This is a genomic window from Enterobacter cloacae complex sp. P29RS (assembly GCF_014893445.1).
Lineage (GTDB): Bacteria > Pseudomonadota > Gammaproteobacteria > Enterobacterales > Enterobacteriaceae > Enterobacter > Enterobacter intestinihominis.
The window spans coordinates 1-115343 of sequence record NZ_JADBPZ010000016.1 but is presented as its reverse complement, the minus strand read 5'-3'; the positions used below and the strand labels follow the sequence as shown (position 1 = coordinate 115343).

The following is a 115343-nucleotide window of genomic DNA, read 5'->3' as shown; positions in this document are numbered from 1 at the left end:
AACGCGTGCGCCAGGCAGTGCCGCCGTGAGCGCCTTAATCCAGTAAGCCGTATCAAAAGTGGGGTGATAGAAGATAATATCCATAGTCATTGCCTTTTAGTGCGCTGTTTTATTTTCATTTTCAACTGGCTTGTCAGCATAACAAATTTCTCGCTAAACCGCGTTGCTGATAAAAGAGGCGCTTTTCGCACATTTCGAAATCAGGTTGACTGAAGTTTGTCTAAACACGCTAAATTACTGAAAAAGTGGGTTGACGGCAGTACGGCTTTTCCTTACATTAGCGCCCGTCCCGACAACAACGGGATGACAATATGGTGAGGTGTCCGAGTGGCTGAAGGAGCACGCCTGGAAAGTGTGTATACGGCAACGTATCGGGGGTTCGAATCCCCCCCTCACCGCCATATTCAAGACGAGAGCTCGTACGAAAGTACGGGCTTTTTTCTTTTATATTCTCTGCAAGGGGGGGATGAGAACCCCCGACCGGGGTTCGACAACTGGCGCAGCCAGTTGGACAGACTGAGAGCGTAGCGAACAGGCTGCCCGAAGGGCGAGCGAAGCGAGTCAATCCCCCCCTCACCGCCATATTTGAAGAAGAGCTCGCATGAAAATGCGGGCTTTTTTCTTTTATATTCTATTCGCTCCCTGCGCTCTTTATGTCGGGTGGCGCTACGCTTACCCGACCTACGAAAAGCTAGTCCTCAACCATCTTTGCATACTCTTCGGTCAGAAAATCCACCAGCGTCCTGACCGACGGCAGTAAACCGCGCCGGGAAGGATACACCGCATGGATCACTTCCCTTCTGGGTTCCCAGGCATTCAGCACCCGAACAAGCTCACCTGAAGCCAGCTGATCCTTCACCATCAAAATGGGCAACTGTACCACGCCCACGCCCGCCATCGCTGCCTCCCGCAGCGCCAGCATATCGGTAGTCACCAGGCGCGGCGTGAAGTGAATGTCTGCTTTCGCCCCCTCCGGCCCGCTCAGCTCCCATTTATGCAGGTGTTTACCAGCGCCCATACTTAAACCCGGCCATTCGCTGAGTTCAGAGGGCATCGCCGGGTTGCCCATCCGTTCAATCAGTGTCGGCCCGGCAACCAGGCAGTGTCCCCTGTCCGCCAGCACCCTTAATACCAAATCGCTGTCATCAAACGGGCGCGGACGAACGCGGATCGCCACATCCACCCCCTCCCCCACCAGATCGACCCGGCGGTTGGTGGCTTCAAGCTGGAGGTTAATTCCCGGATAGCGCGCCATAAACCTCGCCAGCATGGGCCCCACGTGAACGTGCAGTAGGGTTACGGGGCAAGTGATCCTGACCATACCGCGCGGCTCAGCCTGTAAAGCAGCCACCGCCTCCTCCGCAGCTTCAGCCTCCACCAGCATGGCTTTACAGTGCTGAAAGAACGTCTGCCCCACTTCAGTCACCGCAAACTGCCGCGTAGTACGTTGTATCAACCGAACACCCAGGCGTTCTTCCAGCTGCGCAATCCGACGGCTCAGTTTCGACTTTGGCTGATCGAGCGCCCGCCCCGCTGCCGCAAAGCCGCCATGCTCCACCACCTTCACAAACCATACGAAATCATTGAGATCCTGCATACGCCCCCATTGTTCCATTTAAGGAACAGTGAATGTCATTTTTGCTATCTACCGGGATATTAACCTTGAATATAAGCTAATTACATCAACAGGACATCAGGAGTTAATCATGAAAAACGTAACAGGCGTGTATACCGCACCTCGTCCGCACTGGGTCGGTGATGGTTTTCCGGTTCGTTCGATGTTTTCTTACCAGACGCACGGCGAACCGCTGAGCCCGTTCCTGCTGCTTGACTACGCCGGACCACATACCTTCCCGGCGGATGGCGCAAAACGCGGCGTGGGCGAGCATCCTCATCGCGGTTTTGAAACGGTGACCATCGTCTACTCAGGCGAAGTTGAGCACCGTGATTCCACCGGCAGAGGCGGCGTTATTGGTCCAGGCGATGTGCAGTGGATGACGGCAGGCGCAGGCATTTTGCACGAGGAGTTCCACTCCAGCGCGTTCTCGCAGAAAGGCGGTGAACTGAAAATGATGCAGCTGTGGGTCAACCTGCCCGCCAAAGACAAAATGGCGACACCTGGCTACCAGAGCATCACTCAGGCGGATATCCCGGTGGTCACCCTGCCGGATAACAGCGGAACAATGCGCGTGATTGCTGGCCGCTTTGGAGAGGTAACCGGCCCGGCGCATACCTTCTCACCGCTTAACGTATGGGATCTCGCGCTGCACCAGGGCAGCCACCTGACGCTCAATCAGCCCGAAGGCTGGAGCACGGCGCTGGTTGTTGTTGAGGGCAGCGTGACAGTGAACGGCACCACGCCTGCGGGTGAGGCGCAGCTGGTCGTGCTGAGTCATAGCGGCGACAAGCTGCATCTCGAAGCCAGCAGCGATGCCAAAGTGTTGCTGATGGCCGGGGAGCCACTGAATGAACCCATCGTGGGCTATGGCCCGTTTGTGATGAACAGTAAAACCGAAATCGCCGAAGCTATTCGCGATTTCAACTCCGGCCGCTTTGGCCAAATCTAAACGTAATAAAGGAGCGCATTATGTCTACCCCTGCAAACTTCAACGGTGCACGTCCCGTTATTGACGTCAATGATGCCGTTATGCTGCTTATCGATCACCAGAGCGGATTGTTCCAGACTGTTGGAGACATGCCAATGCCTGAGCTGCGCGCTCGTGCAGCAGCGCTGGCAAAGATCGCCTCGCTGGCGAAGATCCCGGTGATCACCACGGCGTCGGTTCCACAGGGACCGAACGGCCCGCTTATCCCGGAGATCCACGCCAATGCGCCGCACGCACAGTATGTGGCACGCAAGGGTGAGATCAACGCCTGGGATAATCCTGAGTTCGTGGCGGCGGTGAAAGCCACCGGACGCAAAACGCTGATTATCGCGGGGACGATTACCAGCGTTTGCATGGCCTTCCCGTCCATCAGCGCGGTGGCGGACGGATATAAAGTGTTTGCGGTGATTGATGCCTCCGGCACCTACAGCAAAATGGCGCAAGAGATCACCCTGGCGCGCGTGGTGCAGGCAGGCGTGGTACCGATGGACACAGCGGCAGTGGCCTCAGAGATCCAGCGCACGTGGAACCGTGAAGATGCGGGAGAATGGGCAGAGGTGTACACACACATCTTCCCTGCCTACCAGCTGCTGATCGAAAGTTACAGCAAAGCGCAGGACGTTGTGAAAAACAGCGAAGTGCTCGATTCGCAGCGTTGATCCTGCGCGGTGCGCCATAAGCTGATTAAGGCTTAACCGAACAGGCACGAATGCAGAAAATCTGCTTGACCGCTTTCGCGCAACTCCCTATAGTAGCGCCCCGTTGCCCCCCAAGCGGTCAGGCAGCAAAACAATATGGTGAGGTGTCCGAGTGGCTGAAGGAGCACGCCTGGAAAGTGTGTATACGGCAACGTATCGGGGGTTCGAATCCCCCCCTCACCGCCATATTTTAAGAAGAGCTCGCATGAAAATGCGGGCTTTTTTTTCGCATGTTGCACGTCTGCGGGGGGATGAGAACCCCCGACCGGGGTTCGACAACTGGCGCAGCCAGTTGGACAGACTGAGAGCGAAGCGAGTCAATCCCCGCCGGTGCGGGTGATACCGCCTCACCCATAAAAAAAGCCCGCGCATAAGCACGGGCCCGTTTTAAACTATTCCTCAGTTATTCAACTTCCCCGCCGGCTGCTTTCCTTCAGGAGAAGAAACCTGCCCCGGCAATCCCCCCTCTTCATCTCTGCGCTCCCCCAGCCAGTAATCCGCATTTTTAATCCCAAGCCGAACCGGATCAAACTGTGGATCAATTCCCTGCGCATTCTGGGTTTCATAATCCTTCAGGCTGGCAAAGGCTTTTTTATGCAAGAGGACAATGGCAATAATGTTGAGCCAGGCCATCAGCCCTACCCCGATATCCCCTAATCCCCATGCCAGATCCGCGGTGCGGATTGTGCCATATACCGTGGAAGCCATCAGACATAATTTAAGCAGGAATGTCAGCCACGGACGGTGAATTTTACGGTTGATGTAGGCGATATTGGTTTCAGCGATATAGTAATAGGCAATGATGGTGGTGAAGGCAAAGAAGAATAGCGCGATGGCGACAAAGTAATTACCAAAGCCCGGCATCATACTTTCCATCGCTGTCTGCACATAGCCAGGACCCGCCGCCACGCCTGCAATACCGGTATAAAGGGCTGCGCCGTCGACGCCCTGAACATTATAAAGCCCGGTGATCAACAGCATAAACCCGGTCGCGGAGCAGACAAACAGCGTGTCGATATATACGGAGAACGCCTGAACCAGCCCTTGTTTCACCGGATGACTTACGGCTGCTGCCGAGGATGCATGTGGCCCGGTGCCCTGCGCCGCCTCGTTGGAATAGACGCCGCGTTTAACGCCCCACATGATAGCCTGGCCCAGAATAGCGCCAAATCCCGCTTCAAGGCCAAAAGCACTTTTCCAGATCAGCAGGATAACAGCAGGCAGTTTTTCAATATTGATCGCGATAATAACGCAGGCAACAATAATATAGCCGAGCGCCATAAACGGAACGACCATACTGCTAAAGCTGGCGATCCTTTTTACACCACCGAAAATAATGAAGCTTAACAGTACAGCCAGTATTGCCGCCGTAACGTTTGGGTTAAGACCGAAGGCAATATCCAGGCTGGCGGCAATTGAGTTTGCCTGTACGCCCGGAAGTAATAAACCGCAGGAGAAAATGGTCACAATAGCAAATAACCATGCGTACCACTTCACCCCCAACCCTTTTTCAATATAAAAGGCAGGTCCCCCACGATATTCGCCGTTAATTTTTTCTTTATAAACCTGACCTAACGTGGATTCAACAAAAGCAGAGCTGGCGCCTAAAAATGCCACTACCCACATCCAGAAAAGCGCACCGGGGCCACCAAAGGTAATGGCGGTCGCCACACCGGCGATATTCCCTGTCCCTACGCGGCCCGCCAGCGTCATCGTCAACGCCTGAAACGATGATACGCCGGCATCGGTAGCCCCGCCCTGAAACATCAGGGTAATCATATGTTTTATATGACGTAATTGCAGAAAACGACTACGCAGTGAGAAATAGAGACCGACACCCAGACATAAAAATATTAACGCAGGGCTCCAGATAACACCGTTAATTGCACTAACCAGTTCGTTCATGTATGACCCTCAGCGTGATGTTCCAGAGGAAACGATCCCCTGGTGTGTTTCTTCTTAGAATTTAATTTGAACAAGTACGAAACATAGATAATTACCCAAAAGACACCAACTTAATTTTTACTGCTTAGTCATGTTCTGTGACAACATTCACGTTTAATTTTCACCTAACAATTAGCGCGATCATTATATTCACAGGTATTTTGTGGGTATTGTAAATACATATCACATTTTTGCGACCTTTATAAAAAGCGTTCGCGGCAAATTAACAGTAATATTATTATTACCGCAAAACGGTGCGTAAATCCCGTTGAATGCTATAGGAAATAAATATGATTTAAAAAAAGCCATGCGAACAGAGGGAATAAAAGAAGCTTCCCGGCATGACGCCGGGAAGAAATGACTTAAAATGTGAAATGATCTTAGTCGGAGTACACTTCCAGCGTTCGTTGACACAGCGCTGAGCGGACGCAGTCCTCTTTTGTGAAGCGGACCACCCCTATCATCTCATCTTCCTCAAAACGTGACATGGCATCGCTCAGGCCAGACTTCACGCCCGACGGCAGGTCACACTGGGTAATATCGCCGTTGACGATAACCGTCACGTTCTCCCCGAGGCGCGTTAAAAACATCTTCATTTGCGCAGCGGTCACGTTCTGAGCCTCGTCAAGAATAACGACCGCATTTTCAAATGTACGTCCGCGCATATAGGCGAACGGCGCGATTTCCACCTTGCCAATCTCTGGTCGCAGGCAGTACTGCATAAAGGAAGCGCCCAACCGCTTCACCAGCACGTCATAGACGGGCCTGAAGTACGGGGCAAACTTCTCAGAAATATCGCCAGGCAGGAAGCCCAGATCTTCATCCGCTTGCAGTACCGGACGGGTAACGATGATCCTTTCCACGTCCTTATGAATCAGCGCCTCCGCCGCTTTGGCGGCACTGATCCAGGTTTTCCCGCATCCGGCTTCCCCGGTTGCAAAGATGAGCTGTTTACTCTCGATAGCATTCAGGTAGTGCGCCTGAGCTTCATTCCGCGCCACTATTGGCGATGCATCGCGGCTGTCCCGCGCCATGCCAATGGATTCTACGCCGCTCATCTGCACAAGCGAGGTGACCGATTCTTCTTCACGCTGTTTATGGCTACGTGAATCCCGTCTCAGCACACGTTTTGCTTCGCGACGAGCTTTGATCACTGCTTTCTGTCTTCCCATGGATAGCACCTTGAGTTGTTGGTATTCATCACACGCGCCAGCATCGGCACGATTATGCGCACGAACATCAGAGGGTTGGCTTCCTTGTAAGCCATTGCTTGCATTACCGGATGACGATACAGAACGGCTACGCGCACCGTTATGCACGTCGGTAGAAATCGTATTTGGAGGTGGAGGGGAGAATTTTGTGGTGAGGAAATCGCTGCCGGAGTCTGAGCCTCCGCGCCGGGTGCTGCGGTTGATGTGTTTACCTTGTCCAGTACAGGACGCAACCATTCGCGATCTCCATAGTGAGTCAGTATCACTGCCGGGAACTACCGCTGTCTTATCTTAAGTACATCAGGAATTATCATAAATGCAACATTTATTTTACCTAGATGCAACCTTTAAGACTGCTCCTGCAGCGGAATCAGTCTCATATATGAATATTACAGAAATATAACAACAAGATAGTCATATGGAAAAATAATGTCCCCGCGAACTGTCGCAGGGACGATTATCAGGCTTCTATCAGACCCTGAGCGAGCCAGGTCTTCGCGTCACGCGCGCCGGGCAGGGCAAAGAAATAGCCGCCGCCGATGGGCTTGATGTACTCCTCCAGCGCTTCGCCGTTGAGCCGCTTCTGCACGGTGAGGAACCCTTTCTCCAGATCGTGCTGATAGCAGACAAACAGCAGTCCCATATCAAGCTGACCGGAATTGGTCACCCCCAACGAGTAGCTGTAGCCCCTGCGCATCATCAGGCTGGACTGGGTCTCTTTGGTGCGAGGATTGGCGAGACGAATATGGCTGTCCAGCGCGATGACATCTCCGTTCGGATCGCGGGCGTAGTCGGGTTCATCGTGCTCGTCCTTCATGCCGAGCGGTGCGCCGGTTTGCTTATCGCGGCCGAAGATCGTCTGCTGCTCTTTCAGCGGCGTGCGGTCCCAGAACTCCACGTGGAACTGAATGATACGCACCGCCTGATAGCTGCCACCCACCGCCCAGGCCGGTTCGCCCTGATCCGCCGTCACCCAGAGCACGTTTTTCATCAACACGGTATTGCTGCTGTCCGGGTTGGCGGTACCGTCTTTGAAGCCCAGCAGGTTGACCGGCGTCTCTTTCCCTTTACTGCGCGCGGCGTGGTCAGAGATAAAACCTTCCCGCTTCCAGCGCACGCTAAGCAGATCCGGGGTGTGCTTGATGATATCGCGCAGGGCGTGGATCACCGTATCCTGGGTATTGGCGCAGATCTGCAACAGCAGATCGCCGTGGCACAACGCCGCGTCGAGAGAGTCATTCGGGAATCGCGTCATTTTTTGCAGCGCTTTCGGCTTCTGCTTCGCCAGACCGTAGCGATCATCAAACAGCGATTCCCCCACCGACACGGTGATGGTCAGATTATCGGGAGCGATAAACGCCCCGAGGATCCCGGAATCCATCGGCGGCAGGCGCGGATTCGGTGTTTCCGGTGCCGGACCGCCCGCCGTAAGGAAGGCAATGCGCGTGGTCAACAGCCTGAACAGACGCTCAAGGTCAGCCTTATCACTCGCCAGCGAATCGAAAGCCACCAGCATCATCGAGGCCTGCTGCGGCGTCAAGATTCCTGCCTGGTGCTCACCATAAAACGGCTGCGTTTCCATACGCGCATCCGGGGAGAGCGTGCCGGGGGCACTTTGCGGTTTTGCCGCATGCGCCACCGGACAGCCGCCCGCCAGGGCAAACGCGCCGCCCAGCGCCCCTACCCCTTTTAACAACCGACGTCGGGAAGGTTCCGCCACGTCGTACTCATCATGCTTGTTCATCGCTTAGTCCAGACCCAGAACGCCACGCAGCAGGGAGAGATCTTCCGCCAGCGTCGTAATCGGGCCTTTCAGCGCGTTACGGTCAGCATCGGTCAGCTTGTCGTAGGTTTCGAACCCGTCTTTGGTACGGTATTTCGCCAGGATGGCGTCAACTTTCTTAAAGTTTGCATCCACTTTCGCCAGCAGTTCGCCGTTCTCTTTTTGCAGCTGGGGCCGCAGCAGATCGACAATTTTCTGTGCGCCGTCGACGTTTGCCTGGAAGTCCCACAGGTCGGTGTGGCTGTAGCGATCTTCTTCGCCGCTGATTTTGCTCGCGGCCACTTCTTCAATCAGACCCGCAGCACCACCCACCACTTTCGACGGCGGGAAGGCCAGCTCGCTGATGCGTTTTTGCAGCTCCAGCACGTCGCTGTTGAGCTGATCGGCGTATTTTTCCATCCCTTTGGTGGAGCTATCGCCAAACAGGGCTTTTTCCAGGCGGTGGAAGCCGGTGAATTTCGGATCGGCGGCCTTCTGCTCGTAGTCATCTTCGCGGGCGTCAATGCTGCCATCGAGGTCAGAGAACAGCTCGGCAATCGGCTCGATGCGCTCGTAGTGCTGACGTGTAGGCGCATACAGAGATTTCGCTTTTTCGATATCGCCCGCTTTCACCGCGTCGGTAAAGGCTTTGGTGCCTGCCACCAGGTCAGCCGTCTCTTTGGTGACGTAGGCTTTATAGGCGGTAATGGCGTCGCCGAGGCTCAGCAGCGCGGTGCCTTTGGCCCCGTCCGCCGTCGCTGCGCCTTTGACGATCAGCTTACCTTTCGGGTTAGTCAGCAGGCCGCAGGTCATGTCATATTCCCCCGGCTGAAGATTAGCGGTCATTTTCTGGCTGAAGCCAGGCGCGATATTTTCACGCTCTTCTACCACCATCACGCCTTTCAGGATCTCCCACTCCAGCGCCTTCTGGCTGTGGTTCTGAATAATAAACTGGGTTTTACCGCTGTTAACCGTGATGGTCATCGGCTCGCACTGTTTATCGTTGACGGTGACTTTTACCTGCGGAATATCTGCTGCCTGAGCGGCGAAGGCAGACGCGAACAGCGCTGCCACACCAACCTGTAACGCGCTACGACGGAATTGAATAGCCATGTCTCTTCCCTTTAAAGTATGTTGTAACTAAACAAAGCGCTTCACGGCGCAGTACGCGACGGCTGAGCGCTGGGGCGCGATGGCATGAAGAACAGCACCAGCGCCGGAATAAGATAGATAAAGTACATCGCCACCTCGCTGACGCTCGGCGTTTCCTGATAGCCGAAGATACCTTCAAGGAGCGTGCCGGTCAGTGAGTGGGTGGAGAGAACGTTACTAAGATCAAACGCCACGTCCTGGAACTGGTTCCACAGGCCCGCTTCATGGAAGGCGCGGATCGCCCCTGCCGCCAGCCCCGCGGCCACCAGCAAAATAAACAGGCTGGTCCACTTGAAGAACGCGCCCAGGTTAAGACGAATGCCGCCCCAGTAGAGCAGGAAGCCAAGCACAACCGCCGTGGCCAGCCCAAGCATCGCGCCCAGCGGCGGCCAGATGCCCACGTCCTGCTGAAAAGCCGCGAGCAGGAAGAACACTGACTCCAGGCCTTCACGCGCCACGGCGAAAAAAACCATCATGATCAGCGCCCAGCCGTGGTGGTTGCCTTTTTGCAGGGCGTTATCCACCGCCTGCTCCAGCTGTACCTTCACGTTACGGGAGACCTTGCGCATCCAGAACACCATCCAGGTGAGGATCACCACCGCTATTACGGCAACAATGCCTTCAAAAAGCTCTTGCTCTTTCTGAGGAAATTCACCGGTGGTTTCGTTGATAAGAATACCCAGCCCCAGGCAGAGCGCCGCGGCCAGGAAGACGCCAACCCACATCACGCCGATCCAGCGTCCACGCTGGGTGCGCTTCAGATAACTGGCGATAAGGCTAACAATCAGGGCCGCTTCAAGGCCTTCACGTAACATAATGAGAAAAGGAACAAACATGCAGACACCTTAAATGTTTATCGCGGTCAACTGATGCAAAGAAAGGTAAATTCTTGTGATAGTGATTATCATTACGGCTACAAGAAAAACAAGCGAAATATGTGGAGTTTTGATGACCAGATGTAAACGCATTGCGGAATAATAATTGCCTGAGTAACCGTTGCGTTTATAAGGTATAACGAAAATGCCCATTTACGGTTAACCGGGGCTGTGGCTAAATGTCCGCCTCGAAAACCAACTGAAAATAAACCATGTTTAAAATTGTCCATTTCCTGCTGGCGCTGGTGATTATTCTTGCGCTTGCCTGGCTGGTGAGTTTCGACCGCCGAAAAATTCGCATTCGTTTCGTTTTACAGCTGATCGTGATTGAAATCGCGCTGGCATTCTTTTTTCTGCATGCAGAAAGCGGCCTGTTCATTATTAAACATGTCTCCGGTTTCTTTGAATCACTGCTTAAATTCGCTGCCGAAGGGACGAATTTTGTCTTTGGCGGGATGGGTGAAAAAGGGCTGGCGTTCATTTTCCTTGGCGTGCTCTGCCCCATTATTTTTATCTCGGCGCTGATTGGTATTCTGCAGCACTGGCGTATTCTGCCGATCTTTATTCGGGTTATCGGGACGCTGCTGTCAAAACTGAACGGCATGGGCAAGCTGGAATCCTTTAACGCGGTGAGCTCACTGATACTCGGTCAGTCTGAAAACTTCATTGCCTACAAGGGCGTGTTGGGCGATCTCTCCTCACGCCGCCTGTTTACGATGGCTGCAACGGCGATGTCGACGGTTTCGCTGTCGATTGTCGGTGCCTATATGACCATGCTCGACGCCAGATTTGTCGTCGCGGCACTGATCCTGAACATGTTCAGCACCTTTATTATCCTTTCGGTCATTAACCCGGCCCGCCCGGAAGCCGAATCCGATATCAAACTGGAAAAGCTGCATGAATCCCAGAGCTTCTTTGAAATGCTGGGCGAATATATTCTGGCCGGTTTTAAGGTGGCGATGATTATTCTGGCGATGCTGATAGGCTTTATCGCCCTTATTAGCGCCGTTAATGCCCTCTTCTCCAGCGTATTTGGCCTGAGCTTCCAGCAGATTCTGGGTTACGTGTTTTATCCGCTGGCGTGGCTTATTGGTATTCCGCTGAGCGATGCCTTAAGCGCGGGCAGTATTATGGCAACCAAACTGGTGGCGAATGAATTTGTGGCGATGATCGAGCTGCAAAAAATAGCCCACCAAATGTCACCGCGCGGACTGGGGATTTTGTCAGTGTTCCTGGTGTCGTTCGCTAACTTTGCCTCCATTGGTATTGTGGCGGGGGCAATAAAAGGCCTGAACGAGCAACAGGGTAATGTGGTGTCGCGGTTTGGTTTACGCCTGGTGTACGGGGCAACGCTGGTGAGTTTGCTGTCGGCGAGCTTTGCGGGGTTGGTGTTGTAAGTTTTGTGCGGTTAATGCCCGGCGGCGCTTCGCTTACACGGGCCTACGATACAACAACGGCGGGATTTCCCGCCGTTTTTTATTAAAACTGTACGCACACCGGCTGGTCGACCCGCATCACCGACTCCTGTGCGAAGCGGGATTTATAAATACCGCGTAAAGCCTCAATGTTTTTCTCGCTCTGCGCGTCTTTGCCGTGGATCAGCATCAGCGCCTTGCTCGGCTCGCGCGCCACCTTGCCGTCGTTGCCCAGCCACTGACCGCGGGCATCAAACACCGTTAAGCCATCGCGAAAGCGCGGCGTCACGTCCTGGTCGACAAACTGCTGCCATTCGTTGCCTGTAATTTGCGCCCCGGCAGGACGGTTTAAGCCGAAATAGAGCGTGGTTTGCTGCATCTGATTTTCTGCTTTGCAGGTTTCCACCGCCGCATGCTGCGCGGGTGCGTTACAGCCCGCCAGCATCACGAATGCTGCCACCATTAGCCCTGTTTTAATTCTCATTGATGAAGACTCACATAGGTGAAAGGACTATCCCCTCTCCCCACCGGGGAGAGGGTTAGGGTGAGGGGGAAATTACTCAGCCTGGAGCTTAGACGGCGGCGCTGAGTGGTAATGCGCATCCGCTTCCGCAAAGCGCTTCTGCATAGATGCAGACGGCGCTTTACCCAGCAGGCTAAACACCACAATACCGAGGCTGCCGAAGATGAAGCCCGGGATAATTTCGTACAGGCCCAGCCACGCGAACTGTTTCCAGACGATAACGGTAACCGCACCGATAATCATCCCCGCCAGCGCGCCGTTGCGGGTCATGCGTGACCACAGAACGGAGAACAGCACCACCGGACCAAATGCGGCGCCAAAGCCCGCCCACGCGTAGCTCACCAGCCCCAGCACGCGGTTTTCCGGGTTAGCCGCCAACGCAATCGCCACCAGCGCCACCAGCAGCACCATAAAACGCCCTACCCACACTAACTCTTTCTGGCTCGCGCCCTTACGCAGGAACGCTTTGTAGAGGTCTTCGGTGATGGCACTGGAGCACACCAGCAGCTGACAGCTCAGGGTGGACATGACTGCCGCCAGGATCGCGGAGAGCAGGATACCGGCAATCCACGGGTTGAACAGGATCTGCGCCAGCTCGATGAACACGCGCTCGGCGTTCTGGTTCACCGCGCCCGCCTGCGCCGGGTTGTTGTTGAAGTAGGCGATACCGAAGAAACCGACCGCGCACGCCCCCGCCAGACACAGGATCATCCACGTCATGCTGATGCGACGCGCGTGAACGATGGTGTGGTGAGAATCCGCCGCCATAAAGCGCGCCAGAATGTGCGGCTGACCGAAGTAGCCCAGGCCCCATCCCATCAGGGAGACGATGGCCACGAAGTTCAGCCCTTTCAGCATATCGACGTTTTCGATGCTCTTCTGCTTGATCACTTCCAGCGATTCGCCAAAGCCGCCGACGGTAAAAATCACAATTATCGGGGTCAGGATCAGGGCGAAAATCATCAGACTCGCCTGCACGGTATCGGTCCAGCTTACCGCCAGGAATCCACCCACGAAGGTATAGAGGATGGTCGCGGCCGCACCGGCCCACAGCGCCGTTTCATAGCTCATGCCGAAGGTGCTTTCGAACAGGCGCGCGCCCGCCACAATGCCGGAGGCACAGTAGATGGTGAAGAACAGCAGGATCACCACCGCAGAGATAATACGCAATATGCGGCTGTTATCTTCAAAGCGTCCGGTGAAGTAATCCGGCAGCGTCAGGGCGTTGTTGTTGGCTTCGGTATGCACACGCAGACGGCCTGCTACAAGCTTCCAGTTAATCCACGCGCCAACGGTCAGGCCGATGGCGATCCAGCTTTCGGAGATACCGGAGATGAAAATCGCGCCCGGCAGCCCCATCAGCAGCCAGCCACTCATGTCGGAAGCGCCCGCTGAGAGCGCGGTGACCATCGGGCCTAAGCTGCGCCCGCCGAGGATGTAGTCGTCAAAGTTTTTAGTGGAACGCCATGCCAAAAACCCTATCAGGATCATGCCAAAAATATAAACGAGAAATGTCACCAGCATCGGTGTGCTAATAGCCATTCAAATTCTCCAAAATGTCGAGCGACAACCGTCCGGGTTGCCTTGTTATGTCATCACCGGAACGTAGTGATGTGTGTATGTGTTTCCGTTGGGCGCGCTATCCTGCCGTATACGCATCCCACTGACAAACGATTTAACACTGCATTTACATGAATTTCATCCCTGGTTTTATACGTCTTTCCTATAGGTTGCACTCGCTCACGCTTTTACGGGTTGCACCTTTAAAAAATGTTAAGCACCGCATAAAAACTGGGCTCAGAAACCGCCGCGCGTTCTTTTTCACAGCTAACTAATCGTTAACAATCCATTCATTTTCCAGCTTGCAGACCAGGTCACATTTAACACGGTTGCACAAAGTTGCAACATGGTGGATATTTCACGCTATCAACAGAACGCTATTACAGAACAACAGGAGTTTTGGCATGGGGATGACTACCATGGGGGTTAAGCTGGATGACGCTACCCGCGAACGGATTAAAACCGCTGCGACCCGTATCGACCGCACGCCGCACTGGTTAATCAAGCAGGCGATTTTTAACTATCTGGAAAGACTGGAGAGTGAAGAAGGTCTGCCGGAGCTGCCTGCCCTGCTGGCGGGCGCTGCGAACGAAGGCGAAGAGGCCGCGACGGCCGCTGATGAGAACCACCAGCCGTTCCTGGAATTTGCCGAGCAGATCCTGCCGCAGTCCGTCAGCCGCGCCGCCATTACCGGCGCCTATCGCCGTGCCGAAACCGACGCCGTGCCGATGCTGCTGGAGCAGGCGCGCCTGCCGGAAGCCGTTGCCGCTCAGGCGCACAGCCTGGCGTATCAGCTCGCCGACAAGCTGCGTAATCAGAAAACCGCCAGCGGACGCGCCGGTATGGTGCAGGGTCTGTTGCAGGAGTTCTCCCTCTCCTCGCAGGAAGGCGTGGCGCTGATGTGTCTGGCGGAAGCGCTGCTGCGTATTCCGGATAAAGCCACCCGCGATGCCCTTATCCGCGACAAAATCAGCAACGGCAACTGGCACTCCCACATTGGCCGCAGCCCGTCCCTGTTTGTGAACGCCGCCACCTGGGGCCTGCTGTTTACCGGCAAGCTGGTCTCCACCCATAACGAAGCCAACCTGTCGCGCTCCCTGAACCGTATTATCGGCAAGAGCGGCGAGCCGCTGATCCGCAAGGGCGTGGACATGGCGATGCGCCTGATGGGCGAGCAGTTCGTCACCGGGGAAACCATTGCCGAAGCGCTGGCGAACGCCCGCAAGCTGGAAGACAAAGGCTTCCGCTACTCCTACGACATGCTGGGCGAAGCGGCGCTGACCGCCGCCGACGCGCAGGCCTACATGGTCTCTTACCAGCAGGCGATCCACGCCATCGGTAAAGCGTCCAACGGTCGCGGTATTTATGAAGGGCCAGGCATCTCTATCAAGCTTTCCGCTCTGCACCCGCGCTACAGCCGCGCGCAGTACGACCGGGTGATGGAAGAACTCTACCCGCGCCTGAAGTCCCTGACCCTGCTGGCGCGCCAGTATGACATCGGCATCAACATCGACGCCGAAGAGGCGGATCGTCTGGAGATCTCCCTCGATCTGCTGGAAAAACTGTGCTTCGAGCCGGAGCTGGCGGGCTGGAACGGGATTGGTTTCGTTATCCAGGCCTACCAGAAACGCTGCCCGTTCGTCATTGACTACCTGATTGACCTGGCCAGCCGCAGCCGTCGCCGCCTGATGATCCGTCTGGTGAAGGGTGCCTACTGGGACAGCGAAATCAAACGCGCCCAGATGGAAGGACTGGAAGGCTATCCGGTCTATACCCGCAAGGTCTACACCGACGTCTCTTACCTCGCCTGCGCGAAAAAACTGCTCGGCGTGCCGAACCTGATTTATCCGCAGTTCGCCACCCACAACGCCCACACCCTGGCGGCGATCTACAGCCTGGCGGGTCAGAACTACTATCCGGGCCAGTACGAGTTCCAGTGTCTGCATGGCATGGGTGAACCGCTGTACGAGCAGGTGACCGGTAAAGTGGCCGACGGCAAGCTGAACCGTCCGTGCCGTATTTATGCCCCGGTAGGTACCCACGAAACCCTGCTGGCCTACCTGGTGCGTCGTCTGCTGGAGAACGGGGCGAACACCTCCTTCGTTAACCGCATCGCCGATACCACCCTGCCGCTGGACGAACTGGTGGCCGATCCGGTACAGGCCGTAGAGAAGATGGCGGCGCAGGAAGGCCAGATTGGTCTGCCGCATCCGAAGATTGCCCTGCCGCGCGAGCTGTATGGTGCAGGCCGCGTCAACTCAGCGGGTCTGGATCTCGCCAACGAACACCGTCTGGCGTCGCTCTCTTCTGCCCTGCTTAACAGCGCATTGCAGAAGTGGCAGGCCAAACCGATCCTTGAGCAGTCCGTTGAAGACGGTGAAATGCAGCCGGTGATCAACCCGGCAGAGCCGAAGGATATCGTCGGCTACGTGCGCGAAGCCACAGAAGCGGAAGTGGATCAAGCTTTGGAGAGCGCGGTGAACAACGCGCCAATCTGGTTTGCCACCCCGCCGCAGGAGCGTGCCGCCATTCTGGAACGCGCGGCGGTGCTGATGGAAGATCAGATGCAGCAGCTTATCGGCATTCTGGTGCGTGAAGCGGGTAAAACCTTCAGCAACGCCATCGCCGAAGTGCGTGAGGCGGTCGACTTCCTGCACTACTACGCCGGTCAGGTGCGTGATGATTTCGACAACGAAACGCACCGTCCGCTCGGCCCGGTGGTCTGTATCAGCCCGTGGAACTTCCCGCTGGCAATCTTCACCGGCCAGATTGCCGCGGCCCTTGCCGCAGGCAACAGCGTGCTGGCAAAACCGGCAGAGCAGACTCCGCTGATTGCCGCTCAGGGCATTAACATTTTGCTGGAAGCGGGCGTACCGGCGGGCGTGGTGCAACTGTTGCCGGGGCGCGGTGAAACGGTGGGTGCCAAACTGACCTCCGATAACCGCGTGCGCGGCGTGATGTTTACCGGTTCGACCGAAGTAGCCTCCCTGCTGCAACGCAACATCGCCACCCGTCTGGATGCGCAGGGCCGTCCAACGCCGCTGATCGCTGAAACCGGCGGCATGAACGCCATGATCGTGGACTCCTCCGCGCTCACTGAGCAGGTCGTCGTTGACGTGCTGGCCTCTGCCTTCGACAGCGCGGGTCAACGCTGTTCCGCCCTGCGCGTGCTGTGCTTACAGGATGACGTGGCTGACCACACGCTGAAGATGCTGCGCGGTGCGATGGCGGAATGCCGCATGGGCAACCCGGGCCGTCTCACCACCGATATTGGGCCGGTGATCGACGCGGAAGCCAAAGCCAACATCGAAAACCACATTCAGACCATGCGTGCCAAAGGCCGTCCGGTGTTCCAGGCGGTGCGCGAGAACAGCGAAGATGCCCGCGAGTGGCAGACCGGCACCTTCGTGCCGCCAACGCTGATTGAGCTGGCAAGCTTCGACGAGCTGAAAAAAGAGGTCTTCGGCCCGGTACTGCACGTTGTGCGCTACAACCGTAACAACCTCAACGAGCTGATCGATCAGATCAACGCCTCGGGTTACGGCCTGACGCTCGGTGTACATACCCGTATCGACGAAACCATTGCCCAGGTGACCGGCAATGCTAAAGTCGGCAACCTGTACGTCAACCGTAATATGGTCGGCGCAGTCGTGGGCGTGCAGCCGTTCGGCGGCGAAGGCCTCTCCGGCACCGGCCCGAAAGCGGGCGGTCCGCTCTATCTGTACCGTCTGCTGGCAAACCGTCCGGAAAATGCGCTGGGCGTGACGCTGGCGCGTCAGGACGCGGACTATCCGGTGGATGCGCAGGTGAAAGCCGTGCTGACCCAGCCGCTGGACGCGCTGATTAAGTGGGCAGAAAACCGCCCTGAACTGCGTGCAATTGCGCAGCAGTACGGCGAGCTGGCGCAGGCCGGTACCCAGCGCCTGCTGCCGGGTCCAACCGGTGAGCGCAACACCTGGACGCTGATGCCGCGCGAGCGGGTGCTGTGCGTGGCGGATAACGAGCAGGATGCGCTGGTGCAGCTGGCAGCCGCTACAGCAACGGGCTGTGAGGTGCTGTGGCCGGAAGATGCGCTGCATCGCGACCTCGCCAAACAGTTGCCAAAAGCGGTCTCGGCTCGCATTCGCTTTGCGAAGGCCGATGCCCTGCTGACCCAGCCGTTTGACGCGGTGATCTACCACGGTGATTCCGACCAGCTGCGCGAACTGTGCGAGCAGGTGGCGGCCCGCAGCGGCGCGATTGTCTCGGTGCAGGGCTTCGCACGCGGGGAAACCAACCTGCTGCTGGAGCGTCTGTACGTGGAGCGCTCGCTCAGCGTCAACACCGCGGCGGCAGGCGGTAACGCCAGCCTGATGACCATCGGTTAATCGTGTAAACTCTCCCCGGTGACGCTACGCTTACCGGGGCTACAAAATAGCCCAGGCCGGATAAGCACAGCGTATCCGGCTTTTTTACATGGAGGGGATGATGAAAAGAGTATTTCTCGCAGGTGCAGCCCTGCTCATGAGCGCCAGCGCGCTGGCCGACGAGTGCGATAACGCGACCACCCAGCTTGAACTGAACACCTGTAGCGCGCAGCAGTACCAGGCCGCCGATAAAAAGCTCAACGAGACCTATCAGGCCGCCATCAAACGTGCGGCTGCACCTCAGCGCGATCTGCTGAAAAAGGCGCAGCAGGCGTGGATCAGCCTGCGCGACGCGGACTGTGCGTTTATCGGTTCGGGTACGGAAGGCGGGAGCGTTCAGCCAATGATTGTGAACCAGTGTCTGGCGGAAAAAACCGTGGAGCGCGAAGCGTTTCTGGCCACGCTGATGCAGTGTGAAGAGGGCGACTTAAGCTGTCCCCTCCCGCCGGGCTGACGCGGCACTGAGCAATCCCCTCGCCCCTCCGGGGAGAGGGTTAGGGTGAGGGGAACATACGGCGGTGGCGGTCATTCCGTTCACTTTATGTTCCTTGCTACTCTGTAACGACATGACCGGTGAACGTGCCAGGGTGGCTCAGTCGCCACCACCCTGGCGACCCGGGCTCCCGGCGGTAAATCGCCGCTTCGCGGTGCCCTCGGCTTATTCCTTCCGGCTTATCGGGTACGGGCGGAGGCAACGTCCCTGTAAAGCCGCCCTCTCGGCGCATCCCTGCGCCTCGCCCCGGCCTGCAGGAAACGCCTCAGCGATTTACAGCCGGACCAGGGCATCGCTGACAGCCCTCAGTCATTTAGAAAGCAATTTTATTGCTTCTGCATAAAAAAATTACTGGGGATCCCTCAGCCCCGCGGGAGAGGGTTAGGGTGAGGGAAATTAGCGCACACGGATCCCTTCGATAATCATCCGCTGCACGTTTTCCAGGGTGCTCTGGAAAAACGCCTCGTCCTGGAGCGTTTTACCGGTTACCGCCTCGACCTGGGCCGCGAAGTCAGCGTAGTGCTGGGTTGAGGCCCAAATCATGAAAATCAGATGCTGCGGATCGACGGGCGCCAGTTTTCCGCTGGCGACCCATCCGGCAATAATGGCCGATTTTTCGTCCACCAGCTGCTTTAGATCTCCCGTCAGCTCCGCCTGCAACAGCGGCGCGCCCTGTAACATCTCCAGACAAAACAGCCTCGATGCCTGGGGATAATCACGCGATACCTCCAGCTTCAGGCGTATGTACTCCTCTATCGCCACCAGCGGGGCCAGCTCTTCGCGAAATGCTTTAAGCGGTGCGAGCCAGATATCCAGGATCTGCTGCATCACCGCCACATATAGCGCCTCTTTCGACGGGTAGTAGTAGAGCAGATTGGTCTTGGACACCCCGGCCTGCTCCGCCACCTGCTCAAGGCGCGTACCGTGAATACCAAACTGCGAAAATGTCTCCAGCGCAGCGCTGAGGATCGCCTGTTTCTTGGCGCTCACCGCCTGCGAACGTTTACCGGGTGTTTTCACTGCGCCTTGTGTCATTTTCGCTCTCCATTTTCTTTCCTGCGCTCAGCATAGCAAAACCCCCGTCTCGCCACGACCTTCTGCACCCTCAGCGCGCATGAGTGCCTGTTTTCTGTGCAATGATTTTGACCACTTAGTCCACATTTTCGCTGTTAAATTTAACAACCACCAGTTAACACCCTAATAACAAAGTATTTTTCAAAACTGGCACTCCCTTTGCAAAAACGTCGTGACACCTGCGACGTAATGAAGAGAGGTTCGTGATGAAAATTGGCGTATTTGTACCGATCGGCAACAACGGCTGGCTTATCTCGACCACGGCCCCGCAATACATGCCGACCTTTGAGCTGAATAAAGCCATCGTGCAGAAAGCGGAGCATTACCACTTCGACTTTGCGCTCTCGATGATCAAGCTGCGCGGTTTCGGCGGTAAGACCGAATTCTGGGACCACAACCTGGAGTCCTTTACCCTGATGGCGGGCCTGGCTGCGGTAACCTCGCGCATCCAGATTTACGCCACCGCCGCCACCCTTACCCTTCCCCCGGCAATCGTGGCGCGGATGGCCTCCACCATCGACTCCATCTCCGGCGGGCGCTTTGGCGTTAACCTGGTCACCGGCTGGCAAAAGCCGGAGTACGAGCAGATGGGGATCTGGCCGGGTGACGATTACTTCTCCCGTCGCTACGACTACCTGACTGAATACGTGCAGGTGCTGCGCGATCTGTGGGGCACCGGCAAAAGCGATTTCAAAGGCGACTTCTTCACCATGAACGACTGCCGTGTCAGCCCCCAGCCGTCGGTGCCGATGAAGGTGATTTGCGCCGGGCAGAGCGACGCGGGGATGGAATTCTCCGCCAAATACGCCGACTTCAACTTCTGCTTCGGCAAAGGCGTTAACACCCCTGCCGCCTTCGCGCCCACCGCGGCACGCATGAAAGCGGCCGCCGACAAAATCGGGCGCGACGTGGGCTCCTACGTGCTGTTTATGGTGATTGCCGACGAAACCGACGACGCCGCGCGCGCCAAATGGGAACGATACAAGGACGGCGCCGACGAGGAAGCCCTGAGCTGGCTGACCGAGCAGAGCCAGAAGGATACCCGCTCCGGCGCGGACACCAACGTTCGCCAGATGGCCGACCCGACGTCTGCCGTCAATATCAACATGGGCACCCTGGTTGGCTCGTATGCCAGCGTCGCCAGAATGCTCGACGAAGTGGCTGCCGTGCCCGGCGCCGAAGGCGTGCTGCTGACCTTCGATGATTTTCTCACCGGCGTGGAAACCTTCGGCGAGCGTATTCAGCCGCTGATGCAGTGCCGCGCCCACATCCCTGCCGTGACGAAGGAGGTGGCGTAATGACGACCCTCAACGCTCGCCCGGAGGCCATCACCTTTGACGCGCAGCAGAGCGCGCTGATCGTGGTGGATATGCAAAACGCCTATGCCAGTAAAGGCGGGTATCTGGATCTGGCCGGGTTCGACGTCACGGCCACGCAGCCGGTGATTGAGAATATCAAAACCGCCGTGAGCGCCGCGCGTGCTGCGGGCATGCTGATCGTCTGGTTCCAGAACGGCTGGGACGACCAGTACGTCGAAGCTGGCGGTCCCGGCTCACCCAACTTTCACAAATCCAACGCCCTGAAAACCATGCGCCAACGGCCTGAACTCCAGGGTACGCTGCTGGCGAAAGGCGGCTGGGATTATCAGCTGGTGGATGAGCTGGTACCGGAAGCTGGCGATATCGTACTGCCGAAACCGCGCTACAGCGGCTTTTTCAATACCCCGCTCGACAGCCTGCTGCGCAGCCGGGGCATTCGTCATCTGGTCTTTACGGGCATTGCCACCAACGTCTGCGTGGAGTCCACCCTGCGCGACGGCTTCTTCCTCGAGTATTTTGGCGTGGTGCTGGAAGACGCTACCCATCAGGCCGGGCCGGATTTTGCCCAGAAAGCCGCCCTGTTCAATATCGAAACCTTTTTTGGCTGGGTCAGTAACGTCAATGATTTCTGCGACGCGCTGGATCCCCCGCTCGCCCGCATCGCCTGAGGAGAACCGCTATGCCGAAATCCGTGATTATTCCGCCGGGCACCAGCACCCCGATAGCCCCGTTTGTCCCCGGTACCCTCGCCGACGGCGTGGTGTATGTCTCAGGCACGCTGCCGTTTGATAAAGACAACAACGTGGTGTTTATCGATGACCCAAAGGCGCAAACCCGCCACGTGCTGGAGACGATCAAAACCGTGATCGAAACGGCGGGTGGCACGATGGAGGACGTGACCTTCAACAGCATCTTTATCACCGACTGGAAAAACTACGCCGCGATTAACGAGATCTACGCGGAGTTTTTCCCCGGCGATAAACCGGCGCGATTTTGCATCCAGTGCGGGCTGGTAAAGCCTGAAGCGCTGGTTGAAATTGCCACCGTTGCGCACATCGCGAAGTGAGGCCGCCATGAAACTGTCCATTTCCCCGCCCCCCTTTGCGGGCGCGCCCGTGGTGGTGCTGATTGCCGGGCTCGGCGGCAGCGGGAGCTACTGGCTGCCTCAGCTCGCCGTGCTGGGGCAGGAGTATCAGGTGGTGTGCTACGACCAGCGGGGCACGGGGAATAACCCGGATACCCTGCCGGAAGACTACACCCTCGCACACATGGCTGACGAGCTCGCACTGGCGTTAGCCGGGGCCGGGATCGCCCGTTACTGCGTGGTCGGCCACGCGCTGGGGGCGCTGGTCGGCCTGCGGCTGGCTATCGATAAGCCTGACGCCCTCACCGCGCTGGTTTGTGTCAACGGCTGGCTGACCCTCAATGCCCATACCCGACGCTGTTTTGACGTTCGCGAACGTCTGCTGCATGCGGGCGGGGCTCAGGCGTGGGTAGAGGCACAGCCGCTGTTTCTTTACCCGGCAGACTGGATGGCTGCCCGCGCTCCGCGGCTGGAGGCCGAGGAAGCGCTGGCGCTGGCCCATTTCCAGGGCAAAGCCAATCTGCTGCGCAGGCTGCATGCGCTGAAACAGGCCGATTTCAGCCGCCACGCTGCACGCGTTCGCTGCCCCGTGCAGATTATCTGTTCCACCGACGATCTGCTGGTGCCGTCCGTCTGCTCCGCGGAACTGCACGCCGCCCTCCCGCACGCCCGCAAAACGGTCATGCGCCAGGGCGGGCATGCCTGCAACGTGACCGCGCCGGACATCTTTAACACGCTGCTGCTGAACGGGCTTGCCAGCCTGCTGCACAGCCCTGAACCCGCTTTGTAAGGAGCCTGAATGAGCGAAGCCATCACGCCCGCCGCGCTGGAAACGCTGTTTACCGGCGCACGTACCCATAACGGCTGGCTGGATATACCGGTCAGTGACGAGACGCTGCGCGAGATTTATGACCTGATGAAATGGGGGCCGACGTCCGCCAACTGCTCCCCGGCGCGCATTGTCTTTGTGCGAAGCCCGGAAGGAAAAGAGAAGCTGCGCCCGGCGCTCTCCAGCGGCAACCTTGAGAAAACGCTCACCGCCCCGGTCACGGCAATTGTCGCCTGGGACAGCGAGTTTTATGAGCGCCTGCCTGTACTGTTCCCGCACGGCGATGCCAGAAGCTGGTTTACCTCCAGCCCCGCACTGGCGGAAGAGACCGCCTTTCGCAACAGCTCGATGCAGGCCGCGTACCTGATCTTCGCCTGCCGCGCGCTCGGGCTCGACACCGGGCCGATGTCCGGCTTTGACCGGGAAAAAGTGGACGCGGCCTTTTTCACGGGCACGCTGCTTAAAAGCAATCTGCTGATTAACATCGGTTATGGCGATATGAGCAAAGTCTATGGGCGCTTACCGCGTCTGACCTTCGAAGACGCCTGCGGGCTGGCGTAAGGAGCCATCATGACGACACCCGATCAACAAACCTTCCGTGATGCCATGGCCTGCGTCGGTGCGGCGGTCAATATCATCACCACCGACGGCCCTGCGGGAATGGCGGGCTTTACCGCCAGCGCGGTATGCAGCGTGACCGATTCCCCGCCCACTCTGCTGGTTTGCCTCAACCGTGGCGCGTCCGTCTGGCCGATTTTCAGCGAGAACCGCACCCTGTGCGTTAACACGCTGAGTGCCGGACAGGAGCCATTATCCAACCTGTTTGGCGGTAAAACGCCGATGGCGGAACGCTTTGCCGCTGCCCGCTGGCAGACAGGCGACACGGGCTGTCCACGTCTGGAAAATGCCCTGGCCTCGTTCGACTGCCGCATCAGCCAGGTGGTTAGCGTCGGCACCCACGACATTCTGTTTTGCGACATCGTATCCATCGTTCGCCACCCGGCACCGCAAGGGCTGGTGTGGTTCGACCGCGGCTATCACGCACTTATGCGACCCGCCTGTTAATCCGCATTCAGGAGACAGAACATGTTCGGACTTCCCCACTGGCAGTTGAAATCGACCTCCACAGAAGCAGGCGTGGTCGCGCCGGATGAAAGGCTCCCGCTCGGGCAGACAATGGTGATGGGCGTGCAGCATGCGGTCGCGATGTTTGGTGCGACGGTGCTAATGCCCATGCTGATGGGGCTGGATCCTAACCTCGCCATTTTGATGTCGGGTATGGGTACCCTGCTGTTCTTTTTTGTCACCGGCGGGCGCGTGCCCAGCTATCTGGGCTCCAGCGCCGCCTTTGTGGGAGTCGTTATTGCAGCGACCGGGTTTAACGGTCAGGGCATTAACCCCAACCTGAGCGTGGCCCTCGGCGGCATTATCGCCTGTGGGCTGGTCTACACCGTGACCGGTCTGGTGGTGATGAAAGTCGGCACGCGCTGGATCGAGCGGATGATGCCCCCCGTCGTCACCGGGGCGGTGGTGATGGCGATAGGCCTGAACCTCGCGCCGATTGCGGTGAAGAGCGTATCCGGCTCGCCGTTTGAAAGCTGGATGGCGGTGATTACGGTGCTGTGCATCGGCGTGGTGGCGGTCTTTACGCGCGGGATGATCCAGCGGCTGCTGATTCTGGTCGGGCTGATTGCGGCCTGTCTGATCTACGCGCTGCTGGCGAACGTGTTTGGTCTCGGCAAGCCAGTTGATTTCACACTGATTCACCAGGCCGCCTGGTTCGGCATGCCCCAGGTGACCTCACCCACCTTTAACGCTCAGGCGATGATGCTCATCGCGCCTGTCGCGGTGATTCTGGTGGCTGAAAACCTGGGCCACCTGAAAGCCGTAGCGGGAATGACCGGGCGCAATATGGACCCGTATATGGGGCGGGCGTTTGTGGGAGACGGTCTGGCGACCATGCTCTCCGGCTCGGTCGGCGGCAGCGGCGTGACGACCTACGCGGAAAACATCGGCGTGATGGCAGTGACCAAAGTCTACTCGACGCTGGTCTTCGTGGCGGCGGCGGTGATGGCGATACTGCTCGGCTTTTCCCCAAAATTCGGCGCATTGATCCACACCATCCCGGCACCCGTGATTGGCGGCGCCTCGATTGTTGTATTTGGTCTGATTGCCGTCGCCGGGGCACGCATCTGGGTGCAGAATCATGTTGATCTGAGCCAGAACGGTAACCTGATCATGGTGGCGGTCACGCTGGTGCTGGGCGCAGGCGACTTCGCCCTGACGCTGGGCGGGTTTACGGTGGGCGGGATTGGCACGGCGACCTTCGGCGCGATCCTGCTCAACGCCCTGCTTAGCCGCCGCAAAGGGGATGAAGCGCAAGCGGAACCCATCACCCCCTGAACCTGAAATAGCCGGGTGACGCTACGCTTACCCGGCCTACATGCCAATTGTAGGCCCGTGCAAGCGAAGCGCCGCCGGGCAAAACGGGCAGCGTGCGCGTTGTTAGCTATCTGCCCCTTGTTCAGAGCCCAACCCGGCAATCGACTTACGTCGTTTTTTTAACTTTAACTCGCTCACCAGCACCCCGGCGACAATAAATGCCGCGCCCACCAGCGCCAGCAACGGCAGACGCTCCCCGGCGAGTCGCCCGAAAATACCCGCCCACACCGGTTCACCGGTATAGATGACCGTCGCCCGTGTCGGAGATACGCTGCGCTGCGCCCAGTTCATGGTGACCTGAATAATGGCGCTAAAAACGCCCAGCCCCAGCGCCACGACGATAAGCCCGGTAGACATCGGCGGGACGGACTCCCCTGCCGGCACCATCGTCGCGAACGCCACCAGCGACGCGGTGGCAAGCTGCACGACCGTCACCCGCTTGACGTCCACTTTTCCTGCCCAGGCGCTAATCAAAATAATTTCTGCCGCAATGGCAACGGCCCCCACCAGCGTGATGATCTCTCCCGGCCCCAGCGCCAGCAGATTATTTTCCGGCCCAGCTAATAAAATGAGGCCGATGAACGCCAGCATGATACCAATGCACGACATCAGGCCCGGTATTCTGCCCAGGCACAGCCACTGCAACAGCGGCACCAGCGGTACGTACATGGCGGTGATGAAAGCGGATTTACTGCTGGAGATAGACTGAAGCCCCCACGTTTGCAGGCTATAGCCCATGGCAATCGCCACGCCAATAGCGACACCCGCTTTAAGCTCTGTCAGGGTCAACCCGCGCAGGGTTTTCAGCGAAATAAGCGCCACGGCAACCGCCGCGGTTGCAAAACGCAGCCCTACAAAGAAAAACGGATCGCTCATCGTGACCGCGTACTGAACGGCAAGAAAGGTTCCGCCCCAGAACATGGTGATCAAAATCAGGATGGCTTCCTGAGGCTTAATGGAGAAAGTAAAACGGGAAACGGACATGGGACACCAGCACGAAGAATCAATCCTGTAGTGTGCGATGCCTTAGATTACAGTTCAATGTAGCAGACATAAAAAAACCGCCGGGAAACCCGGCGGCAGAGAGTTAACCCGGCGTACTACTTGTTGCTGCCGTGGCTATTTTTACCCCCTTTTTTGCCAGCCTCTGATGCGCGCTGAGGGTCGTTTTTAAAATTGCCCCCGCTAGACTGGCCACCTTTACGACCTGCTTCTGATGCTCTTTCACGGTCTTCAGCGAAATTACCTGAACCACCACGATGGTTTGCCATCTCTAACCTCCAGAGTGTGAAACATTAGACATCATATTGCATTCAGTAAAAGAGGATTCTTTCACCTCGCGGCTCAAGGACAGTGCCTTTATCTGTGCCGCGTGAAACTAAGCTTAGTGTAATGCGGCTATCCGGCAAGCGAGAGGTAATATTCTGCAACATGATCTCAGCCTTTCGTATGAAATATTGAGGAGGTCATCCATAAGCCATTCTTATATTTTGAAAAATCAGCGCCGCTAAAGTTGTTTCATTTTGCTACAAAGCACATAACGAAAAGATATTGTTATATATCAAATAAATGCCGTTCATTTTTGCAGTCTGGCCGTGATGTCATATCTTTAAAGTAACGCAGCGATCCGCTGTAAGAAAAACCAACGAGGAGTGATGCAAAATGGCAAAAGTTCTGGTGCTCTATTATTCCATGTATGGACACATTGAAACCATGGCTCACGCAGTTGCAGAAGGCGCAAACAGAGTAGACGGCGTTGAGGTTGTGGTTAAACGCGTACCGGAAACCATGCAGGCGGAAGCCTTCGCCAAAGCCGGGGGAAAAACACAAAACGCCCAGGTCGCCACCCCGCAGGAGCTCGCAGACTATGATGCCATTATCTTCGGCACCCCGACCCGCTTCGGCAATATGTCCGGCCAGATGCGCACCTTCCTCGACCAGACGGGCGGGCTCTGGGCCTCCGGCGCGTTATACGGCAAGCTGGCCAGCGTGTTCAGCTCTACCGGCACAGGCGGCGGCCAGGAGCAGACGATCACCTCAACCTGGACTACCCTTGCACATCATGGGATGGTGATTGTGCCGATTGGCTACGGCGCGCAGGAACTGTTCGATGTTTCCCAGGTTCGTGGCGGGACACCGTATGGCGCGACAACCATTGCCGGTGGGGATGGTTCACGTCAGCCAAGCAATGAAGAACTTTCGATCGCCCGCTATCAGGGTGAATACGTCGCGGGTCTTGCCAAAAAACTGAACGGCTAACCCAACAGGAGGACAAGTATGCCAACTCAAGAATCCAAAGCTCACCACGTGGGCGAATGGGCAAGTTTACGCAATACCTCTCCGGAGATTGCAGAAGCCATCTTTGAAGTCGCCAGGTATGACGAAAAGCTGGCTGAGCAGATTTGGGAAGAAGGCAACGATGAAGTGCTGGTTCGCGCTTTCGAAAAAACCGACAAAGACTCGCTGTTCTGGGGCGAGCAAACCATCGAACGTAAAAACGTCTGAATGTTCCCCCCGCCCGCGCGGGGGGTTTTCTTCTATTTCGCCGCGTTGTTCATCACCGCATTGAATTTATCGATCGGACAGAAGCCGTTGCCATCTACCGGACAGCCCTTCAGCTCCAGCGTCACGCGCTGCGCAGGAGATTGCAGCGACAGCACGCTGGCATTACGCAACTGCTCTGAACTCTGGTAGACATACTCAATTTTCATCAGCTCCTGGTTAGTGTTTTTGTCATGCCAGCGCTGGAAGACAATTTTACCGCCAATCGGGGTTCGTTCCTGCTGGTCGTGCAGCTGATACGGCCTGAAATCCAGCGCGGTCAGCAGCGAGGCAATGTTGGAGTCGTGCCCCACCAGCAGGGTAATTTTTGGCGCTTTGGCCTGTTCGGTCACCAGCGCTTTATCAATGTACTTCACCAACGGTTTAGCCACGTTCTGCGCCACGTCCGTCGAGGTAAACAGCGAGTCCTGGTAGCCGTTTTTCAGCTTCGACAGCACGCGCCACTGCTGATCGGTTTTGATTTCCCCCCATGCCACCTGGTCTGCCGGGAATCCTTCGTAATACTGTAGGGTGAACGCATCCACCAGCGAGTTACCCACTTTCAGCGGCCCGGAGACACCCGGCTCTTTTTCATAATCGGCGCTGAACGTATCTTTCGCCTCCGTCAGGGAACAGACTTTTTTCTCCTTGCAGGACGGCGAGTCGCTATAGTTTGTCAGCTGCTCCAGCAGTTTGTAGCTTTCATCCAGCTGCATTTTCTGCCGTTCTGTCTCCATCGCTTTCAGCGCTTTCTCACGAAACTCAGGGGAATTATCGGTAATGACCGGATTGAAGGTGGGGTCCATGGTGCCCATTTTTTCCTGATGATGCACAGGCACATCGCACCCCGGGAACGCGCCGGTGATAAAGAACTGCGCGGTCGCCACGGTGCGCTGGAGGCTGTTGGCGTAGGCATAGACGGTACCCGCTGGCGGGCATTCACCCGTCTTCACCATCCCCTGCTCTGCCAGCCACTCGCGTATATAGTGACCCATATACACTTCCAGTACGCCCCCTTTGGTGGTGAGCTGTCCACCCGGGACGTCCCACTCCGGCCACTGCTTCGGCGTGGACTGCTCCAGCACGCTGCCGTTATTGGCGAGCGGCGCACGCAGGTTGTGGCGGCTCATGATGAGTACCTGTTCCAGCTGATAGCCGTCCGGTGTGTCCTGCGCCTGTGCGCCAAAGGTCACGGCAAGGGTACCTGCCACGGCAACTGCAAGTAGTGCTTTTCTCATCCCTAATTCCTCACACGTTTTTTTAATGTCGCATTGAGTGTGACAGATTCGTGACAGGTTTTTCGGGAAGCATTTCTCAAACTGATGAATACGTGACTCGCTGATTCGAAGGCTGATGCTGGTGACGATACCGACATACAGCGCCGCCCATGCGCAGGCTGAAAGCAGGCTGATGGCGTAAACCTTTATCGCGCTCAGCCTGAGCATGCCCGCCGCCAGCGGCACGATATAGCGCAGTACCGCCAGGAAACGCGAGGTGAACAACACCAGCAGGCCATTTTTATGCAGCTGGTGCTGTACCCGCAAAAACTTCCCGGCATGTTTTGCCGTGAAGCGTGACACTCGCCGGGTATGCCCCATCAGCTGGCCGATATGGTAATTCAGCACCGATCCTGCCGTAGCGCCCATCACCACCGCCAGCCACGTCAGCGCCGGATGCATACTCGACTGGCTGACGGCAATCCCCGCCAGCAGCATGACCGATGCGGGCGGGAGCACGGAAGAGATCAGTACCGTTGATTTACTCAGTGCCATAACAACGAGCAACGCGAAGAGATGCGTTGGATAATGCGCAAAATGATCCAGCAGCGTGTCCAGCCATGCCATTTTACTCTCCCCGGTAACATCAGAATTCCCCATTAGAAGTGAAAATAGTTAAATAAAACGTCAACATTCATTCAATAATATTCATTTAAACCATACTTAAACATTATTTAAATTCCTCAGCAGCCATTTTAAATAAGCGTATTATCCCTCACGTTTTACAACGATCTCGTTATGGCGAGGCTCCTGTACAAATACACGTTATCGCTCTGGTGGGTTCGAGAGAACCGGCACAGGGTAAAACAGGCACTGTCGAATCAAGGCTTTGCCAGTATAACTTCCCTTACGGGATACGGTGTACAGTGCTGAACCCAGGACGTGGGGATCTCCTTTCCGACATGCCCTGTCTTGCTCGCCCCTGAGAGATTTTATTATTCAAAGGGAAGTTACAATGTCTTACGCTATTCACAACCATAATCTGGCTTTTAACGACAGCGCCATCGCGCAATATATGAATACCGATTTTATCGTTATTGATATTTCATTATGCGTAGCTCTGGCACGCGAGCAGTTCTTTGAAAAATTAAAAGATGATGATATTCCGTCACATATTTTTATCGAAGACAACGGTCGCCTCGCGGGTTTGATTGCCGTACGTAAATTATTGCAGGCCACGGATACCGTACAGCCCGTTAAGGGGCTGATGATATCGGATTTTATCCAGCTTAAACCGGAAGATGAGCGGGCGGATGTCGCCGGGTTGCTGGCGCACGCAGGTGCGGATGTCGTACCGGTGGTGACCCACGGCAAGCTGGTGGGCTGCCTTACCGAGCGTGAAATCGCCCATCTGCTGGAAGATGACGTTACTGAAGATGCCCAGCTTCAGGGGGCAACGCTGCCGCTGGAGAAGCCCTATCTGGAAACCAGCGCCTTTAGCCTGTGGAAGAAACGCTCCGTCTGGCTGCTGCTGCTGTTTGTCGCGGAAGCGTATACCAGCTCGGTGATCCAGCATTTTGAAGAGGCGCTGGAATCCGCCATTGCGCTGGCGTTCTTTATTCCGCTGCTGATTGGCACCGGCGGAAACAGCGGGACGCAGATCACCTCGACGCTGGTGCGCGCCATGGCGCTGGGTGAAGTCCACCTTCGCGACGTGGGTCGCGTGCTGCGCAAAGAGATGAGCACCTCGTTAATGATTGCCGCCACGCTGGGCCTGGCGGGCTGCGTTCGTGCCTGGATGATGGGCATTGGGATGGAAATCACGCTTATCGTCAGCCTGACGCTGGTCTGCATTACGCTGTGGAGCGCCATTGTCTCATCGGTGATCCCGATGGTATTGAAACGTTGCAAAATCGACCCGGCGGTCGTTTCCGCGCCGTTTATCGCCACGCTGATCGACGGTACCGGGCTCATTATCTACTTCAAAATCGCACAGTATACGCTGGGGCTGGAATAACGAAAAAACCCTGCGATATTGCTATCGCAGGGTTTTCGAATTTGGCGGAAGCGTAGAGATTCGAACTCTAGAACCCTTTCGGGTCGCCGGTTTTCAAGACCGGTGCCTTCAACCGCTCGGCCACGCTTCCAAAGTGAGGCGCACTATAAACATCTCTGAGCATGATGTAAAGCAGGAAATTGCATTACGTTGAGCTTCTTGCGTCATTCCCTTCCGCTCCGATCACTTCTTCGTCATCGGCTGGCTAAAATGTAAACATTTATTTTTACATCACATAAACTTATTAGAATGAAAGTTTGTGATCTAGACTCTTTTTCATACACCGCAGCTTATCCGTGCAACATTACCACCTCAATATGCCCTTGTAAGACCCTATTCACGCAGGTCACTGCGATAAGAGATTTTCCATGAAATTATTCGATACCGATAACTACAGACTTATTCTCTGGCGTAAATTTCTGCCGTGGCTGATCCAGAACGGTGCGCAAAAAAACAACCCGCATGACTATTTTCTGGTGTACTTAAAAGATGCCGACAATACGCGTTATATTCTGAAGAAGCACGAAAGCAGCAACGTTGTGCTCTGCCCGATGCATAAAAGCGAAGATGTCAGTATGAGCGTGGAAGATATCAGCGAAATGCAGGCTGAAATCATTCACTATAAGCGCAATGGGTTTCAGGCTTACAAAGGCATTATCCCGTTTGCCTTTGACCATTATACGAAAATCATCACCTTAAAAACGGCCCTGGCTCGTCTGAAAGGGCGCTGTATTTCTGGCCTGAAATCTGATTCAGAAACCATCAGCCGGGACCGTTACAACTTGCTCAGGCTGCTGGTGACCGACTACGTCAACCAGCGCCCTTCGCGCGTTTCGTCTGGTTTCACCCAGCGGGAAGTGATCGCCATGCTTTACGGCACACTTTGGTATAAACATATCAAAAATGAGTCGTTTAGCAGAAAAATCGCGCTCTTACTTGAGTCGCTCGTGATCACGGGCGATCTCAGCGAAGAGGGTAAGGTGTACTACGTGCAGGGCCAGGCTATTACCACCATGGTCGAGTATGAAAAAGAGGACCAGCGGGTAACGCATCAGCAAAAAATGCAGAAAAAAATTACGCGTTTTATGTTTGCGATAACGCTATCTACGCTGCTGATTATTCTGGTTCTGCTGTCGATGGCCGGGGTCGTCGACCTCGCCGCTGTCTGGCAGAAAATACTACAGATTAAGCCTCTTAGATTTTTAATGAATTTTATCTAAAACCCTGCCCATTAATTATGAATTTTATTTTTATCAGCGATAACTATTACCTTTGCCACGGTGTCTCAAGCTCACTGACATCTACCCATTTGATTCGCGATGAGGAGGATATTCACCATCTTTATGAGGTCGATCCCGAGCTGGATTTTATCATTGCGGTTGAACAGGATAAGTTACGCAATAAAACCATTCAGCAGGTCAAAAAAGTCAAGCGTGATTACATTGTCCTGATGCATGAGATAGAAGCCAACAGCGCGGTGAGAATTGATAATATTATCTATTCGTCGATGCATTTTACTGCTCACCCTTTTCAGCAGCTGATGCGTTTTTATCGGGCGCTCAGGACACACTCCTTTACCCGACGCGAATATGACGTGCTAAAGCTTTTCCATATGGAAAATCATGAAATCGCGAAAAAGCTGCAACTGTCACAAAAAACGACCAGCACCTACCGCGTGAGGATCCTCGAGAAATTGAATATGCGTTCAAAAAACATTCTGGCGATGACCCGTATAAAATCGGCGATTGTCGATCAGAAACTGTGATCTTTTGGCTTACCTTGGGAAAACCGGGGCCTCAGGTTTCGCCCTGAGGGGGTTTGGCGGGCGCGGTATACCAGTTCTCTTTGGCAACCATTACGCTGCCCTCTGGCTGCATAACAAAATTCGGAGACATGATCTGCACGTTAAATTCGTTAAACACATCCTGTATCTGGCTATGCAGTTCATTGCGGGCAACCGCGAGGGACTGGTCGGGCAGCAGACGAACCTGCAACTCGTAGGCGATATACCAGTCCATTAACCCTAACTGGCGCACCAGCGGCGGCTCAGAAAGATCAATCCCTTTTGCCCGTTTCGCGGCCAGCTCCAGCATGGCATGCACCTGACGCCATGGGGTGTCATAACCAATAGTGACGCTGACCGTCAGATTGAGGCTGCCATCGGGCTGTAGCGCGCTAAGGTTGGTGATCTTACCGCTCACCACCACCGCATTGGGCACGGTAACGACATAATTTTCCCGGGTAATAATTTTGGTCGCCAGCATGCCTATTTCACTGACCTTACCTTCGTTATCCGCCACCCGAATGACATCGCCTTTACGCAGTGCGCGGGAGTAAATCAGGACCAGACCGCTCATGGCATGGTTCATCACCCCTGCCGAACCCAGCGTTAACATCAGGCCGAAGAAGACGCTAATACCTTTAAACGCCAGTGAGTTTGCGCCGGGGAGAAACGGCCAGGCAGCGGAGAGAGCAAATAGCCAGACGGCGACGGAAATGAGCTTACGGGTTGCCCCCACGGTTTCCGGATGTACGCCGGGAAGTTGCAGACGACCAGCCTCCACCTGATTCAGCACCATCCTCAGAAGCTTCAGAATAAAAGCGGTAATGAGGAAAATGATCAGAACAATCGTCAGCCCCGGCAAAGCCGAGACAATCGCCAGGGCAATTTGCTGCACCACGCGAAGCGACCAGTCTCCCAGCGACGTGCCCCACACCCGCGTCCACGGAAACAGACTGAATGCCCAGCTCAGCCAGACGTAAAAGCCGATTAAACCCAACAGGAACATCAGCAAGGCGTAAAGCCGAATCTCAATGGCGCCAATGTACCGCCGCCAGCTTTGCGGCACCCGGCTGCGATTCTCCACAATACGCAGACGGTAGACGCGTCGAAACCAGCGCCAGGATCGCCAGGCGCCATAGCAGAGCAGCAAAAGCGCCAGCAGGCCAGCGGCAGCTTTTACCGTCGACAGCGCCAGCCAACCGGTATCGTATTGATCGCGCAGGGCCATTCTCTGCGCTTCCATGCGCGCCAGCACGCGCTGCGCGGCCTGATCGAGGGTGAGATCGTCCCCTTCGTCCAAATCCCCTTCCGTCAGCAGCATCACGGGCTTACCGTTCATCACGATCAGCCGCCCCTGCTGGTTATAGCGGGTCACGGGGACGATAGTGAGCGGCTCACGCACGTCCGCCTCGGTAAAATTGCGCAGGGTGTTGCGGATGCGTAAAACGCGCTCCTCCGGCGTGGTCAGGCCAAATTTCGCCTGAAGCATGACGATCGGCTGATGAAAGATATAGACCGTCCGGGCGCGCTCCTGCTCAGAAGGCGCCTGGCGGGGCTCAGCGGCATACGATGAGAAGGCGCTCAGGGAGGCAAAACAGAACGCAAACGCGAGCAGGATCTTTTTCATCCTCACTACCCCAAATCAGAAATCTTGTTGTTTTTCAGGCAACCCGCGAATGCCAGGTGGGTATGTTGAGAATAGTCCAGCCTTTCGTTTCTGCAACAAGCGACGGTGAGCGTGTTGCTCTCAATCACAATATATGTATTATGTTATAACATAACAATTTGGGATTGTGTTCTATGTTACTTAAAAAAGGGTTATTTCTGGCTTTATTGCTCTCTACGGCGCCTGCCGCTTTCTCAGCAACCTCCTGGCCCCTCACGATTGAAAATTGCGGCGTAAAGCAGACCTTTGCGCAGGCTCCTCAGCGCGTCGTGACCGTGGGACAGCATGAAACAGAATTACTGCTCGCACTCGGGCTGGAGAAAAAGATCGCCGCAACGTCGGTCTGGTTCGGCAAGCTCCCGGATCCGCTGGCAGATGCCGGGAAAAATATCCCTCGGCTTGCAGATAATTCCCCCTCCTTTGAAGCCGTGGTGGGACAGAAACCTGAGCTCGTTCTCGCGCAGTATCACTGGCACATTGGTCCGCAGGGAGAAGTGGGCACCCGTGAGCAGTTTGCCTCGCTGGGGATTAATACGTGGATCTCTCCTGCCGACTGCACGGATAAAGCGGTGACGGAAAAGTCAAACGCAGACGGAGCACGCAGCGCGCCGTTTTCGCTGGCCGAAATCACACGGGAAGTGACAGATCTGGCGACGATATTTGATGTTTCCGCGCGAGGTGAGCAGCTTAATCATACGCTGACGGAACGTATCAAAAAGGCCCAGGCGCGCGTCTCAGCGAAACCGCTTCGCGTCGTATTCTGGTTCTCAAGTAGCCGTCTGAATGGCGATCCCTGGGTGGCGGGGAATTACGGCGCGCCTGGCTGGATCAGCCGCACGCTGGGGTTGAAGAACATTATTGACTCTCATGACGAATGGCCGGCTGTAACCTGGGAACATATTGCCCAGTCGCAGCCGGACGTGATTGTTATCGCCGGGATGTCCCGCAGGCTCTACCCTGCCGATGACGTTGAGGTAAAAAAAGCATTCTTGCGTAATGACCCGGTGACGAAGAACATGCCTGCGGTCAGGAACAACCACATTATTGTGGTGCCGGCGATGTCGTTAAACCCTTCATTACGTAACGTCGATGCGGTTGAGCTTATCAGCGATCGGCTGGCTTCTTTCCAGGATGAACAATGAGTCATTTCGCTTTTGACCGCCGCCAGCAAGGTTTACTGGCAGCAGGCGTCATGGCGCTGCCGCTAATGCTGGTTTTTGCCGCCAGTATCGGTGATATGCCGGTGTCGTATGCCAGTACCGGGAAAGCGATCCTCAACGGACTGGGTTTGACCTCTTATGCGTTGCCACAAACGGAGGAGGGTATCGTCTGGCAATATCGCATGAGCCGGGCAGTGATGGCCGCGTGCAGCGGCGGTGGCCTGGCGCTGTGCGGGCTGGTGTTACAGTCGATCCTGCGTAACCCTCTGGCTGAGCCTTATCTGCTGGGGATTTCCGCGGGCGCCTCGCTGGGGGCCGTCTGCGTGATGCTTCTCGGCATGGGGGGAAGCGTGATTGGCGTGAGCAGCGGTGCGTTTGTCGGCTCCTGCGCCGCCTTTGCGCTCATCATGGTGATTACAAACGGGATGAGTGAAAGCCCGTCGCGCATTTTGCTGGCCGGTATTGCGGGCACCCAGCTCTTCAACGCCATGACCGCGTACGTCGTCAGCACGTCCGCCAATGCCGAGCAGTCCCGTAGCGTCATGTTCTGGCTGATGGGGAGTCTGAGCGGCGTGCGCTGGCCTGACGCGCTGCTGGCGCTGGCCGTTACGCTTGCGGGTTTACTGGTGGTATTGCTCTTTTCCCGGGCGCTGGACACCTTCACCTTCGGGGATGAGGTCTCCACCACGCTGGGGATCCCGGTTACCGCCGTGCGTATAGTCTTATTGCTGACCTGTGCCGTTGTCACCGCCACGTTGGTGAGCGCTACAGGCGCAGTGGGGTTTGTCGGGCTGGTCATTCCCCATGTGACGCGCATGCTATGCGGGCCGGGCCATCGCCGCTCGATCCCGCTGACGTTTCTCATCGGCGCCCACTTTATGATCCTTGCCGATATCGTCTCACGCACGCTGATCGTGCACCAGGTTCTGCCCATCGGGGTGGTGACTGCGCTGGTGGGCGCCCCCGTCTTTGTGGCGTTGCTTTATCAAAACCGAAAGGAGCATCCATGAATATAACAGTGGCCGGGTTAACCGTAACCCGACAGGCGCAGACGGTGCTTAAGGATATCGATCTCGACCTGCCATCCGGGCAGATTGTCGGCCTGTTAGGGCCAAACGGCTCAGGCAAGTCGACGCTGCTGCGCTGCCTCGCCGGGCTGTTTCCACGACACAGCGAACGTGTTGCGCTTAATGGCACAACGCTTGGCTTGATGCCGCTGAAAATACGGGCGCAGCACATGGCGTTTGTCCCGCAACATGCTGAGATCGACGGGGAACTGACCGTTGAGGATATTGTCAGGCTGGGGCGTACGCCCTACCGGAAAACATTCCAGAGAACCACGCGCGACGATGAGGCTGCGGTTGAACAGGCGATTGGCCTGATGCAGTTATGCAGCTTACGCCAGCGGCGATGGCACTCTTTGTCAGGCGGAGAACGACAGCGAAGTCAGATAGCCCGCGCGCTGGCCCAGCAGCCGCAGGTGCTGTTGCTCGATGAACCGACAAACCACCTGGACATTCAGCACCAGCTGGAGCTGATGCGGCTCGTTTCACAGCTGCCGCTTACGGTGGTGGTTGCACTGCACGATCTCAATCTTGCGGCCAATTATTGCCAGCGTCTGATCCTCCTGAAGGCCGGGCAGATCGCAGCCACGGGTGCGCCCGAAGCGGTGCTGACGCCCTCGAACATCGCGGATACCTGGTGCGTAAAAGCTCAGGTCTGTAAGGCCGACGCCGGGATCACGATAAGCTATAACATGGGTAACATGGCGGAGAGCCAGAACAAAAGCAAAAACCCCTGCGATATTGCTATCGCAGGGGTTTTGAATTTGGCGGAAGCGTAGAGATTCGAACTCTAGAACCCTTTCGGGTCGCCGGTTTTCAAGACCGGTGCCTTCAACCGCTCGGCCACGCTTCCTAAGTGAGGCGAACTATAAACACCTCACCGTGCGCTGTAAAGGGTGCGCGCATTCGTTCGCTTTAAAAATAGCCAAAATGCGTTTAATCGGTTGAATAGCCAACAGATTGACCGTTTTACCAGCATAATATCCACCGCGGATCGTTAGTGCTTTTTGATGTACATATCTTTGGTGTAGTAGTAGCCAAGCTTATCCGGCGTGAAGCCCCCTACCCACGGTTTCACCAGGTGCGTGCGCACGTAGTGATAGACAGGGATCGCCGGCACATCGCGCCCCAGCAGATCTTCTGCCTGCTGGTAGAACTTACCGCGCTCCTCCGCCGTTTTCGCCTTCGCCGCATTCACCAGAGCCAGATCGTATTCCGGATTGCTGTACTGAGTGGTGTTTTGGCTGTCACCGGTACGGAAGTTATTCAGGAAGGTTGCGGCGTCATCGTAATCAGCAATCCAGGCGTAGCGCACCGCGTCAAAGTTATGGGTGTGCATGGTATCAAGCATGGTTTTCCACTCCTGGTTTTGCAGCTTCGCCTCTACGCCGAGGTTCTTCTTCCACATCGAGCTGGCGGCAATCGCAATACGCTGGTGCGATTCCGAGGTGTTATAGAGGAGATTAAAGCTGAGCGGATGGCTGTCGTTAAATCCGGCTTCGGCCAGCAGTTTTTTCGCCTCGGCAATGCGTTTATCCATCGGCCAGCTGGCGTAATCAGGGTTCTGTAACTTGACGCCGCCAATATCCGGCTGGCTGATGAGCCATGCCGGGCGTTGCCCCTGCCCTAAAACTTTCCCGGCGATAATATCTTTATCCAGCGCCAGATTCAGCGCCTTACGCACGCGGGCGTCGCTGAACGGCGGCCGGGTGGTGTTGAATTCGTAATAATAGGTGGCAAGCTGCGGCGATACATCCAGCTCGCTCCCCAGCGTTTTCTTCAGCTGAGCAAACTGGTTGATCGGCACCGTGTAGGCGATGTCGATTTCGCCCGCTTTGTAACGGTTGACATCAGCGGCTTCAGAGGAAATGGGCAGATAGGTCACCTTGTTGATGACAGTATGTGCGTTATCCCAGTATTTCGGGTTTCGCACCGCCACAATGCGTTCGTTCACCACCCACTGTGACAGTTTATAGGCCCCGCTGCTGACGAAGTGCTCCGGTTTGGTCCATTTATCACCGAAACGACCTACCAGGACTTTATCTATCGGCACCAGAGACGGGTGAGCCAGCATCGCCAGGAAAGCAGCATTTGGCTGGGTGAGCGTAACTTCCAGCGTGGTGTCATTGATGGCTTTCACGCCCAGCGACTCGGGTGCTTTTTTGCCTTCTGCGATATCAGTGCCGTTGACGATACGCATACTGCCGGGATAGCTGGCATACGGAGAGACGGTTTTCGGGTCGACCAGTCGCTGCCAGCTCCAGACGACATCTTCCGCGGTGATGGGGGTGCCATCGCTCCAGGTTATGCCCGGGCGCAGATGGAAAGTCCAGACGGTGTTATCTTTATTTTCCCATTTCTCCGCCAGGCGCGGCTGGATTTCACCTGCCGGAGAGACGCTGACCAGCCCGTCGAATAAATCGCTGATAATATTGAATTCGACATCGCTTTCGACTTTATGCGGGTCGAGCGAGGCGGGTTCACTGCCGTTGTTCCTGACCAGTTCCTGCTTATCTGCCAGCTGGGTTCCTGCCGGCACGTTAGCCGCCCAGGTTGCCGTGCTGGCGCACAGGACCCCTGCGGTTAACAAAGAGAGCGTAAAGTGCATGCGTGTTTGTGGTTTCATTTCCTTCGCCTTATTGTCTGTTTTTATGACGATCCGGAAATAACTCTTAGCGGCCTTAGGGAAATAACGCAATATTTTTCAGTGACCTATAAGAGGTTGATCTGAATACGCCTTGCATACCGCACTTCATTCTGAGTACAAAGGCTTTACCAGAATAAAAAACCAGCATAATCCCTAAGGGGCTGAGTAAAGATGGGTAAAACCACTTTGCGTCTGCCGCGCCGTTTCCTATTCTTTGCGCTAATTACATCTGTCATAAGAGAGTGACTCATGGATCGTATAATTACTTCTTCACGCGACCGCACATCGCTACTCAGCACCCATAAGGTGCTGCGCAATACCTATTTCATGCTCAGCCTGACGCTGGCGTTTTCGGCGATCACCGCGACGGCCAGCACCGTACTGATGCTGCCTTCTCCGGGCCTGATCCTGACGCTGGTGGGTATGTATGGTCTGATGTTCCTGACCTATAAAACCGCGGATAAACCGGTGGGTATTCTCTCCGCTTTCGCCTTCACCGGCTTCCTGGGCTACATTTTGGGGCCAATCCTGAACGCCTATCTGTCTGCCGGAATGGGCGACGTGATTGGTATGGCGCTGGGCGGTACCGCGCTGGTGTTCTTCTGCTGCTCGGCCTACGTGCTGACCACCCGTAAGGACATGTCCTTCCTCGGCGGTATGCTGATGGCGGGTATCGTGATTGTGCTGGTCGGTATGCTGGCGAACATCTTCCTGCAATTGCCTGCTCTGCATCTGGCAATCAGCGCGGTGTTTATCCTGATTTCATCCGGCGCAATCCTGTATGAAACCAGCAACATCATTCACGGCGGTGAGACGAACTATATCCGCGCCACCGTGAGCCTGTATGTGTCGCTGTACAATATTTTTGTCAGCCTGCTGAGTATCCTGGGCTTCGCCAGCCGCGATTAACTCACCGTGCTGTGAACAAAGCCCCGCTTATGCGGGGCTTTGTTTTTTTGGTAGACTGAGGCGGTTTTTGACTAACGCGTGAATGAATATGTTGAGTTTTGAAGGCAAAGAGATCGAAACCGATAACGACGGTTATCTGAAAGAGAGCAGCCAATGGAGCGAAGCGCTGGCGGAGAAAATTGCGGAAAACGAAGGAATTACCCTCTCCCCGGAACACTGGGAAGTGGTGCGCTTTGTGCGCGAATTCTACCTCGAATTCAACACCTCTCCGGCTATCCGCATGCTGGTCAAAGCCATGGCGAATAAATTTGGCGAAGAGAAAGGCAACAGCCGTTATCTGTATCGCCTGTTTCCGAAAGGCCCGGCTAAACAGGCGACAAAAATTGCCGGCCTGCCAAAGCCGGTAAAATGCATTTAATAGCGAATACTGAAGTCAGCGTATTCCCGGCCGGGTTGATGCGGTTCCGTTAGCACCTTATCAACCCGCGCGCTGCGCGGTCCGCCCGCTTTCAGCCACGCCACCAGCTTCTCTACCCGATCCGCCTCACCGCAGGCCACAACCTCCACGCTGCCATCATCCATGTTACGCGCATACCCCGTCAGTCCGAGCTGAAGGGCTTCGCGCTGGGTGCTGTAGCGGAATCCGACGCCCTGTACAAGGCCATGGACCCAGGCAATGGTGCATACATTTGACATCATCCTTCTCCTTATCCGACTGGCGCGTTGCATTTCCTCGCTGAAGTCGGGAAAATGGCGGCCATTTCATTGGAATCGACAGAATAGCAAATTATGAGTGTACGTTTAGTGTTAGCCAAAGGGCGCGAGAAGTCATTACTGCGCCGCCATCCCTGGGTCTTTTCCGGCGCGGTTGCCCGCATGGAAGGTAAAGCCAGCCTCGGTGAAACCATCGATATTGTTGACCATCAGGGGAAATGGTTAGCACGCGGCGCATACTCGCCTGCATCTCAGATCCGCGCGCGCGTCTGGACGTTCGATAAAGAAGAAGCCATCGATATCGACTTCTTTGTCCGTCGTCTGCAACAGGCGCAGCAGTGGCGCGAGTGGCTGGCAAAGCGTGACGGGCTGGACAGCTATCGTCTGATTGCCGGTGAATCCGACGGGCTGCCGGGCGTGACCATTGACCGCTTCGGCAATTTCCTGGTGTTGCAGCTGCTGAGCGCCGGGGCGGAATACCAGCGTGCCGCGCTGATTAGCGCCCTGCAAACCCTGTTCCCGGAATGTGCCATTTACGACCGCAGCGACGTGGCGGTACGTAAAAAAGAGGGCATGGAGCTGACGCAGGGCCCGGTCACCGGCGAACTGCCGCCTGCCCTGCTGCCTATCGAGGAGCACGGCATGAAGCTGCTGGTGGACATCCAGGGCGGCCATAAGACCGGTTATTATCTCGACCAGCGTGACAGCCGTCTGGCAACGCGCCAGTACGTTGCCGATAAGCGCGTGCTGAACTGCTTCTCCTATACCGGTGGCTTTGCGGTCTCTGCCCTGATGGGCGGCTGTGCCCAGGTTGTGAGCGTCGACACCTCACAGGAAGCGCTGGATGTGGCGAAACAGAACGTTGAGCTGAACAAGCTGGATCTGAGCAAAGCGGGGTTTGTGCGCGACGACGTGTTCAAACTGCTGCGTAAATACCGCGACCAGGGCGAGAAATTTGACGTCATCGTGATGGACCCGCCGAAGTTTGTAGAAAATAAAAGCCAGCTGATGGGCGCCTGCCGTGGCTATAAAGACATCAACATGCTGGCGATCCAGCTGCTGAACCCGGGTGGCGTTCTGCTGACGTTCTCCTGCTCTGGCCTGATGACGACAGATTTATTCCAAAAAATCATCGCCGATGCCGCAATAGATGCGGGTCGTGATGTACAATTTATAGAGCAGTTCCGTCAGGCCGCCGATCACCCGGTGATCGCTACCTACCCGGAAGGGCTGTATCTGAAAGGGTTTGCCTGTCGCGTCATGTAACTTGAAAAGAGAAATATTGCCCGCACATAGTGTGTATGTAATGTTTCCCGGGAGGTGACTATGATTGCCAGCAAATTCGGTATCGGCCAGCAGGTCCGCCACACCTTGCTTGGATATTTGGGTGTGGTCGTGGATATCGACCCGGAGTATTCCCTTGATGAACCGTCAGCAGACGATCTGGCCGTTGACGCAGAGCTTCGCGCCGCGCCCTGGTATCATGTGGTTATGGAGGGCGACGATGGTCAGCCTGTCCATACCTATCTTGCCGAAGCGCAGCTGAGTGGTGAACTACAGGATGAGCATCCGGAACAACCCACTATGGACGAGCTTGCTCAGACCATCCGCAAACAGTTACAGGCGCCAAGACTGCGTAACTAAAGGTGTAAAAAAGCCCGTAAAACGGGCTTTTTTTATTTTGCCAGCCCCAGACGGGGAATATCGATTGCCGGACAGCGATCCATCACCACCTTCAGCCCGGCATCACGCGCCAGCACGGCCGCCTGCTCATTAATCACGCCCAGCTGCATCCACAGCGTTTTCGCGCCGATGGCAATCGCCTCCTGCGCCACGCCCCAGGCTGCCTCTGAATTACGAAAAACGTCCACCATATCCACCTTTTCCGGCACGTCCGCGAGCGTCGCATAGCCCTGCTGACCCAGCAGCGTTTTGCCCGCCACCTTCGGCGAGACCGGGATCACGTGATATCCCTGGTCCAGAAGGTATTTCATGACCCGATAGCTTGGGCGATCCGGTTTATCGCTCGCGCCGACCAGCGCGATAGTGCGCGTGGACGTCAGAATCTCGACAATGTCGTTCTCTTTCATGCTGTTCCTCCTGGTTTTTTTTCAAAGTGTACGTCAAAGCAGACATCTCAACCACGCATCCCATACAGAAGTATGAGGGCAAAACGGCAGAATATGTCTATATGTTAGTAAACGTGTTTATCGAAAAATTTTGATACATTCTTACCAGGTAGTTTGTCTACAGGAGTCTGCTATGAAAACCGGCATTGCCTGGGCTGTGGTTGCGTTAATCATGCCGGTTTGTGTTTTCGCAACCACCCTCAGACTCTCAACCGACATTGACCTGCTGGTGCTGGACGGGAAAAAAGTCTCCAGCTCCCTGCTGCGGGGCGCAGACAGCATCGAGCTGGATAATGGCCCGCATCAGGTGGTTTTTCGGGTTGAAAAGACGATTCGCCTCGCCGACAACGAACAGCAGGTGTACATTTCGCCTCCGCTGGTGGTCAGCTTTAATACCCAACGCATCAGCCAGGTCAATTTTCGTCTCCCGCACCTTGAAACAGAAAAAGAGTCACTGGCATTTGATGCCTCACCGCGCATTGAGCTGGTGGACGGGGATTCTATGCCCATCCCGGTAAAGCTGGATATCCTGGCGCTGACAAAAAGGCCAAAAGGAACAGATTACGAAGCGGACACGGAGATCTATAACAGAGCCAGCAGGCGCGCCTCCCTGCCCCAGTTCGCCACTATGATGGCGGATGACAGTACCCTGCTTTCGGGCGTATCGGAGCTGGATGTACTCCCTCCTCAGTCGCAGACCCTTACTGAGCAACGCCTCAAATTCTGGTTCCAGAATGCCGATCCGGACACGCGCGCCCGTTTTCTGCAATGGGCGAAACGACAACCTTCGTCGTAAGCCACATTTTTTCGTCCTTTCTCTTGCAGCATCAGTCAGTTCCCGTCATCGTGTAGCGAGGTAACCTCACGGATAAGATTATGGAACTGACAACACGCACACTTCCGGCGCGCAAGCACATTGCTCTGGTTGCGCACGATCACTGTAAACAAATGCTGCTTAACTGGGTTCGTCGCCATCAGCCTCTTTTACAGCATCATGCCCTTTCTGCCACGGGAACAACCGGCAACCTGATCCACCGCGAAACCGGTCTGGAAGTGAATGCCATGCTGAGCGGCCCGATGGGGGGTGACCAGCAGGTCGGCGCTCAGATTTCGGAAGGTAAAATTGACGTTCTGATTTTCTTCTGGGATCCGCTGAACGCGGTTCCGCATGATCCGGACGTTAAAGCGCTGCTGCGTCTGGCGACGGTATGGAACATTCCGGTAGCCACCAATCTTTCAACGGCAGATTTCATCATTGAATCGCCGCAGTTTAACGATCCGGTGGAGATTTTGATCCCGGATTATCAGCGTTATCTTGCGGAGAGACTGAAGTAGTTTTTTGCCCGGTGGCGCTGCGCTTACCGGGCCTACAGAATTTGCCCGGCGCGTTACGGCTTTCTCGCCACCGGCACGTCAATACTTTTCAAAATATCGACAAACACCGACGGCTCCTCTTTGTTGAACAAGAGCCACACGCGATGCCGCGCGCGGGTTATCGCCACGTACAGTAAGCGCCGCTCCTCTGCATCCGGGAAATCTTCCGGAACAGGCAATAACGCCTCTTCCATCACGGATTCCCGCGCCGGTGCCGGGAAACCGTCGCTCCCCTCTTTCAGCCCCACCACAATTACGTAGTCGGCCTGCTGCCCTTTACTGGCGTGAATGGTCATAAAATCGAGCTGTAGTTTTGGCCAGCGCGTCGCCGCTTTTTCCAGCGCCGTCGGCTTGAGGTGGTGATAACGCGCCAGGACCAGAATCCGTTCATCCGGTTTCGCATAGCCGCTCAGTTTATCCAGCAGCGGTTCCAGCTGATCGTCCGCCAGCAGCGTGACGGCCTTTTTATCCCCCGACGTCAGGCTGTTAAGCGGCTTCGACAGCTGATGCGGGTTCTGCTGAATAAAACGGTTGGCAATTTCACCAATCCGCGAGTTGAAGCGGTAGGTGGTGTCCAGATCGCTGCGATCGCCTTCCCCAAAATAGTGATGGAAGGCCGTCGTGAGGGAAAGTTGCGCCCCGCTGAAGCGGTAGATAGCCTGCCAGTCATCGCCCACGGCAAACAGCGACGTATGTTTATTCTGCGCCCGCAGCGCCGAAAGCAGCGCAGCGCGCTGCGGCGAGATATCCTGAAACTCATCCACCAGAATGTGTTTCCACGGACTGACGAAGCGCCCTTTCTCCAGAATGATAATGGCCTGATGGATTAGCCCGGAAAAATCGACCGCGTTTTCGTCTTTCAGCGCGGTTTTCCACGCTTTCAGCATCGGCGCCATCAGTTTAACCCGCTTAGAAAACACGGCGCGGATCGACTCCGGTGCGCTTTCTATCATCTCCGCCTGAGAGCCGCCGTGCATGCGCATCAGGCTTACCCACCGGTCGAGACGAGAGCCCAGCCGGCGCGCCAGCTTTTCATCCTGCCAGAAACTGCCCTCCGGCACCTCCCAGTTGAGTTCCTCTTCAAGCCACTGACGCCAACCTTTCGCCTGCGCCTTTTTTTCACTGCACTGCTGACGCCATGCCTTGATAAACAGCGCCTGGCGAGCCTGAGCATCATTCTCCAGCTTGCTGACAACAGGGACTTTTTTGCTGCCCTGTTGAATAATGTGTAAAGCGAGGGAGTGGAACGTGCGCGCCGAGATATCCTGGGTATGCAAACGCGCCTGAATGCGCTCATCCATCTCCTGCGCCGCCTTGCGACCAAAAGCCAGCAGCAAAATCTGGTCGGCAACTGCCTCGCCCGTTGTCAGAAGCCAGCCCGCGCGCGCCACCAGCACCGACGTTTTGCCGCTCCCTGCGCCTGCCAGCACCAGTAAAGAGTGCTCGCCATTCACCACTGCGCGCGCCTGGGCAGGATTGAGAGGCGATGATTCCACCGTACTGAAGAAATCGGCATATTGCGTAAGCATCGCCTCAGTCCAGGCCTGGTTATGCGCCAGACGGCTTTTCTCGATATCGCTGAGCCAGGCCTGACACTTCCGCCACGCATCGCGACAGTTATCAAATTCCTCAAGCCGCGCCACCGGTAAAGGCAATGCCGTCAGCGCCTGGGTGATTTTTTGCTGAAGCCCGGCGGTTTGCTGGCGCGTCAGCCACTTCTGCTGCGTATTGCTTAGCGCGATATCGTCCAGCACCTGATGCAGCACCTGTGCGGCAATCACGCTCATCTCCTGGCTCCACTGGTGCCAGCGCATGTTCAGATGATGGTGGAAGCGTTGGGTTTCCGCCCACTCGGTCCCGTGGAGTCGCACCACTTTCTCTGCCGGCAGAACGAACTCCAGCTCCCCCCATACCAGCCCTCGTTTACAGTGAATGGCCAGTAGCTGATTAAACGGAATAAGGTATTCGTGGCGTTCACCGGAGACTTTCACTCCCGCATTAAGAAGCACAACCTTGTCGTAAGGGTGCTGCGCCAGGCGTTTGCCCATTGAAGTTGCTTTCAGTTCCATATCCTGCCGGATCCACGAGGTCATAATTTGTCAGACAGTTTAACTGCCAGTTTTAAGGTGCTCCAGCCCAAAAAAACGTTACAATCACCGGGCGTTAATCATATCGAAGGAAATGAGGGTTTATGCGTACCGTTCTGAATGTGTTGAATTTTGTCCTTGGCGGTTTTGCCACCACCCTTTCCTGGCTTTTTGCCACCCTGGTGAGCATCGTGCTTATCTTCACCCTTCCGCTGACGCGCTCCTGCTGGGAAATCACCAAACTGTCCCTCGTTCCTTATGGAAATGAAGCGATACACGTGGATGAACTGGAGCCGGAAAGAAAAAATGCCCTGATGAATACCGGCGGCACGCTGCTGAATATTTTATGGCTAATCTTCTTTGGCTGGTGGCTGTGTCTGATGCATATCTTCGCCGGTATCGCCCAGTGCATTACGATTATTGGCATTCCGGTTGGCCTCGCTAATTTCAAAATTGCCACCATCGCCCTGTGGCCGGTAGGACGCCGAGTTGTTCCGGTCGAAGTGGCGCAAGCCGCGCGTGAAGCCAATGCCCGTCGTCGTTTTCAGTAATAAGGACTGGCCGCTCTCATGCTAAGCCCCCTGCTTCGTCGCTATACATGGAACAGTAACTGGCTGTATAACGTCAGGATATTTATCGCCCTCTGCGGCACCGTCGCTCTGCCGTGGTGGCTGAATGATGTGAAGCTCACCATCCCCCTCACGCTTGGGGTGGTGGCCGGCGCGCTGGCGGATCTCGACGACCGCCTGGCCGGTCGTTTGCGTAATCTGGTCATCACGCTGGTCTGCTTCTTTATTGCTTCCGCCTCCGTTGAGCTGCTTTTCCCGTGGCCCTGGCTGTTTGCCTTAGGGCTGACGGTGTCCACCAGCGGCTTCATTTTGCTCGGCGGCCTCGGGCAACGCTACGCCACTATCGCGTTTGGCGCCCTGCTGATTGCCATTTACACCATGCTGGGCGTCTCTCTTTACGATCAGTGGTATCAGCAACCGGTCCTGCTGCTATTGGGCGCTATCTGGTATAACCTGCTGACCTTAACCGGGCATCTTATTTTTCCGGTTCGTGCCTTACAGGACAACATTGCCCGCAGTTACGAACAGCTGGCCCACTATCTGGAGCTGAAATCCCGGCTGTTTGATCCGGATATCGAAGAGGACAGCCAGGCGCCCCTGTACGATCTGGCGCTGGCAAATGGCCAACTGGTCGCCACGCTGAATCAGACCAAAGCGTCTCTGCTCACCCGTCTGCGCGGCGATCGCGGTCAGCGCGGTACCCGGCGCACCCTGCACTACTACTTTGTTGCCCAGGATATTCACGAGCGCGCCAGCTCCTCGCATGTACAGTACGCTGATCTGCGCGAGAAATTCCGCTACAGCGACGTGATGTTCCGTTTCCAGCGTCTGCTGTCGATGCAGTCTCAGGCCTGCCAGCAACTTGCGCGCTCAATACTGCTGCGCACGCCCTATCAGCACGATCCTCGCTTTGAACGCGCATTCAGCCACCTGGATGCGGCGCTCGATCGCGTTCAGGCCAGTGGAACTTCGCCGGAACAGTTCAAAGCCCTGGGATTCCTGCTCAACAACCTGAGAGCCATCGATGCTCAGCTCGCCACCATTGAGTCTGAACAGGCGATGGCGATGCCGGGCAATGACGCTGACAACCAGCTTGCCGACGACAGTCTCAACGGTTTCAGCGATATATGGCTACGCCTGAGCCGTCATTTTACGCCGGAATCCGCCCTCTTTCGCCATGCGGTAAGGATGTCGTTGGTACTGTGCGTCGGCTACGCGTTTATCCAGATAACAGGATTGCACCACGGCTACTGGATCCTGCTGACCAGCCTGTTTGTCTGCCAGCCGAACTATAACGCTACCCGCCATCGGCTCGCGCTGCGTATTGTCGGGACATTAGTCGGGGTCGCCATCGGACTGCCGGTGCTCTATTTTGTGCCTTCAGTAGAAGGGCAACTGATCCTGATTGTGATTACCGGGGTACTGTTCTTCGCCTTCCGCAATGTGCAGTATGCCCACGCCACGATGTTCATCACGCTGCTGGTTCTGCTCTGCTTCAATCTGCTGGGTGAAGGCTTTGAAGTGGCCCTCCCCCGTGTGATCGACACGCTTATCGGCTGCGCCATCGCCTGGGCGGCGGTGAGCTTTATCTGGCCGGACTGGCGTTTCCGAAATTTACCGCGCGTGTCCGACAGAGCAATGAACGCCAACTGCCGCTATCTGGACGCTATTCTTGAGCAGTACCATCAAGGTCGCGATAACCGTCTGGCCTATCGGATTGCCCGTCGCGATGCGCATAACACTGACGCAGAGCTGGCTTCCGTTGTCTCGAATATGTCAACTGAGCCGCGCGCCACGGCAGAAATCCGGGAGACAGCCTTCCGCCTGCTGTGTCTGAACCACACGTTCACCAGCTATATCTCTACCCTTGGCGCCCACCGAGAGAAACTGACGAATCCGGGCATCCTGGCACTACTGGACGATGCCGTTTGCTACGTTGATGATGCGCTTCATCATCAACCTGCGGATGAGCCACGGGTTCACCAGGCACTGGATGAACTGGTGCAACGTATCGCACACCTTGATCCAGGCACCGACAACAAAGCTCCGCTGGTCCTTCAGCAAATTGGCCTGCTTATCGCTTTGCTGCCGGAAATTTGTCGGCTGCGACAGCAGATCGCTACCTGGCGGAATGATGGCCCTGCGACTCAGGCAGCGCATTAAACCACTCCGTAAGCTCCCGGCGAATATCCGCCGGGAGTGCCGCTTCATGTAATCCTTCAATCGCGCCTTCAAGCGCAAACAATACCCGGATACTCAGCGCTTTATTCTTAGAGCGCATTTTCAGCCAGCTCGTCTTCGCCCCCAACTGTCGTAGCGTCTCTTCATTAGTAATGCCCGCCTCCATAAGCAGGACCTCAATCTGAAAGGTCAGGTTCGGCAGATCTTTAAGCCGGTTACGCTGATGGCGCTGGTAGCGCTCTTTCCTGGCGGCATCGAGCGCAAACGAGGAGAGCTGAAGCAGTTTTTCCCTGTTTTGCCACAGACCTTCATCCACACGGTAGTAATTAAGCAGCACAGGACGTCCTCGTTTCATCAGGGTCAGAAAAGAGGACGCGTTTTTTACACAGTATTTTGCACTTTTCTCACAGGCGCGAAGGTAAAGCTCACCGTCAGACACCATCGCGAACACCGCTTCATCCACGGCCAGGGTATAACCGCCAAACAGGGCGCGATGATGAATTTCGCCCAGCGGAGAGAGGTATTCTTGAGATTGATAAATCCGATCATAAGATATCTTTTTCATGATAATTCCATTAAAAATCATACAGTAACCACGATATTTCTTACTAACGGATCCGTTAGCAGGAAAATAGGCAACTTATTGCCGTTGGGCAAGATGATTTTTTCAGGTTCACCAGGAATGGATGAAATTTGCGAGTCGCTTTCCGAAAATGAGGTTGATCTTTATGCATACAGGGGTTACTGTATATCCATACAGTAACTACAGGGCTGGAATGAATATGTACACTTCAGGCTATGCAAATCACTTAACACCTTCTACTTCTGCCGCAGGCAATGCTGCGCAGAATTCTATCGGGCGTGAATCGACAGGGCTTATCAGTGAAGTGGTTTACCGTGAAGACCAGCCGCTGTTGACACAACTCTTACTCCTGCCGCTTTTGCAGCAGCTCGGGCAACAGTCTCGCTGGCAGCTCTGGCTGACGCCACAGCAAAAATTAAGTCGCGAATGGGTTCAGTCGGCTGGGCTGCCGTTAGCGAAGGTGATGCAGATTAATCAACTCTCCCCTTGCGATACGGTCGAGTCGATGGTCCGGGCATTACGTACCGGGAACTATAGCGTCGTGATTGGGTGGTTGCCTGAGGATCTGTCGCAAGAGGAACATTTGCGTCTGACTGAAGCGGCTGAAGAAGGTAACGCGATGGGTTTCATCATGCGGCCAGTTCGTGGAGATTCCTATCGCAGAGGACAACATCCCGGGCTAAAAATTCACTCAAATGTGTACCATTGAGTCATTTTAAGAGTTTTCCTGGAATTTTTTTCGACCGCAGTATGCAAAAAAAGTTCAACGCGCCAAAACTGCGGCAAGGCTTGTCTGACGCGGTTCTCGTTAATTTTACTGCACAAAATTCGTTCAAAAATTGTTAAATATTAGGTATACGGAACTTTTTTTTTCATATGCCTGACGGACTTCACACTTGTAAGTTTTCAGCTACGTTGTAGACTTTACATCGCCAGGGGTGCTCGGCCTAAGCCGAAGATATCGGTAGGTTTATATTTGACCACGCCCCCCGGTGAAGGATTTAACCGTGATTCCTCCGATGGAGATATTCATGGCAAATTTTGGATGATAACGAGGCGCAAAAAATGAAAAAGACAGCTATCGCGATTGCAGTGGCACTGGCTGGCTTCGCTACCGTAGCGCAGGCCGCTCCGAAAGATAATACCTGGTATGCAGGTGGTAAACTGGGCTGGTCTCAGTTCCATGACACCGGTTGGTACAACAGCAGCCTGAACAACGATGGCCCTACTCACGAGAGCCAGCTGGGTGCAGGTGCGTTCGGTGGCTATCAGGTAAACCCGTATGTTGGCTTTGAAATGGGTTACGACTGGTTAGGTCGTATGCCTTACAAAGGCGACAACGTAAATGGCGCTTTCAAAGCTCAAGGCGTACAGCTGACCGCTAAACTGGGTTACCCAGTAACTGACGATCTGGACGTGTACACCCGTCTGGGCGGCATGGTATGGCGTGCAGACTCCAGCAACAGCATCGCTGGTGACGACCACGACACTGGTGTTTCCCCAGTATTCGCTGGTGGCGTTGAGTGGGCAATGACCCGTGACATCGCTACCCGTCTGGAATACCAGTGGGTTAACAACATCGGTGACGGTGCTACCGTTGGTGTTCGTCCAGACAACGGCATGCTGAGCGTTGGTGTTTCTTACCGTTTCGGTCAGCAGGAAGATGCGCCAGTCGTAGCTCCAGCTCCGGCTCCAGCGCCAGAAGTACAGACCAAGCACTTCACTCTGAAGTCTGACGTTCTGTTCAACTTCAACAAAGCTACCCTGAAACCAGAAGGTCAGCAGGCACTGGATCAGCTGTACACCCAGCTGAGCAACCTGGATCCTAAAGACGGTTCTGTAGTGGTTCTGGGCTTCACCGACCGTATCGGTTCTGACGCTTACAACCAGGGTCTGTCTGAGAAACGTGCTCAGTCTGTAGTTGATTACCTGGTATCTAAAGGTATCCCAGCTAACAAGATCTCCCCACGTGGTATGGGCGAATCTAACCCAGTTACCGGTTCTACCTGTGACAACGTGAAACCACGCGCTGCACTGATCGACTGCCTGGCACCAGATCGTCGCGTAGAGATCGAAGTTAAAGGTATCAAAGACGTTGTAACTCAGCCTGCGGCATAAGTTATCGTCTTATAAAAAAACCCCGCCATGCGGGGTTTTTTATTATCTGAAGAAAAGTAAAAAGCTTATTTTTTACCTAACAGTGCCTGTAGATCGTTTTTCAACGTCGACATCTGGCTGGCATACTTCTCTTTGTGCTCGGCATCTTCAATCAGCTGCACCACCGTTTCCGACAGGGTTTTCCCGCGCCGTTGCGCAAGCCTGGCCAGACGCTGCCAGACCATGAATTCCAGGTCGATGGATTTCTTACGGGTGTGCTGATGCTCGGCATTGAAATGCCGTTTACGACGAGCACGGATAGTTTGCTTCATCCGGTTTAACAAGGCCGGATTAATGTGTTTCTCGATCCAGCCGTTGACCTGTACCGGTTCGTTTTCGAGGGTCAGCAACATATCCACAGCTTCTTGTGCCGCGCTGGCTTCGATGTAGCAGGTGATCAGCTCCCCTTCACGGTGCTTTTTGACCAGGTACTTCCATTTCCAGCCGCTTTCGAGGTTTTCCAGTTGTTGATATTTCATTGCGATCTCAGTGTTACCGTGTAACTCTGTTCAGAATATCAGTTTTTTGGCAATCTGCTGAAAAGAAATCATATCCTGTGAAACGTCGCAGGCGATCCGCATGACGAAAACCCGAATCCTGATTGGGCAGAGTGCGCCGCTTACGGTATACTCCACGGTTTTACTTCTGACTAAAAAACATCAACTTTGACCATTACGAAACTTGCATGGCGTGACCTGGTTCCGGATACCGAGAGCTATCAGGAGCTGTTTGCACAGCCAGACCTCACAAAAGAACACAAATTCATACTTAGCGAGACACAACCGCGTTTGCATTACGCGCTGGAGCAGATGTCATCCCCATGGGCTACATCTCCTTTCATGCTGCTCAAAGCCCCGGAAGAAGCCGAGTATCTGACGCTTCTCGGTGATGCCATGCGCCAGTTGCAGCCAAAAACGAATGCCGTTTTTGGTGGTCAGTATCATATTGCCGGTCGCGACGTGACATTCGAACCTGCCACGCAGGCAGATGGATTGTTCGCTGCAAAAGGCGAGGTGATCACCGCCAACTGGGTGGAAGCAGAACAGTTGTTCGGCTGCCTTCGTCAGTTCAATGGCGATGTTTCACTGCAACCCGGGCTGGTACACCGCGCGAATGGCGGCGTATTGCTCATCTCCCTTCGCACACTGCTTGCGCAGCCGCTGCTGTGGATGCGCCTGAAAACGGTGGTGACGCAGCAACGTTTTGACTGGGTAGGCTTCGACGATTCACGTCCTCTGCCTGTTTCCATTCCGTCTATGCCGCTGTCGCTGACCGTCGTGCTGACGGGTGACCGTGAATCACTGGCTGACTTACAGGAAATGGAGCCAGAACTCGCGGAGCAGGCGGTTTACAGCGAATTTGAAGACAATATTCAGATTGCAGATGCCGATGACATGGCGCAGTGGTGTCAGTGGGTTATGGCCGTGGCGGAACGTTTCGCGCTGCCCTCACCTGCCGAGGATGCGTGGCCGGGCTTAATCCGAGAGGCCGTACGCTACACCGGCGATCAGGAAACCCTGCCGCTCTGTCCGCTCTGGATCGGCAAACAGCTGCGTGAAGTGGGCGTTATCAGCGGCAACGGTACGTTCAACGGTGAGCAACTGAGCCAGATGCTGGCCCAGCGTGAATGGCGCGAAGGCTATCTGGCTGACCGTATGCAGGATGAAATTCTGCTTGAACAGATTCTGGTGGAGACCGAAGGCGAACGTATCGGGCAAATCAATGCCTTGTCCGTCATCGAGTTCCCCGGGCACCCACGCGCCTTTGGTGAGCCTTCCCGTATCAGCTGTGTCGTACACATTGGTGACGGCGAATTTACCGATATCGAACGCAAGGCCGAACTGGGCGGAAACATTCATGCCAAAGGCATGATGATCATGCAGGCATTCCTGATGTCTGAACTTCAGCTCGAGCAGCAGATCCCCTTCTCTGCCTCGTTGACCTTTGAGCAGTCCTACAGTGAAGTCGACGGTGACAGCGCCTCAATGGCAGAGCTGTGCGCCGTGATCAGCGCGCTTGCAGACGTGCCGATTAACCAGAATATTGCGATTACCGGGTCCGTGGATCAGTTTGGCCGTGCCCAACCGGTGGGCGGACTGAATGAGAAAATCGAAGGCTTCTTCGCAATCTGCCAGCAGCGCGGTTTAAACGGCAAACAGGGCGTGATAATTCCGGCACCTAACGCTCGCCATTTGAGCCTGAGCCAGGCGATTCTGGATGCGGTAGAGCAGGAACAATTCACTGTCTGGGCCATCGAAGGGGTTGAGGATGCACTACCCTTACTGACAAACCTGGTCTGGGACGGCGAAGGCCAGACAACCCTGATGCAGACCATTCAGGAACGTATAGCTCAGGCGACACAGCAGGATGCTCGTCATCGTTATCCGTGGCCGTTACGCTGGTTAAGTTGGTTTAGTGCGAACTGATCGGACTTGTTCAGCGTACACGTGTTAGCTATCCTGCGTCCTTCACTAAAATAAGGCTTACTGAGAACATGGTAGATAAACGCGAATCCTATACTAAAGAAGACCTTCTTGCCTCTGGTCGCGGTGAACTGTTTGGCGCGAAAGGCCCGCAGTTACCAGCCCCAAATATGCTGATGATGGACCGTGTCGTGAAAATGACCGAAACCGGCGGCAACTTTGATAAGGGTTACGTAGAAGCAGAACTCGATATCAACCCGGACCTGTGGTTCTTCGGTTGCCACTTTATTGGCGATCCGGTAATGCCTGGCTGCCTGGGCCTCGATGCCATGTGGCAGCTCGTTGGCTTCTATCTGGGCTGGCTTGGCGGTGAAGGCAAAGGCCGTGCGCTGGGCGTAGGCGAAGTGAAATTCACCGGTCAGGTTCTGCCTACCGCGAAGAAAGTCACCTACCGTATCCATTTCAAACGCATCGTTAACCGCCGTCTGATTATGGGCCTGGCGGACGGTGAAGTGTTGGTTGATGGTCGTCTGATCTATACCGCGAACGACCTGAAAGTGGGTCTGTTCCAGGATACCTCCGCTTTCTGATAACAGCTTTTAGCCCCTTCCAGAAAGGCGAAACCTCCGCATTGCGGAGGTTTCTTTTTAAAGAGACGGTATCAAGCAAGTACTGCCCTGTCTCCGATGGCTTCTCGCCAGCCCCCTAGCCATTGGGACCTTTGATTCAGGGCCTGATAGGGACACATTTCTTTAGAACGTCCGGCGATGCCAGCCTGATAACCACGTTGATGAGCCCTTTCCAGGCGATCTCGTTTCTGTCTCTTCATGCCTCGTTTCCCTCATTCTTTTGTCTGGTGGAAAGAAAACAGTGGTTGCAATATGTGCAAGCACAGTTAACGAATACCCCGAATCTGCGTCAGCGTCAACGTTCAAAATTCATACGGGTGTCATATTTGTGAGCTACATGGAAGATCGTTTGTACAAAAAGTGTGATGCGGGACAAGTAACAACCTGAACGTAAAACGAAAAAAAAGCCGCAATCAGCAAGAAGCTGAGTGCGGCTTTCGTCGATGAATTTTACTTATGGCAGGCGGGAAATCTCTCTTGCTATAGTAGCCGACTCCTGTGCCCATCCCTGCGCAAGTACTTTCACCATTTCGTCATAGCCATCTTTCTGCTGCTTGAGTTCAAGATGGAAAGGACGCTTAATCAGCTGACCCTGGTGATTCAGCAGCCACTCCCCGCTGATAACAACGGCACCATCATAGCGGCCATGGAATCCCGTCACGTTAACATTCAGAGTGTCCTGATCGCTTCCCAGAGGCTGCGAGGCAACGACCCAACCGGGGAGCTGGCTGCTCAGATTCGCCACCAGCGTATTGCGTAGCTGCTGATCCAGCGGGCTGGCCCACAGGTTGTTGTTGGCGATTACGTACTGCACATCGCTGGTCTGGTAGACCACCCCGTTGCCCGCCAGGTAATCTGGCACGGCAACCTGCTCAACCCACAGCAGACGGCTGCCCTGCGAGGCGCTGCTCTGCGCCCCCGACTGCGCGCTTAACGGCAGCTGGTAGTAGCTTTTGTTATCGCTTCCAGAGCTACAGGCCGTTAATACCAGTGCGCCTGCGATGATTAGCCATTTTTTCATTGTTTCGCCCTCTTAGGCTCAGGATCCTTTTTATCTTTCGCTTCAAACACCAGCGCGTTGCTCTTTTCATTGAGCGTTTTCAGAACGGGCTGTAGCTCGCGTAAAACCTGATCAAGACGTTGCATATCCGCCACCATCTTGTTGTAGGCCGCTGAGCCCGGCTGGAAGCCCTGCATGCTGCGATTCAGTTCACGCAACGTTTTCTGCATATCCTGCGGCAGCTGCTGCATGGACTGGTTGGCCGTGATCTTGTTGATATTATCCAGGGTGGTTTGCAGACGTTGCATCGTCGCCTGGCTCTGATGCAGTGATCCCGTCGCAGCCTCAAGCATTGGATTCAGCGGCAGATTGTTGATCTTATCCAGCGTTTCCATCAGACGCTGTTGGATCTGCGCCAGGCCACTGCTGACCGTAGGAATGATTTTGTAGCCGCCAAATTCACGGACTCCCGTCATAGGTGGCGCTTTTGGATAGAAGTCCATATCGACATACAACGCCCCTGTCACCAGGTTGCCGGTTTTCAGCGAGCCACGCAGACCGCGATTCATCAGGTCGCTGATATGCTCCCCAATATCCTGATCCTCACCAATCTGGTTAATTAAACGCTCAGGCTCAATGCGTATCAGCACCGGAATACGATAATCATCATCAAGCATTTGCTTGAGTCCCGGAACAAAGTAAGGCACTTGCCCTACTGTACCCAGACGGATACCGCGGAACTCAACTGGCGCTCCTGGCTGCAAGCCGCGTACAGAGTCCTTAAAGAACATCAGATAATCGATGTGATCGGTATAGAGCGCATCCTGAATGCTTTTTTGATCGTCAAACAATCTGAAGGCGGTTTTTTCCGCCACCGGTTGTCCCAGATCTATACCTTCCGGCACGTCAAAACTGACGCCCCCACCAAACAGCGTGGTGAGTGAACCCATCTCAACGCGCATCCCCGCAGAGGTGAGATCCACAGCGATCCCACTGTCTTTCCAGAAACGAACGTTACTGGTCACCAGTCGGTCATTAGGCGCATTGATAAATAGCTGATAGCTGATGGTCCGTTTTTGCGGATCGAAGGTGCTCGTTTCAACCGAACCGACACGATACCCACGGAACAGCACCGGATCGCCCGGCGAGAGCTGGCCCGCTTTTTTGCTGTCCAGAATGACGCGGATCCCTTTTGCATCCGGTGGCGCAAGCGGCGGTGAATCCAGCAACTGATAGTTTGCTGGCTGGGCGCCTTTATTGCCGGGCTGGAGTTCAATGTAAGCCCCTGACAATAGCGTCCCTAAGCCGCTGATCCCTTCTCTTCCGACCTGCGGTTTCACCACCCAAAAAACGGAATCTTCATGGAGCAGTTTTTCCATGCCAGCATTCAGGCGGGCCTTAATTTCAACATGGGTTAAATCATCCGTCAGGGTCGCGCTTTCCACGACACCCACATCCACGCTGCGGCTCTTGATGGTGGTTTTTCCGCCCTCAATTCCCTCTGCATTGGTGGTAATTAGCGTGACTTCCGGTCCCTGATGGCTGTAATGATAAAACAGGATCCATGCACCGATCAGCGCGGTCACGATGGGGAAAATCCACACCGGCGACCAGTTTCTGACCTTCTGCACTTTAGCCTCTCCACTCTTATTTTCCATGCTCTTACTCTTCCTCATGGCTTGAATCGGGCTCACGATCCCACGATAAACGAGGGTCGAAGGTCATGGCCGCAAACATGGTCATAATGACGACCAAAGCAAACATCAGCGCTCCCATAGCGGGATAAATACTCATCAGCCCACCCATACGCACCAGCGCTGAGAGAACCGCAATCACGAACACGTCAATCATCGACCAGCGGCCAACAAATTCCACGACCTCATAAATCAGATGCATGCGCTCACTGTCACGCTTACCGTGCCCTTTTGCATCCCAGCAAAGCCAGGCAATGGCAATCATCTTTAAGGTCGGAACCATAATGCTGGCGAGAAATATGACGCCTGCAACAGGGTATGACCCTTCGCTCCACAGCAAAATCACCCCGGCAAGGATGGTCGAGGGCATTCTGTCGCCGAGCAGATCGGTGATCATGATCGGCAAAATATTGGCGGGCAGATAAAGCATGACAGAGGTCACCAGCAGCGCCATGGTCCATTGCAGGCTATTTTTGCGTCGGACGTGACCTTTTGTTTCACAGCGGGGACACACCTCGACATCCGCGGGCAGCACGGCGGTGCAGCAGGAGCAGGAGCGCAGCCCCTGACGGATACCCGGTACGCCCACCTTTACCGTCTGCGAGAGCGTCGGTGCCGGGGCAATATCGTCCCAGGTCCAGCGTCGGTCCACGCACTGGAAAGCGCGCAGTTGCAGCACGCAATACAGACACCACGGAATAAAGCTGCTGCCAATCCCCACATCGCCGTAGGCCATCAGCTTCACGAAGCTGACCAGGATACCCGCCAGAAAAATTTCCGCCATCCCCCAGCTTTTCAGCTGGAACAGGATCCGCGCGAGTTTGATTTTAAGGGCGGTGGGCATCCTGACGCGATTGACCAGTAGCAGAATGACGACCAGGCAAAAAGCCGGGACTATCTGCACGAACAGAAGAAAGAAGGTGCCAAGGCTGGCGTAATCTTCCGAGAACATCACGCCTGGAATTTCCAGTAACTCCACCTGGCTTACCATCCCACCCACTTTCATAGAGATGAAAGGGAAGAGATTGGAGAGCAGTAACATGAACAGGGCTGCCAGCGCGTAAGCCGTAGGACGCTGCCTTGGCGCGTCCCACTCGGTCGTCAGCGTAGCTCCGCAGCGCGGGCAGGCAGCCTTATGTCCGTGACCAAGCTCTGGCAACGCCACGAGCATATCGCATTGCGAGCATAAAATATGCCGATCGGCATGGTGCTGGTCACACATAGATTATCCCTGTTTATGCGCCGTTTTTCAGAGACTCAAGGTACTCCCAGCGCTCAAATGCCTCTTCCAGCGCCTGCTCGGCCTGGGAGAGTTCAGCCAATACTTTCTGAGTATAGTCGTGAGGCTGCGTAAAGAATGACGCATCAGCGACCTGAATTTGCAGTGCTTCCAGTGCCGCTTCCAGCTCTTCCAGACGCTGCGGCAGTCCTTCCAGCTCGCGCTGCAAGTTATAGCTCATTTTAGCAGGAGACTTTTTGACAGTTTCTGCTTTCGCAACAACAGGTTCAGCGACATTTTTGGTCTTCGCCTGTTTTTGCGCCAGCGACTGCGATTGCTGTCCACGCGCGTCATGATAGCCGCCCACATATTGACCGATGCGTCCTTCGCCTTCGAAGATCCAGCACTCGGTCACGGTGTTATCGACAAATTGACGATCGTGGCTGACCAGCATCACGGTTCCCTGATAGCCATCAATCAACTCTTCCAGCAGTTCCAGCGTTTCGACATCCAGATCGTTCGTCGGTTCATCGAGAATCAGTAAGTTACTGGGTTTCAGGAACAGGCGCGCCAGTAAAAGACGGTTACGCTCACCGCCGGACAGCGCGCGCACAGGCGTCAGGGCGCGTTTTGGGTGGAACAGGAAGTCCTGAAGGTAGCCCAGCACGTGACGCGGCTTGCCGTTAACCATCACCTCCTGTTTACCCTCTGCGAGGTTGTCCATCACCGTACGGTCCGGATCCAGCTCTGCGCGATGCTGGTCAAAGTACGCTACTTCCAGCTTGGTACCACAGTGAATACGACCGCTGTCGGCCTGCAACTGGCCCAGCATCAGTTTCAACAGCGTGGTTTTGCCGCAGCCGTTTGGACCAATAAGCGCAATTTTGTCGCCGCGCTGAACCTGTGCGGAGAAATCGTTCACCAGCACTTTGCCGTCAACCGAATAACTCACGTTCTCCATTTCGAAGACAATCTTGCCCGAGCGGGACGCCTCTTCCACCTGCATTTTGGCGCTACCCATGACTTCACGGCGTTCGCTACGTTCGCGGCGCATCGCCTTCAGGGCGCGAACGCGGCCTTCATTACGGGTACGACGCGCCTTGATGCCCTGACGGATCCATACCTCTTCCTGCGCCAGCTTGCGGTCGAACTCGGCGTTTTGCAGCTCTTCCACGCGCAGGTTCTCTTCTTTCTCCAGCAGATAGGTATCGTAATCGCCCGGATAGGTCACCAGCTTGCCGCGATCGAGGTCGACAATGCGCGTGGCCATGTTGCGGATGAACGAACGGTCGTGGGAGATGAAGATAATGGTGCCATTGAAAGTTTTCAGGAACCCTTCCAGCCAGTCAATCGCTTCGATATCCAGGTGGTTCGTTGGTTCGTCCAGCAGCAGTACCCTGGGCCCGCTCACCAGGGCACGGCCCAGCGCGGCTTTACGCAGCCAGCCGCCGGAGAGCGCCGACAGCTCCATATCCGCTTCCAGGCCAAGCTGAGCCAGCACTTCGTTAATGCGGTTTTCCAGCTGCCACAGGCCGTGGTGATCGAGCATCTCCTGCACTTTTGCCAGTTCGTTGAGATTTTTGTCGCTCGGGTCGGTCATGACCAGATGCGAAATCTCGTGGTAGCGCTTGAGGTATTCCGCCTGCTCTGAAATTCCTTCGGCCACAAAATCGTACACGCTGCCGGTAACGTTACGCGGCGGATCCTGTTGCAGACGAGAGACGACCAGATCCTGCTCGTAAACAATACGGCCGTCGTCCAGCCCCTGCTCACGGTTGAGGATTTTCATCAGCGTCGATTTACCTGCGCCGTTACGGCCGACCAGACAGACGCGCTCGTTATCTTCGATATGCAGCTCTGCATTATCGAGAAGCGGTGAGTCGCTGAAAGAGAGCCACGCGCCGTGCATACTAATTAAAGACATTTATTTTTTCCTTTCAGACCGCGGAGATCAGCCAGCAGTTGTGGATTTGACGGTTACGGGCAAAGTCCTGAGACAGCGTTTTTTGGCTGATTTCTTGTGCTTTCAGTCCCAGTTCGGCCAGGCCATCGTGATCCATGCGGAATCCGCGCTTGTTATTCGAGAACATAATGGTGCCGCCTTTACGCAGCAGACGCTTAAGGTCGGTCATCAGGCGCAGGTGATCGCGTTGAACGTCAAAGCTATCCTCCATACGCTTGGAGTTAGAGAAGGTCGGCGGATCGATAAAGATCAGGTCAAACTGCTCGTCGGTATCGCGCAGCCAGCCCAGCACGTCGGCCTGTAACAGGCGATGCTGACGACCGGTTAAGCCGTTAAGACGCAGGTTGCGCTCTGCCCACTCCAGATAAGTACGGGACATATCGACCGTGGTGGTACTACGCGCCCCACCAAGCCCTGCATGAACGCTGGCGCTGCCGGTATAGGAGAACAGGTTCAGGAAGTCTTTGCCCTTACTCATCTGTCCCAGCATGCGGCGGGCGATGCGGTGATCGAGGAACAGACCGGTATCAAGGTAATCGGTCAGGTTAACCCACAGGCGCGCGTTATATTCGCCCACTTCGATGAAGTCGCCCTTCTCGCCCATCTTCTGATACTGGTTTTTGCCTTTCTGACGCTCACGGGTTTTCAGCACCAGCTTGTTTGGCGAAATGCCGAGTACGGCGATGGTGGCCGCAATCACATCCAGCATACGCTGACGCGCTTTTTGCGCATCAATGGTTTTCGGCGGGGCGTATTCCTGAACCACCACCCAGTCTGCATAGCGGTCAACCGCCACGTTGTATTCCGGCAGGTCAGCGTCGTAAAGGCGATAACATTCGATGCCTTCCTGCTTCGCCCACTTCTCAAATTTCTTCAAGTTTTTGCGCAGACGGTTGGCATAATCTTCCGCCACGCCAGACGGTTTGCTGTCCGCTGCTATCTCTGCCAGATGGTAGTTTTTCTGCACGCAGTCCAGCGGGCCGTTTTTCGCCTTGAACTGGCGATCGGCACGTAATTGCAGGCAGCTCAGCAGCTCCGGCGAGGCGCTAAACAGGGAGAGGTTCCAGCCGCCGAAATGCGCTTTCATGTTGCGGCCCAGCAGGCTGTGTAGCGCAATCAGCGCTGGCTCGCTGCCAAGACGCTCACCATAAGGCGGGTTGCTGATCACCGTACCGTACGGGCCTTTTGGCAGCGGATTGGTCAGGTTCGCCACATCTTTGACGTCGAAGGTCACCAGCTCACCGATACCGGCACGACGGGCGTTGCTGCGCGCGCGTTCAATCACCCGTGGGTCGTTGTCCGAACCGTAAAAGTGAGAGGTGTACTCCGCCAGCCCTTTACGGGCACGGGTCTGCGCGTCGTCTTTGACCTCTTTCCAGAGGGCTTCATCGTGCTGCGCCCAGCCTTTGAAGCCCCACTGTCCACGATGCAGCCCTGGCGCGCGGTCGGTGGCCAGCATCGCGGCTTCAATCAGCAGCGTACCGGAACCGCACATTGGATCGAGCAGCGGCGTACCCGGCTGCCAGCCGGAGCGCATCACGATAGCGGCGGCCAGTGTCTCTTTGATTGGGGCCATGCCGGTGCGATCGCGATAGCCGCGCAGATGCAGGCCTGCGCCGCTCAGATCCAGGGAAATACTGGCAGTGTCGCCGTTCAGCCAGACGTTGATACGCAGATCCGGGTTTTCACGATCAACGTTCGGACGTTCTCTATTACGACGCGTGAAGCAGTCCACAATGGCGTCTTTGACGCGCAGGGCACCGTACTGGCTGTTGCGGATCTCATCGTTGACGCCGTTGAAATGCACCGCAAAGGTGGCGTCCGGGGTGAAGATCTCTGTCCAGTCGATCATCTGTACACCGGTGTAGAGATCAAGATCGCTGTAGACCTTGCACTCTTTCATCGGCAGCATGATGCGCGACGCCAGACGGCTCCACATCAGGCTCTGGTAAATAAGCCGCGTGTCGCCCTCAAAATGGACACCACCCTGAACCACCTGGCACTCTTTCGCGCCCAGGGTTTCCAGTTCAGTTTTTAACAGCTCTTCCAGCCCACGGGCCGTACTGGCAAACAGAGAATTCATATCGTCACTTTTACTCATAGAAAATTGTCGCGCATTATAGCTAATATGGCGTGTATGTCATAAAGTTGAAGGCTTATTTTATTTAGCGGGAGTGTGCAGTGGCGACGTTATCCAGGCTTTTTATTCATCCGGTGAAATCCATGCGCGGTATCGGCGTGACGCACGCGCTGGCCGATATGAGCGGATTCGCCTTCGATCGTATTTTTATGATCACCGAGCCTGACGGTACGTTCATCACCGCACGTCAGTTCCCGCAGATGGTTCGCTTTACGCCTTCCCCGCTTCATGACGGATTGCATTTGACCGCGCCAGACGGTTCAAGCGTCGTGATCCGCTTTGCTGATTTTGCGCCGGTTGAAGCGCCAACGGAAGTGTGGGGCAATCATTTTACCGCGCGTATCGCGCCGGATAACATTAACCAGTGGCTGAGCGGCTTTTTCTCACGTGACGTTCAGCTGCGCTGGGTTGGGCCTGCGCTGACTCGTCGCGTGAAACGCCACGACGCGGTTCCCCTCTCCTTTGCGGATGGTTTTCCCTTCCTGCTGACCAGCGAGGCCTCGCTGCGTGATTTACAAACCCGTTGCAAAGCCAGCGTGCAGATGGAGCAGTTTCGCCCGAATCTGGTGGTGACCGGAGCGGATGCCTGGGATGAAGATACCTGGAAAGTGATCCGCATCGGCAGCGTTATCTTTGATGTCGTGAAGCCGTGCAGCCGCTGTATTTTTACCACCGTCAGCCCGGAGAAAGGCCAGAAACACCCTTCCGGCGAACCGCTGAAAACCTTGCAGTCATTTCGTACCGCGCAGGATAACGGTGATGTCGACTTCGGCCAGAACCTGATCCCCCGCTCCAGCGGCGTAATCCGCGTGGGCGACGAGGTCGAAATTCTTACCCGCGGGCCTGCAAGAGTGTACGGCGCAGGCCAGGAAGAAGAAATGGTTGACGTTGTCACCAACGTCGCTTCCGCGGTGGATATTCACTGGGAAGGCAAAGTTATTCGTGGTAACAATCAGCAGGTGCTACTGGAACAGCTGGAGCAGGCGGGTATCCGCGTACCTTATTCCTGTCGCGCGGGGATTTGCGGATGCTGTCGCATTAAACTGGTCGATGGTGAAGTGAGTGCCCTGAAGAAATCTGCGATTGGCAGTGACGGCACGATCCTGTGCTGTAGCTGTGTACCGAAAACATCCGTACAGCTGGAAGCTTAAACCGCCTGTTCGAGGCTGAAGGAATCGACGCGCAGCTGAGGCTTCAGCCTGTCATTCATCACTTTGATGGCATCACCTAACTGCATGACTCGCCCGGCAATGGTCACGCCGGGTTGGGCCAGCAAACAGAGCGCAGCGTTTTCACCGGGTTCAACCACCAGCAAATTCACCTCTTCTTCGGTATCGCTCAGATTGACGCTGGCCGCATCGCCGATAGCCGGGGTCCAGCTCATACCGTGCGCGAGGAAATGCCAGCTTTTCGGCATTTGTGGTTTCAGGAAACGGATCGCCACCAGCGCATTTAGTACCAGTTCAGCGCGCTGTTCTTTGGAGAGATTGAAGTCGCGGCATTTTTCTTCAAAAGAGAAATAGAGTGCAGCGTCGTCAACGCAAAAGCCTGAGGGAGCAAACGCGTCTGGCGTTAACATTCGGCGCGCAAAACGAGAGCGAAACAACATGCCATTGGCTAAGTCGAGCATCATACGGTCATGCTCGTCACAAAAATACCAGCGCCAGTTATCGTCAGGTTTAATTCGCATGTTTCTCTCCCGTCCCCAAACGTCCTGTACTAAAAATGTCCTGTTTGCCGCTTCGCTTATAACACTAGTAATAAAAGACTATAATGTCTAAATAAGCAACAATGACGGAATATAAAACAACCAGGGCTGGAAATAAAGCCCTGGTTGTCTGATTAAGAGAAAAGATTAGATATGCGTGACAATTTCTTTAATCAATGGCGGCCCTTTAAAAATAAAGCCGGAATAAATTTGCACCAGTGAAGCCCCTGCCGCCATCTTCTCACGTGCAGCGATGACGGAGTCAATGCCACCCACGCCAATAATCGGCAGCTGGCCTTTTAATTCCGCGGAGAGTGCGCGAATAATTTCGGTGCTTTTTAATTGTACCGGACGGCCACTTAATCCACCCGCTTCGTCACAGTTTTTCATTCCCTGGACGAGGGAGCGATCGAGCGTTGTATTGGTCGCAATCACACCATCAATATTATGGCGAACTAAACTGTCGGCAACCTGGATCAATTCTTCTGCCGAAAGATCCGGGGCGATCTTAACCGCGACCGGAACATATTTATGGTGGATCGCCTGTAGTGCCGTTTGTTTATTTTTAATGGCGCCAAGAAGATCGTCGAGCGCTTCGCCATATTGTAATGAACGCAGCCCTGGGGTGTTAGGCGAGGATATATTCACCGCGATATAACCGGCATAGGCATAGACTTTTTCCATACAAATCAGATAGTCATCTTTACCCTGCTCGACTGGCGTGTCTTTATTTTTGCCAATATTAATACCCAGCACACCATCAAAATGGGCTTTCTTAACGTTCTCAACCAGATGATCGACGCCAAGGTTATTAAAGCCCATGCGGTTGATCAGCCCCTCGGCTTCAACCAGGCGGAACAGACGTGGCTTGTCATTTCCCGGCTGCGGACGCGGCGTCACCGTCCCGATTTCGATCGAGCCAAAGCCCATCGCACCGAGTGCATCAATGCATTCGCCATTTTTGTCCAGACCGGCCGCAAGGCCCAGTGGATTTTTGAACGTCAGGCCCATGCATTGGACAGGTTTTTCCGGCACGTTTTGACGCACCAGCGCGGCCAGAGGCGTTCCTGTAATACGACGTAACTGCTGAAATGTAAATTCATGAGCGCGCTCAGGATCGAGCTGGAAAAGGGCTTTACGAACGAAGGGGTAGTACATGAACTCTCCTGGATTCCCGGTGTGCAAACCGGGAGGGGATTATGTGCGATCCTGCCCGGAAAGGGAATTGACCTGTGGCAAAAAAAGCCATGTAAAACGCAATCGTTTACTTATCGGTTCGCTTCTTATGCTTTTTTCTGCATTCATCCTGAGGATAAATCATTTAGTGGAATAACCACGCAATGTCACACTCCTGAAAATTGTTATGAATGTTAGATAAAAGCAAACAATTAGTTATAAGGAGCAACCATGCGCGTCATTACCCTGGCCGGAAGCCCCCGCTTCCCCTCTCGATCCAGCGCACTGCTGGAATACGCTCGCGAAAAGCTTAATGCTCTGGATGTCGAAGTGTGTCACTGGAATTTGCACAATTTCGCGCCTGAAGATCTGCTCTACGCACGTTTCGACAGCCCGGCGCTGAAAACCCTGATCGAACAACTTAAGCGTGCTGACGGGCTGGTCGTCGCGACACCAATTTATAAAGCCTCTTTTTCCGGTGCACTGAAAACGCTGCTCGATCTGCTGCCCGAACGCGCGCTGGACGGTAAGGTCGTCCTGCCGCTGGCCACAGGCGGTACGGTAGCCCATTTACTGGCGGTGGATTATGCCCTCAAGCCAGTTCTGAACGCGCTGAAAGCGCAGGAGATCCTGCATGGCGTCTTCGCTGACGACTCACAGGTAATCGACTACCAGCATAAACCGCATTTCACGCCGAATCTGCAAACCCGCCTCGACAGCGCGCTTGAAACCTTCTGGCACGCCCTTAATCGTCGGGATCGCCACGCGGCGGCATTTCATCAATCACAAGGAGTGGCGCATGTTTAAAACAGTTACCCGTATCGGGCTGGCAGGTCTGCTGGCAGTGGCATCGCTGGCTCAGGCGGCGGAGAAAACGCCGGAGAGCCTGCGTATCGGTTATCAGAAAGGCAGCGTCAGCATGGTGCTGGCGAAAAGCCATGCGTTGCTGGAGAAACGTTTCCCGCAGACCAAATTCTCATGGGTCGAGTTCCCTGCCGGACCGCAGATGCTGGAGGCGCTGAACGTCGGGAGTATTGATTTAGGCAGCACCGGCGATATCCCGCCGATCTTTGCCCAGGCGGCCGGGGCGGATCTGGTTTACGTTGGCGTTGAACCCGCCAAGCCGAAGGCAGAGGTTATTTTGGTGCCGGAAAACAGCGAGATCAAAAGCGTCGCCGATCTCAAAGGCCATAAGGTTGCTTTCCAGAAAGGTTCCAGCTCGCACAACCTGCTGCTGCGCGCGTTGCAGGAGGCCGGCCTTAAATTCACCGATATCCAGCCCGTTTACCTGACGCCTGCCGATGCGCGCGCGGCGTTTCAGCAAAAAAATGTTGATGCCTGGGCTATCTGGGATCCGTACTACTCCGCCGCACTGTTGCAGGGCGGTGTGCGGGTGCTGAAAGACGGCACCACCCTGAAGCAAACCGGTTCGTTTTACCTGGCGGCACGTCCTTACGCTGAAAAAAATGGCGCATTTATTCAGCAGGTGCTGGATACCTTCTCTCAGGCCGATGCGCTGACCCAAAGCCAGCGTCAGCAGAGCATCACGCTGCTGGCAAAAACCATGGGCCTGCCTGAACCGGTGATCGCCACCTATCTTGACCACCGTCCTCCCACCACCATAGCGCCGGTTGACGCCCACGTTGCCGCCCTCCAGCAGCAAACGGCAGACCTCTTTTATCAAAACCGCCTGGTTCCAAAGCAGGTGAATATTCGCGAACGCATCTGGCAACCCGCTGGCATTGAAGGAAAAAAATCATGAGTCTGAATCTTTTCTGGTTTTTACCCACCCACGGTGATGGACACTATCTTGGCACAGAAGAAGGCGCCCGCCCGGTCGATCACGGCTATCTACAGCAGATCGCCCAGGCGGCAGACCGCATCGGTTTTACCGGGGTGCTGATCCCGACGGGCCGTTCATGTGAGGACGCGTGGCTGGTTGCCGCGTCGATGATCCCCGTCACCCAGCGCCTGAAATTCCTGGTAGCCTTGCGCCCAAGCGTGGTGTCGCCCACCGTCGCGGCACGCCAGGCGGCAACGCTGGACAGGCTCTCCAACGGCCGCGCGCTGTTCAATCTGGTGACGGGCAGCGATCCGCAGGAGCTGGCGGGCGATGGCGTTTTTCTCGATCATACCGAGCGCTATGAAGCCTCCGCAGAGTTCACCCGCGTCTGGCGACGTCTGCTGGAAGGGGAAACCGTCACCTTCGAAGGAAAACATATCCACGTTCGCGATGCGCAACTCTACTTCCCGCCGGTACAGCAGCCGCGCCCTCCCCTTTATTTCGGCGGATCGTCGGACGTGGCGCAGGAGCTGGCGGCTGAGCAGGTCGATCTCTATCTGACCTGGGGCGAGCCACCGGAGCTGGTTAAAGAGAAAGTTGCTCAGGTACGCGCCAAAGCCGCAGAACATGGCCGTACGGTGCGCTTCGGCATTCGCCTGCACGTGATCGTACGCGAAACCAACGACGAGGCCTGGCAAGCCGCCGACCGTCTGATCGCTCATCTGGACGACGACACTATCGCCAAAGCACAGGCGGCGTTTGCCAAAACCGACTCCGTGGGCCAACACCGAATGGCCTCCCTGCACAACGGCAAGCGTGAAAATCTTGAGATCAGCCCGAACCTGTGGGCCGGGGTGGGTCTGGTGCGCGGCGGCGCCGGTACGGCGCTGGTCGGCGACGGTCCAACCGTAGCGGCACGCATTAATGAATACGCGGCGCTGGGGATCGACAGCTTTATCCTGTCTGGCTACCCGCATCTGGAGGAGGCCTACAAGGTGGGTGAACTGCTCTTCCCGCACCTGGATGTCGCTATCCCGGAAATTCCGCAGCCACGTCAGCTTCAGTTGCAGGGCGAAGCCGTGGCGAATGCGTTTATCCCGAGAAAAGTCGCGCAAAGTTAAGGAGCCACCATGTCTGCAACCGCACAAAAATGGCTGCTGCGCGCCGCGCCGTGGTTTCTGCCCGTCGGCATTGTCCTCGTCTGGCAACTGGCGTCTTCAACTGGCTGGCTGTCGAGCCGTATTTTGCCCTCTCCGGAGGGCGTTGTGGAAGCGTTCTGGTCGCTAAGCGCCAGCGGTGAGCTGTGGCAACATCTTGCCATCAGCTCCTGGCGCGCGGTAATCGGCTTTTCGATTGGCGGGAGCATCGGCCTGACGCTGGGGCTGATCAGCGGCCTGTCCCGCTGGGGTGAGCGGCTGCTGGATACCTCCGTTCAAATGCTGCGTAACGTGCCGCATCTGGCGCTTATTCCGCTGGTTATCCTGTGGTTTGGCATTGATGAGAGCGCCAAAATTTTTCTCGTGGCGCTGGGAACATTATTCCCGATTTATATCAATACCTGGCATGGGATCCGCAATATCGATCGCGGTCTGGTTGAGATGGCCCGCAGCTATGGCCTGTCAGGTTTTGCCCTGTTTACCCATGTGATCCTGCCGGGCGCCCTGCCCTCCATTATGGTTGGGGTGCGTTTTGCGCTCGGCCTGATGTGGCTAACCCTCATTGTGGCGGAAACCATTTCGGCCAACTCCGGCATTGGTTATCTGGCGATGAACGCCCGCGAGTTCCTGCAAACGGACGTGGTGGTGGTTGCCATTATCCTTTATGCCCTGCTTGGCAAACTTGCGGACGTCAGCGCCCAGTGGCTGGAACGTAGCTGGCTGCGCTGGAACCCGGCCTACACCGCTCAGGAGGCGAAAGCATGAATACTGCACGACTGAACCAGGGAACACCGTTACTGCTGAACGGCGTGACCAAACGCTACGGCGACAACACCATTCTGAATGCACTGGATCTGCATATTCCTGCCGGACAGTTTGTGGCCGTTGTCGGCCGCAGCGGTGGCGGCAAGAGTACCCTGCTGCGTCTTTTAGCCGGGCTGGAAGCGCCAAACAGCGGTGACATTCTGGCAGGCACTACGCCGCTGGCCACGATTCAGGATGATACGCGCATGATGTTTCAGGACGCGCGTCTGCTGCCGTGGAAAACGGTGATGGATAACGTCGGGCTGGGCCTGAAGGGCAACTGGCGGGAGGACGCCAGGCAGGCGCTCGCTGCGGTAGGGCTGGAGAATCGCGCGGGAGAGTGGCCTGCGGCCCTGTCGGGTGGACAAAAGCAGCGCGTAGCGCTGGCACGCGCGCTGATTCACCGTCCCGGCCTGTTGCTGCTTGACGAACCGCTCGGCGCGCTTGATGCCCTGACGCGGATCGAGATGCAGGATCTGATTGAAACCCTCTGGCAGACGCACGGCTTTACGGTGCTGCTGGTGACGCATGACGTCAGCGAAGCCGTGGCAATGGCAGACAGGGTGCTGTTAATAGAAGAAGGTAAAATTGGTCTGGATCTGACGGTAGATATTCCACGTCCTCGCCGCGTGGGATCGGCCAGACTGGCGGAGCTGGAGGCGGAAGTGCTGGATAGAGTGATGAAACGTGGAGAAGCGGAGATTCAGCGGATAAAGGCTAATGCCTGATGCCCTCACCCCGGCCCTCTTCAACAGGGAGCACGGCGCAAGGGAAAATCGTAGGCCCGGTAAGCGAAGCGCCACCGGGCTTTTTTACATCAGGCCAGCGCCTTTGTAATCTTCTCGTACAGATCGCCAGACAAATTTTCCAGCCCTTTCAGCTGCTCAAGTGCGGCACGCATTTTCGCCTGACGCTGCGCATCGTAGCGTTTCAGGCGGATCAGCGGCTCAATCAGACGAGACGCCACCTGCGGGTTACGGCTGTTCAGCTCGGTCAGCATTTCAACCATGAACTGATAACCGCTGCCGTCTTCAGCATGGAACGCGGCCGGGTTGCTGCTGGCAAACGCGCCAATCAGGGAGCGGACGCGGTTCGGGTTGCTCATGGTGAACGAACGGTGCTTCAGCAGGCTGCGGACCTTGCTGAGCGCATCGGCTGCCGGGCTGGTGGCCTGAAGGATGAACCACTTGTCCATCACCAGACCATCCTGATGCCACTTGTCGTCGTACTCCTGCATCAGCGCATCGCGGCACGGCAGCTCGGCGGCAACGCTTGCAGCCAGTGCGGCCAGCGCATCCGTCATGTTATCGGCCTCATGGTACTGCTTGCTGACCAGCGTGTTCGCCAGCTCTGCCTCACCAAATGCCAGATAGCGCAGGCAGGTATTGCGCAGGGAACGTTTACCGATATCCGCATGTTCCACCCGATACGCGTCCAGCTTGTTGGCGTTGTAAATTGCGAGGAACTCATCTGCCAGTTCGGTCGCCAGCGTGCGGGTCAGCGCTTCACGCACGGCGACGATCGCAATGGGGTCAATGATGTCAAACAGCTCGGCGATTTCAGTCGCAGACGGCAGCGTCAAAATTTCAGCCGCCAGCGCCGGGTCAATATTCTCATCCAGCAGGATGGCACGGAAGGCGTCTGCCACATGAACCGGCAGCGTCAGCGGCTGGCCCTGCTGGTAACGGTTCACGTTCAGCTTGATGTACGTTGCCAGCAGGCTTTGTGCCGCATCCCAGCGCGAGAAATCGTTGCGCGCGTGACGCATCAGGAACGTCAGCTGCTGATCGCTCCACTTGTATTCGAGTTTCACCGGCGCGGAGAACTCGCACAGCAGGGCAGGAACAGGCTGGAAATAGACGTTATCGAAGATAAAGGTCTGCTCTGCCTGGGTCACGTTCAGCACGTTATGCACCGGGTGACCGCCCTTCTGTAACGGGATCACGTTGCCTTCGTTGTCGTACAGCTCAACGCTGAACGGAATGTGCAGCGGATGTTTCTCTTCCTGCTCCGCCGTTGGCGGTGTGCGCTGGCTGATGGTCAGCGTGTACTGCTCAGTTTCCGGGTTGTAGTCGTCTTTGACCGTCACAATCGGCGTACCGGCCTGGCTGTACCAGCGGCGGAAATGAGACAGATCCACGTTAGAGGCGTCTTCCATCGCCTGGACGAAATCGTCGCAGGTGGCCGCACTGCCGTCATGACGCTCGAAGTAAAGCTGCATCCCTTTCTGGAAATTCGCTTCGCCCAGCAGGGTGTGGATCATACGGATAATTTCAGCGCCTTTTTCGTACACCGTCAGGGTGTAGAAGTTATTCATCTCAATGACTTTATCCGGGCGGATCGGATGGGCCATTGGGCTGGCATCTTCTGCAAATTGCAGACCACGCATGGTGCGCACGTTGTTGATGCGGTTTACCGCCCGCGATCCCAGATCGGAGCTGAACTCCTGATCGCGGAAGACGGTTAAGCCCTCTTTCAGGCTCAGCTGGAACCAGTCGCGGCAGGTGACGCGGTTCCCGGTCCAGTTATGGAAATATTCGTGGCCGATAACGCGTTCGATATCGAGGTAATCTTTATCCGTTGCGGTATCGGTACGCGCCAGCACGTATTTGGAGTTGAAGATGTTAAGACCTTTATTCTCCATCGCGCCCATATTGAAGAAATCGACAGCAACGATCATATAGATGTCGAGGTCATATTCGAGGCCAAAGCGCGTTTCATCCCACTTCATGGAGTTGATGAGGGAGGTCATTGCCCACGGGGCGCGGTCAAGGTTGCCACGGTCCACGAACAGCTCCAGCGCGACTTCACGGCCAGAGCGCGTTTTAAAGGTGTCGCGCAGAACATCGAAATCGCCCGCCACCAGCGCAAACAGGTAGCAGGGTTTCGGGAACGGATCCTGCCACTGTACCCAGTGACGGCCATTCTCCAGTTCCCCTTCACCAATCCGGTTGCCGTTGGAAAGCAGGTACGGGTACAGCGTTTTGTCGGCAATAATTTTGGTGGTAAAGCGCGCCAGGACGTCCGGGCGATCCAGATACCAGGTAATGTGGCGGAACCCTTCGGCTTCACATTGGGTGCACAGGGCTACGCCTGACTGGTAAAGCCCTTCCAGCGCGGTATTGGCGGCAGGGCTGATTTCATTCACGATGCGCAGGGTAAAGCGTTCCGGCAGGTTGTCGATGACCAGCTGGTTGCCTTCTTCTTTATAGTCTGACCAGGCTTCATCATTAATATGCAGGGAAACCAGCGTCAGGTCTTCACCATCCAGACGCAGCGGCACGGCTGTCGCGCTCTGGCGCGTCACCTGGCTTACCGCCGTCACGACGGTTTTTGTGGCATCCAGGTCGAAGGTCAGATCGATATCGCTTATCAGGTAATCCGGCGCACGGTAGTCGTGGCGGTATTTAGCTTGTGGCTGTTGTGTCATAGAAAACCTTATGCATCGTTTGTCGAGTAACGATTCAATATATTCCGGTTGTGTAAAACGCGCTATGCAGAATGTTCATCTTTTCAGGCACAACGCCGTTTTTGCTACATTTTTATAACACGGGGCACGAAATGCACTCGACCATAAAGTGTGCTTATGTTGTGATCGGGGTTCAATAAATCACTAAACAGGGTATACTCCGGAGTTGTTTATTGTACTAAACGCTCCCGTGAGAGGATGCTACAGCGCACCTATGACTCAATTCGCTTCTCCGGTTCTGCATACGTTGCTGGATACCGACGCGTACAAGCTGCATATGCAGCAAGCCGTGTTTCACCACTATCATGATGTTCATGTTGCGGCGGAATTTCGCTGCCGGGGTGACGACTTGCTGGGTATCTACGCAGATTCCATTCGTGAACAGGTCGATGCCATGCAGCATCTGGCGCTCACCGATGACGAATATCAGTGGCTTTCAGGCCTGCCTTTCTTTAAAGCGGACTATCTGAACTGGCTGCGTGAGTTCCGCTATAAGCCGGAACAGGTCACCGTCACCAATGATAACGGCAAGCTGGACATTCGTCTGACCGGCCCGTGGCGCGAAGTGATCATGTGGGAAGTGCCGCTTCTGGCCGTGATCAGCGAGCTGGCCCACCGCTATCGCTCCCCTGAAACCGGTGTAACGCAGGCGGTTGCCGCTCTGGAGAATAAACTCGTTGAGTTTTCCAGACTGACAGAAGGGCTGGATATGTCCCGCTTCCGTCTGATGGACTTTGGCACGCGCCGCCGCTTCTCTCGCGAGGTTCAGGAAGCCATTGTCAGACGTCTGCAACAGGAGCCGTGGTTCGTTGGCACCAGTAACTACGATCTGGCGCGTCGCCTTGATTTAACGCCGATGGGTACCCAGGCGCACGAATGGTTCCAGGCGCACCAGCAGATCAGCCCTGACCTTGCCAACAGCCAGCGCGCCGCCCTCGCCGCGTGGCTTGAGGAATACCCGGATCGGCTGGGTATTGCCCTTACCGACTGCATTACCATGGACGCGTTCCTGCGCGACTTTGGCCCTGAGTTTGCCGAACGCTACCAGGGTTTGCGCCATGATTCCGGGGACCCGGTTGAATGGGGTGAGAAAGCCATCGCCCATTACGAAAAACTGGGTATCGATCCCATGAGTAAGGTGCTGGTCTTCTCCGATAACCTTGACCTGGCGAAAGCCGTCGACCTTTATCGCCACTTCTCATCGCGGGTGAACCTGAGTTTCGGGATTGGTACGCGCTTAACCTGTGATATCCCCCAGGTGAAACCGCTGAACATCGTCATAAAGCTAGTGGAATGTAACGGTAAGCCGGTCGCGAAGCTCTCCGACAGCCCTGGCAAAACCATCTGCCATGACAAAGCGTTTGTCCGCGCATTACGTAAAGCCTTCGATCTGCCTCAGGTTAAAAAAGCCAGTTAACGGCTTCGGGGGAGCCTTCATGGCTCCCCTTCTCTTATTAATTTCTTATTTCTTCTCTTAAGACGGTGAAATTTACTTGTCTGATAGCGGATGGCAGGTAACATAGATATCCCCCCTATAAGGGCGGACAAGTGTTTATTTTTTCCGACTATTAACAGAGAGAATATTATGAGCGTTGTGCCTGTAGCCGACGTACTCCAGGGCCGTGTCGCCGTTGACCAGGAGGTCACCGTGCGCGGATGGGTGCGTACTCGCCGAGATTCTAAAGCTGGCATCTCCTTCCTCGCCGTCTATGACGGTTCCTGCTTTGATCCTGTACAGGCCGTCATTAATAATTCTCTGCCCAATTACAATGATGACGTTCTGCACCTGACAACCGGCTGTTCCGTGATCGTCACCGGTGTTGTGGTGGCCTCTCCGGGCCAGGGTCAGAGCTACGAAATTCAGGCGACCTCGGTGGAAGTGACCGGCTGGGTTGAAGATCCGGACACCTATCCGATGGCTGCAAAGCGTCACAGCATCGAATATCTGCGTGAAGTTGCGCACCTGCGTCCGCGCACCAACCTGATTGGTGCAGTGGCGCGCGTGCGTCATACGCTGGCGCAGGCGCTGCATCGCTTCTTTGACGAGCAGGGTTACTTCTGGGTGTCTACTCCGCTGATCACGGCATCCGATACCGAAGGCGCAGGTGAAATGTTCCGCGTTTCAACGCTGGATATGGAAAACCTGCCGCGTACGCCGGAAGGTAAAGTCGATTACGACAAAGACTTCTTTGGTAAAGAAGCCTTCCTGACGGTTTCCGGCCAGCTCAACGGCGAAACCTATGCCTGTGCGCTGTCTAAGATCTACACCTTCGGCCCAACCTTCCGTGCGGAAAACTCTAACACCAGCCGTCACCTGGCGGAATTCTGGATGCTGGAGCCGGAAGTCGCCTTTGCCGATCTGAATGACGTGGCTGGCCTGGCAGAAGCGATGCTGAAATACGTGTTCAAAGCCGTTCTCGAAGAACGCGCAGACGACATGAAATTCTTCGCTGAGCGTGTCGATAAGGACGCCATCGCCCGTCTTGAGCGCTTCGTCTCCGCAGACTTCGCGCAGGTGGATTACACCGACGCGGTCGCTATCCTGGAAAAATGCGGCGAGAAATTCGAAAACCCGGTTTACTGGGGCGTGGATCTCTCCTCCGAGCATGAACGTTATCTGGCAGAGAAGCACTTCAAAGCACCGGTTGTGGTGAAAAACTATCCGAAAGACATTAAGGCGTTCTATATGCGCCTTAACGAAGATGGTAAAACCGTTGCCGCGATGGATGTTCTGGCGCCGGGCATCGGTGAGATCATCGGTGGCTCCCAGCGTGAAGAGCGCCTGGATGTACTGGATGCGCGTATGCAGGAGATGGGCCTGAACCCGGCGGACTACAGCTGGTATCGCGATCTCCGTCGCTACGGCACCGTTCCGCACTCTGGCTTTGGCCTGGGCTTCGAACGTCTGATTGCTTACGTAACAGGTGTTCAGAACGTACGTGATGTGATTCCGTTCCCACGCACACCGCGTAACGCAAGTTTCTAACCGACCAAATCATTAATGGCCAGCAAATGCTGGCCATTATTTTATCCTGCAATGTCAGTTTTCGTCAGTCAAAAGTAAGCGTCTATAAACCACAACCCCGCAATTCCCTCTACCTGTTACGTTTTGTTTCCACGAAATATCCTTAGACAAAAAAATAACCCTATTCTTATTGCGATTAATACAATCCTTACGCAATAGCACAAAAAACAACCACTTTCACAGCCATCTGGATGGCTTTTGTCGATTATAAGAAAAAATGAGCCGTTTAACTTCTGTTTATACGAAAGACCTTTAGCTAAATTAAACATAAGGAAATCATATATATAAGAATAAAGCGGAGGTTTAATTCACCAGAACGCGCTGAAGTTTGAGGTGCTTCACAAAGTTCCCAAAAATACATATTTAGTTACACATATTTTCTTTTGGTAACTGAATCTTGAAGATTGTAGCACTTTCAGTGTAGCGAAACGGTTCTATGAATGGAAAGATGCCTGTCAGACACATAAAGACACCTAACTCTCATCAATAGTTCCGGAAATATTTATTGACAGAATTTATTGACGGCAGTGGCGAGTGTCATAAAAAAACCAATGAGGGTAATAAATAATGATGAAGCGCAATATCCTGGCAGTGGTAGTCCCTGCCCTGCTGGTAGCCGGTGCAGCAAACGCTGCTGAAATCTATAACAAAGACGGCAACAAATTAGATCTTTACGGGAAAGCAGTTGGCCTGCATTACTTCTCTGATTACGCGGGCAACGATGGCGACAACACTTACGCGCGTCTGGGCTTCAAAGGTGAAACTCAGATCAACGATCAGCTGACTGGCTACGGTCAGTGGGAATACAACTTCCAGGGTAACAACTCTGAAGGCGGCGATGCGCAGAACGGCAACAAAACCCGTCTGGCATTCGCAGGTCTGAAATTTGGTGACGCAGGCTCCTTCGACTACGGTCGTAACTACGGTCTGGTCTATGACGCAATCGGCATCACCGATATGCTGCCTGAGTTCGGTGGCGACACCGGCGCGAGCGATAACTTCTTCGCAGGCCGTACGGGTGGTCTGGCGACTTACCGTAACAGCAACTTCTTCGGCCTGGTTGACGGTCTGAACTTTGGTGTTCAGTACCTGGGCAAAAATGAACGTGATGACGCGGTACGTTCCAACGGCGACGGCTGGGCGACCTCTCTGAGCTATGACTACGAAGGCTTCGGCATTGTCGGTGCTTATGGCGCCGCTGACCGTACCAACAACCAGCAGACTCTGGAATGGGGTGAAGGCGACAAAGCTGAACAGTGGGCAACCGGCCTGAAATACGACGCGAACAACATCTACCTGGCAGCCATTTATGGCGAAATGCGTAACGCAGCGCGCCTGGGCAGCCGTGGTTTCGCTAACAAGTCTCAGGACTTCTCTGTTGTCGCTCAGTACCAGTTCGATTTCGGCCTGCGTCCATCCATCGCTTACTACAAATCTAAAGCGAAAGACGTAGAAGGTATCGGTGACGAAGACTACATCAACTACGTTGATATCGGTGCGACCTACTACTTCAACAAAAACATGTCTACCTATGTTGACTATCAGATCAACCAGCTGAAAGACGACAACAAGCTGGGCATCAACAACGACGACATCGTGGCTCTGGGTCTGGTTTACCAGTTCTAATCAGCACACCTCGTTGCTATATGCTTAATGAACAGGGCTTCGGCCCTGTTTTTTTATTCCCGAGAGAAAATAATAGCGACTTTTGAAAAGCCGCACGCTTTTCGTCGCAAACGGTTGGCATTTTGTAAATCTACCGTTAACCTGATAGCGGATTTCACTTCTGTAATCACAATGGAACTTCGTCATGTTTGAGAACATTACTGCCGCTCCTGCCGACCCAATTCTGGGCCTGGCCGATCTGTTTCGTGCCGACGACCGCCCTGGCAAAATCAACCTGGGTATTGGTGTATATAAAGATGAAACCGGCAAAACTCCGGTACTGACCAGCGTCAAAAAAGCTGAGCAGTATCTGCTGGAAAACGAAACCACCAAAAACTACCTCGGTATTGATGGTATCCCTGAATTTGGTCGCTGCACCCAGGAGCTGCTGTTCGGCAAAGGCAGCACCATTGTGAGCGAAAAACGCGCCCGCACGGCGCAGACCCCAGGCGGTACCGGCGCACTGCGCGTGGCGGCAGATTTCCTGGCGAAAAACACCTCTGTGAAGCGTGTCTGGGTAAGCAATCCAAGCTGGCCGAACCACAAGAGCGTGTTTAATTCTGCGGGTCTGGAAGTCCGTGAATACGCCTACTATGACGCGGCAAACCACGCGCTGGACTTCGATGGTTTGCTGGCCAGCCTGAGCGAAGCCCAGGCGGGCGATGTGGTGCTGTTCCATGGCTGCTGCCATAACCCAACTGGTATCGATCCTACGCTTGAACAGTGGGAACAGCTGGCTAAGCTGTCCGTTGAAAAAGGCTGGCTGCCGCTGTTCGACTTCGCTTACCAGGGCTTTGCCCGTGGTCTGGAAGAAGATGCTGAAGGTCTGCGCGCATTCGCCGCCGTCCATCAGGAGCTGATTGTCGCAAGCTCCTATTCCAAGAACTTTGGTCTGTATAACGAGCGTGTCGGCGCCTGTACGCTGGTGGCCGCTGACGATCAAACTGTCGATCGCGCATTCAGCCAGATGAAGTCCGTGATCCGCGCTAACTACTCCAACCCACCGGCACACGGTGCGTCTGTAGTTGCGACGATCCTGAGCAACGATGCGCTGCGCGCAATCTGGGAACAAGAGCTGAACGATATGCGTCAGCGCATTCAACGCATGCGTCTGCTGTTTGTGAACACGCTGGCTGAGAAAGGCGCCGACCGTGACTTCAGCTTCATCATCAAGCAGAACGGCATGTTCTCCTTCAGCGGTCTGACCAAAGAGCAGGTGCTGCGCCTGCGTGAAGAGTTTGGCGTCTATGCCGTTGCCTCTGGCCGCGTGAACGTTGCAGGTATGACGCCTGACAACATGGCGCCACTGTGCGAAGCCATTGTCGCGGTGCTGTAACCTGCACCCATAAAAAAAGCCTGCATCGCGCAGGCTTTTTTATTGAAAGGGTTTACCAGACAGGCATTTCATCCTGAAGGAACGGGTTATGCAACCGCTCATCGCCCAGCGTTGACATTGGTCCGTGTCCAGGGATAAACGTCACATCATCACCTAACGGTAATAACTTCTGCTTAATCGACTGAATCAGCTGACCGTGATCGCCGCGTGGGAAATCGCTGCGTCCTACGCCCCCTTTGAAAATCACGTCACCGGAAATCAGCAGACGCGACGCGTCATCAAAGAAGACAATATGGCCAGGCGTATGCCCGGGGCAATGCAACACCTGTAAAGTTACATTCCCTACGTTAACGCGATCGCCTTCGTTCAGCCAGTGGTCCGGTGTCAGTGGCTGACAGTCATCCAGACCAAACATGCGGCTTTGGGCAGGCAGCCCCTGAAGCCAGAACTCATCTTCTTTTTCCGGGCCGATAATCGGCACACCGTAGTGTTCAGCCAGTTCAGCCGCTGCACCCACATGGTCAAGATGGCCATGGGTCAGTAAAATCTGCATCAGCGTTACACCGCTGGCAGCGACTTCCTGCTTGATTGTCTCAGCGTCGCCACCGGGATCAACAAGCGCGGCCAGTTTAGTTTGTTCACACCAGATCAATGAACAGTTCTGTGAGAACGCGGTAACCGGAATAATACGATAGTTCATACTGCTCCTGTGTTTCGTTATTACCAGTGCCGAACCGGCCCGGTATCAATATGCACAAAGTTGCTACGTGGGTAGTATCCTACACCACCTGCGCGCATAGATAACGCCGCTTTGCGAATATTGGCTAACGAAACGCCTTCAATATGGAAATCCATCGCCTGCCCTTTGGTGTGATAGCTTTTTTTCGCTACCCCACGGCTGTGGGCGCGCAGTTCATTGTTGGTATCCAGAGAGCGATAGCCAGAAATGAGTTGCACCGGCCTTTTGGTCCCCAGCAGTCCCTGCAAGCGGTAAAGCTGATCGAATAATCCAGGGTCGATGGCTTTGATTTTGTTCGCGCGGAAATCACGGAAAAAATGGTTGAGTCGTGCTAATTCATCCTGAATATAGCCTCTGCCATCGAAAAATTCCGCTTTAAGCGTCTCACCAGTATGCAGATTGTTGAGCGTTAAAATACGCGGACGAGGTGTCGAGAGGGTGGCAAATGCTGGCGTCGGAAGGATGGCTGCTGCGCCCAGCGCAACGCCACCTAGCGCCAGCAATTTGCGGCGATTAGCGTCAAATTTGTCCATGATAATCAGGTCTACAGGTAAAAGAAATTGTCAATATGCTTAGCGCACGAAGGGCACCATAACTGGCAAAGCCTGCTACGTCAAGGCGCCCAATCCCAGTGTATACGCGGCTTGCAGCCAGATCGCCTCATATTCACCATAACTTACGACAATCATTTTTACCGAACTACTTCATTTACCTGATTAATTGTTCCGCTTTTGGCAAGATTTGTGCGCCGGATCGCGCTGTCAGATCATAATTGTAAATATCTGTACGATACTGGGTACGTCCGTCCGCGCCCACAAACGCCGTCAGATAGTAAAGATTGACCGGAATATTGTGGCGGATATTGACGTAACGCGTATCCCCCTGCTTCAGGGCATCTGATATCCGCGTATCGTTCCAGCCTGCATCCTGCAACAGCATATTCGCCAGCTCCGAGGCCTTATTCACGCGAACGCAGCCAGAACTGAGCGCGCGTGCGTCTTTCTGGAACAGATTATGGTTCGGGGTATCATGCAGATAGATTGCGTCCGAACTTGGCATATTGAATTTGTAACGTCCGAGCGAGTTATGCGCACCCGGTGCCTGCTGGAAACGGAACGGCAGGTTCGAAGGCGTAATCGTTGACCAGTCGACCATCCAGGGGTCAATCGCTTCTTTGCTGTTCCAGCCACGCATCACCGTATAGTTATGTCGCTCCAGATAGCCCGGGTCATTCCAGACCTTAGGCAGGATATCTTTGCGCGCCAGCGTCGGCGGCACGTTCCACGGCGGGTTAACCACCACGTTATTCAGCGCGCTGCTCATCATCGGCGTTTTGCGGTCAGGTCGACCCACAATCACGCGGGACGCCAGCACTTCGCTACCGTCCTGATAGTAGACCAGGGAGTACGCCGGAATGTTGACCATAATGCCGGTGGATAACGTGCCCGGCAGCAAGCGCAAGCGCTGGATATTCAACGCCAGCACCCCTGCCCGCTGGGCCGGAGAGACGTTCAGCCAGTCGCGAGTCGATGGACCAATCACGCCGTCGGCGCCCAGCCCCTGCGCGGCCTGGAACTGCTTCACTGCCGCGACCAGCTCGCGATCGTAAGCGGCGGGCTTATTGCTCAGCGCAACGGCGGTTTTCTCTTTTACCGGCGCCGACGGGCTGACGACTGCGTTTTGCGTATCGTCGCCGGGCAGCGCAATTTTAGGGCCGCTGTCAAGCATGCCAGACCGTTTCATAATTTCGCGAATCGCAGGCACATCGCTGCTCCATTGTCCCGGACGCAGCGTTGCTGTTCCACGCAACTCAGGCCACGGGCGGGAATCCGCGACCAGCTCAAGAAGCGACTGATGCATCGTGGCATACTGCGGGTGGGCGGGCGCAAGGCTTGCGATAAAGCGCGGCAGTTCACCGTTGTCCAGCGACAGCTGCCACCGATTAATGACGGACAGCGCGGGCGTCGCCAGCTTGTACGGTTTACTGCTGTATAACCAGCGGTTGCCGTTCACCGAAATCCCCGCCACAAACTGCAAGTAGCCCATCATGGCATCAGACAGCACCACGTCACGCGCCTGTCCGGTAACGGCAGGGTCGGTCAGGAGTTCAACCCAGGTCGTGAACTGTGGCTGAAAACCTGCAATCGCCACTTCAGCCAGCTGCTGCTGGAAGGCACGTACCGCCTCGCGATTTTCCCACATCGGTTTCATATCGCGCGCAGCGTAAAGCAGCGTGAGCTGGTTAATATAAGCGGGAGTATAGCCCGAGGGCAGCCCGGTCATAAGCTGCTGGCGTAATGATTCAGTATCGATGCCTTCCGGCAGCGGTTTAATGCCGGCCATGATGGCCGTCGCCGGAGACTGATCCAGCGGTTGTGACAGCGACGTCGGCTGCGCGCCCATCGTCGCGGAGCTGTCAGTCGGTACAATTTCAGGCTCATCGGCCTGAGCGGTAAACAGTGGAGCAAACATCACTGTCAGGCACAAACTCAGCGCAGACAGCTGACGACCACGATCTTTCTTAAGCAACATCCCTTGCCCCCTGTTTTTCACGACATGCCCAGTATTATGGAGCTTTCCTTCAGTATAGAAAGGCATACACGCTGCTGCCTTGCCTTATGTAAAGAAGTTTAAAGATAACGCAGCCCTGAACACAAGTTAAGTGAATAAAAAAAGCGACGCCTGAGCGCCGCCTTTTATCATACCCCGGGTTAAGAGGCGTCAGCCGTGCCCGGTAATGACTCCGGTGGCTGCGGGGCGAAGCCACGCAGACCTACGACGTGTACATGTTCACTGTTCTGGAACACTTTACGCACCAGCTTATAGGTTGTCCCTTTTTCCGGACTGATGTTTTCCGGCGCCGCGATGATGAGCTGCATATCGAGTCGCTCGCAAAGCTCAAACAGCGTGGCGATGGAGCGGGCGTCGAGACGCGCGGCTTCATCGAGGAACAGCAGACGGCATGGAGAGATGTCCTTGCCGCGCAGACGACGCGCTTCATCTTCCCAGCTCTGCACCACCATCACCAGAATCGACATACCAGTACCGATGGCTTCACCGGTAGAGAGCGCACCGGATTCCGCGCGCAGCCAGCCGTCTGAGCCACGGTTAACCTCAACTTCCATTTCCAGATAGTTGCGGTAGTCCAGCAACTCCTCGCCGATGGTTTGCGGCGTACGCTGGCCCATGTCAATCTGCGGATTCAGACGCTGATACAGCTTCGCCAGCGCTTCGGAGAAGGTCAGGCGGTTACTGTTGAACAGATCCTGATGCTGCTCATGCTGTTCAGACAACACGTCAAGCAGCGTGGAGTGCGCCTCACGCACGTTCACGTTCAGCCGCACGCTGTTTACCTGGCCAAACGACACGCTTTGCAGGCCCTGGTTCAGCTGACGGATACGGTTCTGCTCGCGCTGAATGGTTTTACGAATAATATTCGCCACGCTGCGGGAGCTGATTGCCAGCTTCTGCTCGCGGGAAGTCAGCTCCTCCGTCAGACGGCCCAGCTCGATCTCCATCTGTTCGATCGCTTCAACCGGATCGTCGGTACGGATGATGTCCTGACGAATACGTTCGCGTAAGTGCTGATAAACCGCCACGAAGAACTGAATTTTGCGCTCAGGACGCTTCGGATCTTCGGACATGCGCAGCACGTCGCGCAGGTGTTCATTGTCCGCCACGGCCAGACGCAGCGCACCCAGCGCCTTATCCGACATAGAGCGCAGTTCATCGGCTGACAGGTACGCCAGCTCGCGACGGTGCAGACGACGCTCCACGTTGTTGTCCTTCACCATGCGCATAACCGCGCACCAGCCCGCCTTCGCAGTCACAACCTGTTCACGCATCTCAAAATAGTCGCGCTCCAGCTTGCGCAGACGACGCGTCAGGTTGTCCATCTCCGCTTCACAGAAGGTCAGCGCTTTTTCGAGCTGATTACGACGCGCACGGTTGTTGCTGAGCTGAGCATGCAGCTCATCGCGGCGAATACGCGCCCGCTCTTCTGCGCCGCTGTCGGCGCGCACGCCAATGTCCTGCAACTCTTTATGCAGGTCATTTAACAGCTCTTTCTTGGTGTCAAAGGAGCTTTTCAGCGACGCCATGACCTGGCTGTACTGGCTCAGCTGTGCAGCGTGAGTACGCATCGCTTCACGGGCGCGCGTTCGTTCCGCTTCGGCCTGCTCAAGACGCTGGCGCAGCTTTTCATTCAGATCGCTGTTCCCGCTCAGCATTTCTGCTGAATCGGAGTAGCCGAAGTGTGCGCGACGTTGCACCACTTCCGTGAGGGCAAACGCCTGCTGACGCGCTTCGCGCTGCACCTGCTGTGACCAGGCGTAATCTTCTTTTAACTGCTCAAACTGTTCCGGGTCGCTCTGGAGAACGGAAACCATCGGCTCCAGTTTTGCCAGCTGATTGCCGTGTTGCTGCACAAAGCGCGCCGCTTCCTGCGCTTCGTCCAGACGTTCCTGAATCTCATCCACGCGGTCGGCGAGCGTATCGTCCGCCAGCAGGTTCAGGCGCGGCAGGATGCGGTTAAGGGCCGCAACGCCTTCTTTCGCCTGCTCAAACTGCACGCGGCTTTGCTGGTTGTCATTTTCATGGCTGGCAAGCGCACGCTCCAGCTCACCGCGGCGGGTGTTGAGCTTACGAATTTCGGCTTCCGGATCGGGCTGGAAGGCAACGCCCAGATGGCTGCCGATAAAGCGGCTGAACGCCTGATGCAGACGCTGGGTTTTCTGCACGTCAAACGACAGGGTCGCAAAACGCTCTGAAAGCGTTTCACGCTCGGCGTGCAGGCTTTCAATACGGTTTTCACGCGCGGCGCGGCCAAACAGCGGCAGTTCCGGGAAGCGCGAATAGCGCCACTGGCGATCGGCGATTTTCACCACCACCGCTTTTTCCAGCTCGTCGACGCTGAATACGCTGTCATCAAACGACTGCGGATCCCCTTCGATGAGGTAGAGATCTTCCGGGCAGTCTTCCAGCCCTGCAAGCTGGTCAGAAATCAGCGACAGATCCGGCACTACAATCGCGTTACGGGACGGACCGTACAGCGCGGAGAAGTACGGCGCATCGTCCAGGCCGACGTCGTCGTAAATTTCAGACAGCAGCACGCCGCCGAAACGCTCGGCTAACGCATTCAGGCGCGGATCTTCTGAGCCGCCAGGCTGGCTTAAACGCTCGATTTCTTCATCGACGTCACGCTTGCGCGCGCCCACTTCGTCACGCTCAACAATCGCTTCGCGTTCGCGCTCCAGCAGCTGTTGCATGTATTCGGTGACGTCCTGGCTGGAGGCAAACTCCTGACCACACTGCTCGCTGAGCTGGTTCAGGCTGCTTTGTGCGGCCAGCCAGATCGGCGCACGCTGTAAGAGCGTCTTCGAACGGGACTGAAGCTGTTCCAGCTCCTGACGCAGCGTCATGCGCTGTTCGCTGGCGTTCGATACGGTATCGGACAGGGCCGCAATACGCGCTTCCAGCTCCTGATGCAGAGCCTCAAGCTCGTCGAAATCGTAATTTTTACCCTGACGTTTGCAGAATTCCGCCAGCAGACGCTCAGCTTCCTGCTGTTCACGCAGACGCTGTTCCAGCTCGTTCAGGCGCATGCGCAGCGGCTGCACCTGCTCGGCCAGATGGCGTTGATTGACGCCGTCGCGCAGCAACTCACGGGCAACGTCCCATGCTTCGTTACGCGCCAGCGGACCGTTGATCGCCACCACCAGCTGGTACGCCTGCTCAAACTGGCTGTGTGCCGTTTGCGCCACGCTCATTTTCTGATCGAGAGAAAGCAGTTTCTCAGTGGCTTCCTGCTCTTTGGCCTGGAAGGTATCCAGCCATTCGTCAGCGCTTTCAGGGGTCAGGTCCGGCAGGTGGCACAGCTCTTTGGCACGCTGCAACGCCTGCAGCGCCTGGTTGTATTGGATCGCGCGGGTCTGCTGCACGTCCAGCGCCTGCTGGTAGTCTGCGAGCTGGCTTTTCAGCTCATCCACTTCCAGCTCGGCGGCTTCCGCGCGGGCTTCGTTCTCTTCCTGCAAATCGGCGGCTTCTGCCACCACTTCATTTTGCTCTTCAAGACGAATTTGCAGCTCATCGAGATCGGCTTCATAACGCTCGATTTTTTCCTGCTGACGCAGCGCGGTTTGCACCAGGTTCAGATGATCGCTGGCCGCCTGGTAATCGGCTTCCAGATCCCCTTCGGCACCGTTGTGCTCGCCCAGTTCGCGCGCCATTTCGACATGCTTATACTGCTCGGCGACCAGCTGTTTGCGGGAGGTAAACAGCTCGCGGCGGTATTCCAGCGCCTGATCGAGATGAATACGGCGCTCGTTGGCGTGACGCATATAGTCTGCCGCCACGTAGTTGGTGGCTTCGCTGATCAGGTGCTTAAACAGATCGCGGTCAGATTGCGTAACGCGAATCGCTTCCAGCGTCATGCGGTTTTCACGCAGCGCGGCTTCCATATCCTGGAAGGCCTTACGCACGCCGCTGTTTTCCGGCAGCAGGTAGTCGCGCAGGGAGCGGGTAATGGCGCTTGAGATACCGCCGTACAGGGAGGCTTCAATCAGACGGTAGTATTTACTACGATCTGACGCGCTGCGCAGACGACGGGCCACCACGCCGAGATCGAACATCAGAGAGTGGTAGTCGGTAATGGAGTTAAACTGCTTAAACTGCACGCCTTCGATGGCTTCCAGCTTGTCTTTCAGCTCCTGGAGCGTCAGAACGCGCGCCTGACGTTCATTCAGGGTTTCCGTCAGCAGCGCGGTCGGCTGCACGGAGGTTGGCAGCCCCTGGATCGCAAACGGTTTGATATCTACTTTACGGTCGCGGCCGGCAACCTGCTGCAGGCGCACGCCTACAACCACGCGCTGATGACGGGAGTTGATCACGTCCAGCACCGAATAACAGACGCCCGCTTTCAGCTTACCGTGCAGCCCTTTATCTCGGGAGCCGCTCGTTGCACCCGCTTCAGTGGTGTTACGGAAGTGCAGCAGGGTCAGGTCAGGGATCAGCGCCGTCACGAAGGCCGCCATGGTGGTGGATTTACCTGCCCCGTTACCGCCGGAGAGCGTTGTCACCAGCTCATCCAGATCGAAGGTTCGGGCAAAGAAGCCGTTCCAGTTAATCAGCGTTAGTGAGCGAAATTTACCGCGTTCAATCATTACTCTTCCTCCCCGCTATCCGGCTGATTCTCTTCGTGCTCGTCATTGAGCTGCAAATGGTTTTCCACCGGCATCGCTTCACCGTCACGGATCATGCGCAGCTGTGCTTCACGCGCATCGTCACCCGCACGCACGTCGGCACCAAAGCGGAAGACCGATTCGGTAATGCGGAACTTGCTGCTGTCGTGACCCATGAACCAGACCATTCCCAGACGGCGCAGACGGTTCAGGGAAGAGCGAACTTTTTCCTGTAATTTCTGACGGTCCAGATCGGACCCCGTCGAGCGATTATTTACCAGCTTGAGCAGCTTGCTTTCATCCGCCAGCGACAGCAGCTCATCGTAAAGCTCCTGCTGGGTGAAGATCCCTTCATTCGCCAGACGTTCCGGGCTGAGGTAGAGGTAGCAGAGAATTTTGCCGACCATCATATCCAGTTCGGAAAGCACCGAGCGCGGAATAAGCGTAGTAGAGCGCGGACGCAGGTAGAAAAACCCTTCCGGCGCGCGGATCAGCTCAACGTTATAGCGAGCGTAAAACTCTTCCAGATACTCCTGAAAGTCCATCAAAAAGGCGTGATTATCCAGCTCGTCAAGGCCAATGTGACGACCGGCACGCAGTTGGCTGTCCAGCGCCGGAAACAACGGATTCGCCAGCGCCTGTGCCAGCTTAACTGGCATCACTTGTTCAATATTTGTCAATGACATGCGCCTGTACCTTGGCTCCGTAATCGTTAATCGGCTGCCACTTCGGCGGCAGTCCGGTGAAATCGGCTTGTGCGATGCCCAGGCGCACCGCCTGGTCTACAACAATGCGGGCTACATCGAAGTGGCGCGCTCGCGGATACTGCGCCAGATAGTCGCGTACCACGAGGCCAAGATCCAGCGGTGCTTGTCTGGCTTTATAGACAGCGAGCTGTTCTTCGATCATCGCCGCAAGCTGCTCGCGAATTTCGTTAAATTCTTCGTATTCCAGATCCGGCGGCAGTTCCCCGGTAACCTCTTCATCACGCAGCGCCATCTCTTCGTCGCGCATATCCAGAAGACGATCGGCGTTGGCGTAGGTCAGCGCCCACGGCGCATCAAAGTAGGTCTGTACCGACTGGCGCAGACGCTGAGCAAAGACGCGGTTCTTATCCATATCAATGGCGGTACGGATAAATTTATGCACGTGGCGGTCGTAACCGATCCACAGGTCGATCGACTGCTGGCCCCAGCTGATAATGCGGTCAAGCTTACTCTGCAAATCAAACACCAGACGGTCGATAAAATGCAGATCGTCGTGCGCCATCGTCGCGTCCTGGATGCGCAGCAGGTTGGCCTGTAGCTTATCCCCAGCCGCCTCCAGCGTATCCTGCAACTCACGTAGCGTACCGGACGTTTCTGACAGCAAAAGTTCACAGCTGGAGATGGCCGCACGCCAGTCTTTATTCAGCAGTTGAGCGATATCGTCTTTGACCTGCTGCTGCTGTTCGTCCATCAGACGTTGAGTCAGATCGATACTGTCGAAAATCTCGGCGACCGAGTATTTTAGCGGCGCGTAAACGTTGCGATGCCAGTGGAATTCGTCACCGTTTTCATCAGCCGCGTCGGCGGCACGCTTCAGCTCGCCTGCAACAATGGAGAGCTGCATGGAGAGACGCAGCGTGGAAAATTCGCGCTGGCGGATGTAATAGTCGGTAATGCCAATGCCCAGTGGCGTAAGACGATAGATGGCGTTTCCTTCCGCCTGCTCGCTGGTAAAGCGGTTCAGCAGACGTTGACGCACCATATCATTGATTGCGTTGTTGGCACGCACGCTAATGGTTTCGCTGGTTTGCTCAAACGCATCACTGACGTGGCGGAACGCATCCACCAGTTCGCCTTCACTCATTTCGCCATCCAGGCGTTCGCCGTTTAGCGTCGCAACCGCCAGCAGGAATGAGAGTCTGTCTACCGGCAGCGAGATGGAGAAATCGTTTTTCCTGGCCCAGGCAACCAGTTCGGGGACTGTCTGGGAAAATTCACTCATAGATTATCCTTGCATCTGCGGCTTGCGCGCGGTGACGTGGATATAGCGGCCAAGGCTCAGATAAGGCTCCTGGCGGCAGTACCGCGTCTCTATTTCTGTTAAGGCGTCTAAACAGTCATCCTGTTTTTGTTTATCACGCAGATAATCATGAAACACCCTCACGCCGGTTTTGCCGGTAATTTCCCAACCGATCTCCTCCAGCCAGCCATAGACCTGCTGCGGTTCACGGGGGAAATCCGGTGAAAGCGTGCGTCGTTTCTTTTTATACATGCCCTGCTGTACATAGCCAAAATTGCCGACCAGCACGTTTCGCATTAGCAGGCCGTTGGCATTGTAAAACATCAGCGATAACGCACCGCCCGGGCGCAGCATCGACCACAGCGTTTTTAACATCGCTTGTGGTTCGGCGACCCATTCGAGCACAGCATGAAACAATATCAGATCAACCTGCGTTTCCAAATGCTGCGGAATGTCCTGAGCGGCGCAATGTATAAAATGCATGTTGTCGCTCACACCTTTCTCTTCTGCCGCTCGCCCGGCGCGCGCAACCATCTCGGCAGAAAGATCGCAAAGCGTGACGTGATGTCCCCGCTGCGCCATCAGAATTGCAGTCTGCCCTTCCCCACCGCCGGCATCCAGTACGCGCAACGGTCGGTCACCAAATTCAGCCAGCAGCTTATCCAGATCCTGCCAGAGGATCGTCTGACGAAGCTGACCTTTGGTGGTGCCATAAATGTTGCGCGAAAACTTTTCCGCGATGTCATCAAAATTGCGATCCCGCATTGGGAGGGTTCCACTCACTGCAAAACCGCTATTTTGTCACACCCGCGCGGAGAATGAACCACTCTGGTGTAATATCACGGGCAATCGCCTGCTGTATGGTTAAAAAAGGAACCAAAAAGGATGCTTTTTACCCTAAAAAAATATATCGGAGGCATGATGCTTCCCCTTCCCCTGCTGTTGCTTCTCATCGCGCTGGGGCTGGCATTGATATGGTTTAGCCGCTTTCAGAAAAGCGGTAAATCCCTCGTCACCGTGGGCTGGCTGGCGCTGCTGTTACTCAGCCTGCAACCGGTCGCTGACGGTTTGTTACGCCCGATTGAAAACACCTACCCTACATGGCAGGGAAAACAGAAGGTGGGCTATATCGTGGTGCTGGGCGGCGGGTATACCTGGGATCCGAACTGGGCCCCCAGCTCAAACCTGATCAACAACAGCCTGCCGCGCCTGAACGAGGGGATCCGCCTGTGGCTTGCCAACCCGGGATCGAAGATGATCTTCACGGGCGCTGCGGCAAAAACCAACCCGGTAAGTACCGCTGAAGCAGGGGCAAGAGTGGCTGAATCGCTTGGCGTACCACGTTCCGCCATCATCACGCTGGATAGCCCAAAAGATACCGAAGAAGAAGCTGCTGCGGTGAAACAAGCCATCGGTGATGTGCCGTTCCTGCTGGTGACCTCTGCTTCACACCTGCCGCGCGCAATGATTTTCTTTGAGAATCAGGGCCTGCATCCGCTTCCTGCTCCGGCAAACCAGCTGGCCATTGACGCCCCGCTCAACCCGTGGGAACGGATAATCCCGTCCCCGGTATGGCTGATGCACAGCGACCGCGTCGGTTACGAGACGCTTGGCCGCCTGTGGCAGTGGCTCAAGGGTTCGTCAGGCAAGCCAGGGCAGGAGTGATTTTGCGGCCAGATCGAAACTGGCGCGATTAAAGCGCCCGGTGTTGACCAGTTGCGCCACCTCATCCCAGAGAAGATAGAGCCAGCGTCGCCAGAGAAAGGCCTCCGCAACGGGGGCGCGCTGAAGATAGTGCCAGAGCAAATCTTCCGCCGCCCCGCCCTCGCTCAGCCTGAACAGTTCGTACTCGCGCGGCGCCCAGAGCATGATCCCCGGCCCGACCATTGCCAGAAGCTGATCGCTGCGCGAGTCTTTAAGCATACTGCGCAGCGTGAAGTTGCCGTGAACCAGCACGCAGTTGTCGTTAAAACCCTCAAACAGCGTCGGAAGACATTCCCGGGTGCGGAACAGAATACGTTTGTCCTGCATCGTTAAACCGGTGTTGTTGAACTGGTTCAGCGTGCCCCAGAGCACTTCGACACGCTGGCGATACCATAGCGGCCACAGGTTTTCCTGGGTGCTGTCTACCGCGCCAACAAGACCCCGGCTGTCCTGCCGATGCCAGGCTAGCAGGGCCTCGACAATCTGATCTTTCAGCTGTTCCCAGCGCTCCGGTGTACGCGTCGGGGCTTCAACAGAAACCCCGCGTAAACGTTCAATAAGCAGAACATCCGGGCCGGGATGCTCCTCATGGGTCATCACGCCGTAGACCGTCGGCATACGGACAGTCCCTTCCCGCGCCAGCATCGACATTTTCCAGGCCAGCTGTCTGGCGACGCCCGGCGAGGTAAAACTTCTGGCCATCAGCGGCATGGGGTTTCCCTGACTGTCGTACAACGACCAGAGTGCGGTATCGGCCTTTTCATTCACGCATTCCACCCGGCTTAGCTGTTCGCCAAGGAGATGGCTGAGTTCAGCACGCAGCTGTTCCATATGAGATTACCCCCATTAAGACTACTGCTTTTATAATGAGCGCGCGAACCCCGGATGTCACCCGGTCGAGATCAATAATGAAAAAGAAAAGGAAGAGAACATCCCCCCAGAACGAGGGGATGGCAGCGAATTAACGCAATTCGACGCGTACGCGCTCGAGATCTTCAGGCGTATCCACGCCGGTGCCAGGGACTTCCTGGGCAACCGCAACGTGAATTTTCTCGCCGTACCACAGTACGCGAAGCTGTTCGAGCATTTCGATATGCTCAAGCGGGCTTGGTGCCCAGGCGACATAGCGACGAATAAAGCCGGCGCGGTAGCCGTAAATACCGATGTGGCGCAGGAAGGTTTCGCCGATCGTCTCTTTCGATTGCGCGAAACGATCGCGATCCCACGGAATGGGGGCGCGGGAGAAATAGAGCGCGTAGCCCTCTGCGTCCATGACCACTTTCACCGCATTCGGATTGAACGCCTCTTCAGCGTGGTGAATCGGCACCGCAAGGGTCGCCATGCCAACCTTACGCTGGGCCAGGTTGTCGGCCACCTGACGGATAATAGCCGCCGGGATCATCGGCTCATCGCCCTGCACGTTCACAATCACCGTCTCGTCACTGAAACCGCATTTTTCGACGACTTCCGCCAGGCGCTCGGTGCCTGACTGGTGGTCGGCACGGGTCATGCACACTTCCCCACCCGCGGCCTCAACCGCTCGCGCGACATCCGGGTGATCGGTGGCGACGATGACGCGTCCGGCGCCCGATTCGCGTGCCCGTTCAAGGACATGCACAATCATCGGTTTACCGTTGATATCCACCAGCGGTTTACCTGGCAGGCGCGTTGAAGCATAACGCGCAGGGATAATGACAACAAAACTCATGGTTTGATCTCTTCTGCCACCAGGGAACGGGCTTCATTTTCCAGCAGGACCGGAATACCGTCACGCAGCGGGAACGCCAGGCTGTCCAGTTTGCAAATCAGCTCTTGTTTATCCTGGCTGTAATACAGTTTGCCGTTGCACACCGGGCAGGCAATAATTTCAAGTAAACGGTGATCCATAGTTCCTCCGTATGGGTAATCGCTAAAGCTTATCACATTCCCTTTTCAGGGAGTGCCTGTTTCCCAGCCACCTCGACAGGTCGTAAACAGCCCCGCAGGCACGCGACCGAGTACAATTTCATACGCCCCCTGCCAGCGCGCAAATTCACTGAGCGCAGACGTTAGCCCTTTTTCCAGGCCAGCCGTGACTTTTATGCCCTCTTCCAGCCAGAGCGCGATAATTTCAAGCGTGCCGGTTTTACGGTGCATTTTAGCGTCCATGCGCCCGACAAGCTGCCCTTTATGAAGCAACGGCAAAACAAAATAACCGTACTGACGTTTTTGCGCCGGGGTGTAGCATTCCAGACGGTAGCTGAAATCAAACAGCTGTTCGGCCCGCTTTCTGTCCCAGACAACGGGGTCGAACGGCGAGAGCACGGCACTGTGGGTCGCCTGGAGTTTGCCCTCTTGCGCCTGCGCCAGCAGAGGGAACAAATCCGCATGCAGCCACATTTCACCTAACGACTCAACCGAGACCGGCATCACGCGCTGTTCACGCTGCCACGTTTCCAGCAGCGGTTTTAGCTGCGGCTGACGCAGGCGATAATAATCCGCCAGCCACTGTGGGCGGAATATGCCCAGGCTGCGGGCGCTGTTCCCGAGCATGATGGCTTCGGCTGCGTCCTGAGACAGCAGGTCACGCGTATCGTCCCAGTGAGGCATAACGCGGTGCGTGAGGTCATAGACGCGCTGAAAGTTGCGGCGCTCGACCACCATCACTTTGCCCGACGTAAACAGCCCTTCAAGATGGCGTTTGTGCGGTTTCCACTCCCACCATCCGCTTGCGCCTTTTCGCGGGTGTTCAAAATCCGCAGAGCGTACCGGACCGTTTTTCTGAATATGGGCAATCAGTTGCTCTATTTCATCCGCGTGTTCCGCCATCCATTCCTGGCGGTATTTCCAGCCCATTTTGTCCGGGGCGAGCATGCGGTGACGCACCAGTGCAAAATCGCTGCGCGGGAGAAAACAGGCTTCATGCGCCCAGTATTCCATCAGTTCGCCCTGACTTAGCGCATTATCCAGCCACTGCGGAGGATAGTTTCCCAGGCGGCTAAACAGGACCAGATACGGGCTACGCGCCACGATGTTAATGGTGTCGATTTGCAGCAACGACATGCGTTGCACGGTAGAGAGGATATTAGCTGGCTGCGCGCGGCGGCGGGGCTTTTTCAGAAGCCCCTGGGCGGCAAGATGCAAGTTTCGTGCGGCTGCAAGTGAGAGTTGCGGTAGAGACATGCGTTTTCCTGTCAGTCAAAGCGCCACCGGAACCGCGTAGAAGTTACTGCACTAACGCGAGCAGTTCCTTGAGCAAATGTTCCGGCTGTTCGCCGCTGAGTTCAGCATCAACCGGCAGATACCACCAGTTTTCTTTCGCAAAGGCCCGGCATTTTACCGCGTCTTTTTCCGTCATGATCAGCGTCTGGCCCGGCGCTGCCAGCCTTTCAACCTCTTCGGCAACTAACGCCTGGTGATCGGCCAGCGGCACCCGTTTTTCCAGCCGAGCGCCGCACTGCTCCAGCGTTGCGAAGAAACGCGGCGGATGACCTATACCGGCCATCGCAACCAGATGTTCCAGTTGCGCGACGTCTTTACGCTCGCCGGTCAGCATATTTACGGCCTGTCCGGGACGAAGAAGCATCGGGATTTCGCTCGCTCTGGCTTCACCACCGTTCACAATCACGGCATCAACGGTTTTCAGGCGCGACGCACGCTCGCGCATTGGACCGGCTGGAAGCCACCAGCCGTTGCCAAAACGCCGCACGCCGTCAATAACCACGATCTCTTTGTCACGCGCCAGCGCGTAATGCTGCAAACCATCATCGGTAATGATGATTTGTACATCATGCTCCGCAAGCAGTGCCTTCACGGCATCACTGCGCACCGGCGATACCGCAACCGGCGCGCCGGTACGCTGGTAAATCAGTACCGGCTCATCACCGGCTTCAGCGGTTGTCGTAGCTGGGCTCAGCACCAGTGGATACTGCGCCGCTTTACCACCGTAACCGCGTGAGACAACTCCCGGGCGGATACCGCGCCTCTGGAGCTGCTCTACCAGCCAGATCACCACCGGGGTTTTGCCGTTTCCACCCGCCGTCAGGTTGCCGACCACCACTACCGGTACCGGTGCGCGCCAGGCGCGCTTGATCCTGAGGCGATAAAGCAGACGAATAGCACCGCTCACCAGGCCATACAGCCAGGAGAGCGGGAGAAACAGCACCCACAGAGGGGACTCACCCGACCAGATGCGTGCAATCATTGACCGAACTGCATTTTATGAAGCTGCGCGTATACACCACGTTGTTCCAGCAGGTCCGCATGGCTGCCGCGTTCAACGATAACGCCGTCTTCCACCACCACGATTTCGTCAGCCTGTTCGATGGTCGACAGACGGTGCGCGATAACCAGCGAGGTACGGTTTTTCTGTAATTCATCCAGAGCCGACTGGATAGCGCGTTCAGATTCCGTATCCAGTGCGGACGTTGCTTCATCGAGGATCAGAATCGGGCTGTTGCGCAGCAGCGCTCGGGCAATCGCGATACGTTGACGCTGACCACCGGAGAGCAGCACCCCGTTTTCGCCAATGATCGTATCCAGACCGTTATCCATTTTGTTAATGAAGTCCATCGCATAGGCCATACGCGCCGCATTCTCGATCTCTTCACGGCTGTACTCTTCGGTACGGGCATACGCAATGTTGTTCGCCACCGTATCGTTGAACAGATGCACGTTCTGCGAAACCAGCGCGACCTGGTTACGCAACGACTGTAGGGTATATTCCCGCAGGTCGTGACTATCAAGCAGGATTTCGCCCTGGTCGATATCGTAGAAACGGGTAATCAGGCTGGCAATAGTCGACTTGCCCGAACCGGAACGACCGACCAGTGCAACGGTCTTACCCGCCGGGATGGACAGGCTGATATCACGCAGCGCCGGCACTTCACGGCCTGGATAGGTAAAGGTCACGTTGCGGAATTCCAGGTCACCTTTAGCGCGCTCTATCACGCGTGTACCTTCATCTTTTTCTTGTTCGGAATCGAGGATGCTGAACAGCGTCTGACAGGCTGCCATCCCGCGCTGGAACTGGGCGTTGACGTTAGTCAGCGATTTCAGCGGACGCATCAGCGCAATCATGGATGAGAACACCACGGTAATGGTACCCGCAGTCAGGGTTTCCATGACGCTCGGGAAGCTTGCTGCATACAGGACGAAGGCCAGGGCCAAAGAGGCAATCAGCTGAATGATCGGATCGGAAATCGACGAGGCCGATACCATTTTCATCCCTTGCAGGCGCATTCTGTTGCTGACCTTGTCAAAGCGTTTGGTTTCGACTTCCTGACCGCCGAAGATCAACACTTCCTTATGGCCTTTCAGCATCTGCTCGGCGCTGGTAGTCACCTGCCCCATCGTATTCTGCATATTTTTACTGATGTTGCGAAAACGCTTTGATACCACGCGGATCGCGATGGAGACAATCGGCGCCAGCACAATAAGGATCAGCGACAGTTGCCAGCTGTAATAGAACATCATCGCAAAAAGACCGATGATGGATGCGCCTTCACGCACAACGGTAATCAGTGCGCTGGAAGAGGACGACGCCACCTGCTCTGAATCGTAGGTAATACGCGACAGCAGGGTACCGGTTGACTGTTTGTCAAAGAATGAGACTGGCATCCCCATCATATGGCTGAATAACCGACGGCGCATGGTCATCACCACTTTACCGGATACCCAGGAGATGCAGTAGCTGGATACATAGCTGGAGATTCCGCGTAAGATCATCAGCCCAATAACCACCAGCGGCATCCATAGCAGCACTGAACGATCCGTTTTACCAAAACCGTCATCCAGTAACGGTTTGAGAAGCGATAACATAAACGTATCGCTGGCTGCGTTGAGGATTAACGCTACGCCCGCCACGATCAAGCCTGCTTTGAAAGGTGCAATCATCGGCCAGAGCCGGCGGAACGTTTGCCACGTGGAGAGATCTTTGTCGTTATGCATTCAAAAAACCAGCATTTGTTGAAATAGCCGCATATTCTACCCGTTATCTACGGGCGCGCCAAACCACTGATGATACCAACGCGGTAAATAGTGTTCACGTAAGCGGCGAATTTGCCGACTTTGGTGCGAAAACGTCACAGTTATCTGTCCGGACTGCGGGGTATCAAGCCAGAGATATCCCTCAGTTCGATAGCGCCTGACTACTTTGATGGAAGGGAAACGCCACGCGTTATAGCGGGCCATCGAGGCCAGCGAAACCTGCCCCTCCACGCGCTGTAGCAGCGGTGTTGAAGATGACGTGTTACTCCCATGGTGCGGCACCTGAATCAGTGTAGCCGCAAGTTGACGCCAGCGGTGGCTCGACATTGCCAGTTCTGCCTGCGCTTCAATATCTCCGGTCAGTAAAACGCTCTGTTCGCCGTCATCGATTTTTACCACGCAGGAGCGGTTGTTACCTTTCGCCGAGGTGTTTTCGGGTGGCCAGTGCACGGAGAACGTTAACCCATGCCACTGCCATCGTTGTCCACGAAAGCATGGAAGATGTCCGGCCCAGGCTAAGGGGCTTCTGATCCACATTGCAGGCCAGGCAGCTTTTAGCGATGCCAGTCCCCCCGCGTGGTCGAGATGTTCATGGCTCAGGATCACCCCTTCCGGCCTCAGATGATGCCAGCGTAGCCAGGGGATAATCAGCTGCTGCGCGCTGTCCCCACCGGGCCATGCCAGCCCGGTGTCATACAGAATGGCCTTCCCGTGACGCTCAATGACCATCGCCAGCCCTTGCCCTACATCCAGCATATGCAGGGACCAGCTGTCAGTTTTAATCCTGTGCCAGAGGGGAAATGCCATCACCACGCTGCCTGCCAGACAGACTGCGGGTACTGCGCTGAAGGCCCTGAATCGCCAGCCAATGATCAGCAGCCACGGCAGTAACGTCAGGTATTGCCAGCGTTCATCCACGTCCTGCCAGCCATTCGGTAAACGCATCAATAGCCAGAAAAGTCCTGCCAGAGACTTATCGGCAGCCAGCCAGACGATACTTTCCAGCGTCGCCACCGGAAACAGATGCAGAAACATACCGAGCAGGATCAGTGGAACTGAGATAATCGTTACCAGAGGAACAGCAAACAGATTCGCCACCAGCGAGGAGAGACTGAAACCATGGAAAATCAGTACCTGAAGCGGCAACAGAAGCAGCAGCATTCCAACCTGCAAATACAACAGCGTAACCAGCGGCCGCAGGCACCGGCCACGTTGCCAGTGCGGGAGAGGCAACCACTGATACCAAAAAATAAGCGCGGCGACCGCAAACGCGGATAACGCCAGGCTTTGTGACAGTACCGCCAGCGGATCGAAAAACAGGATCGCCGCCACGCAGGTAAGCCATACCTGCCAGGGCGACCACTGGCGACCACTCATTTTTAATGCAGCCAGTACCACAAGCGCAATAACCGTACGCAGCGCAGGCGGCTGCAAGCCCGTTAGCCATGCGTAAAACGCGGCAAAAATCAGACCTGCCAGTAAGGGCATTTGCCAGATAATCCAGCGGCCCGGCAGGAAAAACTGGATGCCCCGAGCCAGTAGCCAGACAGCAGAAGCTGCCAGCGCAATATGCAATCCCGAAATGGCCATGAGATGCATCGTTCCGGTCTCACGCATCAGGTTTTTTATCTCCCGCGAGACCGACAGCCGCTCCCCCATTCCCAGCCCCAGGATCACGGGCCCCCACTGATATGCTGAAAGCGTATTCTGTAGTGATGTCAGGTATTGCGAACGCAGGCTACAGCGTGCGTCGATAATCTCCGCATGGGTAAACCGTCCGCTCAGCGTCTGGTGTCGGGCAAAGGCGTTTTTCTGCGAATCATAGCCGCCATCGTTGAGTTCTCCGTGTACCGCCCTGAGCCGCAGGGTCATCGCCCAGCGTTGACCCACGCAGACATTTTGAGGCAGGTAGTTGCCGTAGAGTGACACGCCCATAGCAGCCCACACGCGTTCTCCATTGAGGCTGATAATCCTTCCCTGATGCATCGTTGCGCCGTCAGTTGCGGTAATGACCACCTCGGCCTGCTGCGGTGCTCTCGTTAAATGGTTCATCGGCCACACGCTTTCCTGAGCGGCCAGGATCCCCCAGCACATAAAAAGCAATGCGAGGCCTGAAAACCTGAGCCATTTTCTCTGCTGTACGGATAACGCAATTCCTGCGGCAATCAGCAACCAGACAATATGCAAGTCTGGCAAAACGGGTAACCAATAGAGCGGGATTATGGCCAGAATGGCGCACATACTGATAACGTGGATCCCCATCTTCACCTCCATGTTTCAGGCGATTATGCGGCGGGAGTGATGCGTCGTCAGACAGAAAAGGCGTGATTTACAGCGGGCGCTGCAACGTTTTTAAGCGTTTACAGCAAGGAGAAAATGAGAATGCGGCGCGTATTCAGAAATGCAGGGGCGGGATACAAAAAAAGCACCCTAAGGTGCTTTCTTTAAACTCAGTTTAACCCTGATGATTAAACTCAGTTACCGTAAATATTGGCGCGATCGCGCAGTTCTTTACCCGGCTTAAAGTGCGGAACATACTTTCCTTCCAGCTCCACTTTATCGCCAGTCTTCGGGTTACGCCCGGTACGTGGTGCACGATAGTGCAGGGAAAAACTACCGAAACCGCGGATTTCAATGCGCTCGCCCTGGGCAAGAGTGGTAGCCATATGCTCCAGCATCTCTTTAACGGCATCTTCCACAGCCTTGGCAGGGATATGCGGTTGCTGACTGGCAAGTCTTTCAATCAATTCTGACTTGGTCATGATTCCTCCGGTTCCTTTCAAACCCATTAGCTGAACAGCTTATTAAACAAGGGCGGCCGTAGCCGCCCTTTGTTATTGATTACAGGACGAATCCTGCAATCTGTCAAGTCTGCTCTCCATCCTTCGCGCTGTAAATGCGTTACAGCTCAAATGATGGTGCGAACCTGAACTTACTCGCCTTTAGCTGCTTTGAAAGCTTCAGCCATTGCGTTGTTAGAGAAGTTTGCATCTTCCTGTTTGTTCACAGTTGCGATTGCATCTTTCTCATCAGCTTCGTCTTTAGCACGAACAGACAGGCTGATTGCACGGTTCTTACGGTCAACACCGGTGAACTTAGCTTCAACGTCGTCACCAACGCTCAGAACCAGAGTTGCATCTTCAACGCGGTCACGTGAAGCTTCGGAAGCGCGCAGGTAACCTTCAACGCCGTCAGCCAGTTCTACGGTTGCGCCTTTAGCGTCAACAGCAGTCACTTTACCGTTTACGATTGCGCCTTTCTTGTTCAGTGCAACCCAGTTGTTGAACGGATCTTCTGCGAGCTGTTTAACGCCCAGGGAGATACGTTCACGCTCTGCGTCAACCTGCAGAACAACTGCTGCGATTTCGTCGCCTTTTTTGTATTCACGAACTGCTTCTTCGCCTGCAACGTTCCAGGAGATGTCAGACAGGTGAACCAGGCCATCGATGCCGCCGTCCAGGCCGATGAAGATACCGAAGTCAGTGATAGACTTGATTTTACCTTCAACACGGTCGCCCTTGTTGTGGGTTTCCGCGAACTGCTGCCATGGGTTGTTTTTGCACTGCTTCAGGCCCAGGGAGATACGACGACGTTCTTCGTCGATATCCAGAACCATCACTTCCACTACATCACCAACGTTAACAACTTTGGATGGGTGGATGTTTTTGTTGGTCCAGTCCATTTCGGAAACGTGCACCAGGCCTTCAACGCCTTCTTCGATTTCAACGAAGCAGCCGTAGTCGGTCAGGTTGGTAACGCGACCAGTCAGTTTAGTACCTTCTGGGTAACGCTTAGCGATAGCTACCCATGGATCTTCGCCCAGCTGTTTCAGGCCGAGGGATACACGAGTACGCTCGCGGTCGAACTTCAGCACTTTAACAGTGATTTCGTCGCCCACGTTCACGATTTCGCTTGGGTGCTTAACGCGTTTCCACGCCATGTCGGTGATGTGCAGCAGGCCATCAACGCCGCCCAGGTCAACGAATGCGCCGTAGTCAGTGAGGTTCTTAACGATACCTTTGACTTCCATGCCTTCCTGCAGGTTTTCCAGCAGCTGATCGCGTTCTGCGCTGTTTTCGGATTCGATAACGGCACGACGGGAAACAACAACGTTGTTACGCTTCTGGTCCAGCTTGATTACTTTGAACTCAAGCTCTTTGCCTTCGAGGTGCAGGGTGTCACGGACTGGACGAACGTCTACCAGAGAACCTGGCAGGAACGCACGAATACCATTCAGCTCAACAGTGAAGCCACCTTTAACTTTGCCGTTGATAACACCGACCACAGTTTCAGCTTCTTCGTAAGCTTTTTCCAGCGTGATCCATGCTTCGTGACGTTTAGCTTTCTCACGAGACAGCAGGGTTTCGCCGAAGCCGTCTTCTACTGCGTCCAGAGCAACGTCAACTTCGTCACCTACCTGGATTTCCAGCTCGCCCTGGGCGTTTTTGAACTGCTCAGCCGGGATGGCGGACTCAGATTTCAGACCGGCGTCAACCAGTACTACGTCTTTGTCGATAGCAACAACAACACCGCGAACGATGGAACCCGGACGGGTTTCGATTTCTTTTAAGGATTCTTCAAACAGTTGAGCAAAAGATTCAGTCATGTTTAATCTTCAGGTTAATATTAACGTCCACCTGGCTCCGTGCCGGATGGGGTTGTTTCACATACCCGCCGTCAATCCATTGCAGCGGGGGTACTGCTAAATCGGTCGCGATTACGCGAGTGCCAGTTTTTGGCGCGCATATTGTAGCGCTTTTTCAATCACTTGCTCAATAGTTAAACTGGTTGAATCCAGCACTAATGCGTCTTGCGCGGGAACAAGTGGTGCGACGGCGCGGTTACGATCGCGGTCATCGCGCTCTTTTATCTCGGATAAAAGGCGATCAAAGTTAACACTAAACCCCTTTTCCTGCAACTGAAGCATGCGGCGTTGAGCACGTTCTTCCGAAGAGGCGTCAAGGAAAATTTTCACTGGCGCATCAGGGAATACCACGGTTCCCATGTCGCGACCGTCGGCGATCAGCCCCGGCGCTTCGCGGAAACCGCGCTGGCGACGTAACAGCGCTTCACGAACGCGTGGGAAAGCCGCCACCTGAGAGGCCGCATTGGCCACTTCCTGCGTACGGATTTCACCGCTGACATCTTCCCCTTCCAGGATCACTTCAAGGTTGCCATCAGTAGAGACAAAGCGCACATCCAGATGTGCAGCCAGCGGTACCAGCGCTTCTTCAGACGCAACATCTACATGATGATGCAGCGCAGCCAGCGCCAGCACGCGATAGATTGCTCCCGAATCTAAAAGATGCCATTGCAATGCTTCCGCCATCGCTTTGCACAGAGTACCTTTCCCTGCGCCACTTGGCCCATCAATGGTGATTACCGGGGCAATTGCCGTCATCTTTTTCTCCTTAATTAAGGCATACCGTTTACATGAACGCCGCGCATTATACGCGCCAACGTGCGCAACTGTTACCTTTGCGTGCAAATTACGGAATGATTGAAGCAGAGTGTAGAAGAAATGAAAGAGGATGACTGTCAGAAAGCGTAAGGAAATGCCGCATCAGGAGATGCGGCATACGATCGTCAGGCCAGGGTGCTAATGCGCGCCAGCTGTTCGAAGTAGTCCGGGAAGGTTTTCGCCGTGCACTTCGGGTCAAGGATGGTGACTGGCGTATCTGACAGCGCCACCAGCGAGAAACACATCGCCATGCGGTGATCGTTGTAGGTGCCAATTTCTGCAAATTGCAGTTTTGCCGGCGGCGTGACGCGAATGTAGTCTTCGCCCTCTTCTACCACCGCCCCCACTTTACGCAGCTCGGTTGCCATTGCGAACAGGCGGTCAGTCTCTTTTACGCGCCAGTTATAGATGTTACGCAGCGTGGTGGTGCCTTTCGCAAACAGCGCAGCGGTGGCGATGGTCATTGCCGCGTCAGGAATATGGTTCATGTCCATGTCGATGGCGTTCAGCTCACCGTGCGTACAGGAGATGAAGTCATCGCCCCAGGTCACAACCGCGCCCATTTTTTCCAGCACGTCGGCAAAACGAATATCGCCCTGCACGCTGTTGCGACCAATACCCGTCACTTTTACCGTACCGCCTTTAATCGCACCCGCGGCCAGGAAGTAGGACGCGGATGACGCATCCCCTTCAACCAGGTAGTTGCCCGGAGACTGGTACTGCTGTGCCCCGCGCACCACGAAGCGCTGATAAGACTGGTTTTCCACCTCAACGCCGAAGGTTTTCATCAGGTGCAGCGTGATATCAATGTACGGCTTAGAGACCAGGTCGCCTTTAATGCTAATCACGGTATCATTTGGAGCCAGCGGTGCGGTCATCAGCAGTGCCGTCAAGAACTGGCTGGAGACGCTACCGTCAACCTCAACATTATCGCCAGTGAAACCACCGCGCAGACGCAGTGGCGGGTAATTTTCTTGCTCAAGATAATCAATCTGCGCGCCGCCCTGACGCAGGGCATCGACCAGGTGGCCGATCGGACGCTCTTTCATGCGCGGCTCGCCGGTCAGCACAATATCGTTGCTCCCAAGACACAGCGCAGCGGCCAGAGGACGCATCGCCGTACCGGCGTTACCCAGGAAAAGCTCCAGCGCTTCAGCGGAATGTAATGCGCCGCCGTTACCGGTGACTTCACAACGGGTACGATCGTCTGACAGCGCGTACTGAACGCCCAACGCTTTCAGTGCATTGAGCATATGGCGCACGTCATCGCTGTCCAGCAGGTTGGAAAGGACGGTGGTGCCGTTTGCCAGAGCTGCCAGCAGCAGAGCGCGGTTCGAGACACTTTTTGAACCAGGCAGATTAATGGTGCCATCTACCCGCGCGATAGGTTGTAACGTCAGGGATTCCATGAAACTTAACTCTCAACTCAACATAATAAAAACCCCGCAGGAACGCTGCGGGGGTGAAAAACAGCCAATTAACCGTGACGACGTTCGAAGTCGATCATGAAATCAGTCAGGGCTTTAACGCCTTCCAGCGGCATCGCGTTATAGATAGAGGCACGCATACCGCCTACCACACGGTGACCTTTCAGCGCATGCAGACCCGCCGCGAAGGACTCTTCCAGGAACACGTTATCCAGGTTGTTGTCCGCCAGCTGGAACGGCACGTTCATGCGCGAACGGTTAGTTTTGGCGACATCGTTACGGTAGAAATCGCTCTTGTCGATCACGCCGTACAGCAGTTCAGCTTTTTGCTGATTGATCTTGTCCATCTGCGCCACGCCGCCTTTTTGCTTCAGCCATTTGAAGACCAGGCCGGAGAGATACCAGGCGAACGTTGGTGGAGTGTTGAACATGGAATCGTTGTCGTTCAGGACGGTGTAATCCAGAATTGACGGGCAAGACTTATGGGCTTTCCCCAGCAGGTCTTCACGCACGATAACGATAGTCAGACCCGCAGGACCGATGTTTTTCTGGGCACCCGCGTAGATGACGCCGTAGCGGCTGACGTCCAGCGGCGTGGACAGAATGGTGGAGGAGAAGTCCGCCGTCACAATGACATTTTCGCCAAAGTCTGGCTCTTCGTGAATAGCGATACCGTCGATGGTTTCGTTCGGGCAGTAATGAAGATACGCGGCGTTGTCAGAAAGCTGCCACTCACTCATCGGCTTCACGGCGCGCATACCGTCAACGGTCACTTTGGCATCGATAACGTTCGGCGTGCAATATTTGTGCGCTTCTTTTACCGCACTGGCCGCCCAGTAGCCGGCATCAACGTAATCAGCGGTGGATTTGTCGCCCAGTAGATTGAGCGGAATACCCGCAAACTGACCGCGTCCACCGCCGTGACAGAACAATACTTTGTAGTTCGAGGGAATGTTCAGCAGATCGCGAAAATCCTTTTCTGCCTCTTCCGCCACCTGAATAAACGCTTTACCCCGGTGGCTAACTTCCATCACCGACGTACCCAGACCGTTCCAGTCACACAACTCCTGTTGAGCCTGTTTGAGCACGTCTGCCGGTAACATTGCCGGACCTGAACTGAAATTAAAGACTTGAGCCATTTCCCCTCACCACGCTAAAAGCCATAAGTTATAACTGTGGATATCGGTTTTATCATTCAGTGACACGCGCCGCAATGTCTAAAACTTATGGCCGAAGAAATGTGCCCCTCGTCACACAAAACAATCTGCCGTACCGTTGTCGCAAAACCGACAATATCGCTGTCAGGTAATGCGTTTAGCCCGGCTAACCTTCGTCCATTCTGGATTTGTACAGCGAGGGCATAATTGATGATCGCCCGCCTGCATGACCACCACGTGGCTGCATTTTATGCAGGCATACTGGCCCGCATCAGGGACGGTTTTGTATCGCTCGATAAGCATATCCGGCAGTATGCACAGGCCGGGCTTGACCTCATCGTCAGGATAGTAATAAACGCTGATTTGACCGTTCGTTTCCATAATCGCCAGACGCACCTGCCCCAGTTGTTCAACGCTGCTTATACGTAGCTCCATAAAGAACTCAAACTCCGTCATATTGGCGCTTTGCACATTCTCCCAGGCCAGTTGACCATCTTCGACAATCACCACCGGTTTTCCTTCGAACAGATCTTCCAGTTTTTCACTTTTCGACATCAGCCACATGACCAGCCGGTACAGCAGCGCAAGCGTCACGAAGACGATAAAAACCGGCACCATCGGCACATCGTCATAAAAGGCAACGTCCCCTGCCGCCGAACCCAGCGTCAGGATAATCAGCACTTCAAACAGTGACATCTGCCGCACGCCGCGACGTCCGGTGATTTTCAGGAACAGGAAGACGAGTACAAAGGTGTACAGGCTACGCAACGCCACTTCGCCTAAAAACTCAGGTGGGACTTTATCAAACGCCATCCGCTGGAGATCAAATGCTTTCATTTTTTTATGCCTTAACAGTAGGTTACTGCTTATAAGCATAGCCCAGCCATTTATTTTCGCCGGAGATAGCACCCGTCACGCAAAACCCGTATCATTGCGCGCTTTACGTACGATAAAAGTGAACGCCATGACTCAAACGTTTATCCCCGGCAAAGACGCCGCTCTGGAAGATTCCATCGCTCGCTTCCAGCAGAAACTGACCGACCTGGGCTTTAATATCGAAGAAGCCTCCTGGCTGAATCCGGTGCCTCACGTCTGGTCCGTGCATATTCGCGACAAAGACTGTGCGCTGTGCTTCACCAACGGCAAAGGCGCGACCAAAAAAGCGGCACTGGCCTCTGCGCTGGGTGAGTATTTTGAGCGTCTGTCCACCAACTATTTCTTCGCCGACTTCTGGCTGGGTGAAACGATTGCCAACGGCCCGTTCGTTCACTACCCGAACGAAAAATGGTTCCCGCTACCCGAAGACGACGAACTGCCGGAAGGCATTCTCGATGCCCGCCTGCGCGCGTTCTACGATCCGGAAAACGAACTGACCGCCAGCATGCTGATCGACCTGCAATCCGGCAATGAGGATCGTGGTATCTGCGCCCTGCCGTTCACCCGTCAGTCTGACGAGCAGACCGTTTACATTCCAATGAACATCGTTGGCAATCTGTATGTGTCTAACGGTATGTCTGCCGGTAACACCCGTAACGAAGCGCGTGTACAGGGGTTGTCTGAAGTTTTCGAGCGTCACATCAAAAACCGTATTATTGCTGAATCCATCAGCCTGCCGGAGATCCCGGCTGACGTGCTGGCGCGCTACCCGGGCGTGGTGGAATCCATCGCCAAACTGGAAGCGGAAGGTTTCCCAATCTTTGCTTATGACGGCTCTCTGGGCGGCAAATATCCGGTTATCTGCGTGGTACTGTTCAACCCGGCAAATGGCACCTGCTTCGCCTCTTTCGGCGCGCACCCGGACTTCGGCGTGGCGCTGGAGCGTACCGTGACCGAACTGCTGCAAGGTCGTAGCCTGAAAGATCTCGACGTATTCACCCCGCCAACCTTTGATGACGAAGAAGTCGCCGAGCACACCAACCTCGAAACGCACTTCATCGACTCCAGCGGTTTGATCTCCTGGGATATGTTCAAACAGGACGCAGACTATCCGTTCGTGGACTGGAGCTTTGCCGGTACGACGGAAGAAGAGTTCGCCACCCTGATGGCGATCTTCAACGCGGAAGATCAGGAAGTCTATATTGCCGACTATGAACACCTCGGCGTTTATGCGTGCCGTATTATTGTGCCGGGTATGTCGGACATCTATCCGGCAGAAGATCTGTGGCTGGCGAACAACAGCATGGGCGCGCATCTGCGTGAAACCCTGCTGGCCCTGCCGGGCAGCGAGTGGGATAAAGAAGATTATCTGAACCTGATCGCCCAACTGGACGAAGAAGGACACGATGATTTCACCCGCGTACGCGAACTGCTGGGTCTGGCAACCGGAAAAGATAACGGCTGGTACACGCTGCGCATCGGCGAGCTAAAAGCGATGCTGGCGCTGGCGGGCGGCGATCTGGATCAGGCTTTGGCCTGGACCGAGTGGACGATGGAGTTTAACCAGTCCGTCTTCTCCGCCGAGCGCACTAACTATTACCGTTGCCTGCAAACGCTGCTCTTGCTTTCTCAGGAAGACGACCGCGAGCCATTGCAGTATCTGAACGCCTTCGTCCGCATGTACGGTGCAGATGCCGTTGAAGCTGCCAGCGCTGCGCTGAGCGGTGAAGAACCGTTCTATGGCCTGCAAGCGGTTGACAGCGATCTGAAAGCCTTCCCGGCGCATCAGTCGCTGCTGAATGCGTATGAAAAATTGCAGAAGGCTAAAGCCGCTTACTGGTCAAAATAAGCGCATATAACATTAATGGCTGTAGGCGTATTCAATCGCCTGAGCTATATTACGGGGCAATTTCATTGCCCCTTTTTTTTATTTTTCCGCAATGACGTTTAATTGTAATAATTAAGTTAACCACGGGTAAATATAAAAACGCTTACCTGGGCTTTACTGTTACTAATTCTAATAAATACTCCATTTTAATTAACTGTTCCACGGGAGGCTGAAGGAAAAAATTCAACTCTTTTCATAACTTTTAAAATTTATTTTTATACGGATAATCAAATACTTACTCCGCTTTTGCTGTAAAACCATACACACTGCGGGCCTATAAGCCAGGCGAGATATGATCTATATCAATTTCTCTTCTATAATGCTTTGTTAGTATCTCGTCGCCGACTTAATAAAGAGAGAGTTAGTGTGAAAGCTGACAACCCTTTTGATCTATTACTCCCCGCTGCGATGGCGAAAGTTGCCGAAGAAGCGGGTGTCTACAAAGCAACGAAACATCCGATGACGACGTTCTTTCTGGCCATTACGGCTGGGGTGTTCATCTCCATCGCTTTCGTCTTCTATATCACAGCCACCACCGGCACTGCCGGGATGCCTTTCGGCATAGCGAAACTGATTGGTGGTATTTGCTTCTCACTGGGCCTGATCCTCTGCGTCATCTGCGGCGCCGACCTCTTCACCTCAACGGTGCTGATTGTTGTGGCAAAAGCCAGCGGAAGAATTACCTGGGGTCAACTGGGGCGCAACTGGCTCAACGTCTACGTTGGCAACCTGATTGGCTGTCTGCTCTTTGTTCTGTTGATGTGGCTTTCTGGCGAGTACATGACCGCCAACGGCGGCTGGGGGCTTAACGTCCTGCAAACCGCCGACCACAAAATGCACCATACATTTATCGAAGCCGTTGCTCTCGGCATCCTTGCAAACCTGATGGTCTGCCTGGCGGTCTGGATGAGCTACTCTGGTCGTAGCCTGATGGATAAAGCCATGATTATGGTTCTGCCGGTTGCGATGTTTGTTGCCAGCGGCTTTGAGCACAGTATTGCGAATATGTTCATGATCCCGATGGGGATTGTTATCCGCAACTTTGCAAGCCCGGAGTTCTGGACTGCTGTTGGTTCAACCCCGGAAAGTTTTTCACACCTGACTATTATGAATTTCATTACTGATAACCTGATCCCCGTCACTATCGGGAACATTATCGGTGGGGGTCTATTAGTTGGGTTGACATACTGGGTCATTTACCTGCGTGGCGGCGATCATCATTAATGGTTGTCTCAGGCAGTAAATAAAAAATCCACTTAAGAAGGTAGGTGTTACATGTCCGAGCTTAATGAAAAGTTAGCCACAGCCTGGGAAGGTTTTACGAAAGGTGACTGGCAGAATGAAGTCAACGTCCGTGACTTCATTCAGAAAAACTATACCCCGTATGAAGGTGACGAATCCTTCCTGGCTGGTGCGACTGATGCAACCACCAAGCTGTGGGACAGCGTAATGGAAGGCGTTAAACTGGAAAACCGCACTCACGCGCCAGTTGATTTTGACACCTCCGTTGCTTCTACCATCACTTCTCACGATGCTGGCTACATCAACAAAGCCCTTGAGAAAATCGTTGGTCTCCAGACTGAAGCACCACTGAAACGCGCAATCATCCCGTTCGGTGGCATTAAAATGGTTGAAGGTTCCTGCAAAGCGTATAACCGCGAGCTGGACCCAATGCTGAAAAAAATCTTCACCGAATACCGTAAAACCCATAACCAGGGTGTATTCGATGTTTACACCAAAGACATTCTGAACTGCCGTAAATCTGGCGTTCTGACCGGTCTGCCAGATGCCTATGGCCGTGGCCGTATCATCGGTGACTACCGTCGCGTTGCGCTGTACGGTATCGACTTCCTGATGAAAGACAAATACGCGCAGTTCGTCTCTCTCCAGTCTGACCTGGAAAACGGCGTAAACCTGGAAGCGACTATCCGTCTGCGTGAAGAGATTGCTGAACAGCACCGTGCGCTGGGTCAGATCAAAGAGATGGCGGCTAAATACGGCTGTGATATCTCTGGTCCTGCAACCAACGCTCAGGAAGCTATCCAGTGGACCTACTTCGGCTACCTGGCCGCGGTTAAGTCTCAGAACGGTGCAGCAATGTCCTTCGGCCGCGTATCCACCTTCCTGGATGCGTATATCGAACGCGATATCAAAGCAGGCAAAATCACCGAACAAGACGCTCAGGAAATGATTGACCACCTGGTCATGAAACTGCGTATGGTTCGCTTCCTGCGTACTCCAGAATATGATGAGCTGTTCTCTGGTGACCCAATCTGGGCAACCGAATCTATCGGCGGTATGGGCGTAGATGGCCGTACTCTGGTAACCAAAAACAGCTTCCGCTTCCTGAACACCCTGTACACCATGGGTCCTTCTCCGGAGCCGAACATCACCGTTCTGTGGTCTGAAAAACTGCCACTGAACTTCAAGAAATTCGCCGCTAAAGTGTCCATCGACACCTCTTCTCTGCAATACGAGAACGATGACCTGATGCGTCCGGACTTCAACAACGACGACTACGCTATCGCGTGCTGCGTAAGCCCAATGGTTGTTGGTAAGCAAATGCAGTTCTTCGGTGCGCGTGCAAACCTGGCGAAAACCATGCTGTACGCAATCAACGGCGGCGTTGACGAAAAACTGAAAATGCAGGTTGGTCCTAAGTCTGAACCGATCAAAGGCGACCTTCTGAACTTCGACGAAGTGATGGAGCGCATGGATCACTTCATGGACTGGCTGGCTAAGCAGTATGTCACTGCGCTGAACGTCATCCACTACATGCACGACAAGTACAGCTACGAAGCCTCTCTGATGGCGCTGCATGACCGTGACGTCGTTCGCACCATGGCGTGTGGTATCGCAGGTCTGTCCGTTGCGGCTGACTCCCTGTCTGCAATCAAATATGCGAAAGTTAAACCAATTCGTGACGAAGATGGTCTGGCTATCGACTTCGAAATCGAAGGCGAATATCCGCAGTTTGGTAACAACGACGCTCGCGTTGATGACATGGCGGTTGACCTGGTAGAACGTTTCATGAAGAAAATTCAGAAACTCACTACCTATCGTAACGCTATCCCGACTCAGTCTGTTCTGACCATCACCTCTAACGTTGTGTATGGTAAGAAAACCGGTAACACCCCAGACGGTCGTCGTGCTGGCGCGCCATTCGGCCCAGGTGCTAACCCAATGCACGGTCGTGACCAGAAAGGTGCGGTTGCCTCTCTGACCTCCGTTGCTAAACTGCCGTTTGCATACGCGAAAGATGGTATCTCTTACACCTTCTCTATCGTGCCAAACGCGCTGGGTAAAGACGACGAAGTGCGTAAAACTAACCTCGCGGGTCTGATGGATGGTTACTTCCACCACGAAGCGTCCATCGAAGGTGGTCAGCACCTGAACGTGAACGTGATGAACCGTGAAATGCTGCTCGACGCGATGGAACATCCTGAGAAATATCCTCAGCTGACCATTCGTGTATCAGGCTACGCAGTACGTTTTAACTCCCTGACGAAAGAACAGCAACAGGACGTTATCACCCGTACTTTCACTCAGTCCATGTAAGTGGAATTGACTGAAATCACGCGTTAAAAAGCGTACAATAAAGGCTCCACGCAAGTGGGGCCTTTTTAACACCCTCGCTTCATCAGTCTCTTTTGTCCGCTATCTATACTTAATGGATAACAGCCAAAACAGACTCGACATAGCCTTTGAGCTGTGCATCTACATAGGCCCACGGATGGGCCAAATTCGGAGATATCACCGCAATGTCAATTATTGGTCGCATTCACTCCTTTGAATCCTGTGGCACCGTCGATGGCCCGGGGATCCGCTTTATCACTTTCTTCCAGGGCTGCCTGATGCGCTGCCTGTACTGCCATAACCGTGACACCTGGGACACCCATGGCGGTAAAGAAGTCACCGTTGAGGATCTGATGAAAGAGGTGGTGACCTATCGCCACTTCATGAACGCGTCCGGCGGTGGCGTGACGGCATCCGGCGGTGAAGCTATTCTTCAGGCTGAATTTGTGCGCGACTGGTTCCGCGCCTGCCATAAAGAAGGTATTCATACCTGCCTCGACACCAACGGCTTTGTGCGCCGTTACGATCCGGTTATTGATGAACTGCTAGAAGTGACCGATCTGGTGATGCTCGATCTCAAGCAGATGAAAGATGAGATCCACCAGAATCTGGTTGGCGTCTCAAACCACCGTACGCTGGAATTTGCCAAATACATTGCCAATAAAGGCGTCAAGACCTGGATCCGCTACGTGGTAGTACCGGGCTGGTCAGATGATGATGATTCTGCACATCGTCTGGGCGAATTTACCCGGGATATGGGTAACGTGGAGAAAATTGAACTCCTGCCCTATCACGAGCTGGGCAAACACAAATGGGTGGCAATGGGTGAAGAGTACAAGCTCGATGGCGTGAAGCCGCCGAAAAAAGAGACGATGGAGCGCGTCAAAGGTATTCTTGAGCAGTATGGCCACAAGGTCATGTATTAACGAAAAGGCCCGGTGAAAACCGGGCCTTTTTATATTCTATTTAAAGACGCCGTTAATCACGGAAGTCACAATCGCGGTACTCAGCGCAATTAAGACCAGGTCGTCACCCACCACGCGCCATTCATAGCCCGGATAAGAAGGAAGCTGACCCAGCATATCGGCTGGCACGGTTTTCTTCGCAATGCCCGGAGGCAGTGGCTTACCGCGCGCCAGGTTTTTCGCAATACCCGGAGGCAGAGAGTCGTAGCCCGTTAAGCCGTAATTCAGTGCCAGATGGCGGGCATGATCGAAGCTCACGCGGACGTCAACATCATGACCCACATCGTTGCTGTTTTTAAAGCTCTTATCCGATTTTCCTGGATTATCCTGGCCGTTATTGTGCTTATTACCATGGTTACCAGCGTTCCCGTTACCATGATTGCCGCTATTACCTTGTCCGCCACCGTTTCCGTGACCACCGCCATTCCCGTTTCCAGGATTAGCCATGGCCGGAGCCGTTGCAAACGTTAAAGCCAACACTACGGCAAGTGCGGTAGTGGAAAAACGACGAGTAGACATGATTGCTGCCTTTTAGTGGTAGAACTCATTTGAATTATCGCCAGGCAGTAAAAACTCACAATAAGTAAAAGTCTTATATGTGACAGGGACAAAAAAGCCTGTCATCGACAGGCTTTTATTTAATCAGGCATGTGCCACTGGCGTTGGGTGCTCGCCCACTTTGCGCAGCAGCATTAACAGATAAATAAACGATACGCTGGCGATCATGATAAACAGCAGATTATCAGAGTAATTTTGCATGAGCATAGCGGTAAAAGTCGGCCCCAGTAAACTGCCGATGGTGTAACTCAGCAACAATGCCTGGTTCATCGCCACCAGCTGGTGATGCTCAACTTTCTCACAGGCCCAGGCCATCGCGACCGGATAGAGCGTAAAACCCGCAGCCCCCAGAATGAACAGCGCAGGCGCCATCGCGGCGTTGCTGAGCATAGCGAGACAGCCCATGATGACCACGAAAACCTGGACGCGCAGCACCAGCAGACGACCAAAGCGGTCCGCCAGGCGGCCAATTGGCCACTGGCCGACAATCCCCGCGCTGACCATCACCGCCATCCAGAAACCGATCCCGGAATCACTGACACCCTGATGGTTAAGATAGAGCGGCATCAGGCCATAGAGCGACCCCAGCACAATCCCGGAAATAATACAGCCGTTAATCCCCAGGCGCGCATGGCGCAGTCTCAGCATCGGCCAAACGTGCGTGGCCTCCTGATGCTCACTGCTCTGGTTCACGATACGGGTAAAGAGCAGCGGCAGAATTGCGGCCAGCACCATCCCTGTTACCCATGGCAGAACGCTCATCAGGTCGGTTGGGAATTTGCTGACCATCAGTTGTCCCAGAACGGTACCGACGTAGTAAACCATCATATAAGCCGCCAGCAGACGCCCGCGATTACGGGACGTGCCGCTGCACATCAGCGCACTTTCAACCACCACCCAGATCATGGCGCAGCCAACGCCCGCAATAAAGCGCCAGACCATCCAGCTCCAGAAGCCGACCATCAGTCCTAAACCGGCGCATCCGACGGCAAAGATCAGTGACGCCAGATAATAGCTGCGGTTAAAACCAAAGCGCTTAATAAGGCTGCCCGTTAATAAGGTGCCCAGCAGATTGCCCGTAAAAAAGGACGAGCTAACCATACCCACCTGCCAGGTTGGTAAGTTTTCATGGGCGAGCCATAGCGGGACGAGTGTGTTCAACACCGCGATCGCCAGGGTCAGCAAAAGCAGGCCACAGAGCAACAAAAGCACCGGGCGGGTATAGGTGGTCATGGATTAAAAACCGTGAGGAAGTTCAGATTTCGTGCGCATCATGCCACTGGCAAAAACAAAGTCAATCCACCGATTCAGGCGTCACGCACGATATGCGCCTTGTCGATTTAAAAAACTCATCCTGCTAATGCAAAACCTGCTACCAATATTAATTATCTATTTGTTTTTATTTATTTCCGGGAATTTTTACAACGAAACATCAGTCGAAAAATTTCATGAATGAAAAAAGAAAAGCCGGGCACTATGTCCCGGCTTTTTATAACAAAATCTAAAATTAGCTGGCGACAGCCATACCGACCGTCATATGCAGACCGTAAAATACGCCGCGACCAATTAACTCCCCTGCCAGCGCCAGCACAAAGGCCAGTGACAGCAACGGTAGCGCAGGCGCGTAACCTTTAAGCTGAGGGGCAATCCAGCACACCAGCGCCGCCGTCAGCAGCACCACACGCCAGGCCATCAGAGAACCGTAATCCGGTACCAGCGCCGAAGCCTGTTGGATAGAGCTGTGAATGGTCGCCAGCTCCGCTCCCTGCATAAGCGCTACAACGGTACTGATGACCAGTGCCAGCAGCGAGACCGCGGGCAGCAGGCGCATCGCCCAACCATTAATGCCAGCTACACGCAGAAGCAGATAACCCAGCAGCGGCCCGCCAATAAACATGGTCAGGAAGAAGCTCATCGGCGTCCAGACGCTGTACCAGGTCGGAACGGTATCGATGGTGTTGTACACCCGGACCATCATCCAGACAAAGACAACGCCCAGTACCATGGTGACGATGAGCCACAACGCACGTAACCCTGACGGCAGCTTTTTCAGCGCTGCCAGTAACCACCCCAGCCCGCCAACTGCAAAGAAGATTGCGCCGCTGGCAATCTCGTTACTCAGCGAAGAGGCACCTATGCGGTTCAGGGAGTTAAACGCGCGCATCGGTGAGCCCAGGTGCAGCGTAGAGGCGATAAACCCAATCCCCATCAACACCCACAGGCCAAACATGCTCAACACTAAACGCTGCTGCTGTTCAGCATTGAGGTTCCCTTTTAACAGCGCCAGCGCAAGGACGATAAACCCGCCTGCAACACACTGCCCAAAGACCGTGAAGATCATAAGCGGCCATTCATGCCATCCACTTCCCATCTCACACCTCCTTCGGGTTTGCCAGGTAGCCGGTGGTGTCACCCGTCG

Annotated in this window: 99 protein-coding genes, 4 tRNA genes, 1 other RNA gene, 1 pseudogene and 1 riboswitch (1 of these 106 running past the window's edge); of the genes and pseudogenes, 50 read left to right on the top strand and 55 right to left on the bottom strand. The window is 55.1% G+C overall.

What is annotated here, in order from left to right; all coding sequences use genetic code 11:
* Nucleotides 1-84, bottom strand: partial view of a glyoxylate/hydroxypyruvate reductase GhrA gene (gene ghrA, locus IM282_RS13785; protein ID WP_192970489.1) — the beginning only. The gene continues 855 nt to the left of window position 1, outside the view; the window shows 84 of its 939 coding nt (coding positions 1-84); its start codon is at nt 82-84; the stop codon falls past the left edge of the window.
* A gap of 229 nt (nt 85-313) precedes the next feature.
* On the opposite strand from ghrA, the gene IM282_RS13780 reads away from it, so the two are divergent.
* Nucleotides 314-401 (top strand) — tRNA-Ser (locus tag IM282_RS13780).
* A gap of 44 nt (nt 402-445) precedes the next feature.
* A non-coding RNA gene (locus IM282_RS13775) (RtT sRNA) lies at nt 446-582 on the top strand.
* 109 nt (nt 583-691) lie between these two features.
* Here the strand turns inward: IM282_RS13775 and IM282_RS13770 are convergent.
* Nucleotides 692-1597 (bottom strand): LysR family transcriptional regulator, encoded by a 906-nt coding sequence (locus IM282_RS13770; RefSeq protein ID WP_063216019.1) that lies wholly within the window; start codon nt 1595-1597, stop codon nt 692-694.
* Between the two features lie 109 nt (nt 1598-1706).
* Between IM282_RS13770 and IM282_RS13765 the strand changes: the two genes are divergently transcribed.
* The 3 genes from IM282_RS13765 (at nt 1707) to IM282_RS13755 (ending at nt 3490) form a co-directional block, all read left to right on the top strand.
* A complete protein-coding gene (locus tag IM282_RS13765; RefSeq protein WP_046618379.1) occupies nt 1707-2567 on the top strand; it encodes a pirin family protein in 861 nt (286 codons plus the stop codon).
* 20 nt (nt 2568-2587) lie between these two features.
* Nucleotides 2588-3265, top strand: a complete 678-nt coding sequence (locus IM282_RS13760; protein WP_003858068.1) for an isochorismatase family protein — start codon at nt 2588-2590, stop codon at nt 3263-3265.
* 137 nt (nt 3266-3402) lie between these two features.
* Nucleotides 3403-3490 (top strand) — tRNA-Ser (locus tag IM282_RS13755).
* A 213-nt stretch (nt 3491-3703) separates the two neighbouring features.
* On the opposite strand, the gene IM282_RS13750 is transcribed toward IM282_RS13755, so the two are convergent.
* From IM282_RS13750 to efeU, 5 genes are all read right to left on the bottom strand, one after another.
* Nucleotides 3704-5209, bottom strand: coding sequence for a sodium:alanine symporter family protein (locus tag IM282_RS13750; RefSeq protein WP_022647693.1), 1506 nt, complete (start codon nt 5207-5209; stop codon nt 3704-3706).
* A 419-nt stretch (nt 5210-5628) separates the two neighbouring features.
* On the bottom strand, nt 5629-6420 hold the full coding sequence (gene phoH, locus IM282_RS13745; protein WP_017384762.1) for a phosphate starvation-inducible protein PhoH: 792 nt from the start codon (nt 6418-6420) through the stop codon (nt 5629-5631).
* A 499-nt stretch (nt 6421-6919) separates the two neighbouring features.
* Entirely contained in the window at nt 6920-8203 is a 1284-nt protein-coding gene (gene efeB, locus IM282_RS13740; RefSeq protein WP_155025259.1) for an iron uptake transporter deferrochelatase/peroxidase subunit, read from the bottom strand.
* A gap of 3 nt (nt 8204-8206) precedes the next feature.
* Nucleotides 8207-9334 carry an iron uptake system protein EfeO gene (efeO, locus tag IM282_RS13735; RefSeq protein ID WP_126490379.1) on the bottom strand — a complete coding sequence of 376 codons (1128 nt, stop codon included), beginning with the start codon at nt 9332-9334 and terminating at the stop codon, nt 8207-8209.
* A 41-nt stretch (nt 9335-9375) separates the two neighbouring features.
* The gene (efeU, locus tag IM282_RS13730; RefSeq protein WP_192970488.1) at nt 9376-10209 is read right to left on the bottom strand and encodes an iron uptake transporter permease EfeU; all 834 of its coding nucleotides are present in this window, start codon (nt 10207-10209) and stop codon (nt 9376-9378) included.
* Nucleotides 10210-10460: 251 nt separating this feature from the next.
* Here efeU and IM282_RS13725 point away from each other — a divergent pair, with 251 nt between their 5' ends.
* Nucleotides 10461-11645 carry a NupC/NupG family nucleoside CNT transporter gene (locus IM282_RS13725; RefSeq protein WP_045307918.1) on the top strand — a complete coding sequence of 395 codons (1185 nt, stop codon included), beginning with the start codon at nt 10461-10463 and terminating at the stop codon, nt 11643-11645.
* 82 nt (nt 11646-11727) lie between these two features.
* Here the strand turns inward: IM282_RS13725 and IM282_RS13720 are convergent, their stop codons facing one another.
* Together IM282_RS13720 and putP are read right to left on the bottom strand one after the other, a co-directional pair.
* The gene (locus tag IM282_RS13720) at nt 11728-12147 is read right to left on the bottom strand and encodes a DUF3574 domain-containing protein (RefSeq protein WP_023305840.1); all 420 of its coding nucleotides are present in this window, start codon (nt 12145-12147) and stop codon (nt 11728-11730) included.
* Nucleotides 12148-12219: 72 nt separating this feature from the next.
* The gene (gene putP, locus IM282_RS13715; protein ID WP_022647686.1) at nt 12220-13728 is read right to left on the bottom strand and encodes a sodium/proline symporter PutP; all 1509 of its coding nucleotides are present in this window, start codon (nt 13726-13728) and stop codon (nt 12220-12222) included.
* Nucleotides 13729-14150: 422 nt separating this feature from the next.
* Between putP and putA the strand changes: the two genes are divergently transcribed.
* Together putA and IM282_RS13705 are read left to right on the top strand one after the other, a co-directional pair.
* The gene (gene putA, locus IM282_RS13710) at nt 14151-18113 is read left to right on the top strand and encodes a trifunctional transcriptional regulator/proline dehydrogenase/L-glutamate gamma-semialdehyde dehydrogenase (protein ID WP_192970487.1); all 3963 of its coding nucleotides are present in this window, start codon (nt 14151-14153) and stop codon (nt 18111-18113) included.
* A gap of 100 nt (nt 18114-18213) precedes the next feature.
* Entirely contained in the window at nt 18214-18606 is a 393-nt protein-coding gene (locus IM282_RS13705; protein ID WP_063853802.1) for a lysozyme inhibitor LprI family protein, read from the top strand.
* 435 nt (nt 18607-19041) lie between these two features.
* Here IM282_RS13705 and rutR read toward each other — a convergent pair whose 3' ends face one another.
* Nucleotides 19042-19680, bottom strand: coding sequence for an HTH-type transcriptional regulator RutR (gene rutR, locus IM282_RS13700; protein ID WP_022647683.1), 639 nt, complete (start codon nt 19678-19680; stop codon nt 19042-19044).
* A gap of 245 nt (nt 19681-19925) precedes the next feature.
* Here rutR and rutA point away from each other — a divergent pair, with 245 nt between their 5' ends.
* Genes rutA through rutG form a run of 7 tightly spaced genes read left to right on the top strand, consistent with a single transcriptional unit; the run spans nt 19926 to nt 25354 of the window.
* Nucleotides 19926-21017 carry a pyrimidine utilization protein A gene (gene rutA / locus IM282_RS13695; protein WP_023305836.1) on the top strand — a complete coding sequence of 364 codons (1092 nt, stop codon included), beginning with the start codon at nt 19926-19928 and terminating at the stop codon, nt 21015-21017.
* Complete coding sequence (rutB, locus tag IM282_RS13690) at nt 21017-21706, top strand: pyrimidine utilization protein B (RefSeq protein WP_192970486.1); 690 nt, start codon at nt 21017-21019, stop codon at nt 21704-21706. The genes rutA and rutB overlap by 1 nt, the downstream gene beginning before the upstream one ends.
* 11 nt (nt 21707-21717) lie before the next feature.
* Nucleotides 21718-22104, top strand: coding sequence for a pyrimidine utilization protein C (gene rutC, locus IM282_RS13685; RefSeq protein WP_015570870.1), 387 nt, complete (start codon nt 21718-21720; stop codon nt 22102-22104).
* A gap of 7 nt (nt 22105-22111) precedes the next feature.
* A complete protein-coding gene (gene rutD / locus IM282_RS13680; protein WP_022647680.1) occupies nt 22112-22912 on the top strand; it encodes a pyrimidine utilization protein D in 801 nt (266 codons plus the stop codon).
* A gap of 9 nt (nt 22913-22921) precedes the next feature.
* On the top strand, nt 22922-23512 hold the full coding sequence (locus IM282_RS13675; RefSeq protein ID WP_022647679.1) for a malonic semialdehyde reductase: 591 nt from the start codon (nt 22922-22924) through the stop codon (nt 23510-23512).
* A gap of 9 nt (nt 23513-23521) precedes the next feature.
* Nucleotides 23522-24016, top strand: coding sequence for an NADH-dependent FMN reductase RutF (gene rutF / locus IM282_RS13670; protein ID WP_023299762.1), 495 nt, complete (start codon nt 23522-23524; stop codon nt 24014-24016).
* Nucleotides 24017-24037: 21 nt separating this feature from the next.
* A complete protein-coding gene (rutG, locus tag IM282_RS13665) occupies nt 24038-25354 on the top strand; it encodes a pyrimidine utilization transport protein G (protein WP_192970485.1) in 1317 nt (438 codons plus the stop codon).
* A gap of 102 nt (nt 25355-25456) precedes the next feature.
* Here the strand turns inward: rutG and IM282_RS13660 are convergent, their stop codons facing one another.
* Nucleotides 25457-26377, bottom strand: a complete 921-nt coding sequence (locus IM282_RS13660; protein WP_046618403.1) for a DMT family transporter — start codon at nt 26375-26377, stop codon at nt 25457-25459.
* Nucleotides 26378-26493: 116 nt separating this feature from the next.
* Nucleotides 26494-26664, bottom strand: a complete 171-nt coding sequence (locus IM282_RS13655; RefSeq protein ID WP_001273664.1) for a general stress protein — start codon at nt 26662-26664, stop codon at nt 26494-26496.
* A 391-nt stretch (nt 26665-27055) separates the two neighbouring features.
* Between IM282_RS13655 and wrbA the strand changes: the two genes are divergently transcribed.
* Both wrbA and IM282_RS13645 read left to right on the top strand, forming a co-directional pair.
* Nucleotides 27056-27652, top strand: coding sequence for an NAD(P)H:quinone oxidoreductase (wrbA, locus tag IM282_RS13650; protein ID WP_022647675.1), 597 nt, complete (start codon nt 27056-27058; stop codon nt 27650-27652).
* A gap of 18 nt (nt 27653-27670) precedes the next feature.
* Entirely contained in the window at nt 27671-27898 is a 228-nt protein-coding gene (locus IM282_RS13645) for a YccJ family protein (protein WP_022647674.1), read from the top strand.
* A 32-nt stretch (nt 27899-27930) separates the two neighbouring features.
* On the opposite strand, the gene agp is transcribed toward IM282_RS13645, so the two are convergent.
* Both agp and IM282_RS21900 read right to left on the bottom strand, forming a co-directional pair.
* Complete coding sequence (gene agp / locus IM282_RS13640; protein WP_032624509.1) at nt 27931-29172, bottom strand: bifunctional glucose-1-phosphatase/inositol phosphatase; 1242 nt, start codon at nt 29170-29172, stop codon at nt 27931-27933.
* Nucleotides 29173-29307: 135 nt separating this feature from the next.
* A pseudogene (locus tag IM282_RS21900) lies at nt 29308-29649 on the bottom strand (DedA family protein); the annotation flags it as partial.
* Between the two features lie 287 nt (nt 29650-29936).
* Nucleotides 29937-30106, top strand: a riboswitch (M-box (ykoK) riboswitch).
* Nucleotides 30107-30166: 60 nt separating this feature from the next.
* Between IM282_RS21900 and IM282_RS13635 the strand changes: the two are divergent.
* Nucleotides 30167-31168, top strand: coding sequence for a magnesium transporter (locus tag IM282_RS13635; RefSeq protein ID WP_023299757.1), 1002 nt, complete (start codon nt 30167-30169; stop codon nt 31166-31168).
* A 42-nt stretch (nt 31169-31210) separates the two neighbouring features.
* Here the strand turns inward: IM282_RS13635 and IM282_RS13630 are convergent.
* Nucleotides 31211-31298 (bottom strand) — tRNA-Ser (locus tag IM282_RS13630).
* A 277-nt stretch (nt 31299-31575) separates the two neighbouring features.
* Between IM282_RS13630 and IM282_RS13625 the strand changes: the two genes are divergently transcribed.
* Together IM282_RS13625 and IM282_RS13620 are read left to right on the top strand one after the other, a co-directional pair.
* A complete protein-coding gene (locus tag IM282_RS13625) occupies nt 31576-32427 on the top strand; it encodes a hypothetical protein (RefSeq protein ID WP_023299756.1) in 852 nt (283 codons plus the stop codon).
* A gap of 17 nt (nt 32428-32444) precedes the next feature.
* Nucleotides 32445-32972 (top strand): helix-turn-helix transcriptional regulator, encoded by a 528-nt coding sequence (locus IM282_RS13620; RefSeq protein WP_045308871.1) that lies wholly within the window; start codon nt 32445-32447, stop codon nt 32970-32972.
* 31 nt (nt 32973-33003) lie between these two features.
* Here IM282_RS13620 and IM282_RS13615 read toward each other — a convergent pair whose 3' ends face one another.
* Nucleotides 33004-34617, bottom strand: coding sequence for a mechanosensitive ion channel family protein (locus IM282_RS13615; RefSeq protein WP_023299754.1), 1614 nt, complete (start codon nt 34615-34617; stop codon nt 33004-33006).
* A 173-nt stretch (nt 34618-34790) separates the two neighbouring features.
* Between IM282_RS13615 and IM282_RS13610 the strand changes: the two genes are divergently transcribed.
* The 3 genes from IM282_RS13610 to IM282_RS13600 are packed head-to-tail and all read left to right on the top strand — an operon-like array spanning nt 34791 to nt 37659.
* Complete coding sequence (locus IM282_RS13610; RefSeq protein ID WP_048965530.1) at nt 34791-35798, top strand: ABC transporter substrate-binding protein; 1008 nt, start codon at nt 34791-34793, stop codon at nt 35796-35798.
* Nucleotides 35795-36826 carry an iron ABC transporter permease gene (locus tag IM282_RS13605; RefSeq protein WP_038415793.1) on the top strand — a complete coding sequence of 344 codons (1032 nt, stop codon included), beginning with the start codon at nt 35795-35797 and terminating at the stop codon, nt 36824-36826. The genes IM282_RS13610 and IM282_RS13605 overlap by 4 nt, the downstream gene beginning before the upstream one ends.
* On the top strand, nt 36823-37659 hold the full coding sequence (locus IM282_RS13600; RefSeq protein WP_226839877.1) for an ABC transporter ATP-binding protein: 837 nt from the start codon (nt 36823-36825) through the stop codon (nt 37657-37659). The genes IM282_RS13605 and IM282_RS13600 overlap by 4 nt, the downstream gene beginning before the upstream one ends.
* Here IM282_RS13600 and IM282_RS13595 read toward each other — a convergent pair.
* A tRNA-Ser gene (locus IM282_RS13595) sits at nt 37646-37733 on the bottom strand. The genes IM282_RS13600 and IM282_RS13595 overlap by 14 nt on opposite strands.
* A gap of 144 nt (nt 37734-37877) precedes the next feature.
* Nucleotides 37878-39506, bottom strand: coding sequence for an ABC transporter substrate-binding protein (locus tag IM282_RS13590; RefSeq protein ID WP_063152038.1), 1629 nt, complete (start codon nt 39504-39506; stop codon nt 37878-37880).
* A gap of 270 nt (nt 39507-39776) precedes the next feature.
* Here IM282_RS13590 and yccA point away from each other — a divergent pair, with 270 nt between their 5' ends.
* Nucleotides 39777-40436 (top strand): FtsH protease modulator YccA, encoded by a 660-nt coding sequence (gene yccA, locus IM282_RS13585; RefSeq protein WP_003858127.1) that lies wholly within the window; start codon nt 39777-39779, stop codon nt 40434-40436.
* Nucleotides 40437-40524: 88 nt separating this feature from the next.
* A complete protein-coding gene (gene tusE, locus IM282_RS13580) occupies nt 40525-40854 on the top strand; it encodes a sulfurtransferase TusE (RefSeq protein ID WP_003858129.1) in 330 nt (109 codons plus the stop codon).
* Here the strand turns inward: tusE and yccX are convergent.
* Nucleotides 40851-41132, bottom strand: a complete 282-nt coding sequence (yccX, locus tag IM282_RS13575) for an acylphosphatase (protein ID WP_003858131.1) — start codon at nt 41130-41132, stop codon at nt 40851-40853. The two genes, tusE and yccX, sit on opposite strands and share 4 nt — an antisense overlap.
* A 93-nt stretch (nt 41133-41225) precedes the next feature.
* Here yccX and rlmI point away from each other — a divergent pair, with 93 nt between their 5' ends.
* Both rlmI and hspQ read left to right on the top strand, forming a co-directional pair.
* A complete protein-coding gene (gene rlmI / locus IM282_RS13570) occupies nt 41226-42416 on the top strand; it encodes a 23S rRNA (cytosine(1962)-C(5))-methyltransferase RlmI (RefSeq protein ID WP_069596419.1) in 1191 nt (396 codons plus the stop codon).
* A gap of 60 nt (nt 42417-42476) precedes the next feature.
* Entirely contained in the window at nt 42477-42794 is a 318-nt protein-coding gene (hspQ, locus tag IM282_RS13565) for a heat shock protein HspQ (protein ID WP_003858136.1), read from the top strand.
* A 32-nt stretch (nt 42795-42826) separates the two neighbouring features.
* Here the strand turns inward: hspQ and IM282_RS13560 are convergent, their stop codons facing one another.
* Nucleotides 42827-43240 (bottom strand): CoA-binding protein, encoded by a 414-nt coding sequence (locus IM282_RS13560; RefSeq protein WP_006809337.1) that lies wholly within the window; start codon nt 43238-43240, stop codon nt 42827-42829.
* A gap of 172 nt (nt 43241-43412) precedes the next feature.
* On the opposite strand from IM282_RS13560, the gene IM282_RS13555 reads away from it, so the two are divergent.
* Nucleotides 43413-44075 carry a DUF2057 family protein gene (locus IM282_RS13555; protein WP_023305822.1) on the top strand — a complete coding sequence of 221 codons (663 nt, stop codon included), beginning with the start codon at nt 43413-43415 and terminating at the stop codon, nt 44073-44075.
* 80 nt (nt 44076-44155) lie between these two features.
* Nucleotides 44156-44614: a methylglyoxal synthase gene (gene mgsA, locus IM282_RS13550; RefSeq protein WP_003858146.1), complete on the top strand. Its 459-nt coding sequence runs from the start codon at nt 44156-44158 to the stop codon at nt 44612-44614.
* A gap of 53 nt (nt 44615-44667) precedes the next feature.
* On the opposite strand, the gene helD is transcribed toward mgsA, so the two are convergent.
* The gene (gene helD / locus IM282_RS13545; protein ID WP_023299746.1) at nt 44668-46722 is read right to left on the bottom strand and encodes a DNA helicase IV; all 2055 of its coding nucleotides are present in this window, start codon (nt 46720-46722) and stop codon (nt 44668-44670) included.
* Nucleotides 46723-46844: 122 nt separating this feature from the next.
* On the opposite strand from helD, the gene IM282_RS13540 reads away from it, so the two are divergent.
* Nucleotides 46845-47291, top strand: a complete 447-nt coding sequence (locus IM282_RS13540; RefSeq protein WP_023299745.1) for a YccF domain-containing protein — start codon at nt 46845-46847, stop codon at nt 47289-47291.
* Between the two features lie 18 nt (nt 47292-47309).
* Nucleotides 47310-49472, top strand: a complete 2163-nt coding sequence (yccS, locus tag IM282_RS13535; RefSeq protein ID WP_023299744.1) for a YccS family putative transporter — start codon at nt 47310-47312, stop codon at nt 49470-49472.
* On the opposite strand, the gene IM282_RS13530 is transcribed toward yccS, so the two are convergent.
* Nucleotides 49429-50055 carry a TfoX/Sxy family DNA transformation protein gene (locus IM282_RS13530; RefSeq protein ID WP_192970483.1) on the bottom strand — a complete coding sequence of 209 codons (627 nt, stop codon included), beginning with the start codon at nt 50053-50055 and terminating at the stop codon, nt 49429-49431. The genes yccS and IM282_RS13530 overlap by 44 nt on opposite strands.
* Before the next feature lie 217 nt (nt 50056-50272).
* Here IM282_RS13530 and sulA point away from each other — a divergent pair, with 217 nt between their 5' ends.
* Nucleotides 50273-50782 (top strand): SOS-induced cell division inhibitor SulA, encoded by a 510-nt coding sequence (gene sulA / locus IM282_RS13525; RefSeq protein WP_032610196.1) that lies wholly within the window; start codon nt 50273-50275, stop codon nt 50780-50782.
* Nucleotides 50783-51138: 356 nt separating this feature from the next.
* Nucleotides 51139-52191, top strand: a complete 1053-nt coding sequence (gene ompA, locus IM282_RS13520; protein ID WP_017694761.1) for a porin OmpA — start codon at nt 51139-51141, stop codon at nt 52189-52191.
* 65 nt (nt 52192-52256) lie between these two features.
* Here ompA and matP read toward each other — a convergent pair whose 3' ends face one another.
* Nucleotides 52257-52709, bottom strand: coding sequence for a macrodomain Ter protein MatP (matP, locus tag IM282_RS13515; protein WP_192970482.1), 453 nt, complete (start codon nt 52707-52709; stop codon nt 52257-52259).
* Nucleotides 52710-52895: 186 nt separating this feature from the next.
* On the opposite strand from matP, the gene IM282_RS13510 reads away from it, so the two are divergent.
* Both IM282_RS13510 and fabA read left to right on the top strand, forming a co-directional pair.
* Nucleotides 52896-54656 (top strand): Lon protease family protein, encoded by a 1761-nt coding sequence (locus IM282_RS13510; RefSeq protein WP_192970481.1) that lies wholly within the window; start codon nt 52896-52898, stop codon nt 54654-54656.
* Between the two features lie 68 nt (nt 54657-54724).
* The gene (fabA, locus tag IM282_RS13505; protein ID WP_000227926.1) at nt 54725-55243 is read left to right on the top strand and encodes a bifunctional 3-hydroxydecanoyl-ACP dehydratase/trans-2-decenoyl-ACP isomerase; all 519 of its coding nucleotides are present in this window, start codon (nt 54725-54727) and stop codon (nt 55241-55243) included.
* A 71-nt stretch (nt 55244-55314) separates the two neighbouring features.
* On the opposite strand, the gene rmf is transcribed toward fabA, so the two are convergent.
* The 6 genes from rmf to rlmKL form a co-directional block, all read right to left on the bottom strand.
* Nucleotides 55315-55482, bottom strand: a complete 168-nt coding sequence (gene rmf / locus IM282_RS13500; protein WP_003858162.1) for a ribosome modulation factor — start codon at nt 55480-55482, stop codon at nt 55315-55317.
* 254 nt (nt 55483-55736) lie between these two features.
* Nucleotides 55737-56303, bottom strand: coding sequence for a membrane integrity-associated transporter subunit PqiC (gene pqiC / locus IM282_RS13495; protein ID WP_022647654.1), 567 nt, complete (start codon nt 56301-56303; stop codon nt 55737-55739).
* Nucleotides 56300-57940 (bottom strand): intermembrane transport protein PqiB, encoded by a 1641-nt coding sequence (gene pqiB, locus IM282_RS13490; RefSeq protein ID WP_022647653.1) that lies wholly within the window; start codon nt 57938-57940, stop codon nt 56300-56302. Before pqiB ends, pqiC begins: the two co-directional genes overlap by 4 nt.
* A 4-nt stretch (nt 57941-57944) precedes the next feature.
* Nucleotides 57945-59198: a membrane integrity-associated transporter subunit PqiA gene (gene pqiA / locus IM282_RS13485; RefSeq protein ID WP_022647652.1), complete on the bottom strand. Its 1254-nt coding sequence runs from the start codon at nt 59196-59198 to the stop codon at nt 57945-57947.
* 13 nt (nt 59199-59211) lie between these two features.
* On the bottom strand, nt 59212-61119 hold the full coding sequence (locus IM282_RS13480; RefSeq protein WP_155025274.1) for an ABC transporter ATP-binding protein: 1908 nt from the start codon (nt 61117-61119) through the stop codon (nt 59212-59214).
* Nucleotides 61120-61132: 13 nt separating this feature from the next.
* Complete coding sequence (rlmKL, locus tag IM282_RS13475) at nt 61133-63241, bottom strand: bifunctional 23S rRNA (guanine(2069)-N(7))-methyltransferase RlmK/23S rRNA (guanine(2445)-N(2))-methyltransferase RlmL (RefSeq protein WP_032622253.1); 2109 nt, start codon at nt 63239-63241, stop codon at nt 61133-61135.
* A gap of 98 nt (nt 63242-63339) precedes the next feature.
* On the opposite strand from rlmKL, the gene IM282_RS13470 reads away from it, so the two are divergent.
* A complete protein-coding gene (locus tag IM282_RS13470) occupies nt 63340-64449 on the top strand; it encodes a YcbX family protein (RefSeq protein ID WP_022647649.1) in 1110 nt (369 codons plus the stop codon).
* On the opposite strand, the gene zapC is transcribed toward IM282_RS13470, so the two are convergent.
* Nucleotides 64446-64988 carry a cell division protein ZapC gene (zapC, locus tag IM282_RS13465; protein ID WP_023299740.1) on the bottom strand — a complete coding sequence of 181 codons (543 nt, stop codon included), beginning with the start codon at nt 64986-64988 and terminating at the stop codon, nt 64446-64448. The genes IM282_RS13470 and zapC overlap by 4 nt on opposite strands.
* A gap of 165 nt (nt 64989-65153) precedes the next feature.
* Nucleotides 65154-66164, bottom strand: a complete 1011-nt coding sequence (gene pyrD, locus IM282_RS13460) for a quinone-dependent dihydroorotate dehydrogenase (RefSeq protein WP_023299739.1) — start codon at nt 66162-66164, stop codon at nt 65154-65156.
* 249 nt (nt 66165-66413) lie between these two features.
* On the opposite strand from pyrD, the gene ssuE reads away from it, so the two are divergent.
* Genes ssuE through ssuB form a run of 5 tightly spaced genes read left to right on the top strand, consistent with a single transcriptional unit; the run spans nt 66414 to nt 70654 of the window.
* Nucleotides 66414-66989, top strand: a complete 576-nt coding sequence (gene ssuE, locus IM282_RS13455; RefSeq protein ID WP_022647647.1) for an NADPH-dependent FMN reductase — start codon at nt 66414-66416, stop codon at nt 66987-66989.
* Nucleotides 66982-67944, top strand: a complete 963-nt coding sequence (locus IM282_RS13450) for a sulfonate ABC transporter substrate-binding protein (RefSeq protein ID WP_022647646.1) — start codon at nt 66982-66984, stop codon at nt 67942-67944. The genes ssuE and IM282_RS13450 overlap by 8 nt, the downstream gene beginning before the upstream one ends.
* Complete coding sequence (gene ssuD / locus IM282_RS13445) at nt 67941-69086, top strand: FMNH2-dependent alkanesulfonate monooxygenase (RefSeq protein ID WP_038415787.1); 1146 nt, start codon at nt 67941-67943, stop codon at nt 69084-69086. The genes IM282_RS13450 and ssuD overlap by 4 nt, the downstream gene beginning before the upstream one ends.
* Before the next feature lie 9 nt (nt 69087-69095).
* Complete coding sequence (gene ssuC, locus IM282_RS13440; RefSeq protein WP_003858185.1) at nt 69096-69887, top strand: aliphatic sulfonate ABC transporter permease SsuC; 792 nt, start codon at nt 69096-69098, stop codon at nt 69885-69887.
* Nucleotides 69884-70654, top strand: coding sequence for an aliphatic sulfonates ABC transporter ATP-binding protein (gene ssuB, locus IM282_RS13435; RefSeq protein WP_090279149.1), 771 nt, complete (start codon nt 69884-69886; stop codon nt 70652-70654). Before ssuC ends, ssuB begins: the two co-directional genes overlap by 4 nt.
* Before the next feature lie 89 nt (nt 70655-70743).
* Here the strand turns inward: ssuB and pepN are convergent, their stop codons facing one another.
* Complete coding sequence (gene pepN / locus IM282_RS13430) at nt 70744-73356, bottom strand: aminopeptidase N (protein ID WP_192970480.1); 2613 nt, start codon at nt 73354-73356, stop codon at nt 70744-70746.
* Nucleotides 73357-73609: 253 nt separating this feature from the next.
* Here pepN and pncB point away from each other — a divergent pair, with 253 nt between their 5' ends.
* From pncB to IM282_RS13410, 4 genes are all read left to right on the top strand, one after another.
* Nucleotides 73610-74812, top strand: a complete 1203-nt coding sequence (gene pncB / locus IM282_RS13425) for a nicotinate phosphoribosyltransferase (RefSeq protein WP_023299736.1) — start codon at nt 73610-73612, stop codon at nt 74810-74812.
* A gap of 168 nt (nt 74813-74980) precedes the next feature.
* Nucleotides 74981-76381, top strand: coding sequence for an asparagine--tRNA ligase (asnS, locus tag IM282_RS13420; RefSeq protein ID WP_038415785.1), 1401 nt, complete (start codon nt 74981-74983; stop codon nt 76379-76381).
* 606 nt (nt 76382-76987) lie between these two features.
* The gene (gene ompF, locus IM282_RS13415; protein WP_022647640.1) at nt 76988-78046 is read left to right on the top strand and encodes a porin OmpF; all 1059 of its coding nucleotides are present in this window, start codon (nt 76988-76990) and stop codon (nt 78044-78046) included.
* Nucleotides 78047-78230: 184 nt separating this feature from the next.
* Nucleotides 78231-79421, top strand: coding sequence for an amino acid aminotransferase (locus IM282_RS13410; protein WP_023299734.1), 1191 nt, complete (start codon nt 78231-78233; stop codon nt 79419-79421).
* Nucleotides 79422-79473: 52 nt separating this feature from the next.
* On the opposite strand, the gene IM282_RS13405 is transcribed toward IM282_RS13410, so the two are convergent.
* The 7 genes from IM282_RS13405 to cmoM form a co-directional block, all read right to left on the bottom strand.
* Nucleotides 79474-80121 carry an MBL fold metallo-hydrolase gene (locus tag IM282_RS13405; RefSeq protein WP_192970479.1) on the bottom strand — a complete coding sequence of 216 codons (648 nt, stop codon included), beginning with the start codon at nt 80119-80121 and terminating at the stop codon, nt 79474-79476.
* A 20-nt stretch (nt 80122-80141) separates the two neighbouring features.
* Entirely contained in the window at nt 80142-80693 is a 552-nt protein-coding gene (locus IM282_RS13400; protein WP_003858202.1) for a YcbK family protein, read from the bottom strand.
* Nucleotides 80694-80868: 175 nt separating this feature from the next.
* Nucleotides 80869-82692: a L,D-transpeptidase gene (gene ldtD / locus IM282_RS13395; RefSeq protein WP_192970478.1), complete on the bottom strand. Its 1824-nt coding sequence runs from the start codon at nt 82690-82692 to the stop codon at nt 80869-80871.
* Between the two features lie 179 nt (nt 82693-82871).
* Nucleotides 82872-87320: a chromosome partition protein MukB gene (mukB, locus tag IM282_RS13390; RefSeq protein ID WP_023299731.1), complete on the bottom strand. Its 4449-nt coding sequence runs from the start codon at nt 87318-87320 to the stop codon at nt 82872-82874.
* Entirely contained in the window at nt 87320-88024 is a 705-nt protein-coding gene (gene mukE, locus IM282_RS13385; protein ID WP_003858208.1) for a chromosome partition protein MukE, read from the bottom strand. Before mukE ends, mukB begins: the two co-directional genes overlap by 1 nt.
* Entirely contained in the window at nt 88005-89327 is a 1323-nt protein-coding gene (gene mukF / locus IM282_RS13380) for a chromosome partition protein MukF (protein ID WP_022647635.1), read from the bottom strand. The genes mukE and mukF overlap by 20 nt, the downstream gene beginning before the upstream one ends.
* A gap of 3 nt (nt 89328-89330) precedes the next feature.
* The gene (cmoM, locus tag IM282_RS13375; protein ID WP_006809373.1) at nt 89331-90110 is read right to left on the bottom strand and encodes a tRNA uridine 5-oxyacetic acid(34) methyltransferase CmoM; all 780 of its coding nucleotides are present in this window, start codon (nt 90108-90110) and stop codon (nt 89331-89333) included.
* Between the two features lie 120 nt (nt 90111-90230).
* On the opposite strand from cmoM, the gene elyC reads away from it, so the two are divergent.
* Complete coding sequence (elyC, locus tag IM282_RS13370) at nt 90231-91010, top strand: envelope biogenesis factor ElyC (protein WP_022647634.1); 780 nt, start codon at nt 90231-90233, stop codon at nt 91008-91010.
* Here the strand turns inward: elyC and IM282_RS13365 are convergent.
* The 13 genes from IM282_RS13365 to IM282_RS13305 all read right to left on the bottom strand — a co-directional run bounded on the left by IM282_RS13365 (nt 90987) and on the right by IM282_RS13305 (nt 105898).
* Nucleotides 90987-91880: a YcbJ family phosphotransferase gene (locus IM282_RS13365; RefSeq protein ID WP_023299729.1), complete on the bottom strand. Its 894-nt coding sequence runs from the start codon at nt 91878-91880 to the stop codon at nt 90987-90989. The genes elyC and IM282_RS13365 overlap by 24 nt on opposite strands.
* Before the next feature lie 130 nt (nt 91881-92010).
* Nucleotides 92011-92757: a 3-deoxy-manno-octulosonate cytidylyltransferase gene (gene kdsB / locus IM282_RS13360; protein WP_063150010.1), complete on the bottom strand. Its 747-nt coding sequence runs from the start codon at nt 92755-92757 to the stop codon at nt 92011-92013.
* Nucleotides 92754-92936, bottom strand: a complete 183-nt coding sequence (gene ycaR, locus IM282_RS13355) for a protein YcaR (protein WP_003858220.1) — start codon at nt 92934-92936, stop codon at nt 92754-92756. Before ycaR ends, kdsB begins: the two co-directional genes overlap by 4 nt.
* Nucleotides 92937-92981: 45 nt before the next feature.
* Entirely contained in the window at nt 92982-94211 is a 1230-nt protein-coding gene (locus tag IM282_RS13350; RefSeq protein WP_192970477.1) for a winged helix-turn-helix domain-containing protein, read from the bottom strand.
* A gap of 43 nt (nt 94212-94254) precedes the next feature.
* Nucleotides 94255-95232, bottom strand: coding sequence for a tetraacyldisaccharide 4'-kinase (gene lpxK, locus IM282_RS13345; RefSeq protein WP_192970476.1), 978 nt, complete (start codon nt 95230-95232; stop codon nt 94255-94257).
* The gene (msbA, locus tag IM282_RS13340) at nt 95229-96977 is read right to left on the bottom strand and encodes a lipid A ABC transporter ATP-binding protein/permease MsbA (RefSeq protein ID WP_192970475.1); all 1749 of its coding nucleotides are present in this window, start codon (nt 96975-96977) and stop codon (nt 95229-95231) included. The genes lpxK and msbA overlap by 4 nt, the downstream gene beginning before the upstream one ends.
* 36 nt (nt 96978-97013) lie before the next feature.
* Nucleotides 97014-99278, bottom strand: coding sequence for a ComEC family protein (locus tag IM282_RS13335; protein WP_192970474.1), 2265 nt, complete (start codon nt 99276-99278; stop codon nt 97014-97016).
* Nucleotides 99279-99490: 212 nt separating this feature from the next.
* Nucleotides 99491-99778, bottom strand: a complete 288-nt coding sequence (ihfB, locus tag IM282_RS13330) for an integration host factor subunit beta (RefSeq protein ID WP_003858233.1) — start codon at nt 99776-99778, stop codon at nt 99491-99493.
* A 170-nt stretch (nt 99779-99948) separates the two neighbouring features.
* The gene (gene rpsA / locus IM282_RS13325) at nt 99949-101622 is read right to left on the bottom strand and encodes a 30S ribosomal protein S1 (RefSeq protein WP_003858235.1); all 1674 of its coding nucleotides are present in this window, start codon (nt 101620-101622) and stop codon (nt 99949-99951) included.
* A 111-nt stretch (nt 101623-101733) separates the two neighbouring features.
* Nucleotides 101734-102417, bottom strand: coding sequence for a (d)CMP kinase (gene cmk, locus IM282_RS13320; RefSeq protein ID WP_015570968.1), 684 nt, complete (start codon nt 102415-102417; stop codon nt 101734-101736).
* Between the two features lie 185 nt (nt 102418-102602).
* Entirely contained in the window at nt 102603-103886 is a 1284-nt protein-coding gene (gene aroA, locus IM282_RS13315; protein WP_023299723.1) for a 3-phosphoshikimate 1-carboxyvinyltransferase, read from the bottom strand.
* A gap of 68 nt (nt 103887-103954) precedes the next feature.
* Entirely contained in the window at nt 103955-105043 is a 1089-nt protein-coding gene (gene serC, locus IM282_RS13310) for a 3-phosphoserine/phosphohydroxythreonine transaminase (protein WP_022647627.1), read from the bottom strand.
* Between the two features lie 162 nt (nt 105044-105205).
* Complete coding sequence (locus IM282_RS13305) at nt 105206-105898, bottom strand: DUF421 domain-containing protein (protein ID WP_023299721.1); 693 nt, start codon at nt 105896-105898, stop codon at nt 105206-105208.
* Nucleotides 105899-106025: 127 nt separating this feature from the next.
* Here IM282_RS13305 and ycaO point away from each other — a divergent pair, with 127 nt between their 5' ends.
* The 4 genes from ycaO (at nt 106026) to pflA (ending at nt 112327) form a co-directional block, all read left to right on the top strand.
* Nucleotides 106026-107786 (top strand): 30S ribosomal protein S12 methylthiotransferase accessory factor YcaO, encoded by a 1761-nt coding sequence (ycaO, locus tag IM282_RS13300; RefSeq protein ID WP_022647625.1) that lies wholly within the window; start codon nt 106026-106028, stop codon nt 107784-107786.
* 405 nt (nt 107787-108191) lie between these two features.
* Nucleotides 108192-109049 (top strand): formate transporter FocA, encoded by an 858-nt coding sequence (focA, locus tag IM282_RS13295; RefSeq protein WP_017384832.1) that lies wholly within the window; start codon nt 108192-108194, stop codon nt 109047-109049.
* Between the two features lie 51 nt (nt 109050-109100).
* Nucleotides 109101-111383 (top strand): formate C-acetyltransferase, encoded by a 2283-nt coding sequence (gene pflB / locus IM282_RS13290; RefSeq protein ID WP_022647624.1) that lies wholly within the window; start codon nt 109101-109103, stop codon nt 111381-111383.
* 203 nt (nt 111384-111586) lie between these two features.
* Nucleotides 111587-112327 (top strand): pyruvate formate lyase 1-activating protein, encoded by a 741-nt coding sequence (gene pflA / locus IM282_RS13285; protein WP_192970473.1) that lies wholly within the window; start codon nt 111587-111589, stop codon nt 112325-112327.
* A 36-nt stretch (nt 112328-112363) separates the two neighbouring features.
* On the opposite strand, the gene IM282_RS13280 is transcribed toward pflA, so the two are convergent.
* From IM282_RS13280 to IM282_RS13270, 3 genes are all read right to left on the bottom strand, one after another.
* Nucleotides 112364-112885: an anti-virulence regulator CigR family protein gene (locus IM282_RS13280; protein ID WP_032624534.1), complete on the bottom strand. Its 522-nt coding sequence runs from the start codon at nt 112883-112885 to the stop codon at nt 112364-112366.
* A gap of 123 nt (nt 112886-113008) precedes the next feature.
* Nucleotides 113009-114157 carry an MFS transporter gene (locus IM282_RS13275; RefSeq protein WP_023305804.1) on the bottom strand — a complete coding sequence of 383 codons (1149 nt, stop codon included), beginning with the start codon at nt 114155-114157 and terminating at the stop codon, nt 113009-113011.
* 274 nt (nt 114158-114431) lie between these two features.
* A complete protein-coding gene (locus IM282_RS13270) occupies nt 114432-115295 on the bottom strand; it encodes a dimethyl sulfoxide reductase anchor subunit family protein (protein WP_192970472.1) in 864 nt (287 codons plus the stop codon).
* Nucleotides 115296-115343 lie beyond the last annotated feature (48 nt).

Bases quoted from the DNA above. Each gene is read 5' to 3' on its own strand.
- hspQ (WP_003858136.1), top strand. From the start codon at position 42,477: ATGATTGCCAGCAAATTCGGTATCGGCCAGCAGGTCCGCCACACCTTG.
- IM282_RS13335 (WP_192970474.1), bottom strand. From the start codon at position 99,278: ATGGGGATCCACGTTATCAGTATGTGCGCCATTCTGGCCATAATCCCG.
- rutF (WP_023299762.1), top strand. From the start codon at position 23,522: ATGACGACACCCGATCAACAAACCTTCCGTGATGCCATGGCCTGCGTC.
- ycaO (WP_022647625.1), top strand. From the start codon at position 106,026: ATGACTCAAACGTTTATCCCCGGCAAAGACGCCGCTCTGGAAGATTCC.
- IM282_RS13450 (WP_022647646.1), top strand. From the start codon at position 66,982: ATGTTTAAAACAGTTACCCGTATCGGGCTGGCAGGTCTGCTGGCAGTG.
- IM282_RS13705 (WP_063853802.1), top strand. From the start codon at position 18,214: ATGAAAAGAGTATTTCTCGCAGGTGCAGCCCTGCTCATGAGCGCCAGC.
- putP (WP_022647686.1), bottom strand. From the start codon at position 13,728: ATGGCTATTAGCACACCGATGCTGGTGACATTTCTCGTTTATATTTTT.
- serC (WP_022647627.1), bottom strand. From the start codon at position 105,043: ATGGCTCAAGTCTTTAATTTCAGTTCAGGTCCGGCAATGTTACCGGCA.
- pncB (WP_023299736.1), top strand. From the start codon at position 73,610: ATGACTCAATTCGCTTCTCCGGTTCTGCATACGTTGCTGGATACCGAC.
- mukB (WP_023299731.1), bottom strand. From the start codon at position 87,320: ATGATTGAACGCGGTAAATTTCGCTCACTAACGCTGATTAACTGGAAC.
- pepN (WP_192970480.1), bottom strand. From the start codon at position 73,356: ATGACACAACAGCCACAAGCTAAATACCGCCACGACTACCGTGCGCCG.
- yccA (WP_003858127.1), top strand. From the start codon at position 39,777: ATGGATCGTATAATTACTTCTTCACGCGACCGCACATCGCTACTCAGC.
- IM282_RS13610 (WP_048965530.1), top strand. From the start codon at position 34,791: ATGTTACTTAAAAAAGGGTTATTTCTGGCTTTATTGCTCTCTACGGCG.
- IM282_RS13660 (WP_046618403.1), bottom strand. From the start codon at position 26,377: ATGTCCGTTTCCCGTTTTACTTTCTCCATTAAGCCTCAGGAAGCCATC.
- pqiB (WP_022647653.1), bottom strand. From the start codon at position 57,940: ATGGAAAATAAGAGTGGAGAGGCTAAAGTGCAGAAGGTCAGAAACTGG.
- rmf (WP_003858162.1), bottom strand. From the start codon at position 55,482: ATGAAGAGACAGAAACGAGATCGCCTGGAAAGGGCTCATCAACGTGGT.
- IM282_RS13625 (WP_023299756.1), top strand. From the start codon at position 31,576: ATGAAATTATTCGATACCGATAACTACAGACTTATTCTCTGGCGTAAA.
- phoH (WP_017384762.1), bottom strand. From the start codon at position 6,420: ATGGGAAGACAGAAAGCAGTGATCAAAGCTCGTCGCGAAGCAAAACGT.
- IM282_RS13555 (WP_023305822.1), top strand. From the start codon at position 43,413: ATGAAAACCGGCATTGCCTGGGCTGTGGTTGCGTTAATCATGCCGGTT.
- efeO (WP_126490379.1), bottom strand. From the start codon at position 9,334: ATGGCTATTCAATTCCGTCGTAGCGCGTTACAGGTTGGTGTGGCAGCG.
- IM282_RS13760 (WP_003858068.1), top strand. From the start codon at position 2,588: ATGTCTACCCCTGCAAACTTCAACGGTGCACGTCCCGTTATTGACGTC.
- IM282_RS13720 (WP_023305840.1), bottom strand. From the start codon at position 12,147: ATGAGAATTAAAACAGGGCTAATGGTGGCAGCATTCGTGATGCTGGCG.
- ldtD (WP_192970478.1), bottom strand. From the start codon at position 82,692: ATGTTGCTTAAGAAAGATCGTGGTCGTCAGCTGTCTGCGCTGAGTTTG.
- IM282_RS13725 (WP_045307918.1), top strand. From the start codon at position 10,461: ATGTTTAAAATTGTCCATTTCCTGCTGGCGCTGGTGATTATTCTTGCG.
- IM282_RS13560 (WP_006809337.1), bottom strand. From the start codon at position 43,240: ATGAAAGAGAACGACATTGTCGAGATTCTGACGTCCACGCGCACTATC.
- IM282_RS13540 (WP_023299745.1), top strand. From the start codon at position 46,845: ATGCGTACCGTTCTGAATGTGTTGAATTTTGTCCTTGGCGGTTTTGCC.
- lpxK (WP_192970476.1), bottom strand. From the start codon at position 95,232: ATGATTGCACGCATCTGGTCGGGTGAGTCCCCTCTGTGGGTGCTGTTT.
- IM282_RS13645 (WP_022647674.1), top strand. From the start codon at position 27,671: ATGCCAACTCAAGAATCCAAAGCTCACCACGTGGGCGAATGGGCAAGT.
- elyC (WP_022647634.1), top strand. From the start codon at position 90,231: ATGCTTTTTACCCTAAAAAAATATATCGGAGGCATGATGCTTCCCCTT.
- IM282_RS13605 (WP_038415793.1), top strand. From the start codon at position 35,795: ATGAGTCATTTCGCTTTTGACCGCCGCCAGCAAGGTTTACTGGCAGCA.
- IM282_RS13275 (WP_023305804.1), bottom strand. From the start codon at position 114,157: ATGACCACCTATACCCGCCCGGTGCTTTTGTTGCTCTGTGGCCTGCTT.
- mukE (WP_003858208.1), bottom strand. From the start codon at position 88,024: ATGTCATTGACAAATATTGAACAAGTGATGCCAGTTAAGCTGGCACAG.
- IM282_RS13530 (WP_192970483.1), bottom strand. From the start codon at position 50,055: ATGAAAAAGATATCTTATGATCGGATTTATCAATCTCAAGAATACCTC.
- IM282_RS13655 (WP_001273664.1), bottom strand. From the start codon at position 26,664: ATGGCAAACCATCGTGGTGGTTCAGGTAATTTCGCTGAAGACCGTGAA.
- sulA (WP_032610196.1), top strand. From the start codon at position 50,273: ATGTACACTTCAGGCTATGCAAATCACTTAACACCTTCTACTTCTGCC.
- tusE (WP_003858129.1), top strand. From the start codon at position 40,525: ATGTTGAGTTTTGAAGGCAAAGAGATCGAAACCGATAACGACGGTTAT.
- IM282_RS13365 (WP_023299729.1), bottom strand. From the start codon at position 91,880: ATGGAACAGCTGCGTGCTGAACTCAGCCATCTCCTTGGCGAACAGCTA.
- IM282_RS13620 (WP_045308871.1), top strand. From the start codon at position 32,445: ATGAATTTTATTTTTATCAGCGATAACTATTACCTTTGCCACGGTGTC.
- IM282_RS13590 (WP_063152038.1), bottom strand. From the start codon at position 39,506: ATGAAACCACAAACACGCATGCACTTTACGCTCTCTTTGTTAACCGCA.
- zapC (WP_023299740.1), bottom strand. From the start codon at position 64,988: ATGCGAATTAAACCTGACGATAACTGGCGCTGGTATTTTTGTGACGAG.
- matP (WP_192970482.1), bottom strand. From the start codon at position 52,709: ATGAAATATCAACAACTGGAAAACCTCGAAAGCGGCTGGAAATGGAAG.
- aroA (WP_023299723.1), bottom strand. From the start codon at position 103,886: ATGGAATCCCTGACGTTACAACCTATCGCGCGGGTAGATGGCACCATT.
- IM282_RS13615 (WP_023299754.1), bottom strand. From the start codon at position 34,617: ATGAAAAAGATCCTGCTCGCGTTTGCGTTCTGTTTTGCCTCCCTGAGC.
- rutR (WP_022647683.1), bottom strand. From the start codon at position 19,680: ATGACACAAGGCGCAGTGAAAACACCCGGTAAACGTTCGCAGGCGGTG.
- IM282_RS13400 (WP_003858202.1), bottom strand. From the start codon at position 80,693: ATGGACAAATTTGACGCTAATCGCCGCAAATTGCTGGCGCTAGGTGGC.
- cmk (WP_015570968.1), bottom strand. From the start codon at position 102,417: ATGACGGCAATTGCCCCGGTAATCACCATTGATGGGCCAAGTGGCGCA.
- fabA (WP_000227926.1), top strand. From the start codon at position 54,725: ATGGTAGATAAACGCGAATCCTATACTAAAGAAGACCTTCTTGCCTCT.
- pflA (WP_192970473.1), top strand. From the start codon at position 111,587: ATGTCAATTATTGGTCGCATTCACTCCTTTGAATCCTGTGGCACCGTC.
- efeB (WP_155025259.1), bottom strand. From the start codon at position 8,203: ATGAACAAGCATGATGAGTACGACGTGGCGGAACCTTCCCGACGTCGG.
- ompF (WP_022647640.1), top strand. From the start codon at position 76,988: ATGATGAAGCGCAATATCCTGGCAGTGGTAGTCCCTGCCCTGCTGGTA.
- ihfB (WP_003858233.1), bottom strand. From the start codon at position 99,778: ATGACCAAGTCAGAATTGATTGAAAGACTTGCCAGTCAGCAACCGCAT.
- pyrD (WP_023299739.1), bottom strand. From the start codon at position 66,164: ATGTACTACCCCTTCGTTCGTAAAGCCCTTTTCCAGCTCGATCCTGAG.
- wrbA (WP_022647675.1), top strand. From the start codon at position 27,056: ATGGCAAAAGTTCTGGTGCTCTATTATTCCATGTATGGACACATTGAA.
- yccS (WP_023299744.1), top strand. From the start codon at position 47,310: ATGCTAAGCCCCCTGCTTCGTCGCTATACATGGAACAGTAACTGGCTG.
- pqiA (WP_022647652.1), bottom strand. From the start codon at position 59,198: ATGTGTGACCAGCACCATGCCGATCGGCATATTTTATGCTCGCAATGC.
- asnS (WP_038415785.1), top strand. From the start codon at position 74,981: ATGAGCGTTGTGCCTGTAGCCGACGTACTCCAGGGCCGTGTCGCCGTT.
- rutA (WP_023305836.1), top strand. From the start codon at position 19,926: ATGAAAATTGGCGTATTTGTACCGATCGGCAACAACGGCTGGCTTATC.
- mukF (WP_022647635.1), bottom strand. From the start codon at position 89,327: ATGAGTGAATTTTCCCAGACAGTCCCCGAACTGGTTGCCTGGGCCAGG.
- IM282_RS13410 (WP_023299734.1), top strand. From the start codon at position 78,231: ATGTTTGAGAACATTACTGCCGCTCCTGCCGACCCAATTCTGGGCCTG.
- mgsA (WP_003858146.1), top strand. From the start codon at position 44,156: ATGGAACTGACAACACGCACACTTCCGGCGCGCAAGCACATTGCTCTG.
- msbA (WP_192970475.1), bottom strand. From the start codon at position 96,977: ATGCATAACGACAAAGATCTCTCCACGTGGCAAACGTTCCGCCGGCTC.
- IM282_RS13305 (WP_023299721.1), bottom strand. From the start codon at position 105,898: ATGAAAGCATTTGATCTCCAGCGGATGGCGTTTGATAAAGTCCCACCT.
- ycaR (WP_003858220.1), bottom strand. From the start codon at position 92,936: ATGGATCACCGTTTACTTGAAATTATTGCCTGCCCGGTGTGCAACGGC.
- kdsB (WP_063150010.1), bottom strand. From the start codon at position 92,757: ATGAGTTTTGTTGTCATTATCCCTGCGCGTTATGCTTCAACGCGCCTG.
- rutC (WP_015570870.1), top strand. From the start codon at position 21,718: ATGCCGAAATCCGTGATTATTCCGCCGGGCACCAGCACCCCGATAGCC.
- ssuB (WP_090279149.1), top strand. From the start codon at position 69,884: ATGAATACTGCACGACTGAACCAGGGAACACCGTTACTGCTGAACGGC.
- putA (WP_192970487.1), top strand. From the start codon at position 14,151: ATGGGGATGACTACCATGGGGGTTAAGCTGGATGACGCTACCCGCGAA.
- agp (WP_032624509.1), bottom strand. From the start codon at position 29,172: ATGAGAAAAGCACTACTTGCAGTTGCCGTGGCAGGTACCCTTGCCGTG.
- ssuD (WP_038415787.1), top strand. From the start codon at position 67,941: ATGAGTCTGAATCTTTTCTGGTTTTTACCCACCCACGGTGATGGACAC.
- efeU (WP_192970488.1), bottom strand. From the start codon at position 10,209: ATGTTTGTTCCTTTTCTCATTATGTTACGTGAAGGCCTTGAAGCGGCC.
- pflB (WP_022647624.1), top strand. From the start codon at position 109,101: ATGTCCGAGCTTAATGAAAAGTTAGCCACAGCCTGGGAAGGTTTTACG.
- rutB (WP_192970486.1), top strand. From the start codon at position 21,017: ATGACGACCCTCAACGCTCGCCCGGAGGCCATCACCTTTGACGCGCAG.
- rlmKL (WP_032622253.1), bottom strand. From the start codon at position 63,241: ATGAATTCTCTGTTTGCCAGTACGGCCCGTGGGCTGGAAGAGCTGTTA.
- ssuC (WP_003858185.1), top strand. From the start codon at position 69,096: ATGTCTGCAACCGCACAAAAATGGCTGCTGCGCGCCGCGCCGTGGTTT.
- rpsA (WP_003858235.1), bottom strand. From the start codon at position 101,622: ATGACTGAATCTTTTGCTCAACTGTTTGAAGAATCCTTAAAAGAAATC.
- IM282_RS13770 (WP_063216019.1), bottom strand. From the start codon at position 1,597: ATGCAGGATCTCAATGATTTCGTATGGTTTGTGAAGGTGGTGGAGCAT.
- yccX (WP_003858131.1), bottom strand. From the start codon at position 41,132: ATGTCAAATGTATGCACCATTGCCTGGGTCCATGGCCTTGTACAGGGC.
- ssuE (WP_022647647.1), top strand. From the start codon at position 66,414: ATGCGCGTCATTACCCTGGCCGGAAGCCCCCGCTTCCCCTCTCGATCC.
- IM282_RS13765 (WP_046618379.1), top strand. From the start codon at position 1,707: ATGAAAAACGTAACAGGCGTGTATACCGCACCTCGTCCGCACTGGGTC.
- pqiC (WP_022647654.1), bottom strand. From the start codon at position 56,303: ATGAAAAAATGGCTAATCATCGCAGGCGCACTGGTATTAACGGCCTGT.
- IM282_RS13280 (WP_032624534.1), bottom strand. From the start codon at position 112,885: ATGTCTACTCGTCGTTTTTCCACTACCGCACTTGCCGTAGTGTTGGCT.
- cmoM (WP_006809373.1), bottom strand. From the start codon at position 90,110: ATGCGGGATCGCAATTTTGATGACATCGCGGAAAAGTTTTCGCGCAAC.
- IM282_RS13635 (WP_023299757.1), top strand. From the start codon at position 30,167: ATGTCTTACGCTATTCACAACCATAATCTGGCTTTTAACGACAGCGCC.
- ompA (WP_017694761.1), top strand. From the start codon at position 51,139: ATGAAAAAGACAGCTATCGCGATTGCAGTGGCACTGGCTGGCTTCGCT.
- IM282_RS13480 (WP_155025274.1), bottom strand. From the start codon at position 61,119: ATGTCTTTAATTAGTATGCACGGCGCGTGGCTCTCTTTCAGCGACTCA.
- helD (WP_023299746.1), bottom strand. From the start codon at position 46,722: ATGGAACTGAAAGCAACTTCAATGGGCAAACGCCTGGCGCAGCACCCT.
- IM282_RS13750 (WP_022647693.1), bottom strand. From the start codon at position 5,209: ATGAACGAACTGGTTAGTGCAATTAACGGTGTTATCTGGAGCCCTGCG.
- IM282_RS13675 (WP_022647679.1), top strand. From the start codon at position 22,922: ATGAGCGAAGCCATCACGCCCGCCGCGCTGGAAACGCTGTTTACCGGC.
- IM282_RS13405 (WP_192970479.1), bottom strand. From the start codon at position 80,121: ATGAACTATCGTATTATTCCGGTTACCGCGTTCTCACAGAACTGTTCA.
- rlmI (WP_069596419.1), top strand. From the start codon at position 41,226: ATGAGTGTACGTTTAGTGTTAGCCAAAGGGCGCGAGAAGTCATTACTG.
- rutG (WP_192970485.1), top strand. From the start codon at position 24,038: ATGTTCGGACTTCCCCACTGGCAGTTGAAATCGACCTCCACAGAAGCA.
- rutD (WP_022647680.1), top strand. From the start codon at position 22,112: ATGAAACTGTCCATTTCCCCGCCCCCCTTTGCGGGCGCGCCCGTGGTG.
- IM282_RS13600 (WP_226839877.1), top strand. From the start codon at position 36,823: ATGAATATAACAGTGGCCGGGTTAACCGTAACCCGACAGGCGCAGACG.
- IM282_RS13270 (WP_192970472.1), bottom strand. From the start codon at position 115,295: ATGGGAAGTGGATGGCATGAATGGCCGCTTATGATCTTCACGGTCTTT.
- IM282_RS13350 (WP_192970477.1), bottom strand. From the start codon at position 94,211: ATGTCTCTACCGCAACTCTCACTTGCAGCCGCACGAAACTTGCATCTT.